The 104,306-nt window shown below is 34.5% G+C and carries 103 protein-coding genes and 2 tRNA genes (1 of these 105 only partly in view); 26 read left to right on the plus strand and 79 right to left on the minus strand.

Going from position 1 to position 104,306, the window contains the following annotated elements; translation table 11 throughout:
* The 3 genes from BK137_RS16420 to BK137_RS16430 form a co-directional block, all read right to left on the minus strand.
* Positions 1-229: the 5' portion of a DUF5391 family protein gene (locus BK137_RS16420; RefSeq protein WP_038189341.1), read on the minus strand. Its footprint begins 191 nt before the window's first position; the window shows 229 of its 420 coding nt (coding positions 1-229); its start codon is at positions 227-229; the stop codon falls past the left edge of the window.
* Between the two features lie 37 nt (positions 230-266).
* Positions 267-728, minus strand: a complete 462-nt coding sequence (locus BK137_RS16425; RefSeq protein ID WP_038189675.1) for a GNAT family N-acetyltransferase — start codon at positions 726-728, stop codon at positions 267-269.
* A gap of 540 nt (positions 729-1,268) precedes the next feature.
* Positions 1,269-1,883 carry a TetR/AcrR family transcriptional regulator gene (locus BK137_RS16430; RefSeq protein WP_038189344.1) on the minus strand — a complete coding sequence of 205 codons (615 nt, stop codon included), beginning with the start codon at positions 1,881-1,883 and terminating at the stop codon, positions 1,269-1,271.
* 182 nt (positions 1,884-2,065) lie between these two features.
* On the opposite strand from BK137_RS16430, the gene kynU reads away from it, so the two are divergent.
* The 3 genes from kynU to kynB all read left to right on the plus strand — a co-directional run bounded on the left by kynU (position 2,066) and on the right by kynB (position 4,930).
* Positions 2,066-3,343, plus strand: coding sequence for a kynureninase (gene kynU / locus BK137_RS16435; RefSeq protein ID WP_038189347.1), 1,278 nt, complete (start codon positions 2,066-2,068; stop codon positions 3,341-3,343).
* A gap of 30 nt (positions 3,344-3,373) precedes the next feature.
* The gene (gene kynA / locus BK137_RS16440) at positions 3,374-4,228 is read left to right on the plus strand and encodes a tryptophan 2,3-dioxygenase (RefSeq protein ID WP_038189349.1); all 855 of its coding nucleotides are present in this window, start codon (positions 3,374-3,376) and stop codon (positions 4,226-4,228) included.
* Between the two features lie 75 nt (positions 4,229-4,303).
* Positions 4,304-4,930 (plus strand): arylformamidase, encoded by a 627-nt coding sequence (kynB, locus tag BK137_RS16445; protein ID WP_038189352.1) that lies wholly within the window; start codon positions 4,304-4,306, stop codon positions 4,928-4,930.
* A gap of 227 nt (positions 4,931-5,157) precedes the next feature.
* Here the strand turns inward: kynB and BK137_RS16450 are convergent, their stop codons facing one another.
* The 3 genes from BK137_RS16450 to BK137_RS16460 form a co-directional block, all read right to left on the minus strand.
* Positions 5,158-5,529, minus strand: coding sequence for a VOC family protein (locus BK137_RS16450; RefSeq protein ID WP_038189355.1), 372 nt, complete (start codon positions 5,527-5,529; stop codon positions 5,158-5,160).
* Positions 5,530-5,844: 315 nt separating this feature from the next.
* Positions 5,845-6,045 carry a cold-shock protein gene (locus tag BK137_RS16455; RefSeq protein WP_038189357.1) on the minus strand — a complete coding sequence of 67 codons (201 nt, stop codon included), beginning with the start codon at positions 6,043-6,045 and terminating at the stop codon, positions 5,845-5,847.
* 212 nt (positions 6,046-6,257) lie between these two features.
* The gene (locus BK137_RS16460) at positions 6,258-6,551 is read right to left on the minus strand and encodes a DUF1033 family protein (protein ID WP_038189359.1); all 294 of its coding nucleotides are present in this window, start codon (positions 6,549-6,551) and stop codon (positions 6,258-6,260) included.
* Between the two features lie 125 nt (positions 6,552-6,676).
* Here BK137_RS16460 and BK137_RS16465 point away from each other — a divergent pair, with 125 nt between their 5' ends.
* The 4 genes from BK137_RS16465 to BK137_RS16480 all read left to right on the plus strand — a co-directional run bounded on the left by BK137_RS16465 (position 6,677) and on the right by BK137_RS16480 (position 10,687).
* Positions 6,677-8,404 (plus strand): globin-coupled sensor protein, encoded by a 1,728-nt coding sequence (locus BK137_RS16465; protein ID WP_038189364.1) that lies wholly within the window; start codon positions 6,677-6,679, stop codon positions 8,402-8,404.
* Between the two features lie 71 nt (positions 8,405-8,475).
* On the plus strand, positions 8,476-8,631 hold the full coding sequence (locus BK137_RS22700; protein WP_235175768.1) for an acylphosphatase: 156 nt from the start codon (positions 8,476-8,478) through the stop codon (positions 8,629-8,631).
* A 210-nt stretch (positions 8,632-8,841) separates the two neighbouring features.
* Positions 8,842-9,498 (plus strand): 5-bromo-4-chloroindolyl phosphate hydrolysis family protein, encoded by a 657-nt coding sequence (locus tag BK137_RS16475; protein ID WP_038189367.1) that lies wholly within the window; start codon positions 8,842-8,844, stop codon positions 9,496-9,498.
* Positions 9,488-10,687: a toxic anion resistance protein gene (locus BK137_RS16480; RefSeq protein ID WP_038189370.1), complete on the plus strand. Its 1,200-nt coding sequence runs from the start codon at positions 9,488-9,490 to the stop codon at positions 10,685-10,687. Before BK137_RS16475 ends, BK137_RS16480 begins: the two co-directional genes overlap by 11 nt.
* A 78-nt stretch (positions 10,688-10,765) precedes the next feature.
* Here the strand turns inward: BK137_RS16480 and BK137_RS16485 are convergent, their stop codons facing one another.
* The 7 genes from BK137_RS16485 to BK137_RS16515 form a co-directional block, all read right to left on the minus strand.
* Positions 10,766-11,950, minus strand: a complete 1,185-nt coding sequence (locus BK137_RS16485; RefSeq protein ID WP_038189373.1) for an ABC transporter permease — start codon at positions 11,948-11,950, stop codon at positions 10,766-10,768.
* Between the two features lie 71 nt (positions 11,951-12,021).
* Positions 12,022-12,486: a 2-thiouracil desulfurase family protein gene (locus tag BK137_RS16490; protein ID WP_038189376.1), complete on the minus strand. Its 465-nt coding sequence runs from the start codon at positions 12,484-12,486 to the stop codon at positions 12,022-12,024.
* A gap of 136 nt (positions 12,487-12,622) precedes the next feature.
* Entirely contained in the window at positions 12,623-13,216 is a 594-nt protein-coding gene (locus BK137_RS16495; RefSeq protein WP_038189379.1) for a GNAT family N-acetyltransferase, read from the minus strand.
* Positions 13,217-13,524: 308 nt separating this feature from the next.
* Positions 13,525-14,010 (minus strand): HIT family protein, encoded by a 486-nt coding sequence (locus BK137_RS16500; protein WP_038189383.1) that lies wholly within the window; start codon positions 14,008-14,010, stop codon positions 13,525-13,527.
* A gap of 405 nt (positions 14,011-14,415) precedes the next feature.
* Positions 14,416-14,943, minus strand: a complete 528-nt coding sequence (locus BK137_RS16505) for a DUF2812 domain-containing protein (RefSeq protein ID WP_076035113.1) — start codon at positions 14,941-14,943, stop codon at positions 14,416-14,418.
* Positions 14,944-14,945: 2 nt separating this feature from the next.
* Entirely contained in the window at positions 14,946-15,260 is a 315-nt protein-coding gene (locus BK137_RS16510) for a PadR family transcriptional regulator (protein ID WP_038189386.1), read from the minus strand.
* Between the two features lie 172 nt (positions 15,261-15,432).
* A complete protein-coding gene (locus BK137_RS16515; protein WP_038189389.1) occupies positions 15,433-16,857 on the minus strand; it encodes an aminotransferase-like domain-containing protein in 1,425 nt (474 codons plus the stop codon).
* A 109-nt stretch (positions 16,858-16,966) separates the two neighbouring features.
* On the opposite strand from BK137_RS16515, the gene BK137_RS16520 reads away from it, so the two are divergent.
* Together BK137_RS16520 and BK137_RS16525 are read left to right on the plus strand one after the other, a co-directional pair.
* Positions 16,967-17,569 (plus strand): LysE/ArgO family amino acid transporter, encoded by a 603-nt coding sequence (locus tag BK137_RS16520; RefSeq protein WP_038189392.1) that lies wholly within the window; start codon positions 16,967-16,969, stop codon positions 17,567-17,569.
* 243 nt (positions 17,570-17,812) lie between these two features.
* Positions 17,813-19,135 carry an MFS transporter gene (locus tag BK137_RS16525; RefSeq protein WP_412104699.1) on the plus strand — a complete coding sequence of 441 codons (1,323 nt, stop codon included), beginning with the start codon at positions 17,813-17,815 and terminating at the stop codon, positions 19,133-19,135.
* A 111-nt stretch (positions 19,136-19,246) separates the two neighbouring features.
* Here the strand turns inward: BK137_RS16525 and BK137_RS16530 are convergent, their stop codons facing one another.
* The 9 genes from BK137_RS16530 to BK137_RS16580 all read right to left on the minus strand — a co-directional run bounded on the left by BK137_RS16530 (position 19,247) and on the right by BK137_RS16580 (position 30,418).
* On the minus strand, positions 19,247-19,789 hold the full coding sequence (locus BK137_RS16530) for a YusW family protein (RefSeq protein ID WP_038189399.1): 543 nt from the start codon (positions 19,787-19,789) through the stop codon (positions 19,247-19,249).
* Between the two features lie 1,649 nt (positions 19,790-21,438).
* On the minus strand, positions 21,439-22,617 hold the full coding sequence (locus BK137_RS16545; RefSeq protein WP_038189407.1) for a M24 family metallopeptidase: 1,179 nt from the start codon (positions 22,615-22,617) through the stop codon (positions 21,439-21,441).
* Positions 22,598-23,542 (minus strand): ABC transporter ATP-binding protein, encoded by a 945-nt coding sequence (locus tag BK137_RS16550; RefSeq protein ID WP_051448827.1) that lies wholly within the window; start codon positions 23,540-23,542, stop codon positions 22,598-22,600. Before BK137_RS16550 ends, BK137_RS16545 begins: the two co-directional genes overlap by 20 nt.
* A gap of 34 nt (positions 23,543-23,576) precedes the next feature.
* Positions 23,577-24,590 (minus strand): ABC transporter ATP-binding protein, encoded by a 1,014-nt coding sequence (locus BK137_RS16555; protein ID WP_038189413.1) that lies wholly within the window; start codon positions 24,588-24,590, stop codon positions 23,577-23,579.
* A gap of 18 nt (positions 24,591-24,608) precedes the next feature.
* Positions 24,609-25,517, minus strand: a complete 909-nt coding sequence (locus BK137_RS16560) for an ABC transporter permease (RefSeq protein ID WP_038189416.1) — start codon at positions 25,515-25,517, stop codon at positions 24,609-24,611.
* Positions 25,518-25,525: 8 nt separating this feature from the next.
* On the minus strand, positions 25,526-26,443 hold the full coding sequence (locus BK137_RS16565; RefSeq protein WP_038189420.1) for an ABC transporter permease: 918 nt from the start codon (positions 26,441-26,443) through the stop codon (positions 25,526-25,528).
* Between the two features lie 99 nt (positions 26,444-26,542).
* Positions 26,543-28,093, minus strand: coding sequence for an ABC transporter substrate-binding protein (locus tag BK137_RS16570; protein ID WP_038189423.1), 1,551 nt, complete (start codon positions 28,091-28,093; stop codon positions 26,543-26,545).
* A gap of 16 nt (positions 28,094-28,109) precedes the next feature.
* Positions 28,110-28,544, minus strand: a complete 435-nt coding sequence (locus tag BK137_RS16575; protein ID WP_038189426.1) for a MarR family winged helix-turn-helix transcriptional regulator — start codon at positions 28,542-28,544, stop codon at positions 28,110-28,112.
* Between the two features lie 404 nt (positions 28,545-28,948).
* Positions 28,949-30,418, minus strand: a complete 1,470-nt coding sequence (locus BK137_RS16580; RefSeq protein ID WP_038189430.1) for a UDP-N-acetylmuramoyl-L-alanyl-D-glutamate--2,6-diaminopimelate ligase — start codon at positions 30,416-30,418, stop codon at positions 28,949-28,951.
* A 281-nt stretch (positions 30,419-30,699) separates the two neighbouring features.
* On the opposite strand from BK137_RS16580, the gene BK137_RS16585 reads away from it, so the two are divergent.
* The 4 genes from BK137_RS16585 to BK137_RS16600 all read left to right on the plus strand — a co-directional run bounded on the left by BK137_RS16585 (position 30,700) and on the right by BK137_RS16600 (position 34,200).
* A complete protein-coding gene (locus tag BK137_RS16585) occupies positions 30,700-31,230 on the plus strand; it encodes a GNAT family N-acetyltransferase (RefSeq protein ID WP_038189433.1) in 531 nt (176 codons plus the stop codon).
* A gap of 278 nt (positions 31,231-31,508) precedes the next feature.
* Positions 31,509-32,495, plus strand: coding sequence for an alpha/beta fold hydrolase (locus BK137_RS16590; protein ID WP_038189436.1), 987 nt, complete (start codon positions 31,509-31,511; stop codon positions 32,493-32,495).
* Between the two features lie 38 nt (positions 32,496-32,533).
* Positions 32,534-33,205: a response regulator transcription factor gene (locus BK137_RS16595; RefSeq protein WP_038189438.1), complete on the plus strand. Its 672-nt coding sequence runs from the start codon at positions 32,534-32,536 to the stop codon at positions 33,203-33,205.
* Positions 33,202-34,200 (plus strand): sensor histidine kinase, encoded by a 999-nt coding sequence (locus tag BK137_RS16600; protein WP_038189441.1) that lies wholly within the window; start codon positions 33,202-33,204, stop codon positions 34,198-34,200. Before BK137_RS16595 ends, BK137_RS16600 begins: the two co-directional genes overlap by 4 nt.
* 87 nt (positions 34,201-34,287) lie before the next feature.
* Here BK137_RS16600 and BK137_RS16605 read toward each other — a convergent pair whose 3' ends face one another.
* The 3 genes from BK137_RS16605 to BK137_RS16615 all read right to left on the minus strand — a co-directional run bounded on the left by BK137_RS16605 (position 34,288) and on the right by BK137_RS16615 (position 35,634).
* Positions 34,288-34,482, minus strand: a complete 195-nt coding sequence (locus BK137_RS16605) for a YwbE family protein (RefSeq protein WP_038189444.1) — start codon at positions 34,480-34,482, stop codon at positions 34,288-34,290.
* Positions 34,483-34,599: 117 nt separating this feature from the next.
* Complete coding sequence (locus BK137_RS16610; RefSeq protein WP_051448822.1) at positions 34,600-34,839, minus strand: DUF3784 domain-containing protein; 240 nt, start codon at positions 34,837-34,839, stop codon at positions 34,600-34,602.
* A gap of 273 nt (positions 34,840-35,112) precedes the next feature.
* Complete coding sequence (locus BK137_RS16615) at positions 35,113-35,634, minus strand: dihydrofolate reductase family protein (RefSeq protein WP_038189446.1); 522 nt, start codon at positions 35,632-35,634, stop codon at positions 35,113-35,115.
* A 116-nt stretch (positions 35,635-35,750) separates the two neighbouring features.
* Here BK137_RS16615 and BK137_RS16620 point away from each other — a divergent pair, with 116 nt between their 5' ends.
* Complete coding sequence (locus tag BK137_RS16620) at positions 35,751-36,692, plus strand: helix-turn-helix transcriptional regulator (RefSeq protein ID WP_038189449.1); 942 nt, start codon at positions 35,751-35,753, stop codon at positions 36,690-36,692.
* Between the two features lie 141 nt (positions 36,693-36,833).
* Here the strand turns inward: BK137_RS16620 and BK137_RS16625 are convergent, their stop codons facing one another.
* The 9 genes from BK137_RS16625 to BK137_RS16665 all read right to left on the minus strand — a co-directional run bounded on the left by BK137_RS16625 (position 36,834) and on the right by BK137_RS16665 (position 44,745).
* Complete coding sequence (locus BK137_RS16625; protein ID WP_143691074.1) at positions 36,834-38,252, minus strand: amidase; 1,419 nt, start codon at positions 38,250-38,252, stop codon at positions 36,834-36,836.
* Positions 38,242-38,427 carry a hypothetical protein gene (locus BK137_RS16630; protein ID WP_038189452.1) on the minus strand — a complete coding sequence of 62 codons (186 nt, stop codon included), beginning with the start codon at positions 38,425-38,427 and terminating at the stop codon, positions 38,242-38,244. The genes BK137_RS16625 and BK137_RS16630 overlap by 11 nt, the downstream gene beginning before the upstream one ends.
* 432 nt (positions 38,428-38,859) lie before the next feature.
* A complete protein-coding gene (locus BK137_RS16635; RefSeq protein ID WP_038189454.1) occupies positions 38,860-39,729 on the minus strand; it encodes a DUF4097 family beta strand repeat-containing protein in 870 nt (289 codons plus the stop codon).
* An 18-nt stretch (positions 39,730-39,747) separates the two neighbouring features.
* Positions 39,748-40,452 carry an ABC transporter permease gene (locus BK137_RS16640; protein ID WP_038189456.1) on the minus strand — a complete coding sequence of 235 codons (705 nt, stop codon included), beginning with the start codon at positions 40,450-40,452 and terminating at the stop codon, positions 39,748-39,750.
* Positions 40,453-40,530: 78 nt separating this feature from the next.
* A complete protein-coding gene (locus tag BK137_RS16645) occupies positions 40,531-41,223 on the minus strand; it encodes an ABC transporter permease (RefSeq protein ID WP_038189459.1) in 693 nt (230 codons plus the stop codon).
* Positions 41,216-42,139, minus strand: a complete 924-nt coding sequence (locus tag BK137_RS16650; RefSeq protein WP_038189462.1) for an ABC transporter ATP-binding protein — start codon at positions 42,137-42,139, stop codon at positions 41,216-41,218. The genes BK137_RS16645 and BK137_RS16650 overlap by 8 nt, the downstream gene beginning before the upstream one ends.
* Before the next feature lie 158 nt (positions 42,140-42,297).
* Positions 42,298-43,233 carry a sensor histidine kinase gene (locus BK137_RS16655; RefSeq protein WP_038189466.1) on the minus strand — a complete coding sequence of 312 codons (936 nt, stop codon included), beginning with the start codon at positions 43,231-43,233 and terminating at the stop codon, positions 42,298-42,300.
* Position 43,234: 1 nt separating this feature from the next.
* Positions 43,235-43,930, minus strand: coding sequence for a response regulator transcription factor (locus BK137_RS16660; RefSeq protein ID WP_038189469.1), 696 nt, complete (start codon positions 43,928-43,930; stop codon positions 43,235-43,237).
* Positions 43,931-44,364: 434 nt separating this feature from the next.
* Positions 44,365-44,745 carry a hypothetical protein gene (locus tag BK137_RS16665; protein WP_038189471.1) on the minus strand — a complete coding sequence of 127 codons (381 nt, stop codon included), beginning with the start codon at positions 44,743-44,745 and terminating at the stop codon, positions 44,365-44,367.
* A 331-nt stretch (positions 44,746-45,076) separates the two neighbouring features.
* Here BK137_RS16665 and BK137_RS16670 point away from each other — a divergent pair, with 331 nt between their 5' ends.
* Complete coding sequence (locus BK137_RS16670; RefSeq protein WP_051448823.1) at positions 45,077-45,529, plus strand: hypothetical protein; 453 nt, start codon at positions 45,077-45,079, stop codon at positions 45,527-45,529.
* A gap of 166 nt (positions 45,530-45,695) precedes the next feature.
* Here the strand turns inward: BK137_RS16670 and BK137_RS16675 are convergent, their stop codons facing one another.
* The 5 genes from BK137_RS16675 to BK137_RS16700 all read right to left on the minus strand — a co-directional run bounded on the left by BK137_RS16675 (position 45,696) and on the right by BK137_RS16700 (position 50,689).
* A complete protein-coding gene (locus BK137_RS16675; protein ID WP_038189473.1) occupies positions 45,696-46,628 on the minus strand; it encodes an aldo/keto reductase in 933 nt (310 codons plus the stop codon).
* A 21-nt stretch (positions 46,629-46,649) separates the two neighbouring features.
* Complete coding sequence (locus BK137_RS16680) at positions 46,650-47,399, minus strand: IclR family transcriptional regulator (RefSeq protein ID WP_038189474.1); 750 nt, start codon at positions 47,397-47,399, stop codon at positions 46,650-46,652.
* A 232-nt stretch (positions 47,400-47,631) separates the two neighbouring features.
* Positions 47,632-49,530: a vWA domain-containing protein gene (locus BK137_RS16690; RefSeq protein WP_038189478.1), complete on the minus strand. Its 1,899-nt coding sequence runs from the start codon at positions 49,528-49,530 to the stop codon at positions 47,632-47,634.
* 10 nt (positions 49,531-49,540) lie between these two features.
* Complete coding sequence (locus BK137_RS16695) at positions 49,541-50,404, minus strand: ATP-binding protein (protein ID WP_038189480.1); 864 nt, start codon at positions 50,402-50,404, stop codon at positions 49,541-49,543.
* 87 nt (positions 50,405-50,491) lie between these two features.
* Positions 50,492-50,689 (minus strand): DUF6501 family protein, encoded by a 198-nt coding sequence (locus BK137_RS16700; RefSeq protein WP_038189483.1) that lies wholly within the window; start codon positions 50,687-50,689, stop codon positions 50,492-50,494.
* 395 nt (positions 50,690-51,084) lie between these two features.
* Here BK137_RS16700 and BK137_RS16705 point away from each other — a divergent pair, with 395 nt between their 5' ends.
* The gene (locus BK137_RS16705; protein WP_038189486.1) at positions 51,085-51,495 is read left to right on the plus strand and encodes a GNAT family N-acetyltransferase; all 411 of its coding nucleotides are present in this window, start codon (positions 51,085-51,087) and stop codon (positions 51,493-51,495) included.
* A 351-nt stretch (positions 51,496-51,846) separates the two neighbouring features.
* Here the strand turns inward: BK137_RS16705 and BK137_RS16710 are convergent, their stop codons facing one another.
* The 12 genes from BK137_RS16710 to recQ form a co-directional block, all read right to left on the minus strand.
* Positions 51,847-52,863: an asparaginase gene (locus tag BK137_RS16710; protein WP_038189489.1), complete on the minus strand. Its 1,017-nt coding sequence runs from the start codon at positions 52,861-52,863 to the stop codon at positions 51,847-51,849.
* 35 nt (positions 52,864-52,898) lie between these two features.
* On the minus strand, positions 52,899-54,050 hold the full coding sequence (locus BK137_RS16715; protein ID WP_038189502.1) for an ROK family transcriptional regulator: 1,152 nt from the start codon (positions 54,048-54,050) through the stop codon (positions 52,899-52,901).
* Positions 54,051-54,134: 84 nt separating this feature from the next.
* The gene (locus tag BK137_RS16720) at positions 54,135-55,028 is read right to left on the minus strand and encodes a sugar phosphate isomerase/epimerase family protein (RefSeq protein ID WP_038189505.1); all 894 of its coding nucleotides are present in this window, start codon (positions 55,026-55,028) and stop codon (positions 54,135-54,137) included.
* 1 nt (position 55,029) lies between these two features.
* Positions 55,030-56,088, minus strand: a complete 1,059-nt coding sequence (locus tag BK137_RS16725; protein ID WP_038189507.1) for a Gfo/Idh/MocA family protein — start codon at positions 56,086-56,088, stop codon at positions 55,030-55,032.
* Positions 56,089-56,119: 31 nt separating this feature from the next.
* Positions 56,120-56,998: a sugar phosphate isomerase/epimerase family protein gene (locus BK137_RS16730; protein ID WP_038189510.1), complete on the minus strand. Its 879-nt coding sequence runs from the start codon at positions 56,996-56,998 to the stop codon at positions 56,120-56,122.
* Positions 56,999-57,016: 18 nt separating this feature from the next.
* Positions 57,017-57,988 (minus strand): ABC transporter ATP-binding protein, encoded by a 972-nt coding sequence (locus BK137_RS16735; RefSeq protein WP_038189513.1) that lies wholly within the window; start codon positions 57,986-57,988, stop codon positions 57,017-57,019.
* A gap of 5 nt (positions 57,989-57,993) precedes the next feature.
* Entirely contained in the window at positions 57,994-58,974 is a 981-nt protein-coding gene (locus BK137_RS16740) for an ABC transporter ATP-binding protein (RefSeq protein ID WP_038189515.1), read from the minus strand.
* 13 nt (positions 58,975-58,987) lie between these two features.
* The gene (locus BK137_RS16745; RefSeq protein ID WP_076065862.1) at positions 58,988-59,842 is read right to left on the minus strand and encodes an ABC transporter permease subunit; all 855 of its coding nucleotides are present in this window, start codon (positions 59,840-59,842) and stop codon (positions 58,988-58,990) included.
* 54 nt (positions 59,843-59,896) lie between these two features.
* On the minus strand, positions 59,897-60,820 hold the full coding sequence (gene nikB, locus BK137_RS16750) for a nickel ABC transporter permease (protein WP_038189530.1): 924 nt from the start codon (positions 60,818-60,820) through the stop codon (positions 59,897-59,899).
* A gap of 121 nt (positions 60,821-60,941) precedes the next feature.
* Positions 60,942-62,528, minus strand: a complete 1,587-nt coding sequence (locus BK137_RS16755; RefSeq protein ID WP_038189534.1) for a glutathione ABC transporter substrate-binding protein — start codon at positions 62,526-62,528, stop codon at positions 60,942-60,944.
* A 689-nt stretch (positions 62,529-63,217) separates the two neighbouring features.
* Positions 63,218-63,403: a hypothetical protein gene (locus tag BK137_RS16760; RefSeq protein WP_038189536.1), complete on the minus strand. Its 186-nt coding sequence runs from the start codon at positions 63,401-63,403 to the stop codon at positions 63,218-63,220.
* Between the two features lie 239 nt (positions 63,404-63,642).
* Positions 63,643-65,412 (minus strand): DNA helicase RecQ, encoded by a 1,770-nt coding sequence (gene recQ / locus BK137_RS16765; protein WP_038189539.1) that lies wholly within the window; start codon positions 65,410-65,412, stop codon positions 63,643-63,645.
* Between the two features lie 172 nt (positions 65,413-65,584).
* Here recQ and BK137_RS16770 point away from each other — a divergent pair, with 172 nt between their 5' ends.
* Both BK137_RS16770 and BK137_RS16775 read left to right on the plus strand, forming a co-directional pair.
* Positions 65,585-66,616, plus strand: a complete 1,032-nt coding sequence (locus BK137_RS16770; RefSeq protein WP_038189541.1) for a C40 family peptidase — start codon at positions 65,585-65,587, stop codon at positions 66,614-66,616.
* A 58-nt stretch (positions 66,617-66,674) separates the two neighbouring features.
* Positions 66,675-67,181 (plus strand): DUF3916 domain-containing protein, encoded by a 507-nt coding sequence (locus BK137_RS16775; RefSeq protein ID WP_038189544.1) that lies wholly within the window; start codon positions 66,675-66,677, stop codon positions 67,179-67,181.
* Positions 67,182-67,370: 189 nt separating this feature from the next.
* Here BK137_RS16775 and BK137_RS16780 read toward each other — a convergent pair whose 3' ends face one another.
* The 3 genes from BK137_RS16780 to BK137_RS16790 all read right to left on the minus strand — a co-directional run bounded on the left by BK137_RS16780 (position 67,371) and on the right by BK137_RS16790 (position 68,807).
* Positions 67,371-67,646 carry an FtsX-like permease family protein gene (locus BK137_RS16780; protein WP_076035104.1) on the minus strand — a complete coding sequence of 92 codons (276 nt, stop codon included), beginning with the start codon at positions 67,644-67,646 and terminating at the stop codon, positions 67,371-67,373.
* Between the two features lie 208 nt (positions 67,647-67,854).
* Positions 67,855-68,289: a hypothetical protein gene (locus BK137_RS16785; RefSeq protein ID WP_038189549.1), complete on the minus strand. Its 435-nt coding sequence runs from the start codon at positions 68,287-68,289 to the stop codon at positions 67,855-67,857.
* A 329-nt stretch (positions 68,290-68,618) separates the two neighbouring features.
* Complete coding sequence (locus tag BK137_RS16790; protein WP_038189552.1) at positions 68,619-68,807, minus strand: hypothetical protein; 189 nt, start codon at positions 68,805-68,807, stop codon at positions 68,619-68,621.
* Between the two features lie 380 nt (positions 68,808-69,187).
* Here BK137_RS16790 and BK137_RS16795 point away from each other — a divergent pair, with 380 nt between their 5' ends.
* The gene (locus BK137_RS16795; protein ID WP_235175770.1) at positions 69,188-69,703 is read left to right on the plus strand and encodes a nucleoside 2-deoxyribosyltransferase; all 516 of its coding nucleotides are present in this window, start codon (positions 69,188-69,190) and stop codon (positions 69,701-69,703) included.
* Positions 69,704-69,806: 103 nt separating this feature from the next.
* On the plus strand, positions 69,807-70,253 hold the full coding sequence (locus BK137_RS16800; protein WP_038189559.1) for a DinB family protein: 447 nt from the start codon (positions 69,807-69,809) through the stop codon (positions 70,251-70,253).
* 84 nt (positions 70,254-70,337) lie between these two features.
* On the opposite strand, the gene uvrA is transcribed toward BK137_RS16800, so the two are convergent.
* Both uvrA and BK137_RS16810 read right to left on the minus strand, forming a co-directional pair.
* Positions 70,338-72,842 (minus strand): excinuclease ABC subunit UvrA, encoded by a 2,505-nt coding sequence (uvrA, locus tag BK137_RS16805; protein ID WP_038189574.1) that lies wholly within the window; start codon positions 72,840-72,842, stop codon positions 70,338-70,340.
* A 100-nt stretch (positions 72,843-72,942) separates the two neighbouring features.
* Positions 72,943-74,466, minus strand: a complete 1,524-nt coding sequence (locus BK137_RS16810; RefSeq protein WP_038189576.1) for an MDR family MFS transporter — start codon at positions 74,464-74,466, stop codon at positions 72,943-72,945.
* 190 nt (positions 74,467-74,656) lie between these two features.
* Here BK137_RS16810 and BK137_RS16815 point away from each other — a divergent pair, with 190 nt between their 5' ends.
* Complete coding sequence (locus BK137_RS16815; protein ID WP_157059281.1) at positions 74,657-75,103, plus strand: MarR family winged helix-turn-helix transcriptional regulator; 447 nt, start codon at positions 74,657-74,659, stop codon at positions 75,101-75,103.
* 148 nt (positions 75,104-75,251) lie between these two features.
* Here BK137_RS16815 and BK137_RS16820 read toward each other — a convergent pair whose 3' ends face one another.
* The gene (locus tag BK137_RS16820; protein ID WP_143691075.1) at positions 75,252-75,614 is read right to left on the minus strand and encodes a hypothetical protein; all 363 of its coding nucleotides are present in this window, start codon (positions 75,612-75,614) and stop codon (positions 75,252-75,254) included.
* A gap of 230 nt (positions 75,615-75,844) precedes the next feature.
* Here BK137_RS16820 and BK137_RS16825 point away from each other — a divergent pair, with 230 nt between their 5' ends.
* Entirely contained in the window at positions 75,845-76,750 is a 906-nt protein-coding gene (locus BK137_RS16825; protein ID WP_038189586.1) for an EamA family transporter, read from the plus strand.
* A gap of 57 nt (positions 76,751-76,807) precedes the next feature.
* Here BK137_RS16825 and BK137_RS16830 read toward each other — a convergent pair whose 3' ends face one another.
* The gene (locus BK137_RS16830) at positions 76,808-77,248 is read right to left on the minus strand and encodes a hypothetical protein (protein ID WP_038189590.1); all 441 of its coding nucleotides are present in this window, start codon (positions 77,246-77,248) and stop codon (positions 76,808-76,810) included.
* Positions 77,249-77,455: 207 nt separating this feature from the next.
* On the opposite strand from BK137_RS16830, the gene BK137_RS16835 reads away from it, so the two are divergent.
* The gene (locus tag BK137_RS16835; RefSeq protein ID WP_038189593.1) at positions 77,456-78,490 is read left to right on the plus strand and encodes a PTS sugar transporter subunit IIC; all 1,035 of its coding nucleotides are present in this window, start codon (positions 77,456-77,458) and stop codon (positions 78,488-78,490) included.
* A 172-nt stretch (positions 78,491-78,662) separates the two neighbouring features.
* Here the strand turns inward: BK137_RS16835 and BK137_RS22390 are convergent, their stop codons facing one another.
* From BK137_RS22390 to BK137_RS16845, 3 genes are all read right to left on the minus strand, one after another.
* A complete protein-coding gene (locus BK137_RS22390; protein ID WP_155981204.1) occupies positions 78,663-78,833 on the minus strand; it encodes a hypothetical protein in 171 nt (56 codons plus the stop codon).
* Positions 78,834-78,951: 118 nt separating this feature from the next.
* Positions 78,952-80,310 (minus strand): aspartate aminotransferase family protein, encoded by a 1,359-nt coding sequence (locus BK137_RS16840; RefSeq protein ID WP_038189596.1) that lies wholly within the window; start codon positions 80,308-80,310, stop codon positions 78,952-78,954.
* A 20-nt stretch (positions 80,311-80,330) separates the two neighbouring features.
* Entirely contained in the window at positions 80,331-81,797 is a 1,467-nt protein-coding gene (locus BK137_RS16845) for a CoA-acylating methylmalonate-semialdehyde dehydrogenase (protein ID WP_038189597.1), read from the minus strand.
* Positions 81,798-81,944: 147 nt separating this feature from the next.
* Here BK137_RS16845 and BK137_RS16850 point away from each other — a divergent pair, with 147 nt between their 5' ends.
* Complete coding sequence (locus BK137_RS16850) at positions 81,945-83,600, plus strand: PucR family transcriptional regulator (protein ID WP_038189599.1); 1,656 nt, start codon at positions 81,945-81,947, stop codon at positions 83,598-83,600.
* Between the two features lie 29 nt (positions 83,601-83,629).
* Here the strand turns inward: BK137_RS16850 and BK137_RS16855 are convergent, their stop codons facing one another.
* From BK137_RS16855 to BK137_RS16905, 11 genes are all read right to left on the minus strand, one after another.
* Positions 83,630-84,454, minus strand: coding sequence for an ABC transporter permease (locus BK137_RS16855; protein ID WP_038189611.1), 825 nt, complete (start codon positions 84,452-84,454; stop codon positions 83,630-83,632).
* Positions 84,455-84,464: 10 nt separating this feature from the next.
* Positions 84,465-85,406: an ABC transporter permease gene (locus BK137_RS16860; RefSeq protein WP_038189613.1), complete on the minus strand. Its 942-nt coding sequence runs from the start codon at positions 85,404-85,406 to the stop codon at positions 84,465-84,467.
* 15 nt (positions 85,407-85,421) lie between these two features.
* The gene (locus BK137_RS16865; protein WP_038189616.1) at positions 85,422-86,960 is read right to left on the minus strand and encodes an ABC transporter substrate-binding protein; all 1,539 of its coding nucleotides are present in this window, start codon (positions 86,958-86,960) and stop codon (positions 85,422-85,424) included.
* Positions 86,961-86,993: 33 nt separating this feature from the next.
* Positions 86,994-87,983 carry a P1 family peptidase gene (locus BK137_RS16870; protein WP_038189618.1) on the minus strand — a complete coding sequence of 330 codons (990 nt, stop codon included), beginning with the start codon at positions 87,981-87,983 and terminating at the stop codon, positions 86,994-86,996.
* Between the two features lie 36 nt (positions 87,984-88,019).
* Positions 88,020-89,057 carry an ABC transporter ATP-binding protein gene (locus BK137_RS16875; protein WP_038189620.1) on the minus strand — a complete coding sequence of 346 codons (1,038 nt, stop codon included), beginning with the start codon at positions 89,055-89,057 and terminating at the stop codon, positions 88,020-88,022.
* The gene (locus BK137_RS16880; protein WP_051448824.1) at positions 89,054-90,085 is read right to left on the minus strand and encodes an ABC transporter ATP-binding protein; all 1,032 of its coding nucleotides are present in this window, start codon (positions 90,083-90,085) and stop codon (positions 89,054-89,056) included. Before BK137_RS16880 ends, BK137_RS16875 begins: the two co-directional genes overlap by 4 nt.
* Positions 90,086-90,106: 21 nt before the next feature.
* A complete protein-coding gene (locus tag BK137_RS16885) occupies positions 90,107-91,552 on the minus strand; it encodes an aldehyde dehydrogenase family protein (RefSeq protein WP_038189622.1) in 1,446 nt (481 codons plus the stop codon).
* 21 nt (positions 91,553-91,573) lie between these two features.
* Positions 91,574-92,320, minus strand: a complete 747-nt coding sequence (locus tag BK137_RS16890; RefSeq protein ID WP_038189624.1) for an SDR family NAD(P)-dependent oxidoreductase — start codon at positions 92,318-92,320, stop codon at positions 91,574-91,576.
* The gene (locus BK137_RS16895) at positions 92,311-93,417 is read right to left on the minus strand and encodes a tartrate dehydrogenase (protein WP_038189626.1); all 1,107 of its coding nucleotides are present in this window, start codon (positions 93,415-93,417) and stop codon (positions 92,311-92,313) included. Before BK137_RS16895 ends, BK137_RS16890 begins: the two co-directional genes overlap by 10 nt.
* The gene (locus BK137_RS16900) at positions 93,410-94,645 is read right to left on the minus strand and encodes a M20 family metallopeptidase (RefSeq protein WP_038189634.1); all 1,236 of its coding nucleotides are present in this window, start codon (positions 94,643-94,645) and stop codon (positions 93,410-93,412) included. Before BK137_RS16900 ends, BK137_RS16895 begins: the two co-directional genes overlap by 8 nt.
* Positions 94,646-94,945: 300 nt before the next feature.
* Positions 94,946-95,596 carry a TetR/AcrR family transcriptional regulator gene (locus BK137_RS16905; protein WP_038189645.1) on the minus strand — a complete coding sequence of 217 codons (651 nt, stop codon included), beginning with the start codon at positions 95,594-95,596 and terminating at the stop codon, positions 94,946-94,948.
* A 213-nt stretch (positions 95,597-95,809) separates the two neighbouring features.
* Between BK137_RS16905 and BK137_RS16910 the strand changes: the two genes are divergently transcribed.
* Positions 95,810-97,045, plus strand: a complete 1,236-nt coding sequence (locus BK137_RS16910; RefSeq protein WP_038189648.1) for a YhgE/Pip domain-containing protein — start codon at positions 95,810-95,812, stop codon at positions 97,043-97,045.
* Between the two features lie 185 nt (positions 97,046-97,230).
* Here BK137_RS16910 and BK137_RS16915 read toward each other — a convergent pair whose 3' ends face one another.
* From BK137_RS16915 to BK137_RS22395, 5 genes are all read right to left on the minus strand, one after another.
* The gene (locus BK137_RS16915; RefSeq protein ID WP_038189651.1) at positions 97,231-98,064 is read right to left on the minus strand and encodes a CPBP family intramembrane glutamic endopeptidase; all 834 of its coding nucleotides are present in this window, start codon (positions 98,062-98,064) and stop codon (positions 97,231-97,233) included.
* Between the two features lie 109 nt (positions 98,065-98,173).
* Positions 98,174-98,968 carry a MerR family transcriptional regulator gene (locus tag BK137_RS16920; protein WP_038189654.1) on the minus strand — a complete coding sequence of 265 codons (795 nt, stop codon included), beginning with the start codon at positions 98,966-98,968 and terminating at the stop codon, positions 98,174-98,176.
* A 299-nt stretch (positions 98,969-99,267) separates the two neighbouring features.
* A complete protein-coding gene (locus BK137_RS16925; RefSeq protein WP_038189657.1) occupies positions 99,268-100,977 on the minus strand; it encodes a methyl-accepting chemotaxis protein in 1,710 nt (569 codons plus the stop codon).
* 369 nt (positions 100,978-101,346) lie between these two features.
* On the minus strand, positions 101,347-103,449 hold the full coding sequence (locus BK137_RS16930) for a DUF2339 domain-containing protein (RefSeq protein WP_038189660.1): 2,103 nt from the start codon (positions 103,447-103,449) through the stop codon (positions 101,347-101,349).
* 261 nt (positions 103,450-103,710) lie between these two features.
* The gene (locus BK137_RS22395; RefSeq protein ID WP_162148722.1) at positions 103,711-103,860 is read right to left on the minus strand and encodes a hypothetical protein; all 150 of its coding nucleotides are present in this window, start codon (positions 103,858-103,860) and stop codon (positions 103,711-103,713) included.
* Between BK137_RS22395 and BK137_RS22835 the strand changes: the two genes are divergently transcribed.
* Positions 103,796-104,011: a hypothetical protein gene (locus BK137_RS22835; RefSeq protein ID WP_143691076.1), complete on the plus strand. Its 216-nt coding sequence runs from the start codon at positions 103,796-103,798 to the stop codon at positions 104,009-104,011. The genes BK137_RS22395 and BK137_RS22835 overlap by 65 nt on opposite strands.
* Positions 104,012-104,139: 128 nt before the next feature.
* Here the strand turns inward: BK137_RS22835 and BK137_RS16935 are convergent.
* A tRNA-Phe gene (locus tag BK137_RS16935) sits at positions 104,140-104,212 on the minus strand.
* 3 nt (positions 104,213-104,215) lie between these two features.
* Positions 104,216-104,292: transfer RNA gene (locus BK137_RS16940), tRNA-Met, on the minus strand.
* Between the last annotated feature and the right edge of the window lie 14 nt (positions 104,293-104,306).

Raw genomic sequence — 104,306 nt, forward strand, 5'->3', positions numbered from 1 at the left:
ATATTGCCATAACGAATTTCATCGCATTTATTCCTGCTAAAAATAGGATTACAGGTAATAGATAGCAGAACAATATCATCAACATGCCTAACCACATACCTACCGAGCCAAATTTATTGGTATTCGGGCCCAAATCAGAGATAGGTGTAAGTGAACTAGCGATTATTAAAGAACAAAAGAGGATTGCCGATATAAGCGTCATTACAATAACGCCTTTTTTATTCACCATCAGTATTTCTAACCACCTTATTTTTTATAGATTATATCTATTTAATAGGTAGATACATAACATCCTCATCATCATATACTTCTCCTGTAATCAGAAAACCGAATTGTTCATATAAATGGCGTGCATTTATATTTTCTTTATGGACTGTTAAACGTATCTCCTTACAAATATCAAATCGATTTACTATCCACTGAACCATCTCATTTAATGCCGCTTTACCAAACCCTCGACGTTGATATTTGTTATCCACTATAAAACCGTTTATCCAATACATATCTGTCGTATTTTCTTCATAAGCATGCATTATAAAGCCAACCATTTGCTCATTGTCATAAATGGCGAATGGTATGTATTCAACAGAATCTCCATCTGGTTTGATATATACTTTTGCAAGAGAGACTGCAACTGAAGGCACAAAATTCGTCTGTCCATTTTTAACACTTAACCTCATTGCTTCTTCCCAATTTTCTCTCGTTACGGGTTTTAATTGTACTTTTATATAAATCACCTCTATATCAATTAAATTATTAGTCATTTGCATTTCCACTACTTCATATATCCATAATACACAAATTAAGTAACAATAATCCATTTCAATTTAATAAACGACCTCTGTTTAATTACACAGTTGACATTCAACTTTTTTCAAACATTCGTTCTAAAATTGTTGTAAGAATATAAGTTTAGGTGCAGTTAGATTGGAGATAGTTGAAATTTTCAATAAAATTAATAGATTATCTGTTGTAGACAAAGAACGTCTATTATCACGTTTTAATTATTTCTTATTTCCACTTCAAGATACTCGACTTGTTTTTCAAGAAGTGATCTGGAAAAGTGAAATAATGGTATTTGAAAGGAACAATTATTAACACCCTCCTGTTTATTAAAAGTATATGTTTTATCCTTTATTTAGTATGATTCTTCTCTATATAGATTATCTGAAAAGTAGCAGGATTACTTGAATAAATAAAGCTAAATCTACTGATTGTATAAAACTTGAAGATTTTTTGAACTACCAATTATGGCATTATTAATATATTCACAAATACAAACCTTCGAAGTAAACCGAAGTGATGGTTTGAGCAATTTCTTCGATAGAACTTTGATGTTCGTTACGGACAATTTCCCAAAGATACATTTCATTTGTAAAAAACCATCCTTTTGCTACAAGCTCATGGTTTAGTTCAGCTCTTGCCAGTCCATTTTGCTGTGCATAGGCGACGTCCTTTGATATTCGCTGAATGAACTTCATCCGAATTACTTTCCATTTATCTGATATAACAGTTGAAATTCCAATAGCCTGTTCAAAAACTTGCATCATATTACGTTCAGCCTCTGCCATTTTCAAAAAAGCATTTGCTTGTTTGTTTATAATAAGCTGTGCTTCATCTTTTGATTTTGGAAAGAAAGAGGTTTCGGCAATATCATAAAACTGCTCCATGATATTCTCCATTAATACAATTAAAAGATCCTCTTTTCCTTTAAAATGAACATATGCAGTTCCATAACCGATATTTGCCTTTTTTATCATTTGAGAAATAACCGCAGCTTGAAAACCTTCTTCAAGGAAAATTTCCTTTGCAACTTCTAATAACTTTTGACGTGTCATAATTGAGCGTAAATGTCGTTTATCCCCTACTTTACCATTATCCATTCCTATTCCTCCCCTTATCTACAAGCATAAAGGAAATCCCCCAAAATAAAAAACATTTATTGGAAAAAATATTAGAATAATTTAATATTAATAATTTTCTGAATTAACTTATTGACATTGTGTCATATTCTTTGGTACGATTCTTCTGGAATATTCAGGCAAACCAATTTAGGAGGATCATTATGGTTTCAAAATACACTTTGGATTACGCAAAACGACTGGATGAGAAAGATATCCTTAAAAGTTTTCGGGAAGAGTTTTATTTAAAGCCAGATACTATCTATATGGATGGAAACTCATTGGGACTTCTTTCGAAAAGAGCTGAGCGAACTCTTTTGGAATCCTTAGAGGATTGGAAAAAATACGGGATTGACGGATGGACTCAAGGGAATCACCCATGGTTTTACATGGCAGAGAAATTGTCCAAGAAGATTGCACAATTAGTTGGTGCATCTCACGAGGAAGTTATTGTAACCGGGTCTACATCTGTAAATCTGCATCAACTTGTAGCTACTTTTTATAAGCCGGAAGGAATACGCACAAAAATTTTAGCAGATGAACTAACTTTTCCGACTGATATTTATGCTCTTCAAAGTCAACTGTCTATACATGGATACGACCCGCAAACCAACCTCATTCGTGTGAAAAGTCGCGATGGCCGATTTCTTGATGAGGATGACATTATCGAAGCAATGACCGATGACATCGCTCTGATCATCTTGCCTACAGTACTGTATCGAAGTGGTCAAATATTGGATATGAAACGTTTAACTGAGGAAGCACATAAACGAGGTATCATGATCGGATTTGACGGATGTCATTCTATTGGTGCAATTCCGCATTTATTCAGTGAATGGGGTGTTGACTTTGCGTATTGGTGTAATTATAAACACTTAAATGGTGGTCCTGGCGCAGTTGGGGGCTTATACGTAAATCGAAAACATTTTGGAACGATGCCTGGATTGGCTGGATGGTTCGGTTCCAGAAAAGATAAACAATTCGATATGGAGCATACATTAACACCAGCTGAATCTGCGGGTGCATATCAAATCGGAACACCTCATGTTTTAAGTTGTGCACCCTTGATTGGGTCTTTAGATATTTTTATAGAAGCAGGAATCGAGAATATTCGAGAAAAATCTCTAAAAATCAATCAATATTTAATAGATTTAGTGGAATTTGAGTTGGAAAATATGGGATTTTTCATTGGAACTCCTAGAGAAGACATACGTCGCGGAGGTCATGTGAGCCTTGAGCATAAAGAAGCTGCACGCATTTGTAAGGCATTGAAAGAAAACGGTGTCATTCCGGATTTCCGAGCACCTAACATCATTCGCCTTGCTCCAGTTGCCCTATATACTTCCTACGCAGAAGTTTGGAAAGTGGTACAAATACTTAAGAATATCATGTTAGAAAAAAAATATGAAAAATTCAAGAATGAACGAGAAGTGGTTGCATAACGTGAAATCCAAAAGTGAGGGGATTGCAGAATGAAGAATAAGGATAACAATGAACATATAATAACTGGGCTAGAGAAAGAAATTCAAACCGATTTTCAAAAATCGATGTCTTACGGAGATTATCTCCACCTTGATAAGATTTTATCTAGTCAGCATAGACTTTCTGACCATCATGATGAAATGCTTTTCATCATTATCCATCAAGCGAGTGAGTTATGGATGAAGCTCATTTTACATGAGTTGGCAGCTGCTACTGAGTGTATACGCCAAAATAAGCTGGAACCCTCGTTTAAAATGTTGTCGCGCGTATCGAGGATTCAACAGCAATTGATTCAGTCATGGAGTGTCCTTTCAACTTTGACGCCTTCTGAATACATGGAATTTAGGGATAAACTAGGACAATCTTCTGGATTCCAATCTTATCAAAATCGTTTGATTGAATTTGCATTAGGAAACAAAAATATCCATATGCTATCAGTCTATCAACATCAGACAGATTTATCTGAGCAAATGATGCAGGCCCTTCATGAGCCAAGTATTTATGACGCCGCGATTCATGCCCTGGTGGCGCGTGGATTACCTATTGATCAAGAAGCAATTGACAGGGATTTTTCACAAAAATATGAACCAAATGCCAGTGTGGAGGCCGCATGGTTGACAGTTTACCGCGATGTTGAGCAATATTGGGACTTATATGAGTTGGCCGAGAAGTTAGTGGACATTGGTAATCAACAGCAATTATGGCGTTTTAATCATGTAAGTACAGTGGAAAGAATTATTGGTCATAAACAAGGAACTGGTGGATCATCAGGTGTTACGTATTTAAAAAGAGTACTTGATCAACAATTTTTCCCAGAACTTTGGAGTCTAAGAACAAAGTTATAAGAAGAAATAAAGTAGGTTTTACTTTTAAAAGAACGGCAAAGAAAATAATAGCCAAAAGAGATGGAGGTAAGATGCATGGGTATATGGATAGATATTTCACAACGTCTTGATGAAAACGTTGCAGTATGGCCAGGGGATACACCATTCTCATACAAAGTCAATTGGAGTAAAGTAGAGAGTGGATCTGTCAATGTAGGTCAAATCAATATGAGTTTACACACTGGTACTCATATTGATGCACCTTTTCATTTTGATAACGATGGAAAAAGAGTAATTGATCTGGATCTCGATTTATATATAGGGAATGCAACAGTCATCCATTTACCAAACAGAACTAGCATTGGCGTCAATGAATTATCCAATCTAAATCTACAAGGCGTGACGCGATTGTTAATCCGCACAGATGCATGGAAGGATCGAAGTGAGTTTCCACAAACCATTCCTCATATCCAACCAGAATTAGCGGCATATCTTTCAGAACTCGGTGTTCGTCTTATTGGTCTTGATTTGCCTTCTGTAGATCCACTTGATAGTAAAGAATTGTCTGCTCATCATGAACTTGCCAGTCATAGAATTCACATTTTAGAGGGGCTTGTATTAGACGATATTGGACCAGGTAATTATAAGTTGGCAGCCCTCCCACTTCCATTGGTTGAAGCAGATGGAAGTCCTGTACGTGCTGTATTGAAAAAGTTACTTTAAAAGAAATATAAAAATTTATACATCAATAAAAAAACACATATTAGCCATCACTAATATGTGTTTTTCTTTTTTATGGATTATTAGAAGGTGAGATTTATCGCTCCCATTAACAATATTTCAGATGATATGATAAAATTGCGAATCCAGAATACTCGTTTAGTCATCGACAAGATTCCACCAATTTGGTTGTACAAAACACTATTGTTTAAATGGCGTTTAGTTAAGAATTATTTTGGTTCAATAATAGCAAAGTAATTCTCTTCTACATCCGCAAAGTTAAACACTTTCCCATGAGGTAATTCAACAATTGCTCCGACTTTTACGCCTTTTCCCTGTAAAGTTTGATAGTCTTTTTCAAGATCATTTGAATAAAGCAAAATAGATGGTGTACCTAAATGTAATTCCGGACTCATCTTAGCTATAAATTCTTTATCATGCAAAACAAAGCTAGTCTCACTGTCTTCAGTAGGTGCAAGCTCTACCGATAATGGTTCGGTGCTTTTTTGTCGAACTACAAAGTTTAATTTATCCTCCCAAAAAGTTGACACTGCCTCAACATCGTTTACATATAGCATTACTTGTCCAATTTTATTAATCATAACGCCACCTCCTATTTGATTAAAATAGTATAACATTTTGATTACGGTTATATAAAGACTATCACTTCCCTATAACCCAGAAATCACGATTACTTCTTTTTTAATATCATTTATTTAATTATTCTGAACGTATTTGGATTCTTAGAAATCTTCTTCCAAAAATAATTTGTAATAATGTATTATTTCACTCATTTAAACTTATACTAGCAACAGAAGCTTTTCTGATACATATTTTTCAAAGAACACTTACCATATACATAAAAAAAGAACAAAAAAAGGAATATCCCGAAAGATATTCCTTTTTATTAGCTAATATTAAAGTTTAGTAACGTTAGCTGCTTGTGGTCCGCGGTTACCTTCAACTACTTCAAACTCAACTTTTTGACCTTCGTCAAGAGTTTTGAAGCCATCACCTTGGATAGCGCTGAAGTGTACGAATACGTCGTTTTCGCCTTCAACTTCGATAAAACCGAAGCCTTTTTCTGAGTTAAACCATTTTACTGTACCTTGTTTCATGTGAGAAAACCTCCAAAAAAATAAATGTAGACAATATGCAATTAATGACCGAAATCAAAAATTCACATATTACATAAAGTACCGAACTACTGCCGATCACTTTATGTAATATGTGAATGCGAGTTGCGGTTAATCAATTTCAATTGTTAAGATAATTATACGTACAGCTGGAAGTTTTGTCAACGAATGTTCATGATTTTTGGTAAATATTCTTATATTTTAGGTTGATTTTTCTCATCTAACCAAATAATACCGTGATAAGTTTGGATATCTTCATCACAAGCTTCACAAAACCCAATTTCATCATCAGACCAAAATGCCCAGAATCGTTCTTTTTTACTAGAGTCGTGATCATACTTTTCTTTAAAATTTTGTAATGTCTCAACCAAATATTGTTCGGCTTCTTCTTTTATTTCAAATGCATTTTCTTCAACAATATGTTCTTCCCAACCTTCAAATTGCCACCACGGCTCATAATCCGCTTTCATATAAATTATTTTATACATATTTTTCAAATCCTTTTATTTGTATTTTGAATATTCTATCGAAATCTTTTTTGTGCCTTTATTCCCTACTGTTAATGTGCTAAAATTACTATAAAAATACAATATTTTAACACAGGGGGATACGGATGTTTGCTACTATTAGACCCAAATTAGAAATGGCTCAACTACTCCAAAGAGGAACTGATATCAATACCATTGGGAGATTTAAAGATACACTAGCATTTAATAATTTCCATAAAAGAGATGAAGAAAACTTAAAAGAGCTGTATTCAAAATTATTGGAATGTACACCTTCTATGCGTGATATTTTCACAAAATACTTAGAAGAAATTGCACCTGAAAAGCATAATCCAATTTCTGATCAATATATAGAAAAATACTTAAATGCATTCTTTTTACTTCCAAGAGATGAAAAGTACGTAGATGAAACAGTACGTTTCTTCTACTTATTCAGACACCATAAATTTGAACCAGGTAAAACTATTGTTATCTTCAATCAATTTGCTTTTTATGTGACTACACACATATTGTATAACTTTGGGTACAAACCTGCCAAAGCATTCGACTTGATGCGTTCATTTCAAGGTGCTGTGAATATCGATCAAGAACTATTATTTGAGGTAGCGACAGAAAGAATGATTGAACACGCAGTTAGTGAAGTTTCAGCTTTGATGGATACGAACTCACAAATTATGTATATGAAAGACCTTGTATATAGTTTGGATCGTCAAAACGAAGAAATTCAATCATCCACTGCTGCAACAGAGCAGATTACTGCCTCCATTAGTGAAGTAGCTAAAACATCCGCCCGTATTTCTGAAAAAACAGCTGACTCCGTTGAATATGCAACAAATAGTAAAAACACAATTGACTTAGCATTAAATGAAATCTTCAAAACAGAAGAAACCTTCACATCGATTGTAGAATCATTCAGTGAATTACAAAAACGAGTCAATGATATCGAGAATGTAGTAACTTTAATAAAAGAGATTGCTGATCAAACAAACCTACTTGCGCTAAATGCTTCTATAGAAGCTGCACGTGCAGGTGAACACGGAAAGGGCTTTGCTGTTGTTGCTCAAGAAGTTCGTAAGCTCGCTGAAAACACTGTATCAGCATTAGGAGAAGTCTCTTCAAACGTACAACATCTAAAAAGCTATTCAAGTAATGTAGCAACATCAATTTCTCAAACAACTACTATTATAAAAGAGGCAACAAATGAGGCAAAAGATTCCCTACCACTTCTTTCCTCAATCGTAGAAGCGATCGAAGAGATCAATGTGGATGTAACCAATACAGCAGCAATATCAGAACAACAAGCTGCAGCAATAGATGAAGTCTCTCATCGTATGGTACAAATTTCTGATTTGCAAGATGATATTCGCGAATTAGGACAAGCTACATCAGCTGGTATCCATCAACTAGGTGCTGAGATTAATCATTTCCGATTAAGCATTGTTGAAAATAATAACGTCCAACTTTCAAGTAATGCTCTATTACAATTATCAAAAGCAGATCATATTCTATGGAAATGGCGCGTCTATAATATGTTCTTAGGGCTAGAGAAAATTGAAGAAAGTGAAGTATCTTCACATAGAGATTGCAGACTAGGGAAATGGTATTCATCTGAAAAAGCACGCGATAGATTCGGTAAAGAAAAAGCCTATATCGAGTTAGACGCATATCATCAAAAAGTTCATGAAGCTGCAAAACGAGCAGCTGTTTCCTATAATGCAGGTAAAATCTCCGATGCTGAATTAGCACTAAAAGAGGTTGAAAGTTCATCTCAGCAAGTACTCCATTTTATTAATGAACTCATTGAAAAATTGGAAAAAGAGCGCTTCATAATATAATATAAATATAGGTAAGCCGATAATATAGAAAATTCCGGCTTACCACTTCTGAATTTATTCGGGACAACAGTATGAAAAAGCGAGCGCATTTCGTATTTACTGGCAAAGTTCAAAATAACGGATATCGATTTTTCATTAAACAAAAATCTATTGAAATCGACTTGAAGGGTACATGCTATTTAAATGAACGTAAACAAATTGAAGTTGATGTATACGACATAATATAACAAATCGAACAATTTCTACCGTATGTACAACGTGGTGTTAATCCACAATCGGAAAATAATAGTTTTCGTGTTGAATTACATAATGATTTAAAAGGGTATACTTCTATGGAGTCGGATATAGTTTAAACCGACTCTTTTTTGTACGATAAAGTGAAACTTTCTTGTATCTATTTCGTACATAATATTAGGGTGTTTAAGGAGGAATTTAAAATGCTCAATTTCCGACACTTTCTAGCAAGATATGCAATCACAATCCCTTTTACTTTCTTCATGTGGTTTGTATTTCTATTTGGTTTTAAACTGAATTTTCTTGAATGTTCTGGCTTAGGTTTAATCACTTATTTTACAACAGCCTATATTGTGAAAAAAGTTCAAGTAAGAAAGCAATTGAAACTGGTAGGCATAACTCGCTCAGAATATCGTCACATTAAAGAACAAATGATGCTTGCAGAAGCACAAATTAAAAACTTAAATCGACACTACACAAAGGTTCGCTCTATCTCGGCCTTTAAACAACTATTTGAAATGAATCGATTAGCAAAACGGATTTTCCAAATCGTACGGACAAACCCAAAGAAATTTTACCAAGCTGAAGATTTCTTTTATGCACATCTAGAATCAGCTGCTGAATTAACTGAGAAATATGCCCTACTCTCAACGCAACCGATTAAAGACATAGATGTTCATATAGCTCTTCAACAAACGCGCGATACATTAGAAGACTTAAATCATACAATGCAAGAAGATCTACGAGCAGTCTTAGCATCTGATATAGAAGAGTTAAAAATGGAACTTGATTTTGCACAGATCTCAACGCAAAAAAACAAGCCTTTGCTAGCTCGAAAGGAGAATTTATATGACGAATAATCCATCTTCACCCGAACCAATTAAATCAATGGACGACCTACTTAGTAATCCGTTTGATATGCAACCAGAACTAGCGAAAGCACCATCTGTATCTCCTACTCCGGACATGCCCGTCAAACAAATTGACCGATTATCGGATGAGGATAAAAAGAAAGCGGAACAACTTGCTTCGCAAATTCCAGTTGGTAACTATGAATCCATTTTAACTTACGGTGCTAATGCTCAAAACGAACTTTCACGCTTTTCTCATCAAATGCTTGACCATGTACAACGTAAAGATATTGGTCCAGTGGGTGATGTCTTAAAAGATTTAATGGATAAGCTATCTGAAATCGATCCTGAAGAACTTTCTCAAGATAAAAAGTCAGGTCTTCGCAAACTTTTCGGTAAAATAGCACGTCCAATCCAAGAAATGATGACAAAATATCAAAAACTTAGCACACAAATTGACCGCATAGGCATTCAATTGGAACATTCTAAACGCGGTTTAGTAGAAGATGTGCAAATGCTTGATAAACTATATGAGCAAAACAAAACGTATTTCGAAGCATTGAATGTTTATATCGCTGCAGCTGAACTAAAACGCGACGAAATCACAGCCAAATTATTACCAGAATTACGTCAAAAAGCAGAATTTGCTAACGACCAAATGCTTGTACAAGAAGTAAATGATTTAGCTCAATTCGTGGATCGTCTTGAAAAACGTATTTACGACTTACAACTATCTCGTCAAATTACAATTCAATCTGCGCCACAAATCCGAATGATCCAACAAACGAACCAAACGTTAGCAGAGAAAATTCAAGCTTCAATTATGACGGCTATCCCTTTATGGAAAAACCAAATTGCTATCGCTCTTACTTTAAACAATCAACGAAGAGCCGTAGAAGCACAAAAACAAGTTACTAAAACAACGAACGACTTGTTACTTAAAAACTCTGAAATGCTAAAAGTAAATACCATTGAAACTGCAAAAGAAAACGAACGCGGTCTCATCGAAATCGATACTTTGAAAAAAACACAAGAAAACCTTCTTCAAACAATCGAAGAAACTCTTCAAATCCAAGCAGATGGACGTCAAAAACGAAAAGCTGCTGAAATTGAAATTGCTCGTATGGAAGGCGAATTAAAACAACGTCTACTAGCTATTCATACACAACAACAAAATAATAATCGTCCGAATTATTAATTACAAAAAGAGATCAATTCAGTTAACTGAATTGATCTCTTTTTTATGATTATTTTTCCGACCAATAATATCGCTGTGTTACTTCGTTCCAGTAAAGCGAATTGTCATTTCCCCTATGATAAGTATTAGTATGAAACTAATAAATGAAACTGTTTGTACAAAGCTACTTAACAAAACAATACTACTTTGTAATAGCATCAATGTACGTAATAGCTTATTCACGGCTATTTGTTGATTAGTTACTGGAATCGGATAAAAGGCATTCATTCGAACACCCCTCGGAGAAATGAACATATGTTTAATTTGGTATGTCGTTGCAAATGACAAGGCACTTACAATCACCCATACAACAAAAGGTACGTTTACAAAAGCTACTATAAAAGCTGAAATAATCGTTAACCTCAACCATAAATAGATAGACTCATCTGTTCTCATAAATGTACGAACTATTAAATAAAGAGAAGTATTCTTTTGATCGTAATGTATAAGTTTAGTCGCAAAATCTAGCCATGCTCTTCGACTAATATTTTCTTTTAAAAAAGGTACATCTGTAAAATAACTCACAAATCGATAAAATCGAGCCATTCGAGCACTTTCGATCTTCGAAAAATAGTCATACGGAATAGGTTCTAATATAGCTTTCTTTCTATCCTGTTTCTCATATGCTAATAATATGACAATAATAACAAAGAAGAGAATGATTTCACCCTCGATAGCAAGTTTCAATACAATAATTGAAATGCACAACCGAAGTAAACGATTAAAAAAGTGATATCTCCCCTGCTGCTTCCGATGATTTGAAAACTCAATTTGAACATTTAAATATTTTAAGATTAGTATCGTACAAAATCCCAATGAGATTTTCCATAGAGATGGACTTTCCACACTTAATAAAAGTGGAATTGCAGCAATATATATGACTAATACACCGAAAATTTGCGACCAGTATGTCCATATCAGTGCTTTTTTAAAATAGCTACCCATTCCGGACTCTAACTGTAAAAAATAGACCTGGTCAGGTTCACGAATTAATGTTGTCGGACTACTAAATGACAACAATATCCCACAAACAGTGGATACTAGCAACTCAGAAGGGAAATCATGCGGAACCACCTGTAACCATTTCATATAATAAGCAACAGCAAAGCTTCCGGCAATAATTATAGCTATATAACTTGTAGCAAAGACAAACCGTAGGTATTTAAAAAGTTCTTTCAAATATTGTCGGAATCTTTTAGCCCATATTTCTTCTAGATTCTTCATTATATTCTCCTACATATTAAATGACTTTTTAATTTACGTTAGCCTGGAATTCTTTAACATAGTTATCTTTGTTATACCTCAACCTTAACTTCGGAAAACTGTTCTTCTGAGATTACTTGTAATCCATTTCTTTTGAGTAAAGCAGTTGTCACACCATTTCCGACAATTTTTTCATTTTCAAATTGTCCATTATAAATCATTGTACTACCACATGATGGGCTATATTCTTTGAGGACAATTATAGTTGCATTTAGCTCCTGTACCTTTTTAAGTGTAGCAAAAGCACCTTTTATGTATAATTCCGTAACATCTCTACCTGACTGTTCAATTACTTTAGCCTTCCCGTCCAGTACATCTTCCCCATTACCTCCTATTATTTCCGCAGGTTCTCTTGGTGTTGAGAAACCACCTAACAGTTCAGGACAAACAGTTACAGCCTTTTTTTCTTCTATTAGTTTATGAATTTTATGATTTAAACTATGTGTACCGTTATATCTTACCTTTAATCCTGCCAAACATGAACTTACGACTATCATCGTTATCACCTCTATATTATATAATCTCAAGAAAAAAACACCTCTGAAAAAGAATCTTAATTACTTAGAGATGTTTATGTATATTAAGATTTTCTCGCTTTAATAAACCCCTATTAATAAAATATATAATTCAATTTTAGTCATACTCACTAAAGAATTTCTTTTTCGTATCAAACCATTCATCTGCAATAATACTAAAATATACATCATCTCTTTGCTTTCCATACTGATCTATATAATTGCTTCGAAAAATTCCTTCTTGTTTAGCACCTAGCTTTAAAATTGCGTTTTGTGATTTTTTATTATCAATATCTGCACTAAATTGAACTCGGTTAAATTTCATTTGTTCAAACACATATCGTAACAATTCATATTTACAAGCTTTATTGTGTCCTGTTCCTTGGAACTTTGTACCATACCAAGTCCATCCAATTTCCAAACGTTTGTTATGAAAATTTATATTTCCTAACCTTGTACTACCTATTACACTTTCACTTTCTTTATCAATAATAATAAATGGATATGCTTTCCCTTCTAGCTTTTCTAATAAGGTTGTATCTATATATTCTTCTAATTCATGTTCTGTGCGAATAGAGAAACCCATATATCTCCATATATGCTCATCGAAAACTATTTTCTTTAGTGGTTCTTTATATTTTAATGAAAAAGGGACAACCAATACTCTCGCATTTTCTAACATAATATCAGCTTGAAAAAAGTCATTCATCATCAATACACATCCCATTATTTATTTAATAGCCTTAGCACCTCTATATGGATAATAAGTTGAATTTTGATATTCTCGATATGCATTTACAATATACACCATTAAGAAGGTTGTCAATAACAAATACCCATTCAATTAATCCTACTACAAGATGTAATCAGTATGTATCTAGATCTAACGTATTTGATGATTTTAGAGCACACTTTTTCTCCCTCCCGTTTTGGATACAACAGGGGTATTGAGATAATCTCAACCCGTTATTATTATTACCGTTGCATTTATGCACATATCTAAATAATTCCAATAAGATACTACTTATTTAATTCTTCTCTTAATGCATCTATTCCTTCAATTACTCTATTTACATTTTCACCATTATTTAATTCGTTCCTTGCATGAAGCAAAACTGGCCTAACTGATTCGACGGAACGACCAAACTCGTTCATCCATTCGTAGCGAGGAACCATCCAAGTGTGAAAGTGATGGGTGGTATCTTCATTATAAAAGTAATAAACATGTTCTATGCCCAGTACCTCTCTTTGTGCTTTTCTAATCTTAGATAATAAGTTTATGTAATCAATCATTTCTTCTTCATTTAATTCATCCAAACATTTAATATGTCGTTTCGATGCTAAAATAACTAACCCCTTTATCGGATATGCAACGTCTTGATGCGCGTGAAAATACTCTGTTTCAACTATTACACCACCATCAATTTCAATTAGACCATTTGTTATTGCACAACTCAAGCATTCAACGGCAACTGTTTTTCCATTAGATAAAGTGATTTCCCTCATAATTCCTCCTAAAAACATAAATATATAAAGCTAATAATTAGTTTACAACAATAAAGGGAATTATATCCATTAATAGGGCTGTAAAAATACCGTATCCTTATCATTTAGATTAGGTAATAATTGCTTTAAGATTATACAAGTATTATTACTTTCACTATGTTAATTACATGTACTTTCATCACTTCTTCTAATAGACATTATTCTATTCTGAAATTCCTCACTAATAGAATAAACTTTATTCTAGCTGTTGAAAAAGGAGCCATATAGGCTCCTTTCTTAAGAAACTACTTAATATAGGAAATGGAGTTTTACCAATAACTATTTTATAAAATAAGTTAAATATAGACCAAACTTTCCATAGAAAATAGTCAAATTATCGAACTTCATTTCAACTTATCAATACATTTAACTCTTTTTTATCCACTTTCGATACTGTAGAACAACCAGCATCCCTAGCATCGGCATCAATAATACATATGAACCTATAAATAGCCATGTACCTATTTGCTGAAACGGACTATTTGTAAATGTCATGATCACCCAAAATAACATAGCAATAAGTGCAACAAAAATGGTGGAAATATTAACTGGTCTAGCTAATCGTGCAATTTTATCAATATTCGATTCTACATCAGTGTAAATTGGTTTTGTTTTAGGTGTAGCTTTGAAAATATGCATTTCATAACTTGAACATACATGTGTCCAACCGGCTGTAGAAAATAATTCAAAATATTCCTCCTCTTCATCTTTTTCTAACTTACGATAATCAATACTATACTGTACATCCTCTGGGTCCTTTTTCTCTAAGTTGTAACCAAGTGTTGCAAAACTACTTAAATGCCATCCTTTTTGTGCATTCTTCTGTAACTTTTGCATATCCTTTTGCTCGGAAAATGCTAATCCCCCAGACATCATATATTTCATATTCGTCATACTTAGCCCCCCTTTGTAAGTTCATTTTCCGCTAACGTAATCATTATTTTGCGGCGTTCAATATCTTCTTTTAAAACGGTTCTCCCTTTTTCCGTAAGTACATATACCTTACGGCGAGAATCTGATGCGTCATGTAGCACTATCAATTCTTCAGCTAATAACTTTTTAATAATCGTATATAAAGTAGCAGGTCCAATGACAAATGCGCCATTCGTTGTTTCCTCCACTAAGCTCATCACTGCATAGCCATGCTTTGGTTTTGCCAATGCTGTCATAATATAAAAAACTGGATCTGTTAATTGTTCAAGTGACTTCAACTTAGCACCTCCAAATGTATCACTTAATGATATATCTAAAAGTAATATATCATTAAGTGATACAAAAAAGCAACCTCAGGATGAGATTGCTTTTTAAATGTTGATTAATTCCAAAATACATTTTCGCTTCTTGAAGTAATAACTTTATCACATAAACACCAGTGTCAATTGGTTATTGTAATTTAATAATGGATAACAATATAGCCAGCCCCTCTTGTAATTCAGCCAATGAAGCATATGCATAAGACAAACGTATATGATGCATATCATTAGGATCATATATGTAACCAGGATTGATAAGAACCTTTTGCTTTATAAGTTTTAAAAACAATCCTTTATTAACTATAGGCTCATTAAATCGTAGCCAAATATAAAAGCCCCCTTTTGGCTTATCCCATGTTGCTACTTCTTTAAAATCTTTTGTTAATATCCTTTCAACAAATGAAGTACGCTGTTGTAATTGTTGACGCAGTTGTCCAAGATGTTGATCATATAATCCAGTCTCTATCCAATGTGCGACGATTTTTTGTGAAAAAGCACTAGATCCGTAGTCGGTTTGCATTTTAATATCAGCAAGTCGATTAATAACCGGTTCAGGCGCGACTACCCAGCCAATTCGGAGTCCTGGACTTAAAGTCTTTGATACACTACCCAAATATAAAACTTGTCCTGAGTGATCAAATGATTTTAGAGCCGGAACAGATTCCTCAAATAATAATTCTTGGTATACATTATCTTCAATGATTGGTATTTGTAACGTACTACAGATTTCCAATAATTGATGGCGTTCCTCCACTGACATTATTCGCCCAGTAGGATTATGTAATGTAGGTACAGTATAAAAAAGAGATTGTCTTTTTCCCTTTAAAGTTTTTAATGTTTCAGCTAAACGTTCATTGCTTTGTACTGACACCATCTGCATTCCAGCAGATTGAAAGGGATGAATAGAATTCAAATAAGAAGGATGCTCTTGAAAAATAATGGATTGCTGTTCAAGTAATCCTACTGAAATTAATTGAAGCGCTTGTAACGCACCCGAAACGATTAATATACTTTCAGGAGACGTATGAATACCTTGTTTACCCAAATAATCACTTAATACCATTCTCAGTTTTTTACTCCCTTTCGGTTCTGAATAACCTATATCTCGAGCATTAAGTGTCATGGATTGTAGTGATTCTTCTAGTAAATTGGTTGGCAATAATTCTGGAGACAGTTCTCCCGTACCTAACCGTATCATGGATACATCTTGCTCATATTCATTGATTAGTTGAATTGTATGGTAATTAGGCTTATGAATACTCATCTGAATATGCTTTTGCCAATTAGGCTGTGATTTGTTTAGTAGAACATTCCAGCTATTATTAGCCACAAAAGTTCCCCCGCCTCTTTTTGTTTCAAGTAATCCATCGGCCTTTAACTCATCTAATACTTGAATAATAGTACTACGGTTCACTTCCAACATTTCAGCTAACTTTCGTTGGGGTGGGAGATTCATCCCTATTGTCCATTCACCTTGTTGTATAAGAGAAGTCATCCAATCAACAATTTGACTATGAAGTGATAATTGTGAATGTCGTTTTGGTTTCCATTGCAAAAAGATCTTCTCCTTTTTTAAAAAATTGGTTGGGTTAAAAACCAACCAATTGGATGTTTTCTTTTAGTTGTAACATAGATAAAGTTGTAATGGAAGGGAGTTTTTTGATATGGAAGCTATATTACATGGATTTTTACTAGCATTTGGACTTATTTTACCTTTAGGTGTACAAAACGTTTTTATTTTCTCGCAAGGTGCTTCGCAACCAAATTTATTGAAGGCACTACCTGCGACTATTGCTGCTTCACTTTGTGATACTTTGCTTATTGTACTTGCGGTGTTTGGCTTATCTGCCATCGTATTGCAATTTGAATGGTTACGCTTGGGGTTAATGAGTGTTGGAATCATTTTTTTACTTTATATGGGGTATTCCATTTGGACTTCTAAACCGGCAACAGTTGAGACAGGAAAAAACTTAACGATGAAGAAACAAATCATCTTTGCATTATCGGTGTCACTATTAAATCCACATGCTATTTTAGATACGGTAGCTGTAATTGGGACAAGTGCATTACGATACACTGGCATGGAACAAGTTATTTTCACTGTTACTTGTATTGCCGTATCATGGTGTTGGTTTATCGGTATTACATTAGCAGGAGCAACGATGAAAAAAGTTGATAGCTCAGGAACACTAATGAATCTTTTCAATAAATGTTCAAGTATTTTTATATGGTGTACAGCAGTGTTCTTATTCAAAGGATTATTTTAAATTGATTGAACTACAAAATTTTTCAGAATTATTGATAAATTACTCTATCACCTATAAACTAGAAGAATACTAGAGTTGTTATAGTAACCCTATTTAAAAATAAGGAAGCTTTGTATATTGTTAATTCCGAAGAATATCTTATATAGTCGAAGTGCATTAAAGTAAGTTCCTTAAAAACACATAAATTCACAACTAATCATGTGAATTAATTTTTATTTATTGAAAGGCGGACTTGTATTGGCAATTGAAGATAACGATTCTAAAGCATTAAAAACCCAAGCTTCGTGGTTACAAAGTTATATTGAGTCTCCAGAAAAACAGCGACAATTGTATAAGCGAACATTATTCATTATTGTTATGTCACAAATATTTGGTGGTGCTGGGCTAGCTGCGGGAGTAACTGTTGGGGCACTTTTAGTTCAAGATATGCTGGGTACAGATAGTTTTGCAGGATTGCCTGTAGCATTCTTAACTTTAGGTTCAGCAAGTGCAGCGCTAATTGTAGGTCGCCTAACTCAACGGTTTGGACGTCGTATGGGTCTCACAACTGGCTTTTTAGCTGGAGGAGTTGGGGCATTAGGTGTAATATTAGCTGCTACAACAGATAACATCATTCTACTCTTTGCTTCACTACTTATTTATGGTGCTGGTACAGCGACTAACTTACAAGCACGCTACGCGGGTACAGACTTAGCAAATTCTACTCAGAGAGCAACTGCTGTCAGTATAGCTATGGTGTCAACGACATTAGGTGCGGTCGCAGGGCCCAATTTAGTAGGCGTAATGGGAGGGGTGGCTATCTCCATAGGTATTCCACCATTAGCTGGTCCATTTATACTTGGTGCAGCGGCTTTTATCTTAGCAGGGTTAGTAATACTTATTTTTCTTCGCCCAGATCCTTTCATCGTGGCAAAAGCAATTGCAGAAGCTAAGGACACTAATAATAGTAAAAATTCAAAAGCATATTCTACGACTCAACTAACGAATAAACGAGGTATAATAGTTGGAGCTACAATAATGGTCTTAACACAAATAGTCATGGTATCAATAATGACTATGACACCAGTACATATGGGACATCATGGACATGGATTAAATGCAATAGGTTTGGTAATTGGCTTTCATATTGGAGCAATGTATCTCCCATCCCTTATAACTGGAATACTCGTAGACAAAATGGGCCGTATCACTATGGCCATTGCTGCTGGTGCAACACTGCTAGCATCTGGCATTGTTGCAGCTTTAGCGCCTGGAGATTCGTTGCCTTTCTTAATCCTTGCGCTTGTTTTACTTGGCATGGGTTGGAACTTTGGCTTTATTAGTGGAACAGCACTTATTGTAGATGCCACGAATATTACTACTCGTGCAAAAACGCAAGGGACAGTAGATGTTTTAATCGCCTTATCTGGAGCATCTGCCGGAGCAATGTCAGGCATCGTCGTAGCAAGTTCTAGTTATGCTACACTTTCCTTTGTAGGAAGTACTCTCTCACTTTTACTGATCCCAGTAGTAGTGTGGTCTCGTAGTAAACCGAAAAAACAAGTACTTATAAATTCAGAAGAGTAGACATTTCACAAGGTTAATAAATATACAAAATTTCGAGAAAAAGCTCCTTGCTACGAAAAATTGCAAGGAGCTTTTGAATATTGTGATAGTATTTTAAAACACATTCTTATCTTACTTTGTTTTCTTATATTCCTTCTCTGTTCCATCCGCGAATTTCACTTCAAGTTCAAACGAAGTATAGTTTTTATCTATGCCAAAGACAGAAATCACATGATCGATTACTTCATCATTTGCTGTAGATGCATCAAATTTAAGCTTCTTAAACATAGGCTCTAACTTAGACAAAGCTTCGTCTCCTCTAAGCTTCACATTATTACGGTCATCATCTAACTCAACTTCTACACCTGTAGTTTCATTTTCGTAATCAACTTCATAAGATTCTGTCGGTGAATAATCAACATCTAACGAAAACTCTGCAAAATTATAAGGTAAATTTTCCGTTGTCCCTGCTTGTCCATTGTTATTCATATCTTTGTTTGTGTCCGTGTTTGTATTTGTATCTGTATTCGCATTTGTATCTGTATTAGTGTTAGTATCCGTTTCTTCCTGTTTAACAGTCGTGTCACCCGTTTTATCTGTTGCCTTGTCAGAACCACAACCGTACAACATACCAAACAAAAGTGGTACCCCTAATGCCATTTTCCAATTTTTCATTTACATTCATCCTTTCTGAATTTACTTCTCGGTTTTTAATATTCCCTATAATTTAAAAAATAAACTTTACACACAATTTATTATAAAAACTTGAATAAAAAAACGTAAATAATTTAACTATTGAATTCAAATTGAGGAAATCGTTTAAGAGATTTATTCGAACTTGTAAAAAAGTTTTAGTTAATAAGGATATCTATAGAGATGAGCACGATTATTTTATCGACACAAAAAATAACTTATTAATCAAATCTCTTGATTATTTATATGTTTTTATCCCATATTAACAATGAGGGAAATTGAAAATCAAAACCTAACGTTATTAAAAGAACTTTGATAAAAAGTCTGGAAACGTTAAATGATAAGCCAATAGATTTCATAAAATACATATTTCTTGTGTCTCTTCCTCTGCAATAGCTTTTCCAACTTGTAGGGACACTTGTATATCTTTTAAGCCAATTTTTCAAAACTGGTTGATCACTTAATCCCTCTAAGACAGCTGTATAAACACGATTCTCAGCTAAAAAATAGGCGAAATTCATTGTAAATATAGTTACCCCTACCCTATAAATCGGGACCATATTGCTATTATTTTGTTATCCCATTTTTGACACATTAAACGAAACAGATGATTGAAAATATTTATTAAAACAGCAACACAACCAAAGAATGGCTATTTAGTCGGAGTTTAAACAAAATAATTCCATATGTATTTGATTCCATCCCATATAGCTAAGGCTAAGATTAGTGTTAGAATACCTTTAAATATATCTTTCATGTGGGCACCTCCATAGAAGTTGTTATTTATGTATTTACGTAAGAGTTTTATAAAAGTTTCATTTTGATAATTTCATTGAAACACAGCAAGTGGACGAGGGAAAACACATTTGGGAATAAACAAGCAAAATACGAAGAAAACCAAGCGCTTTTTGATTCCACGCACAACAAGAGAATTGATCGAAGACTATACACGTGATATTACCTCTTCTGCATGGTTGTTTCCAATCAGAGAGCCAATAGTCCAATTTCGACGACACTATTGTACAAAGTTCTGGAAAAGGAGGCGGCGGAGTTAGACTAATAAGCTATTACGCAAAGTCCTGCATCATCATAACCCGGATGACTAGCGACTGCTACTTCAATTGTTGATGATCCGAAAATTGAAATAGATAGAATTGTTAATCCTGCAAAAATAGTAATAAATCTTTTTTAAGTTTCATTTTATACCACCACCTCTACCATTAATGTATAATATTATATTATCCATATAAACCAAAAAAAGGAAGTGGTTATATGTTTTACAATATATTTATGTTTTGGTGGCCAATTTTGACTTCAATGATTTTTATAATTTTGCAAGTAGAAGTAAGTCTTAAAAACAAACTTCCATTCAGTATTTTAGTCACCGTATTGTATACACTTTTTATGATTTTTATTATTTTAGTAGTAACTTCTTTTGACTTTTATATTATATTAATTTTAATATGTATGTATTTTTGGTTCATTTCTATTTCTGCTTATTTTGCTAATAGATGAATTTAAGGTTTGATTAATATCTACGGTAAATCGTAAAGACTGAGGGTAAACACTATATTTATTTTTAGGTAGAAAAAAACACTTAGCCAGAACATGGCCAAGTGTAAAGTAATCTATCAACAAATGAGAGACTGCAAATCTCTAGGATAATATGTTAACATTTCGATGCCTTCGTCAGTGACAAGAACCGTATCTGAATGTCTGAATCCGCCTAGTCCCTTTACATAAATACCAGGTTCCACAGTAAATACCATTCCAGGCTTTATTTCTGTATGATCTCCTAAATCAAAGAATGGTGCTTCATGACCAAGTAATCCAATATTGTGACCTGTATGATGGCTGGTTAATTCTGTTATTCCAGCTTCTTTAAAGTATTTTTGAACCGACTCCTCAACTGCAGAGCATGGTATACCAGGTTTTATTGCTGAAAACGCCACTTCTTGTGCTTCATACATGTATTGGAAATATCTCTCTTGCTCTTTGTTTGCTTCTTCTACAAACATAACTCTCTCCAATTCACTCGTATAACCAAAGACGTCTGAAGCAGCTCCAGTTACTAAAGTATCACCTTTTTTCAGCACAATATTTTGAGTTACAGCATGCGGAAATGCGGATTGTGGGCCGATTTGGCCTCTGAAAATAGCATAAGCAGTACTCCCGTGAGGCTTATATTCTTGCCCTAATGTTTCAATCATTGCCATAGTAGCTTCCATAGAAGCTCTACTAGTAATCTCAATCTCGCTCAATCCGGCTTTAGTATACTTTTGCAATAATCGATGTGCTAAATTACCCCAACGACAAGATTCTTTAATTAGCTCAATTTCATTTTTAGATTTAATAAAACGCATTTCCTCTATAACACCTTTTAATGTTACAAATTCTTTGACGGTAATTATTGCATCTACCGACTGACCACGATAGCCCATTGAGGAACCATACCCAATAGCATCATAGCCTACTGTTTTATTTTCAAAACCGTACTCCTTTAATACTTCCTTTAAGTACTCCATTGGATGTTTAATTCCTGGATATTCAGGATATGAGTGAACAAAATCTACAACACCGTATTCTTTAGCATGTTCATGCTCCAATGCAGGTACAAATAAGTGAACATTTTGGTTAGGGTCTATAAATACCCCGATTGGTCTCTCTGTTGGGTGGAAATGGAAACCAGTTAAATAAAAGATATCTGTTACTGAAAACACGATTGCAGCATCACAATTTTTTTCAACTAATTTCCCAAAAAACTTTTGTTGGCGCTCCTTAAATTCATACTTAGGAATGGCTAATAGCATAAGTAATCTCCTCCTTGTTTTGGCTATATAAATGGCAATTTACCGTGTGACCTTCTTCAAATTCAGCTTGATCTGGTAACTCTGTTTTGCATATCTCCATTGCGAATGGGCACCTTGGGTGAAACGTACATCCAGATGGCGGGTTAGCCGGACTAGGCACATCCCCTTTCAAAATAATTCTTTGTTTCTTTTCTTTTGGATGAGTTATCGGTACTGCAGATAGTAGGGCTTGGGTATATGGATGCTTCGGGTTATTAAACAAATCTTCTGTTTTCGCAATCTCCACGATTTTCCCCAAGTACATTACTGCTACACGGTCAGTCATATGCTGAATAACGCTTAAATCGTGTGAAATAAACAAATAAGTTAACCCAAATTCTTTCTGTAGTTCGAGCATCAGATTGATTACTTGTGATTGTACTGATACATCTAAAGCAGATACTGGTTCATCTGCAATAATAAAATCTGGCTGAAGTATCATCGCGCGTGCAATCCCGATTCGCTGTCTTTGACCACCAGAAAATTCATGAGGATACCGGTCCAAATGATACTCAGATAATCCGACTATCTGAAGTATCGAAATAACCTTTTGTAAAGATTCTTTTTTGTCAAATTTGCTATGAACCTTCAATGGTTCCATCAATATTTGCCGGATACTTTTTTTCGGATTTAGTGAAGCATATGGGTCTTGAAATACCATTTGCATATGTTTACGAAGAGAACGCATTTTCTCATATGGTAATAAACCTAAATTTGTTCCGTTGAATTTGACTTCTCCATCAGTTGGTTCAGTCAATCTTAATATCGCCCTGCCTGTTGTTGATTTACCACATCCAGACTCCCCCACCAATGCAAAGGTTTCCCCTTTCATTACCGTAAAGTTCACATCATCCACAGCTCTTACTACAATCTTTTCTTTAAACATTCCTTGGGAAATTTCATAATACTTTTTTAAATTTTTAACTGATAACAGTACTTGATTCTCCAATATGCTTCACCTCCATTCCCTCTGGATCCTGAAGCCAACATTTGCTAATATGCTTTCCCTTTTGAAAAGAGGGGGGAGTTTCTGTCAAACATTTTCCAAATACAAATGGGCATCTATTTGCGAATACACAACCTTCTTTAATTTCAGATGGTTTTGGTACTTGTCCTTGGATGGAAAACAGTTTACTCTTTCTTTTATTATTCGATGGCAATGATTGTATAAGTCCTTGGGTATATGGATGCAACGGTTGATCGAATAATTCATTTACTTCTGCCTCCTCTACTACTTCACCAGCATACATTACGACTACACGATCACACATTTCTGCAACAACACTTAAATCATGTGTAATCAGTATTAAACTCATATCATTCTTTCTTTTAATATTTTTTAGCAACTCTAATATCTGGGCTTGTATCGTAACATCTAAGGCTGTTGTAGGTTCATCTGCAATCATGAGCTTAGGCTGACACAACAAAGCAAGTGAAATCATCACCCTTTGTCTCATCCCTCCAGACAATTGATGTGGATATTCATCGATAATCTGCTCAGCTCTCGGAAGACCAACCTGCTTTAAAACTGCAATAATCGTTTCCCGTATTTTAGATTTAGACATCTTCTTATGTTGCCTTAAAGGTTCGCTCAGTTGTTTACCAATAGTAAATACAGGATTCAAGGAAGTCATGGGTTCTTGGAATATCATTGAAATCTCATTCCCGCGTAGTTTGCGAAACTCTCTTTCAGTTAATTTCGATAAATCTCTATCATTGAATAGAATTTCTCCAGAAACAATTTCGCTCGTTTTTTGCGGGAGAAGTCCCATAACAGATAGGGATGTCACACTTTTCCCGCATCCTGACTCACCTACAATGCCGAGGGTTTCTCCTTTATTCACATGAAAATATACCCCTCTTATAGGTTGGATTTTCTCTTTGCCATTATTAAATTGAATACGTAAGTCTTTTACTTGCAAGATTTTTTCCATTACAATCGTCCCTCCTCGCTATTCACCTTTCAATTCCGTATCCAATGTATCACGGAGCCAATCTCCAAAAAGGTTAACACCCAGAGCAGTAATCATAATGGCGATTCCGGGAAATGTGATTAGCCACCACGAACTGAAAATATAATCCTTACCTTCATTCAACATATTGCCCCATGCTGGTTCTGGAGGTTGAACACCAAAACCCAAGAAACTTACAGAGGCTTCTGCAATAATATAAGTCCCAATTTGAAGGGAAGACAGGATAATAATTGGTGTAAATAAGTTAGGAAGAATGTGTTTGAACAATATCCCAAATTTTGAAACACCTGTTGCCACACATGCAGTTATAAATTCTTGTTCACGTAATGCAAGAACTTCGCTCCGAATGACACGGGCAAAAATAACCCAGCCTCCAATAGCAAGTGAGATAATGATATTTCGAAGACCTGATCCTATAATAGCGTTAATTACTAAAACCAATAGAATAAAAGGAAAGCTTAATTGGACATCAACAATACGCATTAATACGACATCAACCCATCCCCTAAAGTAGCCTGAGATGATTCCAACAATTGTTCCAAATGTACCAGCAAGAAGCACAGTACTTAAACCTATAATCACGGATATTTTTGCTCCCATAATTATTCTAGAAAATATATCTCTTCCTAACTGATCCGTTCCTAACAGATGACCCCCAGTCATAGGAGGTAACAACTTTTTACTGAAATCTGCAAGAAGAGGATCAAAAGGAACAATCCATTGACCGAAAATGCTTATTAATAGCAAGATTAGTATGATAATAAATCCAATAATTCCTGTCCAACTTCTCATTAGATTTAAGAAAAAAGTAGTTATTGCCGATTGTCTATTTTTTCTAACACTCAGTAGCTTTGTTGTATGAGGTACTTTTGGAAAATTTACTGTCATTCACTCACCTACTTTACTCGAATTTGCGGATTAACATATGCGTACAATATATCCGCAATGAAATTAATCACTGCATAAATTAGGGCTACGATAAATACACCAGCAAGTACGATTGGAAAATCTCTATTCATAAGGGATTGCATTAATAACCTTCCAACCCCTGGCCATGCAAAAACGACTTCTGTAATAACAGCACCTCCGAGTAAGGTACCTAAATCAAGTGCTACCAACGTGATAATTGGAATAAGTGAATTTTTAAGTGCGTATCGCCCCACTAATCGAATAGTTGGCACCCCTGAAGCCTTCGCGGTTCGGATATAATCTTTTCTTAACACATCCAACATGGTGGATCTAGTGAAGCGAGTAAACCTTGCTACGCTATAAGCCGCTAGAGTTATCATTGGAAGAATTAAATGTACTATTGAACCTGCACCACCTGAAGGGAGTATATTTAGTTGAGCAGCAAAAAAGTAAATGAGTATTAGACCTAGCCAAAAGCTTGGGACAGCTTGACCTAGTACAGTAAAAGCGACACTAATTCTGTCAAAAACTGAATTTCTTTTATAAGCAGAAAGCACACCTAGAGGAATGGCAATCAATAAGGAAAGAATTAATGCTGATATTGCTAACTGAAATGTAGCAGGTAAACGACTCAATACGAGTGGTAAAGCATCTTCTCTACTACGTAAAGATTGGCCAAAATCACCTTGAACCGCATTCATCATAAATTCTCCATATTGAATATATATTGGACGATCAAACCCCAACATTTCTCTATATTCCTCAATTTGTTCCCTTGAAGCATCTGGGGGTAAGAACAGAGCTGTTGGATCACCAGATAAACGTATTAGAAAAAATACAACAGTAAGCGCTAATAAGACAACAACCACTACTTGAATCAGTCTTTTGATTATAAAATCAAGCATACTCAACCCCCTTAAATCAGATAAATATTTATTACCTATTTATTAAAAGAGAGGGAAACAACAAATCCCTCTTAATTCGCCCAATTTATAATAGAATTTTTAATTCCATGACATCTCATACGCTTGCATTTTCTCATCCACTCGAGCTTTGAAATTCAAGTCTTTTCGGACAGCATATAAGTCTGCCTGTTGCCATAAAGGAACCCAAGCAGCTTTTTTAACTAAACTATTTTGAAGTTCAGCAAATCCATCAAGTCTTTCCTCTTCATTAAACAAAGCGGTTGTTTTATAAATTTTTGTTTCAATGTCTTTGTCATAAAAACTGCTGTACGGTGCAACTTTTGTGAAGAGATCCTCAATTGTAGATTGCGGATCGAATGCTGGTCCCCATCCTAGAATAAACATGTCACCCATTTCTCTATTTCTTATTTTCTCCAAATGTGCTCCCCACTCGTTCACTTGAACATTGACCTTCACACCAATTCGCTGTAACTGAGCAGCAATAGCTTGAGCAACTTGGGAGTCCATAGGATAACGACCATTTGGTGTATCCAACGTTAAGGTTAAAGTTTCAGATTCATATCCTGCTTCTTTCAATAAGCTTTTTGCCTTTTCTTTATCGTAATCATAGCCTTTAGTTTCGATGTAGGCTGAATTGATTTCTGAAAGCGGACCTGTCATTTTTGTCCCATGGCCATTCAAAACCGAATTGAGTAATTCATCTACATCCACCGCATAATTTAATGCTTGACGAACTTTTTCATTTTTTAGTGGACCATCAAAAAATGTGTTTAAAGCAAGGTAATTAATACGTGCTGATGCAACTTCTTCTACTTTCGATTTATCATCACCTTCAATTTTCCCAACTGAATCCACTGGAATATTTTTAAACAAATCTACTTCTCCACTTAAGAAAGCAGATAAACGTGAACTATATTCTGGGATATAACGGAACTCTAATGTCTTAATTTGTGGTTTCCCTCTCCAATAATCCTCAAAAGCTTCTAATTTCAAATAGTTGTCTCTAGACCATTCAACAAATTTATAGGCTCCAGTTCCTACTGGTTTTTTTGCTGCTACTTCTGTTCCTACCTCGTTAACATAGCCTGGTTCCATTATTAGTAAATCTTCAGCAATACGCTGAATTATGCCTGGGAAAGGCTTACTTGTTTTGATCTCAACTTCCAACGGTGAAATAACTTTCACTTCTTTCACGTCCACCCATCGAGTTTTATAAAATGATTTATTCGCATCGTCCAAGATGTAGTCAATGCTGAATTTGACTGAATTGGCATCGAAATCAGCTCCATTATGAAATTTGACTCCTTCTTTTAAATTCAATCTCCAAGTCAATTCATCTACGTTTTCCCATTTTTCAGCAAGCTCAGGGACGAATTCCCCAGATTGACCATCCCGACCAATAAGGGCATCATAGACATTACGAATTTGTGTGTCAGTTACATAATTAACGTCTGTATTTGCCATTAAAGTTCCAGCATCAGCTTCAAATGCAATGACAAGGCTATCTTTATTTGATGAGGAAGTGTTACCTTCTTTACCTGAATTACTCGTACCTGCTGTACCCTCAGTACAAGCAGATAACATTAACAATAAACTTACTGCTAATAAAACAAAGATACTTTTTTTCATATAACGATGCTCCCCCTTATTGAGTTTTTGAATATAATATCTCTTCGATTTTTTTCATCGATTCAACTAGGATTTCGATTTCTTCTTCAGAAATTTTATCAATCATACTTTGAACAGTGTTACTAGCCTTATCAGCAAGTGTTTTTAATGCCTCCTCTCCTATATCTGTGAGCTCTATATGTTGAATACGACGATCCAATTCAGAAAGCTTCTTTGCTATAAGACCATCTCGTTCAAAATGTTTTAGAATTCTACTTATATAGCTTTTGTCTAATAGAAAATAATTTGATAAATATGCAGCTGTACAGTCTTTCTTGTTGGAGATTTCAAATAGAATTAATGCTTCCGTAGCTGAATAAGGACTTTCATCGGTGTAAATGTTAAAAAGCCCCATGTGACGTGTGTAAAAACGATTAAACTTTTTTATATCTTGTATTATTTTTTCTGACATTTCTTAATTTTCATCCTATTCTGAATTTTAGATTTACTTTAAATTAGAAAGTGGCTTTAGTCAACTATTATTTTTATTAAAACCAGCAAATAAATTCTATATTTCTCGTAAGCGTATTAAAGTAAATTCTTTATATAACTTTTAAATAATGTTTAAGCAAATACACAAAAAAACTCCTTTTGATTAAATTTCAATCAAAAAGAGTTTTTAACATGTCTCAATTAAATTTAATGAGTTTATTTACTTCACTTGATGCGTTATACATTTTTGGACAAAATATTTTAGAATTAATTAATTTTGAAAAGGCTCTCAATTACATCGTTTAGGAAGATTGCATATCGTTTTATATTTTAAAATCCAATTGCATTTAACAATATCAATTCTTTCACGTTATTGATTCTCCATTAATGAAGAGGCTCAAACCCTCCATTTGTTGCTTCATCAATTTTTTGAAAAAGAAACTGGACTGTTTCCTTATCAGAGGCTGTTGGCAAACGAAATTTTTGTTGGTAATCTTCTGCCCCTTTACCTGTTATACAAACCCAATCTCCTTTATGGGCATGCTCCAATACCTCTTTTATCGCTATTGTTCGATCAGAAATGACATACCCTCCATCACTTAATGCATAAAGAGCCTGCTCCATTTCTTCATAAGGAACATCATTCAAATCATCCAATGTTAGAATATGAACATCGCTTATTTCTTTGGAAACACTAACCATATCCCGTCTCTTTTCCTTATCCCTATCCCCTCTAAATCCAAAAACGTGAAATACACGATTGGCGCCTTCTTCTCTTGCCGTTTGAAGACACTGATAAAAGGCATCTGCTGTATGAGCATAATCTATTACAACTGTAGCTCCATTAGGATGTTGTAGCATTTCAAATCTACCGGGTACTCCCGGAAATTTTTCTAAAGCATAAACAACTTTTTGTTGTGGAATACCTATCAATAAAGCAGTTAAAAAAGCCATAGAAGCATTCAGAATATTGTGCTTCCCTAAAATGTTAAGACTTAATTCGAAACTTTGATTCCCTTTAAGGGATACTGTTGATACACCTGATTTGAAATGAACGATTTGTAGATCATGGTAACTTTTGTCGCCTACCAAAAATATTTGATATCCTTTTGAAGTTAAAAGATCTGCTAGTCTCTTCCCCCAATTGTCCATATGGTTAATAATGGCTAGTCCATTAGGCTTTAATTGATCAAACAGGCTTGCCTTTACAGAGAAGTAAGCCTCCATATCACGATGATAATCAAGGTGTTCTTTATCTAAATTTGTAAATAAACAATAATCAAATTCTACACCCTCTACACGATATTGAGAAAGACCGTGTGATGAAACTTCCATTATTATAAATTCATCTTCACTCAGGGCAATTTGCTTTTGAAGTTCTAGTGCATCGGGGGTAGTATTTACAGAGGGTAAGGTTTTTCCATTAACAACATTCTGAACTGTACCAAATAAAGAACAAGATCTTCCGCAGCTTTCCAAAATATACTTAAGCATATAGGTAGTTGTGGTTTTACCATTCGTACCAGTAATACCAATTACAATCTTATTTCGTGAAGGGTTACCATAAAACTGACACGCTATTTGCGCAAGTGCTAAACGACTGTTAATTACTCGAACATAAGGTACAATCAAGTCTTTTAAGTCTTTCTCTCCAACCACTACACTCGCTCCCGCTTGAATAGCGGCATCTATAAACTGATGACCGTCTACACGATAGCCTGGAATTGCTACAAAAATGTCGTTAGGACGTACTAAAGAAGAATTTGTGGCGATCCCTTTTATATCTACATCAATATCAAGAAGATGTGAATTCACAGCTTTATCTACATGTTCCAATAGTATGTTTAATTTCATCTACGGCTCACTCCTAGGTTACAAAACGAGTCATTTATATTAATCCGCGCATTTTATTTATGACCTATTGTGAAATATTTATACTAAAAAGGCGCTCTAATATGTGAGCACCTTTTTACTGAAAAATTATAATTAATAACTGATAAGTAAAATGAGAACATTTTTATTTCATTGAATGAAGTGTTTTAAAACCAAGAACTTACAAAATGATTAAACGCTAAAAGAATTACGCTAAACTAAAGGTAAATATTAGAAAAGCGATGTATTTAGGAGTTGTAAAAATGAACATAACAATTAGACAAGAGCAATCTTCAGATTATAAATTCACAGAAAATGTTGTACAAAAAGCATTTGTGAACATGGAATTTAGTGATAAAACAGAACATGAGCTAGTGGACCGCTTAAGAAAAACTAATACATTCATCCCTCAATTATCTATAGTCGCAGTTGTTAATGATGAAGTTATTGGGCATATTCTTTTAACAAAAATTAAAATAATCAATGTGGATCAATCTACAGAGTCTCTTGCACTTGCCCCAGTTTCTGTATTACCTGAGTATCAAAACAAAGGCATTGGCAAGCTTTTAATAAACACAGCGTTAGAAAAAGCTAAAGAACTCGGTTACAAATCTGTTGTCGTATTAGGACACCCAGACTATTATCCGCAATTCGGATTTAAAAAAGCATCATCATGGAAAATAAAAGCACCTTTTGAAGTGCCGGATGATGCAATTATGGCATTTGAATTAAGTGATAACGCTCTTAGTAATGTTTCAGGTGTAGTTGAATACTCAAGTGCATTTTTTGAATAACATATCAATCAGATTAACATTGTCTAACTATCCCCCATTGGATTTTATTATCTAATGGGTTTTTTTGTGAAAAAAGCCCGTCAGAAATTGCATTAATGTGGTAATGTAAATACAATATTGCTCAATTTTTCATATTATATTTTTTCCAGTAAGCAAAACCAATAATCATTTCACCCAGTTCCTCTTTGATAAAATCACGAAAAATTAATTACTAGAAAATTAATTAGAAATTTATTTTTATATTATATCCTTTTAATATAAGTCGAAAGGAGAATACTATGCGAAAAATAATTAAAGTATTAATAAAACTATCTGTTCTGTTCATTATCTTAATGGTACTAGTAACCGCATCCATCTTTACCTACCATAATTATCTTTTAAAGAAAGAGTCGGCACTAATTAAAAATGCAGGTGCGTTAGTCGATTTTAATAGTAAAAAGATTAATGTTTACATTGAAGGTAGAGGTGAGGATACGTATGTATTTATGCCCGGCTCAGGAGTAGCTGCCCCTGTTTATGAAATGAAAGGTCTTTATAGCAAATTCTCAACAGAAAATAAAATTGCTGTAATTAATAGAGCGGGCTATGGTCTCAGTGATGTTTTTAACGATAACAGAGATATCGACACTATATTAGAACAAACTAGAAGCGCACTTATTCAGAGTGGTAATACACCACCATATATATTAGTACCACACTCTTTATCTGGATTAGAAGCTATTTACTGGGCGCAAAAATACCCAAATGAAGTGAAGGGAATTATTGCTTTAGATATTGGTTTACCCCAACAGTATGTAACTCATAAAATGAGCCTAGTTGATTCAATAACAGTAAGAGGAATGAATCTTTTATCAAAAGTGGGTATTCATCGACTCTTTCCTTCTTTAACATTTAATCCCGAAGTAATTAAACAGTCGTTTTTAACTGAACATGAAAAAGAAGTATTTAAAGCCATTTCATATAAACAGTTTTTTAATAACAATATGGAGCAAGAACTTTTACAGGTATACGAAAATGGTAAAAAATCAGTTGACCTACCGATACCAACAGAAACACCTATTTTATTTTTAGATGCAATTGCTGAAGAAAATAAAAATTCAAAATATACTAAGCAGAAAAATAAAGATTATGAAGAGTTTGCAGAACAACTATTAATATCCGATGTGCTAACTATAGAAGGAAAGCACAGCATTTATTTATATTCACCAGATAAGATTTATAACCTTGCCAAGGATTTTATTAATAATAGAGTAGAGAAAAATTAAACGATTTACATTAATTATGATACTGGAAGGTCAAACCAATGAAAGAATATAACATTTTAATTGTTGAAGACGATCTTATGATTGGTCATTTACTACAGAAGATTTTACGACGCGAAGAGTATAATGTTTGTTGGAAAACAAACGGTAAAGAAGTACTAGATGTAATCCATAAAATAGACTTAGTTATAATGGATGTCATGTTACCCGGTGAAGATGGTTATCAAATCACCAAAAAGATAAAAAATTTAGGTTTAAATATCCCGATTATTTTTCTATCTGCAAGGCAGGATATTGATAGCAAACTTCAAGGTTTGACAGTCGGTGAAGATTATATGATAAAGCCATTTGACCCTAGAGAGTTATTACTAAGAATTCAGAAAATGCTAGAGAATCAATACGGTACTTTTACACAAATCAAACATTTATATATTGATGCGGATCTTACTAGGGTTTTTAATAATAACTTAAATAATGAGGTTCCTTTTACATCTATTGAAAGAAAAATATTCTTTTATTTATATGATAATAGAGATCGCATTTTGACAAAAGAACATTTCTTTAATTATTTATGGCCATTAGATGATAGAAATCAAAATATCATAAACGTACACATGAAAAAAATTAGAACAAAGATTAATGATATTAATGGTGAGATTATACAAAATATATATGGAGAAGGGTATAGATTAAATACCTATATAAAAAAATGAATTTAAAAAAGAAATATCAGTTATTATTATTTTCTGCAATTATTAGTGTGCCCTTTTTGTTACTAGTGATTAGTGTGCTTATGTCAATAATTTATAATGCTACCTTTAAATCAAAACATCAAGACATCCCTTTTCATGAATCTTTTGCATATCCAACTATGCTGTTCCTATTTTTACTTTCTTTATTTTTGCTAGCCTTTTTATTTTCGAAATCTATTAACTCATTATTAAACAAAATTAATATTTTGAATAAAACTATTAGAAATTTGGCTAGTGATGAAAAAATCCCTGAAAAAATAGTTGTAACTAGAGATGATGAAATAGGTGAACTAATCAAGTCTGTAAATATATTAATCGAAAGAACGACGTATAGAGAATTAGAACTAAAGCAAAAAGAAGAAATAAAAAAAGAACTTTTAAATAAATTAAGGCATGATATAAATACACCGTTAACTACCGTTAGATTACAATTGTTTTATTTAGAAGACCAATTTACTGATCAAGTACCTATACTAGAATCACTCTACCAACAAATACAATACATTTCTGATTTAACAAATGAACTGAATATACATTCTACTGATTCGTTGGAGAATTCTTATATCCTAAATGATGAAGTGAATATGAATAATTTATTAGAAGTCATGTGCAAGAAGTGGAGTTATTTGTATAGCATTCATGATATTGATTTGATTTATAGTACATTAAATAAAGATTTAACATGGGTAAGTAACGATTTATGGCTTCAAAGATTGTTCGATAATATTTTCCAAAATACATTAAAACATTCAAATGCAACAAAACTAGAAATTATCGTAGACAATAATATTATTTCATTCCAAGATAATGGAATTGGTTTCAATATCGCTCATAATAATACGGGGCTAGGTTTAAAAATAATTGAAGATATATCTAGGTCATTGAATATAAAATATACTTTACAGTCAAATAAAAATGGAACGTTATTTAGTTTTACAACAGAATACAATGAATAAAGCCATGACACAATAGCATTTGTTTTCAAAACTACTTCAAGATAAAAAGCTGGGATGACCAAATCAGTCATTCCCAGCTTTTTATTTTTATTCGATGATGTCACATACACGGCCAATTTGACCATCTGTAAGACGAACTTTAATTCCATGAGGGTGGAAAGAAGAATTCGTCAATAAATCCTTTACGACACCTCTCGTTTTAATACCTGTTCGTTGATCTTTCTTCAAGATAATATCTACGACAAGTCCAGGTTTTACGTCACTTCGATTTTGTCCGTTCATTTGAAAATTCCCTTCTCTACTGCTTTGATGATTCATCTAGTATAGCATAACGATTTTAATGGATGGATAACAGGTAGCTATATACTATGTAGAGTTTTATTTCACACATAAGTCACATCAATTATTTCCAATATTAATCTTAATGACATTAAAAATGGAGCTTACAAAAATGACAATCGTCAATACCCACGCTACCCATTCACCAATTAACTGAATGCTAAAAGGAAATGCGATTCCAACAACACCTATAAATATCGAGAATATCCATATATCTTTTGCAAGTTTTTCCTTGTCCCCATTAAAATCAGATTCCTGGAAACCAGCGATTAAACTAAGCTTTTTCTTTTTCCATATCAATCATCCACAAAAGAACATAAGTAAACCAATGATTAAACAAATAGAAACAGCTATAAAAAACTCTATTTTTGAAATCATGAATTCTACATCCTCTTATTAATAGTTATTGATTATTGCTTATTTCGACATTTTGTTTGATAATGAATATAAGTAGAAAAACTCTTAATAGTGTTGTCTATTCCTCGTTATGCATATTTATGCACACTACTCTAAAATAGATAGAAGTTCCCTGTTTTTAATACTATTCTAAAATAGCAAAGAAATACATACTAGTTATTTCACTTTATAATGTAAATGGACAAATTGTCCAAAACGCTTTGTATCTATTAAAGTTAAATTGATTTGTGGGTTTTTTTCTTTAAATAATGGAATTCCAGATCCCAATATATGGGGTGTCACAGTTATAATATATTCGTCTATTAAATTTTCTTTAACAAAAGCATCGAGTATCCCCGAACCACCAACCATCCAAATTTTAGTGCCTTCTTGTTTTTTCAATTTTTTAGTAAACTCAACTACATCTTCTTTTACAAAATCTACATATTCAGTTGAACCTTTTTCAGAGGTAGAAAATACATAATTTTTCTTATCAGGATATGGAAATGATTCTGCGTGTTCCATCACGTAGTCATATGTTCTTTTTCCCATAATCGTTGTATCAATTGTTTCATACATTGCTGTATATCCAGTGTCACCCTCACCTTCAACTTCTTCTAACCACTGCAAATCATCATCTTCCTTAGCAATAAATCCATCTAAACTAACACCAATATATAAAATAACTTCTCGTGCCATATTCTTGTCTCCTTTTATTTTTAGTTTGTCCCTTATTGATAAAATCATTAGGTATTAACTATACTAACGATAAAACATGACAAGTAATGGCATGATTAAAAAGAAAAGGTGAAAAAATGTCAAAAGCAAAACGTCTACTAGATATTCTTATGTTTGCTAATGCAAAAAGAAAGTTCACAGCACAAGAAATTGCGGATGAATTTAAAATTTCCATTCGTACAGTTCATCGATATATATTGGATTTGAGTGATATGGGTTTACCAATTTATGCTGAGCAAGGTCGGAACGGTGGATATACAGTTTTATCAAACAGACTGCTCCCTCCGATTTTATTTACCGAGGAAGAAGCTGTTTCAATTTTTTTTGCTTTTCAATCCCTAAATTATTATCGCAACTTGCCTTTTGATACCGAAATCAGCTCAGTTGAACATAAATTATATAGTTCACTTCCGAATGATGCCAAAGTGAAAGTCGATAAGATTCGTTCTTATATCGCTTTTTGGAACCCTAAAAGGACAATTGATACTCCATTATTAAACGATGTATTAGAAGCTTCTATAGAAAATAGAAGTTTACATATTCAATATGAGTCTAAGGCAGGCATAAAAGCAAAACATATTCGCCCTATCGGTGTATATGCTCATGACGCACTATGGTATATGCCTGCTTATGATTTTAGTAAGCAGAAAATTTTGCTGTATCGTGTTGATCGTATTCTTTCAGTTTTATCAACTGAAAATAATAATGATGAATTCATGAATTTAGAAGAATGGTTTGACTCACATGATGTAAAAAGACCAATCCGATTGAATGTTCTTTTATCTATGGAGGGTGTACGTCAATGTAAAAGTGTGCCTAGTTTTGAAGGGCTTGTGAAAACAAAAGAAGATGGAACTGGATATATCGATTCTGACATTGACCAAGGTGAGATTAATTTTATAACTCCATTATTTTTTAGACTTGGAAAAGATGCGCTAGTATTAGAACCAAAGGAATTAATAGATAGCTTACGTTTAAAAGCTGAAGAAATTTTAACTATGTATCAACGTAATAATTAAAGTATTTACGTTATTATGCCCTTTCCAATAACTCCTTTTTCAATAATAGGCCACTAACCTCAAAAAACATACAAATAAAAGCAGAAGCTAAAATGCTCCTGCTTTTTCTATTTATTATTAAAAATCAATTTGTGTTTTGCATTATGCGTTAGTAAAAATAAGTGGTTTTCTTCCCTTTAAAGGTTGTGTTTGCTCAATTGCATAGCCTACATTTAATACTCTACCTTCACTGAAAGCTGGTCCCATGATTTGTATTCCTACTGGCATATCTCCTTTAAAACCACAAGGTACTGATAATGCAGGTAAACCCGTTAAATTCCCTGGACCAGTAAAACGTATAATATTATCTATTAAATCTACTTTTTCACCATTCAAGTCTGCAAAATTTTCGCCAATAGTTGGCGCTATAATTGGTAGTGTTGGTGATATTAATACATCAACCTTATTAAATACTTCGTTAAATTCATGTTTTAACTGTCTTCTAACTTGCTGTGCTTGTAAATAATCAACAGCCGAAGGAAGCTCTCCTAATTCAAATAAGAATCGAATATCATCACCAAAATCATCTGGTCGGTTCATTAAATCTGAGTGATGTATAGCAGAAGCTTCTGATAAAGAAGTGACTAATTCAGCCCATTCAGAATGTTGAAGTGTTGGAATTTTAACCGTTTCTACTTTAGCTCCTTGATCTACTAGTTTTTGAATACTAGCACGAACAAGTTTATTAATATCATCATCTACTTGATTAAAGAAGTAATCTTCATTAACTCCAATTACTATATCCTTCACCTCACCTGTAACTTGTCCTATATAGTTATCAATAGAGACATTTACAGAAGTAGGATCATTTCTGTCATAGCCAGAAATAATTTCTAACATCCCTGCTGCATCTTTAACTGTTTTTGTCATTGGTCCAATATGATCCAGAGACCAAGCAAGTGGATAACATCCATACTTACTAACTCGACCATGTGTTGGCTTAAGACCTACAATACCACATGCAGATGAAGGAATACGAATAGACCCCGCAGTATCAGTCCCTAACGACGCAATACTAGCACCTACTGCTACAGCAGCTCCTGAACCACCACTTGAACCCCCAGGAATTTTATTTAAATTCCAAGGATTTCTTACTGGACCATAGTGTGGATTATTATTTGTTATCCCCCATGCATATTCGTGCATGCTGAGTTTCCCAGTAAAAATAACACCTGCATCTCTTAATTTTCTAACTACTGTAGCGTCGTAATCAGAAACAAAATCCTTATGAATTTTTGAAGACATTGTTGTTATTTTATCTTTAAAATATAAATTATCTTTAAGTGCAATTGGCATACCATGATACATCCCACGATAATTACCTTGCATAATTTCTTGTTCTGCTTTTTTAGCAGCTTCTACTGCTTCTTCTCTATAAAAAGACATATATGAGTTAATCTTGTCCTGACTTTTTTCCGCATGATCTAGGACAGCTTTTGTTAGCTCAACTGGCGATAATGTTTTATTTTTAATTAACGGTGCAAGTTCATCAACTGACTTCAAAATTAGATCATTCATCAATGTGGTCACCTCCAGGAATATTCTTCAGACTAATGTCAGCATCATCAATATTAACTCCCTCTAAGTTCCCTCTTAGCGCTTGTATACCTTCCCATTTCTCTTGCAAACTTTCAAAATGGTCTTTCTTTACTTGAATCCCCTTGTTCTCTAACAATTCTTGAATCGACAATGACAAATGAATCACTCTCCTCAAAATTATTCATATATCTCAATAAGTCTATGACCTAATAAGATTGGACCAAAGTTTCTTAAATGTAGAAAGAAAAATATACGATTAACAATAGAATAGTAACCTCATATGAGGATTATTTTGTTAAAAATACGCTATGTTAAAATCAAATCATTCTCTTTAAATCAAAAAATTCATAATTTTCTAAATCATATTAAACATTACATGACTGGTAGATTATTGTCAATTGGATAAAAGGTTTTACTCTCCTAATAAAAATATTATCTATTTATTTGCATAAAAATAAACTAAGAGCTGACAGCTTTTAGTCTACTTTGCAAGCGTATTAAAAAAAATTTAAATATTTATTGTTTCTAAAGGGTAAGATCAATCGTTCTTTTTAAAGTTATAGAGTATACTACATTTCTCTATTTATTGTTACTCTGCATTGATAGTGCCATATTTACTTAAGAGCTCCAATTGATTTGATGCGTCGCCAATTGTGCCTACTTTTGATTTTTCAGTATCCGTGTCTAATTTCAAACTATCTAAATTTAGTGTTATATCAGATGAATTACTGTTAGCCGTAATTTTCAAGGAAGTCGGAACTTCTTTATAGGCCACAGTAATATCTCCTGACTTTGTTTCTACGAGTAATGTCTTTCCTTCTACTGCATCATTCACTGACACTTCACCATCTACTGAAGTAATATTCATATTAGGGCTATTCACATTCATTAAATAGTTATCACCAGAAGTAGAAGCTGATGTTAAATTTTTTAACGAACTTTCTTTCAAACTTAGTTCACCATCTTTTGACGTAAATCTACCTTTCTCGGCTGACAGTCCTTCAATTTTTGCCGTACCTGAGTCGTTTGAAATTATTACGTTTTTACTCTTAATATCATTCATTTTTATATCACCATAGCTATTATTTACTGTAAGCGTATCTAAAGCGTTCTGTGGGATTGAAATATGAATAATTCCTTTTTTTCCAAAGCTGAAGTTATCAGTAAACCCACCATCTTCATCTTGCTGACTAATTATTATCCTCTTGCTTTTGCTTTTGATTGTGACTGGATCATTCTTTTTGTCTTTTTGTTTACCTTCAAATGTGACAGTTAATTTATTGGATTCACTGTTATTAAACTCAAGATCCCAAGATTCATTGTTTATTACTAATTCTTTAATGCCCTCAATATCAAATGATTTTTCTCCCACAAATTTATCCAATCTTTTTTCCATCCCACTTAAAACTAATCCAAAAATAGCGATTAACATAATGGATGTTATTATGAATTTTTTCACTTCATTTCCTCATTCCTTTTAAACCAAATCTATTTTTTCAACTTTATGATAAGAGAGATAGCCGATTAAAAGGCCTAGAAGACATAGTGTAATTGGAACAACAATGAATTGTATAAGACTAACCTGAGTTCCACCACTTGATACATTTCCATTTATTAAGAAGCTAATTATTACGGCCGAGGTAATGGTTGTAGCAGTTGATTTTTTTCTCATTCCAAAGTACAGAGGAATCAGGCTTACTCCAGCAATCATAAAAGCACTAATAAAAGTTGTTGGAACTATTGCAACTATTTCACTTAAACTCATTGGTGTTGGAAAGAATTCTAAAATTGGATTTAAAAAATAAATTATCACACTAATGATAAAAGTAGCGATAATAATACTAAAAAAACAAAACCCAAAGACAATTGATAACTTAGCTTGCATTAATTTTTTTCGTTTCAACGGGTAGCTAAATAATAATTGAATCGTTTTATTCCTGTATTCATCAATTACTATTCTTGATAAAATAACACTCGAAAAAATGATAAATACGATTCTAATGAAAATATTCGTTAAAGACATGAATTCGGTATAATCTCGAAACATAAGATCATCCTCAACTTTAGATACCCACGCCATTAAACAAACAGCAGCTAAGATCCCCAATATACTAAATACTAACCCTTTAAAATAACTGGATAACTGATTTTTTTTCCATTCCAGTTTCATAAGTTTAAACATGTTGATTACCTCCAAGAAAGATTTTAAGAAAGACTATTTTTTCTATCCTGCAACGTTCTTTAAATACCTCTTTTAAAATTAAATTGCATCCTCTATCTCAATATTTCGAATCGATAAGAAAGCAATGATCACTCCTACAACTGCAAGGCCTAATTGAACCGGAATAAAAGTAACCATTGAGAATACTGGATTAGAAGAGCAAACAATTGACACTACTAAGAGAGATGACAATATAGTTGTAGGAACAGAATGTTTACGCATTCCAAAATACAATGGAATCAAGCTGATTCCTGCAGAGGCAAATGAATATGGGATCGTTTTCAAAACTTCAGCAATGTATTGACTTGCAGTTATTGAAAATGGAACAATGTTAAAAACATTACTAATGATTGAAAATAAACCCGCAACTACGATATTACTCAATAACATGGTTATAAAAGTTATAGCAGCAATAAAAAGCAATTTACTAGCAATTAATTTCTTACGATTAATTGGATATGAAAACATGATCAGTATGGTTTTGCTTTTATATTCACCAATCACTATTTTCGCGATTAATACCGAGGCAAACACAATAAATGTAGCTCTGACCATTGCACCAATTATTACGAAAAAGTCTAGATGCGTCGTAGCAATTATGTCACCTTCAATTTGAGAGATGTACATTACGAACCAAAGTAAGGCTATCATAAGGATGTTTGCTATTATTGCTCCTCTGAAATACCAGCCAAATTTATTTTTCACAAGTTCTAATTGCATTAATTTAAGCATGAATCCCCTCTCCGTTCATTAAATTCATGAAATATTCCTCCAAAGAGCTATGCTTTTTGTTGATACTTTCGATCTCAATATCATTCATAATTAGGGCTTTTGAAATCTCTTGCTGTGTTGCGGTCATCTCATATATGCGAATTGTTTGATCACTCACGATTTTATAATTTTTTAATCCTAGCTGATTATCTAAAATGAAAGCAGCCTTTTTGATATTTTGAACCTTCACCTCAATAAAATCTGTCTGTTCTCCTTTGATACTCTTCATAGAAACTTCTTTGATCAATTTTCCATTTTGAATGACTCCAATAGTGTCTGCCATTTGTTCCATTTCAGCTAATATATGGCTAGAAACTAATAAAGTAATGCCATATTCTTTGCAAAGCATTTTAAATAGCTCTCGCAATTCTTTAATACCGATTGGGTCTAAGCCATTGATAGGTTCATCTAAAATTAACAGTTCTGGTTTTGTCGTAATCGCTCTAGCTATTCCTAATCTTTGTTTCATTCCAAGTGAAAAATCTTTCACCTTTTTATCATCTACATTATTTAACTTCACAAGATCTAAAGCATGGTCAATTGACTTCTTGTCATAATAGCCCATGTATTCACAATGTAAGTAAAGATTTTCTCGAGCTGTTAGCTTCTCATAAAAAATAGGATATTCAATAATTGTCCCCATTCTTTTTAAGACTTCATATGATGTATTCGTTAACTTTTGACCAAAAATTTCAATATCACCGCTCGTCGGTTTGATTAAATTTGTAATCATTTTCATAATCGTAGTTTTACCGGCCCCGTTTGGACCCAAAAATCCGTATATTTCACCTTGCTTCACATGCATATTGACCTCGGAAACAACCTCTTTTCCTTCAAATACTTTTGTTAGTTGATTTGTTTTTAATATATATGACATTTTGTCTTCCCCTTTCGCTGTCTATTTTTATTGTACGAAACGAACATCTCTTTTTTCTTACTCGATTCTTACAAATTTCTTAAGCCCTTCAAAAGCGAAGGGAGATATTCATTGTTGTGGCATGAAACAAAACAAAAAGCTTGTAGAATTTCTACAAGCTAATATTTCATTCTTTTTAACATAATTGTAAATGCTGTTTTATTATAAGGCTTACTTGAAAGATGAATTTCCCCACCTAAAGCTTCGACAAGCCGTTTCGTGATTGTCAGCCCAAGTCCACTACCTTGATATAAACGATTTCTTGAATCTTCTAATGTATACATTCGCTCAAAAACTTTATCGATATGTGACTCCGAAATACCTTTTCCTTTATCCCAAATATCAATGTACACTGTCTTGTCATCACTTCTCAAAGTTATTCCCAGTGTTTTTCCATCATCACCATACGTAATTGCATTCGATATTAAATTATTTAAAATTCTACTTAACACATCTGTATTTCCATGTGCATATAGTTGTTCATTCGGAATATCAATTTCAACCGAAAAGCCCTTCGCCATAAGTAAATCATAGAACGATAAAATATTTCCCTGACATACTTCGTTCATATTAACTCTCGTTAACTCGATTTCCTTATCTCCTGACTCCAGTTTGGATAAATCAAAAAATTTTTGAATAAGTTCCATTACTTCAATTGTTTTTATATGTACCTTTTCTAACAAAACTTGTCGTTCATCCTCGTTCATTGTTGGATCTGTATGTAATATCTCTATATAGCCGAGAACAACCGTAAGCGGTGTTTTCAAATCATGCGATATATTAGAGAGCATTTTACGCATTGATATTTCTACCTTTGCTTGATTTGCATTTGTTGTATGCTTTGCTACTAAGAATTGATTAATAACCACTAATAACTTTTGCAGTTCTTTATCATCAGTTACTACTAATAACTTTTCAGTTGTTTGCTTTTCTAAATTATTCTGTAGCTTCTCATAAATGTATCTTAAATCCTTATCTTTATTTTGCTGCATATTGTATTGGAAAACGATAAAACCTATTAATACGATAATTATCAATATTAAAAAAAACTCCATTTTACATCACTTCCAATTTATATCCGATTCCCCATAACGTTTTAATATACACTGGGTTTGATGGATCGTCCTCAATCTTCTCTCGCAGTCTTCTCATATGAACATTAATAACATTTTCATCACCATAATATTCTTCATTCCAAATGAGATTATAAATTTGAGCTTTCGAAAATACACGATTACGATTTTTTGCAAATAACTTTAATAGCTCAAACTCTTTAGATGTGAGTTTAATGACTTCACCTTTCTTCCAAGCTGTATAATTGATTGTATCTATTTTCAAGTCACCAATTTGAATAATTTTATCGTCTACCTTTGGAGGAACTGAATATTTTGTCGAACGACGAATTCCTGCCTTTACTCTTGCAGACAACTCAATCATCGAAAAGGGCTTGCAAATGTAATCATCTGCCCCAAGACCTAAGCCAATCGCCTTATCAACATCAGTATCCTTAGCAGACATCATTAAAATTGGAACAGCACTTTTTTCGCGAATCAATCTCACAACTTCTAAACCATCTATCTTCGGCATCATAATATCAAGAATGACTAGATCAAATGAACCTTGCATAAACTTCGCTAGCCCATCTTCTCCATCATAAGCCGTCGCTACTACAAAGCCTTCTTTTGTTAAGTAGCTTTCGACCATTTCTTGTATTGATATATCATCTTCAACTAGTAAAATATTAGATTTCATGCACTTCTCGCTCCTAGCTTTTACATATTCACACAAGTAATTATACCTCAATATGGATTTACTGATAATAAAAGGTTAAATTTTATTTAGAGTGGAAGCTAAATAATATAAGGCTATGATTAATTATGGAAAAAATAGAAAGTGATACTGAAATGTTCCTCTACTTTTCTTCTTTAGTGTCCCATACCCAATCTACAACTATTTGCATTAGTGCTAATGCCAAACAGAAGAGGAACCCTTTCATAAAAGGATCATCTTTATGAGTGAAGTAATCAATAATATTCCATGTAATAATGGCAACCAAGAATATAAAAATATACTTTTTAATAGATTTCATAAGCTCGGCACTTCCATTCTATGTACTATTTTTATACAAACATACCTCTTGAATAGACTTAATTGATTATTACCAGATAACTTCTTCGATATTTTCTTCAGTAAATTTTCCATAACGACCATAAAAAAATTATTAAACCGATAATTCCTAAGGTGGTACTTAGTAATGCTTTATATTTAGATGAAACATGAAACCATATTAGAACGCTATGTACAATTACTCCAATTGAAAATAGCAAACCGCTAATTATTTTCAAAAAAACTATGTCAACGATTCGTCCAATCATTAAAAGTAGAATACTAAGTGCTATCAAACTGTAAGTAGAGAGAACACTTTTTTTCGTCAACTCACCCACAAACCGTTTTCGATCTTCTTCTGACATTTTCATTAAAGACCTTCTCATCAAAAAAGTTGGTATCATAATAAATAATAGTAATTGTATAATGGCATCAATTTTCATCAATTTCTCCTTCTTCATAATACCTCTTAATTTATTATTTTACCTTATTTTGGAATAAATAACTATATCAAAATTATATACAGTATGGATGTAATATTATATAAATTTTTTTATTGGGCTATTATGATACTCATTGGAACTACTCCGCTTCAACAAACGTATAATCCATAAAGAAATTTATGATATTAATGAAAATCACTAATTTAAAGGTACTCCGTAATATTTGTAGAACTTATTATTAAAATAGAAATATCACTACTCGTACTTCAATTCAGTAAGTTGATTAGCTAGAGTAATAGCTATTTTTAAAATGCATTTTTGGAAATTATAGTAATTACTGTAGAAGAAGGTGAATAGAATAAAAAAAATTTATGTATTCATTATTATTGGATTAATTGTAATTTGTACATTTATTTTTGAACCTTTTCGTTCAGAACCGCCCACACCAAAAATAACGACTGGAAAAACTGTCATTCCTACTACACAAGGCTCATTTTGTTGGGATGGTCCTTTATTTACTAGATGTGTAGATAAGATTTATTCTTCCCCTTTAGAAATGGCAAAAGTACATAAACCAATGAAAGTCTCTCCTAATCAAGAAATAAGAATTAAATTTAAAAGAAAGCCTCTTGCCGGAACTTTACAAGTGGAAGAATGGAGAGATAAAAAAAATATAAAAAATATAAAAGTTAAAGATGCCAAAATTTTAGCGCCAAAAGAAAAAGGTGTGTACATTTATCACGTTATGGCTAATTGGAAAGATGGAAGTGGAAATCACGCCTTCTCAATAGAAGTAAAATAATCTTCAATGAACTAACAGCGACTATTCTAAAACCAAAGTATGATTCTACTGAGAAGAGCCGGTTCTTTTATTATTTCTGAATAATGATGAATTAAGGAATTAAATAATAAAAGCCGGATGACAAAAATGTTGTCATTCACGGCTTTTATGGCATTGAGTATTTGTCTTAAATAATCGCTTCAATACTAGCTAAATCTTCGGCTGTAAGTTTGATCTCACTTGCTTTTAAGTTTTCTAATAATTGATTTGTCTTTTTTCCTCCAGGTATAACAGCTGTTATACCTTTTTGTGCTAGTAACCACGCAATTGCTAAATTACCAACTGTCGTATCTTTCTTCAAGGCTATTTCTTTTAAACTTTCAACTTTTGTTAAATTAGCTTCAAAATTTCCAGCTTTAAAAAGATCTACACGATTTCGCCAGTCACCACTATCTAATTTCAAATCTTTTGTATATTTCCCTCCAAGAATACCAAAAGCAAGAGGTCCATATGCAACAACAGCAATTTGTTGCTCGATGCAATATGGTAAAATATCTTCTTCAATAGCACGGTTTAGCATATTGTATTCCAACTGGACAACATCAATATTCCCTGTACTATTAGCTTCTTTTAACTGCTCAAGCGTTACATTAGAAATACCAATTGCTCTAATTATCCCCTCTTGCTTCAACTTCACCAATTCAGCAACTGCTAACTCAAGTGAAGCACCTTGTTCTGGGAAATGGATATAGTAAATATCAATATAGTCTAAACCTAAACGTTTTAAACTAGCCTCACAAGCACTTCGTAGATAGTCAGGCGCGTTATTTGTGACTATTTCTCCCTGTTCATTCTGCATTCTCGCACCCTTTGTAGCTAATATGTATTGCTCACGTGGGAAACTTTGAAGTACTTCTCCAACTAATTCTTCTGAACGACCAGGCCCATATATATCTGCCGTATCAATAAGTGTAACCCCGTTGTTTAATGCTACTTTCACTAATTCTTTTCCATCTTCTTCATTCAAATTTTCGAACAAGTTATGACCACCGACCGCATTCGTGCCTAAACCAATTGTTGAAATGGAAATATCCTGTTTTTCAATTGTCGTATAGTTCATCCAAGATTCCTCCTTTTACATTTAGCGTGATAAGTGAATGAGTTCCTCAGCAACTAGTTGACTGTAATTGATGATTTTTTTTGATAGCTGATTAAATTTTCGACGTGATATATTCTCAGTTGAACCTGAGATTGCAAAGGCCGCTACTACTTCATGATTGATCAAAATCGGTGTTGCGATACAGCGCATACCAATTTCAGTTTCCTCATCATCTATAGCATAACCACGTTTGTTAATCTCTTGAATATGTCTTAGAAATAGATCCTTTTCTTGAAAAGTCTGAGAAGTCATTGGCGAAAAGTCGATGTTATTAATTATGTCTTTTTGATCTTCATCAGATGAAAAAGCCAGTAATACTTTACCTATGGCAGAATGATGCACCTTTGATTTTCTCTTCCTTGACTGTACATCAATCTCTATTCCTTCTCTATTCACAATTCGTTTCGTAATAAGTTGTTCATCTTCAATCACTGCAAGATAGACATTTTCTTGTATTTCTTTTACAACTTCAAATGGCGTTTTTAATTCTTGCCAAGGAATCTTTTTAGGATTCACAATGACCGTTTGAAAAAAGGCCTGATTCAATTGAAAATATGATTTTTCTTTCGAGATCAACTTGTATTCTTGTAAAATTGCTAAAATCCGATAAGTTGATGTTGAACTTAATCCAAGTGCATCCCCAATATCAGTCGCTTTCAATTTTGGATGCTGTTTTAATAACTCCAGCATCCTTAGTCCATTTTGCAATGTTCGCTGCTCTGTTGACTTCAACTCACTCACCTCACTACATATTTAGCATAAAGATTGATTGAGTAAATAGAAAATAATTATGCTTTATTTTCGTATATAGGGAAAATACGAGTTTGAATTGAATTTTTCCTGTAACCTTAAGCTTACTGTCGTCAATACTCTTAATATGTTTACTTAGAAGGAGAAAATGTAATTGTATAGCTTTCTCCTGCCACATCCAATCATTTATCTTTAATTATCCTATCAACATTTATCATCCAGACTGAATAACAAGTCCAATCATCTTCCTCAACAACCTCAACGTCACATCCGTAAACTTCTCCACACTATCTGCTGCAACAGATTGAGGTCCATAAATCATTCTGAATAACTGCAACTGCTCCTCACTTGGCATATCAGTATTCAAGAATAAATGCATGACATGAATGCCCTTCTTCTCTGCATCCATTACTGCTTCTGCTGTATCAACAATCCCATTTTGAGCATAGCCAAATGCTGAGGGTTCCCCATCGGAGAAAACAAGTAGAAATCGATGCTTTTCATCACGAGCTGCTAATCGTTTCGTCATCCAGCGAATTGCAAATCCATCGCGATTATCTTCATGCGCTTCCAACGCCATAATGGCAGAGCCACTATCCTTTGCACCGTCCTCTAATTTATGCACCCATTCAAATGTATTCGGTTGTATTTCTTCCGTTGCTTCGTAGGCATCTTCATAAAAAGAGACGATTTCATGTGTGATGCCCATTTTGCGCAAAACATCATGAAAAAGCAGAACTGCTTGCTTTGTTTCGTCCATTTTATCAATCATAGAAGCCGAGCCATCAACTAATAAACCAAACACTGCATCTAGAGGCTTCGCTGGTGAATTTTTCTTATAAAATGGTTTTGGTCTTTCATCGATTAAAAAGGTTGTTAGTTTGGAGGAAAGTCGACCTTTTGTTAAATGGTCACGTCTGGCAATTTCCTTTTGAGCCATACGCTTTCTGAATTCAGCCATTAATGCCTTCACATAAGGTTCTTGCGTAGTACGCCAAGTGACTAAATCATCCATTGAACCAGTTTCTCGGACCATTTCAATTCTTCTCTCTTCATAGACGACATTTCGATGTTCTTCACCAAAATATTTGCCTGCTCGCTTTTTCTCAGGAGGCAATTTTTTTACATCGTCATTATCATCTTGTTGTACAGAATCCTTTTGATCTTGTGCTCCACCAATACCGACTTCGGAAATCTCTGCTCCTTCTCGTCCTTCTTCCGCTTCTGTTGACATTGCCTTTCCTTCATTACCATGCTCTAGTTCATAACGCATATGGACGCCATCGTCAGACTGTGACTCGCGATGCCAAGTGCGGAATAGCTCTTCAATCGTTTCTTTTGCCTCTTCTTTGTTACCTTGTTCTTGTTCTGTAACACCTTTATGTTCATTGAACTTTGCTGCTTCTGCTATAGAATCCATAACTGCATAGTAAGTGTGCATTAAGTCTTTTTCCATATGTTCTGCAATCATAGCCATTACGCGATAAACAACCTCAATGCTATCTTCAGTTGAACGAGTATCATAAAGAGACTGCCAAGTGAATTGTAATAGTTCAAAAAAGTCAGGCATACTAGATGTATCTAATTGCATAGAGCCTTCATGTGCCATGACGAATAAATAATTCAAAGTAGCATCTGCTAAAAAGCCCTTTTGTAAATTAACTTGAAGTTGCTGCTTATGAAACTCCAAATACACTCTACGTCTTACGTTAAATGCCTCACCAGTACCTGGGCGTTCCTTCTCGACCGCATCCATTAAACGGAATTCTTCTGCCATTAATACAAGTTGCTCAAATAATTGGGCATTAGGTTCCCCTTGTAAATCCTCAAGTAATTCTAAAAAGGGCTGCACTGAAAAATAGCGCCAAAAGCCAGCCGCTAGCAAATAGATATCCGATAATCGCCCAGCATGCATGATTGCCCGATCACGATGACGCCAAAAAACACTAATTGACAGTGCCTGCTCCTTAGGACGTAACTCTAGCACTTGTCTTTCTGTTAAAGATAAGTATGGTGCATGAGATAACGCTCGCGTTAATTGCTCATAATGAAGCATCTGGCGTGCATTAATCTGTTCATTATTAAATTGAATAAAGCGATTCATCTGTGACATGCAATCAACCTCACTTCACCCACGTTTTAGCTAATTCCATTACGAGCTCACGTTCTCCAACATCGTCCAATTTCTCAGCAACTGCATAGCGAATTGCGCGCAGTGGTTCAATATATTGAGCTAACTCAGTAGCGTCCATTAAACTACGGATAGATGCGGCTTCTTCACTTAGCAAGCCATTTTGCACCTGCCCCTTCAAATCCTCAGCTAAATTGTACATGACGTTTTTCAAACCTTGTGGTGCATTTGGGAAAGCACTTTCCCATAAATTCTTAAGCTGCTCACCAGCTAAGTATGGAATGCTGTAGGAAATAAAACGGTTCTTCAGTGCCTCATTCATCGGTGCTGTTCCGATATAGCCTTCGTTAATAGCCGATATTACATTAAAATGTGGATGAGCTTCAATTACTTCTCCCGTAAACGGATTTGTTAACATACGTCGATAATCAAGAACACTGTGTAAAATCGGTAATGTCTCCGCCTTTGCCATATTGATTTCATCAATATACAGTAAGTGCCCTTCCTTCATCGCCTTAACAACAGGTCCTTCCACAAACTCAATTACTGTTTCTCCATCCTTTTGCACGATTGTCTTAAAGCCAAGTAAGCTTTCAGCATCTAAATCAACCGAGCAGTTGATACTATGCATAGGCTGTCCAAAATAAGCAGACACCGATTCAGCTAACTTCGTTTTACCTGAACCCGCTGGCCCTTTTAATAGCACTGGTTTTTGCAAAGCAACACTGATCAATACATCTTGCCACAACGTCGGGTCTGGTGAAATGTAGCCACCATTTCCAATAAGTAATGCCTGTTCTTCGCTATAAACACGAGCAAGACGCTCATTCTTAATCTTTTCAACTAAATCATGCATGTCTAGTTCCTCCTTGTTGAGCTTACATATGATAAAAAACGGCTTTCGCATATTTTTGCGGAAGCCGTTTTTGTTTAATACTACTACTTATTCGAAGTATTCTTTGTAGAAGCCACCAATATTTCCTGAATTATCGATAACAAAAATGAATTCTTCTGTTTCATTTTTCACTTCATATTCTTTTCCAACTGTTAGTACATTTGATACAAGGTATTTCTTTGCATCTGTTTGTTTACAAGTAACTGTTTTAATCGTTGGTGCGTCTTTCCATTTTAAATGTAACATGGTATAAACAACCTCTCTTATTAGAAAATCCTTAATAAATACGTAAATAGATTACATTCTCCTATTTTAAACGATTTTCACTGGAATGTGCGAGAAAAGCGCATATTTTTTTGAGAAATTGTAACTGAATAATAAAGTGATTTATAAACGCAAGTCAATCTTAACTGCTTTTATTAGTGAAAGCTTTTCATATTTACTAAAAAATTTATATACAAAAATTCATCGTTTTTAACAATTATTTAAAAAATCTGATATAATTGATATGGAAAATATTCCTTAAAAAGATATATATTGATTAACCAAATACTGAAAGTAAATAATTTTGAAAGGAGGTATAAGACAGTGGATAAATTAAGAAGTAACTCTTCAAAATAAAATTTTGAGGAGGATAATAAATGGAATTAACATTTAAAAATAGTAAAACTATCGGTAATGAACAATTAAAAAATTTATATAACGATGTTGGTTGGACTGCTTATACAAAAGATATAGCATTGCTTCAACAAGCATTACTTCAATCTTTAGAGGTCGTATCTGCTTGGGATGATCACAACTTAGTGGGGTTAATTCGTATAGTTGGTGATGGTTTAACGATAATTTATATTCAGGACATACTTGTGTTAAAAGAGTATCAAAACAAAGGAATTGCTTCTCAATTAATACAAGATGTACTAAATAGATATGAAAGTGTTCGTCAAAAAGTACTATTAACTGAAGAAGCTCCTGATGTAAGACATTTTTATGAAAAACAAGGGTTTCAATCTTGTGATAAAGGCGATTTAGTATCGTTTGCTAAGTTGAATTAGTTGGTACTTGTCTAGTATTTAGTAATAATAATGTTACAAAAAAAGGTAGAGTTGATTCTATAACTCTACCTTTTCGTATTTAATCAATGATAAAATTTAAAATTGCATAAAATCTTGGATGGACTGCTGTGAAGTGATATTCAGCCGATTTATGGTATGCTTATACTATATAATTGTACTTTTCGCACTTGGAGGTGTCCTCATGTCCTTTGGTAGCTTACCGGGATGGTTTTTCGTCATCGCATTTGCCTTCTTCATTATCTTCTTTATCGTTGCAGAATGGAAAACACGAAAATAACATGATTAAAAGCGATATGAGATGCTGTCTCCTATCGCTTTTTTATTTAACAGTTATATAAACTTGAAATGGTTAACTACAAATGCTTCTTCGATATGGCCAACGAGTTCTCCAGCATCATTCTTAATGTAAGGAGGTCGTAATTCTTTTAAGTACTGGATCATGTTCTTATCTTTATAATTTATCTGCTCTAAAATTGAAGCAATTATATTAGGCCACACATCTTCTGAACCATTCATCACCTTTAGCGCAATACTGATTCTTTCCTCTTTTAAAGCAAAGCAATAAACTCCCTGTGCTCCTCCTTTTGCTACAATATTTGAACTTTTCAATAGCGTACTACATATGAAGTTTTCTGATGCAATCATATTATAATGTCGGTTCATAGCTGCAGTTAGTTTAACTACCGCTTTTCTTATTTCGATATCGTCAATCAAATCTGGACAACCTAATTTGAGAAAACAAATGGCCATATTTTTAAGAGGAATTGCAAATACCGGAACTCCACAACCATCAATACCAGTTTTAATTTGATCAACTGCCATATTTGATAGTTTGGCAAGTATATGTAGAATTTGCTGTTGTAGAGGATGATCTGGCTTCCAATACTCATCAACAGAGTAACCTAATTCTCGACAAACCGTGATAAAGCCCATATGTTTGCCCGCACAATTGTGATACAATTTACGCTTTTCTTTACCTTCTCTAATGACTTGCTGTTGTGGACTTTTATTTAATGGATAAGAAGGAGCACAATAAAGCTCCTCTTCTTTTACAGGTAGTTTTGACAGCATACTCTCTAATGCATCTACTTGATAAGATTCTCCTCTATGAGATGCCATAAACAAAGCACTTTCTTGTTCAGTCAATTGATACTTTTCGATAATATTCGTCATAAATACAGGAATTGCTTGTATCGGTTTAGCTGCCGAACGTAAGAAAACATATTGCTCCGTATCACCGATATGAAACGCAGTTTGCTGCTGGTCATTTACGCCGCAAATTATACCTGTATGAGTATTTTCAAGCATATTTGCTCGATATTCTTTTATCAAAATATCATAAGTCATTAGCAATCATCCACCTTACAAAGATATTCTTAAACTTATAAATCGAGTAAGACCTTTTGAGCTTGTATAGCAGCTCCCCTTACAACTCCTTCACTACCAAGCTTTGAGTATACAATTTTAAGATTTTGACGAATGGACTGCCATATATAACGGTCACATTTTTCTTCTATAAATTTGCCTATCCCCGGTAGCTCATCAATTAAATGCCCACTTAAAATGATATACTCTGGTTCATACAAACAAGCCATATTACTAACAGCAAGCGCTATATACGTAGTTACACGGTCCATTATATTACATGCCCATGTCTCCTTTGAACGATAGGCATCATACACTTCTTCTATAGAATTGATTGGTTTTACTTTATTGGCATCAGCAATAATGGCACTTTCAGAAATATACGTTGATAAGCAACCTACTTTTCCACAATGGCATATTACGCCATTAGGATCGATCACTGTATGACCAATTTCTCCAGCATTATTTGAAGTGCCACGGTGTACTTCACCATGAAGTAATATGGCTGCACCTATGCCTGATCCAATGCCTAGTAAAATACAATTATCAGAGTCTATTGATTGCCCTATTGTATTTTCAGCTATTATTTTCATCTTAAGCTCGTTATCAATAATGATATTATGAGTCGTTAATTCCTTTAAATCGTCTGCCAGTGGGATATTTTCCCACTGCAGTTGCTCGGAAATTTTAACGATACCTTTTTCATAATCAATAGAACCTGGTAATCCTACCCCTAAACCAATCACTTTTTTCATCTCAATATGGTTTTCATTAATGATTTGTACAGTTTTTTCTTGGATATTATTTAACGTTTCTTTATAACTCTCTTGTGATTTTCTCTGGAAAAGTTTAAAGTCTACAAGCTCTCCTAGAAAATCGACTAAGCCCACTCTAACTATTCGACGATCTAGTTCCACACCTACTGTATATAAGACATCTGGACATAACTCTAACAATGTTGGCTTTCTTCCGATACTTGTTGATTCTATAAGTGATTCCCGAACAAAACCTTCTTCTTGTAGCTCTTGAACAATTCGAGTAATCGAAGTTGGACTCATCTTCGTTACTTTGGAAAGTTGTATGCGAGAGATAGGTGACATAGCTCTTATTAATTCTAAAACTAATAATCTATTTTGTTTTTTCATCAATAATTGATCTTGCTTTTCCATAAGACACACTTCCCTGTTCAAAAGTAAAATTCGTGAGAAACATTCCTTATGTTCATAGTAATGGAAATTACTAGAAAAATCACTTTATAGCTTATATTTGCGGACAAATTCTACAGCTTGAGAGATATCTGCTTCAGGAGCATCCTTTACTTCTCTCTCAATAGTTAAATAGCCTGTATAGTTAACTGCTTGAAGTGCTTTAAAATAGAGGTCAAAATTAACATCTCCCTTGCCTAATGGAAGTTCCCTGAAAAATTCTCCAGCAGCTACCATTTCAGCAATTTTACGATGATCTACCCCATCTCCGTATCCTACAAAACCATAGACATCTCTTGGGTCCGTCTTTTTTAACTGCACGCCATCCTTCACATGGGTATGAACAATATAGTCTTGTAGAATTTCCACCCCTGTAACCGGATCATCTCCTGTTACCATAACCATATTGGCTGGGTCAAAATTTACTGATACACCATTGGTACTTAGACTATCTAAAAACTGCTTTAAAGTCACAGCTTTTTCAGGTCCTGTTTCAATTGCAAAGTAAGCATCTAGACTTTTCGCGTATTGTCCTAGCTCCTCACATGCTTGCTGTAATGCGTAGTAAATTTCACTATTTGGATCTTCTGGGATGATACCTATATGTGTTGTCACAATATTAGTACCAAGTTCAACTGCCATATCTAGTATTCTTTTTGATTGTTCGACTTTGAGCGCATTGTCTTGTTTGTTTTGAAAACCGTGCCCCCCTAAATCACCGCATAAAGCGGATATGTCTAAATCTATTGATGTTAAATAATTTCTTAATTCTTTTCGAGCTGATGTAGACATATTCTCTGGTGCCATTTCGCCCGAAACGGCATAGATTTGAACACCGTCCGCTCCAATTTCTTTTGCTTTTTTTAAACCTTCATAGAGGGGTAATCCAAAGCTATCCACTATAACACCAATTTTATTGGATAGTTGTAAGGTTGATGTCATATTAGTAGCGCACCTCACTTTTTGTTTCTGCCGCTTTATAAATGCCTTCTAGAATTTTCATAATCTCAACTCCATCTTCAACAGGTGCTTGTGAAACTACGCCTGTTACACAGCTTTCAATAAATGAATTGATTTCATTTTGAAAAGCATTTTGGAAATCAAAAGTTAAGTGATCAATTTGAGGTTGCATATTCAAAATCGTATCGTTTTCTTCGCTGATAATAACTAGTTCTGGTTCTAATTCTGCCCCTCCTTTTGTTCCAAATAGTTTTACGCCTAATTCATCGTCTTTTGCATGTAAAGTATACGACACATCGACTAATAAAGAGGCACCATTTTCAAATGTAATCAATGCATTTGCTAAATCTTCCACAGTATTTTCTGTTTGATCATAATCCGCTGTTTTATAAAAACTTAGATTCTTTACATTTTTTCGATTACCTAAATGGTTGTACGTATTGCCAGAGATTGATTTTACTTTTGGTCTGCCCATCAAATACCAGCAAATATCGATGATGTGCACCCCGATGTCAATTAAAGGGCCCCCTCCGGACTTATTGACATCTACAAACCAACCACCAGGGTTTCCTAGGCGTCTCGTATAAGTCGCCTTAGCATAATAGATTTCGCCTAGCTTTCCAGCATCAATAAAGGACTTTAATACTTTTGTGTTCGTACCAAATCGTCTCACAAATCCTACCTGAAATACTTTGTTATGCTTATCGGCTTCTTCTTGAATCGCATAGGCTTCTTCTACTGTCATACATAAAGGCTTCTCGACTAAGATGTGTAAATCATGTTTTAATGCTTCAATCGCAATTTCAGCATGCGTTTTATTCCAAGTACAGATGCTGACCGCGTCAACATTCGTATCTGAAAATAACTCTTCTAAACTTTTAAATACCTTTTTTGCATCATATTGTTCAGCCTTTTTTTGCGCTCTTTCATACACATAATCATAAACACCATATATCGTGACATCTGGATTATTTGCATACGCTTTAAAATGATGATCAGAAATTGTACCTGTTCCTATTACACAAACATTTATTTTCGACATAATTCCAGCTCCTTTTGATAAGGTTTATCTTTTAGCAATTTGCCTCATGCCATAATCGTTTAACATTATCCATCCCAATTTTCGAGCCAACTTCGCAATCTTCCATGCCTTCAAATTCAATGGTAAGATAACCGTCATATCCTGAAGACTTAACAATGTTCATGATTTCACGAATATTAATGTCGCCATGTCCTACAATTGCACCACGGATGTAATTATCGTTTACTGTTCTAAACCATTCGCCTGCTCCTGGATTTTCAAAATAAGGTCTAGTATAAAAATCTTTAAAATGCACTGTAGCAGCGTACTGGATATTTTTCTTTACCCCTACTAATGGTTCTTCATCTATACATAGGAAATTCCCTACATCTAATGTTGTTTTAAAATTCGGTCTATTTACAGCATGAATAACTTGTTGCACGCGATCACTCGTTTGAACATTAAAACCATGATTTTCAATCGTTGTTGTAATACCAAATTGTGCTGCATAATCTGCGAGGAGTTGGCTTCCTTTTACAAGTTTATCGAAGTGTTCATTAAAATAATGTATTGTCATATCCTCTTTTGGTAACGTAAAGGCTGTAACATCATGTCGCATGATGTTAATGCCCATTCGATTCACAATATCAACATGTCTCTTTAATCGTTCTACCTCTGCATAAAATTCCTCATCCGTCTCTTGAACAAAATTTGCAGGTAAAGAATACGCTGATAATTCAAGTCCAAGTTGTTGCGCCTTCTCTTTAATTTGATCAGCAAGTTCCGGATTATCTACAACTGTAAATTCATAAGGAACAAGTTCGACGTGCTCTCCACCATTATCTGCAACCCATTGAATGACGTCTAATACATCCATGTTTCCTGCTCGCATTTTCTTTACTAAGCTGTAAGTACTTAATCCAACTTTCATATCGATCACCTCTTCAATTTATTGGTCTAACAAATGGCAAGATGCAAAATGATTTTCTTCTTGAAGCTGTTGTCTTTTTGGCTTCTCTTTCTTACAAACATCCATGGCAAAAGGACATCTTGTATGGAATGTACACCCTGATGGAGGGTTTTTCGGACTTGGTATATCCCCTTTTAGAATGATTTTCTCTTTTCTTAATCTAGGGTTTGCAACTGGTACAGAAGATAATAATGCTTTCGTGTACGGATGTTGAGGATTTGCAAAAACGTTGTCTTTAGGCCCTGATTCTACGATTGCACCTAAATACATGACACCTATATTGTCACTTATATGTTCAACAACACTTAAGTCATGTGAGATAAATAAATAAGAAATGCCATACTCTCTTTGTAAATCTTTTAATAGATTTAATATTTGAGATTGGATAGATACGTCCAAGGCAGAAACAGGTTCGTCGGCAATAATGAGCTGTGGCTTCATAATTAAAGCACGAGCAATACCAATTCTTTGTCTTTGTCCACCACTAAACTCATGAGCATATCTTTCAGCGTGATACTCACTTAACCCTACAACTTCTAGTATTTCTAACACCTTTTTCTGACGCTCACTAGTCGATAGATTAGTATGAATAATCAGCGGTTCAGCTATAATTTCTTTCACTTTCATGCGTGGATTCAATGAGGCATAAGGGTCTTGGAAAATCATTTGAACCGATTGCCTCATCTGCTTTAATTGCGATTCTTTTTTATTTGAAACTTCCATTCCATCAATCCAAATAGATCCTTCAGTAGGTTCTAATAATCTAGAGATGAGACGACCTGTTGTCGATTTACCACAACCACTTTCGCCAACAAGGCTAAATGTCTCGCCTTTTTGAATTTCAAATGACACGTCACTTACTGCTTGTATTATTTTTTTCTTCTCAAAAAAGCCATTTGACAACTCGAAGGATTTTTTTAGTTTCTCAACTTTTAATATTGTATTTGACATTCGCCTCACCTCGTTTCTAGTTCATATAGCCAACAACTGCATAACCTATCATTCTCTATTGCTAGACAAGCAGGTTCTTGCTCATGGCAAATGGGCATCGCCATATTGCATCTAGGAGCAAACTTACAACCTTTTGGCATATTAGATGGATTTGGTACGTTTCCTTTTATAGAATCTAATTTATCTTTTTTCTCGCCTAATTTTGGAACAGATGCAATTAAACCTTTACTATATGGATGCTTCGGATTTTCGAATAATTCGTAAACAGATGCCTCTTCTACAACTTTACCTGCATACATGACAACTACTCTGTCACACATCTCAGCTACTACACCTAAATCATGTGTGATTAAAAGGATTGACATTTTTTCATCTTTTTGAAGCTTTTTCATAAGTTCCAATATTTGTGCTTGAATTGTTACATCGAGAGCAGTCGTAGGCTCGTCTGCAATAAGTAGATTTGGATTACATGACATCGCCATAGCAATCATCACACGTTGTCTCATTCCTCCAGAAAGTTGATGAGGATATTCATCTACAATTTCATCTGGCCTTGCAATCCCTACTTTAGTGAGCATTGCAATCGCATGTACTCTAGCTTCACTTTTACTTAACTTTAAGTGCACGCGAATTGGTTCCGTGAGCTGCTTTCCTATTTTCATTACTGGATTTAATGAAGTCATCGGATCTTGGAAAATCATCGCCATTTGCTTGCCGCGCAATTTACGCATTTCATAGTCTGATAGATTGACTAAATTCGAGTCATTGAAATAAATATTTCCATTAGTGATTTCACCTGTAGTCCCTTGAAACAAACGCATAATGGATAACGATGTTAAACTTTTTCCACAGCCAGATTCACCAACAAGACCTAACACTTCACCTTCATTGATGTGAAAGTTAACTCCATGCAATATTCTCGTCTTCTGCTTATCCCTCGTAAATTCAGTTTGTAATTCTTCAACCTGAAGTAGTTTTTTAGTCATATCCTGATTCCCCTTAATCGTTCTTCGTTTTCGGATCTAATACATCTCGTAATCCATCACCTATTAAATTAAAAGCAAGAACAGTTAAAAAGATGGCAATCCCAGGTACAATTACTACATGTGAAGCTGTGCCTAAATAATCTCTTCCTGTACTTAACATTACTCCCCACTCAGGTGTTTCAGGACTAGCACCTAAGCCTAAAAAACTTAAACTTGAAGCTGCTAAAATCGCTGTACCTATTCGCATTGTCACGAAAATGATAAGGCTACTTACAGTTTCCGGAAAAATATGTTTATACATAATACGACGATGTGGTGCCCCCATTGATTTTGCTGCTTCCACATAAGTGTTTTCTTTGGCCTCTAAAGTGGCCCCACGGACGAGTCTAGCAAATGAAGGTATACCAAAAACCGTTACTGCGATAATCACATTATTTAAACCAGGTCCTAGAATTGCCACAATAGCAATTGCTAAAAGCAAGTCTGGAAAAGAAAACAAGACATCACTTGAACGCATTATTATGCGATCCAACCAACCACCAAAATAGCCACTCATTAAGCCTAAAATGGTTCCTAAAATCATCCCTAAAAAAACCGATGCGAAGCTAACGCTCAATGAGATTCTCGTTCCCATGATTAGTCGACTTAATATATCTCTGCCATATTCATCAGTTCCTGCTAGATGTGATTTACTAGGAGGTTCTAACAAGGCATCATAATTTGGTTTATATGGATCGAAAGGTACGATATAAGGTGCTAAGATTGCTACAACAATTAGTAATAAAACAAAAACACTAGCGATAAATGCTACTTTTTGCTTTCTAAAGTTTTTCCAAAATTCTTTGACTGGAGAGTATTTTGGTTGCATAATCACTGTTTTTTCATTTTTGCCTATTGAAACGCTATTCATAAATACCCTCCTTTAGGACTGAACTTGAATTTTTGGATTTAGAACGCTGTATAATATATCTACTACTAAATTGACGATAATAAACTCAATCGCAAACAAGAGAAGTGCTGACTGAATCACTGGATAATCCCGAAATGCAATTGAATCGATGAGTAAACGGCCCATTCCAGGGAAACTAAAGACAGTCTCAACAACAACTGATCCACCTAAAAGGAATCCAAATTGTAAGCCTGCAATCGTTACAACAGGTATTAAAGAATTTCTTAATGCATGTTGTATAATGACAACTGATTCCTTCAATCCTTTAGCACGGCCAGTTCGTATATAGTCTGTCTGCAATGTTTCTAACAAAGATGATCTTGTAAATCTAGCAATCATCGACATAATACCTGCACCTAACGTCAATGAAGGCAGAATATAACTTTTGAAGCCTTCTGATCCACCAGTTGGGAGAATACCTAGTTGTACAGAAAACAATTGAATCAACAGTAACCCTAGCCAAAACCCCGGCAATGAAATACCAGATACTGCTGTTACCATTCCTAAATAATCAGGCCATTTGTTTTTAAATACAGCTGATAACGTTCCTATCAATAAACCAATAATAGTCGCCCAAATCATCGCAAAAAATGTTAAATAAATGGATGGCATGAAGCGCGATGTAAACATATCGGAGACTGGTAAACCCGTCTTTAATGATGTACCTAAATTACCTTGCAACAAATTTCCCATATAAGAAATGTATTGTTTCCATATAGGATCATTTAAACCTAACTCTTCTCGCACATTTTGGACATCTTCTAATGTCGCATCCTTACCTGCAACTAACCGTGCAGGGTCACCAGGAATAAAGTGAATAAACAAGAAAGACAGTATCGAAACTACAATAATTATTGGTAATATTTCTAACACTCGTTTTATGATATATCGAAGCATTTGTTCTCCCTCCATTTAAAAGGTGAATGCCGTGAAAATTCTATAAGTTATTAATCTAGCCATTTTTGATAAAGCAAGAAGCTGAAATTTGTTTCAGCCTCTTACCTACTATCTACAGTAATTATTTAAAATTAGCATCTTTTACATTTAATCCTCCAGGTGGATCTACGACAACGCCCTCTACATCAGATCGAACACCATACACAATTTCATCGACTCCTAGGAAGATCCATGGTGCATCTTTATAAACGGTTTCTTGGATTTTAGCGTATAATTCTTCTTGTTTTGCCTTATCTGAAATAGAGTTGGCTTCATCCATCCATTTATCCACGTCTTTATTGTTATAATAGGCTGTATTTGCACCGTTCGGTGGGAAAGAAGAGCTATGGAATAATGGTTTTGTTGCATTTGTAATATCTGAAGCATATGAAGACCAACTCACATACCACATTTGTAGTTTTGAATCGTCAGGCGTTTGCGCTCCATAGATTTCATCTGAAAGAGTTCCTTCTTCCATTGACTTAATTTCTACTTTTACGCCAATTTGTTTTAACTGTTGTTGGATGAATTGCATACCTTTCATCGTGTCAGAGTTTGTGTTACCCCAAATCTCGGCTTCAAAGCCATCAGCATAGCCAGCTTCTTTTAATAATTCTTTTGCTTTATTAATGTTTTGTTTATATGCTTCTTGTTGTTTATAGTAGATAGTTTTAGATGGAATAATTGAATCTAACGGAAGACCTAATCCAAAATTTACGACTTTTATAAATGCATCTTTATCCACTGCATAGTTAAATGCTTGTCGTACTCTTACATCATTAAAAGGCTTTTTATAAGTATTTATTGATACATATCGTGCGATCGTTGAAGGAATTTTGTTTACTTGGATATCTTTATTCCCTTCAACTTCCTTAATATTTTGAGATGGTACAGGATAAATAACTCCCGCCTCTCCCGTTTTTAACATCGCTACACGTGATCCATTTTCAGGTACTGGTTTAAAGATGATTTTCTTAACTCGTTCACCTTTTCCCCAATAATCATCAAATCTTTCTATTGATAAATGATCACCTTGAACCCACTCAACAAATTTAAAAGCGCCAGTACCTACAGGTTTTTTTGGAATATCTGCCAGATTTTCCTTCACTAATTTAGGGCTAATAATTTTAGCTACTCCAAAACGAGTGAGCATCGGGCTATATGTTTCCTTTAAAGTAATTATTATTTCGTATTCACTTGGTGTTTCAATTTTTTTAATTAAGCTAAAACCACGTGAATTTAATCGTAAACTCTTGTCTTTCATTATCCGTTCAAAATTCACTTTAACTGCTTCAGCATTAAAATCTTCTCCATCATGGAATTTAATACCTTGATGTAATTTAAAAGTATAAACAAGTGCGTCTTCACTTACTGAATAGTCTTCAGCTAGAACATTTATGATTTGACCTTCATCATCAAAACCTAGCAAGCCTTCTAACATAGCAGATTGTACTGAGTTAGAATTTGTATCCCCTGTATTATGAGGATCCATTGTAATGAAGTTTTCATTTACTGCGACAACCAGTTCTTCTTTCTTTTCAGTAGTTGGCTCTTTCTCCCCTTTGCCTTCACTACTATTTGTTTCTTTCTTGTCATTAGAACATGCAACCATAAAAATGGCGCAAAAAACGACTAACAACAGAACTTTCCAACCTTTCCTTTGCAGCATAAGCCCATCCCCCTTGTTCTCACTAATTCAAAGACTATTTCTATTAAAAAGATGAACGATTTCGAAATGATTAGTCTTGACTATGTGAGAAATTTTATAAAATAATTTCATAACAAAGCCTATGCAAGGAAAAATGATTTTAACACCATGAAAATAATTATTATATAATTCAGTTATTTTCAGCATATTTATATAGATTTTTATATTAATTACTCCATTGGTGAAAAAAACAAAAAAAAGCGGGCTCTTCTTTTAAAGAAGAGCCCGCTTCAATGATTAATTGAATTAATCTGCGATTGTATTACTCATAATAATAGAGATAACAGTATTGATAACTACTAAAGATATGATTGCAAAAATTGTAATTCCCATTAAAGTAACCCTCCTCTTTTTCTACTTAAAAACTAATCCGATAAAGACAAGGATTTATAAACAATGTTTTCTCTATCATTATAGTAAATATCTATCGATTTATCAAAAAAATATTCTTATATGACTTAAATAACATGATTTTCTAGGTTATATTATCCGATTTTACACTAATTTAGATGTATTTATTGAATAGAATTGCATATTATACTTATTTTTCTCTATTGATTGATTAACAATACAATAAAAAAAAACAGATCCTTCCATTCTAGAAGAATCTGTTTAAATCTATATAAAATGCCTTTGCAATAGGCAGTATTTTAACCAATTAGAGCATGTTTTACTACTTCATAAGCTTGGCAAATTGCATTTTTGTTTTCTTCAGGTTCACTTTCTAGCATTTCACATGCAAAATCGTATAAATTTGAATCTGCTCCAGAAGCAACAGCATACATTACTTCCTCTTGAAGTTTTTCAACGTAAAATATAATTTTCTGATCCATCATGAAAAAACTCCTTTTATTATATTAAATGCACCACCCAAGCCAAAGATGTGTATGGGCTATTGATGTATTATCTTTATTTATTTTATAAGGTCAGACATCTTACTTCTACTATGTTAATTCAATTTTAACACATAATTTGTCTATTAATTGACAGCAAATAATTCCTTTATAATTGGAGAGCTTGCATTAAAACACAAAAAAGAAGAGCCCTTTTCCAGGACACTTCTTTTTCTACATCATTACACATTTACTTCAAAATTAATAATTACATCCATAAAAGCAGTACCATATTTCTCTAGCTTGTTTGCTCCTACGCCGTTTACTTCTAAAAACTCGTTTGCAGTTTTTGGTCGTTTTGCACACATATCTTGCAATGATTTATCGGAGAAAATAACAAATGGAGGTACATTTGCTTCATCTGCCAATTGTTTTCGAATTTTACGTAGTTCTTCAAATAATGGATCGTTTTCAGCAATTTGTCTTGTGACAACAACACCTTTACGTTGCACTTTTACTTTACCAAGCAGTACATCTTTACCTTTTTCTGAAACGAAAATAGTCGGCATGTTTCCCTGTTTCACAGATAATAAATCCTCAGCAATCATGAACTCTATGAAATTGGATACTTCTTTAACTGTCATATTTTTCATAATGCCATATGTTGAAAGCCTATTTAAACCAAAGCTGATGACTTTTTGATTTTGTGATCCGATTAATACTTGAGCAATCATTGTTTTACCGAATTTCTGACCCATACGGATTACACAACTTAGTACCTTTTGAACATCTTCAGTAACATCAAAAATCTCTCGATCGTCTTTGCAATTTGCACACTTTCCACAAACTTCCGCATTTTCTTCACCGAAATATTTCACAATATACTGCTGTAAGCATTGCTCAGTATGGCAATAATCAGCCATTCCTTGTAATTTAGCAAGTTCTCCAGGAATACGTTCACGGTCCTGTGATTGGTCGATTAAAAAGCGTTGTGTTTGCACATCTTGAGAGGCATATAAAACAACACATTCACTCTGTAACCCATCACGACCTGCCCTCCCTGCTTCCTGATAATAACTTTCCATATTCTTCGGCAATTGATAATGAATAACATATCTGACGTTGGATTTATCGATACCCATACCAAAGGCATTTGTTGCAACCATTACTTGTGCTTCGTCTTTTAGGAAACGCGTTTGTTCCTGTTGACGGAAAGCCTCTGGTAAACCTGCATGATATTTTGCGACGGAAATACCAGCTTTCATCAACACATCATATACATGATCCACTGCTTTCCTTGTTGCTGCGTATATAATACCGACTTCATTAATATTTTGTTTTACAAAGTCTTTAATGTAACGGTCTTTGTCTTGTCCTAAAACAACTGAAAAAGAAAGATTACTACGGGCAAATCCAGTAATGACAGTATTTGCATCCGTTATTTGTAAGATGCGACAAATGTCTTCCCTTACTTCTGGTGTCGCAGTTGCTGTTAGTGCTAAGACAACGGGTTTCTCTTCAAAAACAGTCAACAATCGATTAATAGCACGATAGCTCGGACGGAAATCATGTCCCCATTGTGAAATACAATGCGCTTCATCTACAGCGATTAATGGCACTCGTATATTCTTTAGCTCAGACAAAAACTGAGGCGATTCTAGTCGTTCAGGAGCGATATATAAAAGCTGATATCTTCCTTCATGTAAGTTTTCCATTGTTTCACGTAATTCACTTGCAGATAATGTACTATTAATAAACGCCGCTGAAATACCGACTTCAAGCAGAGTATCCACTTGGTCTTGCATTAGAGAAATAAGTGGTGAAACAACAATAGTTGTACCCTCTAGTAACAGAGCTGGAATTTGATAACAAATTGATTTCCCTCCACCTGTTGGCATTACACACAAGCTCGATTTCTGTTCTAAAACATTCGAAACTATCTGTGCTTGTCCCTCGCGAAAATCGTCATAACCAAAATATTTTCCTAGCAGATGTTGTGCTTCTTCAAACATTCACCTACCCCCTTCAATACGTATATATGTCCTTCCATTGTAACATTTAATAGATTGAAAGGCTTTTAATTAGCTATTCTCCAATAAGTAAGATAAATAGATTATTAAATTTACATTTTAATGATATAATGCAAAAAAAAGGTGCGTTCACTAATTACAAAGGAGTCCTAATTTGAAAAAATACCTATTTGCATTTATTTGTTTTATCTTCTCCTATAGCTTTATATCGCCTCAATTAAAAGAAGCTAATGCAGTTACACTAGACAAAAGTAAGACTTGTATTCATGCAGTAAATAAAACAAAATACATTGTTAACGTTCCCGTTACTACATTATGGACATCACCTGTTCAAGTACGTCCTATGGATAAGCTTATTTTACAGAAAAACGCTAATGTAAGCTTATGGAACCAAAGCTTATCTTATTACCAAAAACTAAATACATTAGGACGTATTGATACCCAAGCATTATATGGCCAAGAGGTGAAATTAATAGAAAAACAAAAGGGTTGGCTGAAAATTGCTGTTATTGATCAGTTTTCTCCAAAAAGTATGCAAGGTTATAGAGGATGGGTTCCTGCTTCGCACATTATCACATCAAAAAAGGACACTTCTAATTGCAATATTGTTATCGTAAAAGAAAAAGTAGCAAATCTATATACTTCGACTAAAAACAGAAAGAAATCTTTGCAAATTAGCTTCAATACAATTCTACCAATCATAGATGAAACAAAAAGATGGTATGTAATCCAAACACCTACGGGTAAAAACCGTTATATAAAAAAATCAACAGCTTATAAATATCGTAATTATTCTAGCATCCCAAACCCTACTGCAAAGGACATCATTAAAACAGGTAAAGAATTTCTCGGTCTTCCTTATTTATGGGGTGGCATTTCAGCTTATGGTTTTGATTGTTCTGGATTTGTTTATAGTATTTACAAACAACATGGTATATTAATCCCGCGTGATTCATCAGTTCAAGCAGTACATGGCAAGCCCGTTTCTTTAAAGAATTTAAAACCAGGTGATTTATTATTTTTTGCCAATAATAATGGCAAAGGTAAAATCCATCACGTTGCCATGTATATTGGTAAAGGACAAATAATCCATTCACCTAACTATAATCGAAGTTTAGAAATTCAATCATTACAAACTCAGCCTTATCAAAATGAACTAGTGTCTGCACGTCGATATTTAAAATAAAATCAGACTCTTCTGCTATACTAAAATAGTAAAATACACACTATTTAGGAGAGTTGCAATGCGAGAAAAAAAAGCTAGAGGATTAAAGCGAAAAACAAATAGTATGATTAAACAAATTGAAGAAGAAACAATCGAATTTCCAACAGATTATTATCGTGGTTATTGGCATCTGCATTTACCTGTTGATGAGGCATTCATCGACTCAAATAAAACTCCCATTGGCATTAAAAGACTTTGCATGCAGACTATGATTAATCAAGTTGAGCATTTGATCCGTATTAAACCTAAATACGATGAAACTTTACGGGTTGTTGCTGCTATCGATTGGCCACGATTATTTAATTCTCAAATAATAGTATTTAAAGGCGAGGAACATTATAAAGGATTCTTCGATAGGAATAATGAACACCAAAAATGGACACTTCTATCCGACGAACGTGATTTAAAAAGAGAAATGGGTTTGTCCGTTCCTTCTAATTTACAAATTACAGGATTTAATGAACAGATTTCCGATGAGGATTCTTATCATGAGGGTGAAATTTGGTTTATTGGTGACGTGAGATAAGAAAACATAACTCTCAAAGCATTCTCGGATTATAACGATAGTAAGTAATTTTATATGCTTTCACTAGAAAAAATCTAAACAAATACAAGAGCATGCCGTGAACGTAGATCGTTCTAAACATGCTATTATCAAAATTACAATCCCCTGACTGAATAACTTTTTTTAATTGCTACTAAATCACCTATTTAACTATTCTACGATTAATATTCGAGGCGATGTTTTTGAAATAACTCTTGTCGATAACCAACAGCCAAGACCAGCAGCCACTATACTTAAACACGCTACTACTGTACTCATACCCCAGTTCACAACAAGTGGTAGTTTGATTAATCCATACTGGGATAATATATTCTCCAAAACAAGTGGTAATAGCTTTACGCCTACAAACACTCCGAATAGTACACCAAATGCCGAAAGAATGACAATTCCCAAAGTGATTGACCACCTAATTTTGTTAGATGTCATTCCAATCGATTAATAAATTCCGTATGTGCTACTTTCTTTCCTAACGTTAATACGACAGATACTGAAAATAATGATAAATGTAACAGTTATAAACAAACGTTGTTAGAGTCTGTGTATAAAGAAGCGGTCGCAGTATTAATATTGCCTTTAAGTGTCATGGGAATATTCGGAAGGAATATGACTCTCAATTAATCCTTACTAAATTTCATTAAATATATTGATTTCGTATGAAAACGACCATTGTAATAGCAATGATACAGAAGATAATGACACCCACTGTCATTATCGTTCCCATAGATGCCCCGTACAATTTAAAAGGTTCTGGTGGCGCCTCATTAGACGGATCACTCGCTAAAAAACCCGCTACTGCCATCATATGTAAAAAGCGTTCTTGCGAAAAATTATTATGTAATTCAATTTGCTGTTCTGCTAAATAGCTTTGATTCCATTTAATTTCATCCTCTATAAACACTTTGCCATCATGAACCATCCAAACACCTAACTGTTGTTCGTTGATTTTGGTAATTGCTTTTGCCAGTTCTCCGTCATTATCTAGTGGATGATTCATTAGATAAATCCGTAATTGATGTTGAATTTCGGTTATATTATTACCTGCAAGAATTGTTTCGAGTTGAGTAGGCATTTTACTGTCTCCCTTTTCCAAATACTAAGCGTTTACATAATTGTAATATAGGTAGCTTTTTTTCGTAATAGGGTTCACTGAATAGCCTTATATTTACTTATGCTTTTGTCTTATTCTCTTCACAATATACAAATTTGCTATCCATTTTAATACAATTCCTATAACTGGATTAAATAATTTTTTGATAGTCTCAAATGTTTATTTCAATAAGTAAACATACAAATGCTATTAAAAAGTGATCGACACATAAAAGTAGCTAAAAAAATTAGAACAAAAAAAGAGTGTTATAAACCACTCTCTTTTAACCACTAAAAATATATAATCAATGGTTAACCGAAAATCATCGTTAAAAATTTTGCAACTAACCTATCTGCACCAGTAAGAGGATTAATGATAAACACCGCAACAAAAACTGCAGCAAGAAATGTACATATATTTCTTTTACACGAACTTTTCCTCGTTTCATTATTTTTCAAATAATTCATTATACTGTACTCCTGTTCTTCAAAATCTTTCATATATCAACTTCTGGACACAGGCAACGTACACAACCATTTTGAGTTTCATCAAGGATGCACATGATCTTCTCTGTCTAGACAACTAAATTACTCTTATGAATTTTCTGCTTAAACATTATTTTTATCTATTATTTTACATTTATACTTTATTTTTGTAAACATCAAGATATATTTAGTGATAAATTAACATCGTAATAGATCTTTCGCAAAAAAATATAAAGTCCTTACAGCTCTCCTGCTATCATAGATTTGAAGGCCTCCATTTTTGATAGAATTAATAGAAAACTAATTTCAGTACGTATATTCATATAAACAATATGTATCTCTCCTTCGAATGGTTATACTATATAAGAATGAAATGATTTATGGGAGGAATTACTTTGACTACAAAAGGTTATTTAGCAAATGGATTATTTGGATTAGGCGACCGCCTAGTAAATGAAATGGTTGCAAAGGCAGTACGTGAGGCAGTGCCAGATGTGGATTTATATGTACCTCAAGAAAATATGGCGATCAATGATAAGTCGTCTTATGCCAATAGTTTAGCAATTGCAGGTGCTGATATTGAGGCTCTAAAAGCAAGTGATTTCTTAATCGCTATCATTGATGGTGTTGAAATTGACTCTGGTGTTGCAGCTGAAATTGGTGCATTTTCGATGCTAGACCGCCCGATTTTCGCACTATACTCTGATACACGCCAACAAGGTAGGGATAATACAAAGAAAATCGATGCTTTAATCGCAGATGGAACTGAAAACCAGTTTGCCTACCGTAATCTGTTTGTCATTGGTTTAATCAAACAAAACGGTATGATTGCTGCTACGCTAGAAGATTTGATTGAAGGAATGCGAGAAAGAAACATAGCCCTAAAAGAAGTTCAATCAGTTAACACGTAACTGGAATGAATCCTATCACATTAATAAAAAATCAATCTATTACAGGAATATCCTTCATTCAATTGAATATACATAGAAAGATTTATTACGGAGGATGATAGAGGTGAAAAATGTGATAGATGGTATCAGTTATTGGATTTATTACGTTCCTAAAGAAATTAAACGGATGTCTGAAATAGATGTGTCTAAAAAACCATCTCCAACTAAATGGTCAAAAAAAGAAATATTAGGACACCTTTGTGATTCAGCTATTATGAACATTGAACGATTCATTAAAATTCAATATGAAAAACAGCCATATGTACTTCCCACTTACAATCAAAATGAATGGGTAGCTAAGCAAAATTATCAAGATACTCCTATCGAGGAAATTTTGACCTTATTTTACGTTTTAAATAAACAAATCATCGCCATTATCAATAATATTCCTGATGAAAAACGTGCTTACTTATGTGACATTGGAAATAACGAACTTAAAACATTAGAGTGGCTCATTCAAGATTATTATGATCATATGGAACATCATCTTAAGAAACAAATTTTCAAGTAATACATAAAAAATAGGTGCTTCAAAAGCCAACTATCTGGCTTTTAAAGCACCTTTTATGTTAAATGATAACTAGTTATTTTCTATTTACAGTACTTCAGTCAAAATTCGTTTCAAATACTTCCCTGTATGAGAAATTGGAACTTCGGCTACTTGTTCAGGTGTGCCCTCAGCTATAAGTTTACCGCCTGCTAATCCACCTTCTGGACCGATATCGATAACCCAGTCAGATTCACGTATCAGTTCCAGACTATGCTCTACAACGATAACAGTATTTCCTGCATCGACAAGTCTATTTAATAGAGAATGAAGCTGTTTAATGTCAGTTGGATGGAGGCCCGTCGTCGGCTCATCCAACAGGTACAACGTATGATTTTTAGACGGCTTACTTAATACTTTTGCCAACCTTATCCGTTGCCCTTCTCCGCCAGATAAAGTTTTAACCGATTGACCCCATTGTAGATAGCCAAGTCCAACTTCACATAGCATCTCTATCATGACCGAAATCTTTTTCTCCGATTTGAGAATCGGCAAGCTTTCCTCAACAGACATATTTAACAAATCAGAAATGGAGTAACCTTCATATTTAACTTGCAATACCTCTTCAGTAAACCTTTTCCCTTTGCAGTCAGTACACTTCACTTCTAAATCGGGTAGGAAGTTCATGTCAACAGACAGTACGCCTAACCCCTGACATGTTTCACAACGCCCACCCGGGGAGTTAAATGAGAAATGCTTCGTAGTTAACTTTCTTTCCTTTGCTTCTGGCAATCCTGCAAATAACTTACGCAAGTGTGTAAACATATCAGTATAAGTTGCGACATTAGAGCGCTGTACTCTTCCCATTGGCGATTGGTCAAAAATAACTATATCGCCGACATGTTCTAATCCAGTTATTTCCTTGCATCCTGTTTGTTCATGTGCTTTAGGACTTCCTTGTGCAAGAATATCAAATACAAGAGTTGATTTTCCAGAACCCGAAACGCCTGTGACAGACACTAGACAACCAAGCGGAATGGAAACAGTCGGGATATCGACATTTCGAAGCTGTGCTTGTTGGATAACGATATTCTGTCCGTTCCCTTTCCTACGAACGCGAGTTGGAGGTGGGAAACTCTCTTCTCTCAAATAGGTTCCAGTAACCGACAGCTCACTAGACATTAAGTCTTCTATAGTCCCTTCACCTACAACAGTACCACCATTTACTCCTGCTCCTGGACCGATATCAATGATATGATCCGCTGCACGCATCATCTCTACATCATGTTCTATAACAAGTACTGTATTACCTAAATCACGCAATTCCTGAAGTACTCGGATAAGGCCGACTGTATCCTTCGCATGAAGACCCGTTGTAGGTTCATCCAGAATATATAGTACTCCAGTTAAAGCTGAACCAAGCAGCGTTGCAAGTCGAAGTCGTTGTGTTTCGCCTCCAGAAAGTGATACTGTCTGACGGTTTAATGAAAGATAGCCGAGTCCTACATCAATAAGCCGTTGAAGTCTTGTGAGCATATCTTGAAAAATGGGCTCGACCAATTGTAGACCATCCTGTGGTAATTCCGTTTGCAAACTTTTCGTCCATTCGAATACATCTTCGAGCGACCACTCAGAAATATCTGAGATAGTTGCATTTGCTACTTGCACTAAAAGAACTTCTTTTTTTAGACGAGCTCCGTGACAATCCGGGCAAAGTTGTTCATGAAAGAAGCTGCCTTCTTTTTCTTTAGAACCTGAGTCGCCATCTTTCTCTTTATAACGTCTCCATAAACCTGGGATTACTCCTTCAAATTTCGTCCCTGCAGCAGGCTTAACATTCGGATAATGACGTTTAAATTCCTCACTCTCGACTCCGTAGAATAACAAATCGCGCTGAATATCACTGTAATTTTTCAAAGGGAGATCTGGGTCGAAATCAAAGCCATAATGCTTCCCTGCCGCTACTAAAATACGCATTTGAATGTCACGATGAACACCTTTTAGTGAAGCAACACCCCCATCACGCAAGCTAAGCTCCGGATTGAAAACCATCGCCTCGTTTATACTTGCCACATGACCTAGTCCACTACAAGTTTCGCATGCACCCTCCGGCTTGTTAAAAGAAAAGTGCAACATGCCAAGCTTCTCTTGCACTTCTCCACAATGCGGACAGCTGATTGATTGTGCTTCTATCTCCTGGTCTTCCGCTGTCAAAACTCCTGTTGGTTCAAAAGAAGGAGGAATACTGCCATTACAAGAAGAGCAAACTTGCTCTCCCAATCGGGCAAAAATAAAACGAATATACATATAAATGTCCGTCACGGTACCAACCGTCGAGCGTGGATTACGATTCGTAACATGCTGTCCAACACTGATGGACGGAGACAGTCCTCGAATGGACTCGACTTTTGGCTTGCTGATTGCGTCAGCCATCATTCCCATTGAGTCTAAATACTGTCTCTGACATTCCCTTTGAAGAGTATCCATAGCTAATGTTGACTTTCCTGATCCAGAAGGTCCTGTTAGAACAACTAGTTTGAATTTTGGAATCGAAAGTGACACATTCTTTAGATTGTTTTCCCAAGCACCTTTAATAAAAATGGTATCTTTCATGAATATCCTCCTCACTATAGTACATCCACTCGGTAAATGCCGAGACAATCTAATACATTTCGATTACTTCTAACTGAAATGTATACGTACTATACATTGATTAAATTTCTGGTTCATCTTTATCTGTAACAATTACTCTTGAATTCCCCATCATGAAGACGAAAACCACTGCAATGACAATTGGAATGAGTGCAAGTAGAAAGACGTGTGTAACTGAGTTAGACATTGCATTAACAATGACGTCAAGAATCTCAGCAGGTATTTTCTCACGTACACTTGGTTCAAAAATCTGTCTTATATCAGCAACATTAAACATTGCAGAATTGGCGCTTTCACCCAAACTTTTGAATCCTTCAGCTAGTTTATTTGTAAATACATTATTTTGAATCGTACCAAAAATCGTTATTCCCATCGTCATCCCTAATGTACGAAGGAACGAGTTGGTTGAGTTTGCAGTACCACGATAACGAGCATCTAAATTATGCTGAGAAGCAGTTGGTAATAATGAAAATGAGAAGCCCATTCCGAAACCTACTAGAATCATATACAGCGTCAGAAGAACTCGAGCAGTATCTGGTGTGAGTGTACTAAGTAGGAACATACCTGCGAAATATGAAATAACGGAAATAATCATTAAATTACGGTAGCTTATTTTCGTTAAGAAAATACCACCAAATGCGCTTCCTGCAACAGAACCCAACATCATAGGCATGAGGATAAGGCCAGCATTTGTTGCTGAAGCGCCATATACAGCCTGAACATAAATAGGAATATATACTGTCAAAATAATAAAGGTACCACCATATAAGAATGCCAACATTTGCGAAGAAGCAAATAGACGACGCTTAAATAAGAAGAAAGGAAGTATTGGTTCTTCTGCTTTTAGCTCCACGAAAAAGAACACAATAAAGAATACAGCGAAACTAACAAACAATGAAATAATCGGTGCTGAGTTCCAATCATACTGTTTACCGCCCAGTTCTAGTGCAAACATAAGGCTAATGACCGCAAGCACAAGCGTTGCCGCTCCCCACCAGTCGATCTTTTGCTTCGTATGTACTGGAGATTCCTTATAATTCTTCATAATTAATAAGAATGAAACGATACCGATTGGCAAGTTAATATAAAATACCCATTCCCAACCAATATTATCTGTAATATAGGCACCTAAAAGCGGTCCAACAACACTAGCAATACCGAATACCGCTCCCAAAAGACCCGTCATTTTCCCTCGTTTTTGGGGTGGGAATATGTCAAATACAATAGTAAATGCGATTGGCATTAAAGCGCCGGCACCAATTCCCTGAATAGCTCTGTAAATACTAAGTTGTTCAATCGTTTGAGCAAAGCCACAAAGTGCAGAACCAATTACAAATACCGTTAAACCAAAAATAAAAAATCTCTTTCTGCCATACATATCGGATAATTTTCCAAAAATCGGCATACCTGCCATTGTTGTAACCATATAAGCGGATGTAACCCAAACAAATTTGTCCATCCCACCTAATTGAGAAACGATTGTTCCCATAGCTGTCGCAACAATTGTATTGTCAATTGCTGACATAAAAATCGCTAGTAACAAACCCGTTACAACTAACTTTATATTACTTTTTGAAGCTTCCATTTATAAACCCCTTTGCAAATTATTAATGATTTCGATAGAATTAACTTGTATAATATCACACTCATCAAATATCTCGATAACCTAATATCTCGACCATCAAGATATTTTCTTATTTTAAAAGGAGGTTAATCCTTTGTCAAGTCATCAAGATGATCAAACTCTAAATCCTCAAGAACATTTCACTTCGCTAATGCGAGGTCTAGGAACACGAACAATATTACATCAGCAAAACGTAGCTGCCTCATTAGGGTTATACAATAATGATTTTATTTCTTTAGATATCCTACGTGAAACAGGTCCTATTACGGCAGGAGAGCTCTCAAAAAAAACTGGGCTCGCTACGGGTAGCATAACTTCCTTAGTAGACCGACTTGAAAAAATCGGTTATGTTCGGAGACAAAATGATCCCAATGACCGTCGCAGAGTCATTATTGTTCCAGAGTATGAATCAAAAGAAGAAATCCGTAATACGTACGAACCACTTCATAAAGCAATGCTCAATCTAGCTTCCTCCTATACACCTGAAGAACTTGCTCTCATTTCACAATTTATAGGAAACGCTAGCACAGTATTAGAAGAGCAGATTCAACATCTCAGCTCCACTACACGTAGCAAATCTTCTAAAACAACACGTTAAAAAAGAAAAGGACAGTTTCCTAATAGTCGATTGGCTTAGGAATACGGTCCTTTTTTCTTTTTTGTTAATCATAAGGGAAAGGAATCCAAAGATACATACTTGATTCATTAAGTCCAGTTCACAAACCTTTCGTTAATGCCAATCTACTTTACCCTTCCAATAACGCTTTATAATAAATTAATTCGCCATCCACTTCTGCAATCAGCATGAAAGTATCGTCATCCCCTACCGCAAATATCTTAGTTCCTTTAGCTAATTTACTTGCATAGAAATCTTTAAACAAAGAACCCGTAGTTTTGCGCTTGTTGATTTCACCTAAAAGATCGCCCTTACCAGCTTCAAACTCAATCATTTCTGTTTTCGAATAAATAATATCTTGATATTGCAAAATATCTATATCTGGATGCTCTTTCAATAGCTCTTTTGCAGTCGGGTTATGTGACCCTGTTGAACAGCCTACTAATACAACAAAAATGCTCATCAAAAAGATACAATATTTTATTGGAGTCATCATGTAACCACACTCTCCGTTTATTCTACATTACTATTAAACTTCACTAACCAGATTCTATTTTGACTGTAAGAGTAGTATATTTCCCTTTATGAAAGGGTTAAATGATTTTAACATATTTTGTAATATGTATAAGTTTTATCAATATAGATAAACCGGTATTTTTCACAATAATCATCCATATATATTTGTATAGGAAATTATTAAATCCCGTTTAAAGGAGCACTCTTATGTGGTTTTTCTTCGCTTTACTAACCGCCCTAGCATGGGGTGGTGCAGATTTATTTTATAAAAAAGGTTCAGACAGCAAGGATAAATACAGTCATTTAAAAATTGTCGTCATGGTCGGTCTTGTGATGGGTATCCATGCAACTGGCTATATGCTGTATGAAGGTTTAATTTTCCGTCCTTCCGACATGCTAAAATATTTACCCGTTTCTTCTCTTTATATTTTATCTATGACAATCGGTTATATTGGGTTACGTTACTTAGAATTATCAATCGCCTCTCCCGTACAAAATTCATCTGGTGCTATTACAGCTGTTCTTGTCTTCATTTTCTTCCCTCAGCCAGTTGATACATTACATATTATTGGAATAATCATTATTTCACTTGGCGTTATTGGTATTGCAGTAGTTGAAAAACAAATCGAAAATGCAACATTACGATTAAACAATACCGAAATCGACAAAAAATATCAGCTTGGATTTATGGCGATTGTGTTCCCTATTGCCTATGCGTTGATCGATGGTGCTGGTACATTTGCTGATGCAATCTATTTAGATGAACTCAAATTAATGACTGAAGATGCTGCATTACTTGCTTATGAATATACATTTTTCATCTGTGCAGTTATCACTTATATTTATTTAAAAGTAATAAAAAAAGAGACTTTCTCTATTTTCAAAGAACGTGACAAAGCTTGTGCTGCAATTTTAGAAACAATCGGTCAATTCTTTTATGTATTTGCCATGTCATCATATGCGATTATTGCTGCTCCAATGATCGCATCTTATAGCATTTTCTCTATCATTCTTTCACGTATTTTCTTAAAAGAGAAACTATCGCCAAAACAATATATTATCATTACGGTTGTAATGTTGGGGATTATTTTATTAGGAATTGCGGATGCTTAAAATCATTTAATTAACTGACAAAAAAAGTACATCACTTCTTAAAAGTGATGTACTTTTTTAATTAGTTTGATCAAAATTATCATATTGGTCGGCGAAGGTTTGCATCTTATCTTTTTCAAATACATCTAATAACTTGTTGTACTCTTCATCTTCGATTACATAATAAAGCGGTACTCTCGCTATATAATCAGAATATAAAATGCGCTCATTTTCCTCATCTAACCACATATTATAATTCACTACAATTAGATTCTGCGTTCTATCCTTAAATTGAATATATTGATATGGTAACCGATTCACTTCATCATCGCTTAATTTTAAATTTGTACCATTATTGAAAATCTCCATTAATTCATTGTACTTCGGTTCGGTTTCAATCGATTTTTTTACAACTACATCGCCTTCCTCTGTTACATTCCCTAATTCAATTACATTATTTGATTTCATACAACCTGTTAAAACAAACATAATACAACACAACAATAAAAGTTTCTTCATCACACTATCCCCTTTTAAAGGTATAAAAAGTTTTTCCGTAGTTGTATTATGTTTCCCAATTCCCCTAAAAATATTACGTATTACAAAACTTCATTTAACTATTTTCCCCAAAACAATTTAAGTAACAATATAGAATTTTCTATTTACTTCGACGATTTAAAGCGATAAACTATATTGATATCATGATTTTACTGGAGGAAGATTTTCTTGAAAGAATTCATTAATAAGCTGTTAACAGGAATGAGTATTGGGATTGTCGTATCTTTAATACCCAACGCTCTTCTCGGTGAACTATTAAAACTACTCATTCCACATTTCCCAGCTTTACAACAAATATTAGATATATCCGTTTTAGTGATGAGTATGTTACCAATAATGATTGGTGTTACTATTGGTATGACATTTAAATTAACACCTATTCAGACAGCTAGTATTGGATTAGCAGCTGTTGTTGGTAGTGGAGTAGTGCAAATAAATGAAAGTGTTATGACATTACAAGGTATTGGTGTCGTTTTAAACACAGGTGTTACAGCCGGCTTAGCTGTCCTTTTCGTTAAATATATTGGGGCAAAATTAAAAGATTACACGATTCTTTTACTACCAACTTTAACTATTTTCTTCCCTGGTTTATTTGGTTACTTGATCTTACCTTATGTTAAATCAGGCACAGGAATTATTGGCGTGGGGATTCAACAAGTAACAGATCTTCAACCTATTCTAATGGGAGCAATTATCGCTGTTATTTTCTGCGTACTCATTTTATCTCCTCTCTCGACTGTAGGAGTAGCAACGGTCATTATGCTTTCTGGTATTGGTGCTGGCGCGGCCAATTTAGGTATTGTTTCGGCAGGTATTGGTCTATGTATCGCTAGCTATAAATCAAACTCATTGGGCACAGCACTAGCCCACGTACTTGGTTCACCCAAAATTCAAATGCGTAATTTCTTTATGAAACCTAAAATAGCTTTTCCCATGCTTATTACAGCTGCCATTTTAGGTGCACTTGCTGGTGTATTTAATGTTCAAGGAACGTCTATGAGCGCCGGGTTTGGTCTATCTGGACTTATTGGACCATTAAACTATATCAACTTAACACCAGATGGCTGGACTACTTCGAATATTACAGTCATGATTGCAATGTTCTTCGTCATACCAACCGTTTTAAACGTTATCTTACTTCGCATCTTCTCAACGAATCTTAAAATGATTAAATCTGAAGATTATAAAATCCATATTGAATAAATCGATGCCATGTGAAGAATATTTCTCACATGGCATTTTTTTAGATTGATAGGATTAGTTGTTTTGTGAATAAATAGGATGTTGGTATTTGTTATATGTGATTTCAGGTTGTTGAGGGTGGTGAGTATGGATAATCTTGCTTTGAGTAACGCTAATCTCTCTCCCAGTAGAGCTAATCTTCTTGAGTAGCGATAATTTTCCTCTGAGTAGCGCTAATCCTTCTTTGAGTAGCGATAATCTCACTGAGCAGCGCTAATCCATCCCCGAGTAGCGCCAATTCATCCCCGAGTAGCGCTAATCCATCCCCGAGTAGCGCTAATCTCCCTGAGTAGCGCCAATCCATCTCCCAGTAGCGCCAATCCTCCTCCCAGCAGCACCAATCCCCAAAATCACACTCCTCACCCTATCAGACCACAAAAAAACCACCCCAAATAAACGGAGTGGCTTAATATGATTATGTTTTATTCATTCTCTTTAAAAACTTTTTTAAGAACGGCTATCATAAATTCGAGATCCTCATCTGTGCAAGATAGTGGTGGGCTAATCGTAAGGATGTTGTTATAACCAGCTACAGTATCCCCGTTCTTACCAATGATTAAGCCATTTCCCTTACAATCAGAGACAATTTTCAATACACGTTCGTTAGATGCTGGTTCCATCGTTATTTTATCTTCAACCATTTCAATGCCTAGTAGAAATCCAAGGCCGCGAATATCGCCTACATAAGGATGATTACTTAATTCTTTCAGCTCTTTTTGAAGTCTATCACCTAGTTCTGCCGAGCGCTCGAATAAGTTTTCTCTCTCCATGATTTCGATATTTTTTAACGCCACTGCACATGCCGCCGGATTTCCTCCGAATGTATTGAGGTGACGTAGATGGCTATTTTCTTCTCCCGTGTTGAACTTTTCATAAATTTCTTTTCGAACAGCTGTCACTGAGAGTGGTAAATAGGCGCTAGTCAGTCCTTTTGCCATTGTAATAATATCCGGTTTTAAATTAAAATGCTGATGCCCAAACGCTTTACCGGTTCTTCCAAACCCACAGATTACTTCGTCAATAATTAGGAGTACCCCATGTTTGTTACAAATTTCTTGAACTTTCTCGAGATAGACAGGATGAGGAATTAAAATACCACCACCTGTAATAAGCGGCTCCATAATAATTCCTGCAATTGTCTCTTTTTGCTCCCAAATAATTTTATCTTCAAGTTCTTGGGCACGTTGGAGATTGTATTCTTTAATCGATTGCCCTTTTGGTCGGCGATAATTATCTGGTGGTGCTACATGTAAAAAACCGTGTGAAAGTGGTTCATATTTATATTTTCTAATCGCTTGCCCTGTAGCTGACAATGCCCCCATTGAACTGCCATGATAAGCTCTATAACGCGAGATAAATTTAAAGCGAGCTCCTTCACCGTTTTGCTGGTGATATTGACGAGCAATTTTAAATGCTACCTCATTTGCATCAGAGCCACTGTTCGAGTAAAAGAACATATAGTCTCCACCAAGCATGTCATTTAACTTGGCTGCTAGCTCGATTGCTGGTTCATGGCTTTGCGTCATCGGCACATAGGCTAATTTTTTCATTTGATCGTAAGCCACTTGTGCCAATTCTTCACGACCATACCCTACATTTACAGCCCATAACCCGGACATTCCATCGAGATATTTATTGCCATTGTGGTCGATGATCCAAGCTCCTTCACCTCTATCGACGATCATAGGCTGACTTTTTTCATTGTAAGCTGAGATATGATGCCAGACATTTTGAAGATCTTTTTCAACTAAAGATTGTGTTGGCTGTTTTACAGTTTCCATGCTTTCGCTTCCCTTCTATTTTAGAATTCATGACGAGCTGTTAGCATCTTTTTACGTGTGTAAAACTCAATTCCATCACGACCATTCGCATGTAGGTCTCCATAAAATGATTTTTTGTAACCTGAGAATGGGAAAAATGCCATCGGAGCTGGAACACCAAGGTTGACACCTAACATTCCTGCATCGATTTCTTCTCTAAACTGACGAATAGCTTTTGCACTATCAGTGAAAATACATGCTCCATTTGCGAAGTCAGATTTGTTTGCAAATGAGATTGCATCATCTAATGTATCTACTCGGACAATTGATAAAACAGGAGCGAATATTTCTTCCTTCCAGATTTTCATCTCTTGTGTTACATGATCGAAAATAGTTGGACCAACAAAATAACCACCATCAGAAGGTTGATCATTGCGACCATCTCGTAATAGCGTTGCACCTTCTTCAATGCCAGATTCAATATATTGGATTGTTCGATCCTTATGGGAATCTCGAATGACCGGACCGAGGAAAATACCCTCTTTCAGGCCGTCCCCTATTGTTAATTTATTTGATTCCTCTACTAATCTTGTTACTAGTTCGTCTGCAATATCGCCAACTGCTACAACAACTGCACAAGCCATACATCTTTCTCCTGCTGATCCAAATGCTGCATTAATTATATTCGTTACTGTTAAGTCCATATCTGCATCTGGCAAAACAATTGTATGATTTTTGGCTCCAGCTAGTGCTTGAACTCGCTTACCATTTGACGTACCAGTTTTATAGACATATTCTGCCACAGGTTGGGATCCAACAAATGATACGGCTGGAATATCTGGATGACTAAGAATGCCATTCACGATATCATGAGCACCGTGGACAAGATTAAATACGCCTGCTGGTAGTCCTGCTTCATGTAACAATTCTGCTAGATAATTTGCTAGAAGTGGTGTTCTCTCAGAAGGTTTCAAGATGAACGTATTACCACTCGCAATTGCTAAAGGGAACATCCAGCATGGTACCATCATTGGGAAATTAAACGGCGTAATCCCCCCTACTATTCCTAGAGGATAGCGATACATACCAGATTCAATACTTGTTGCAATATCAGGTAACTGATGGCCCATCATTAGTGTAGGAGCGCCTGCTGCAAATTCTACGCACTCAATCCCTCGTTGTACTTCGCCATATGCTTCGGTATAGTTTTTACCATTTTCAACAGTTATAATTTTCGCTAATTCATCCCAGTTCTCTATTAATAATTGCTGATATTTAAATAAGATTCTAGCACGCTGAGGAACAGCAACTCTCTTCCATGAAGTAAAAGCTTGTTTTGCAGCCTCTACTGCTTTTTCCAAATCTTGTTGAGTTGAAATTGGAACTTCGGCTAATATTTCTCCAGTTGCGGGATTTGGCACTTCAATGTAGTTTTCTGTGGACGATTTTACCCATTGTCCATTAATAAAATTTGAAAGCGTTTTCTTTTCAGTGATTACCTTATTCATATACGTCCTCCTATTCTACTTTTCTTTAAAGTTGACGTTATTAACAATTAACCTCATAATTTATTTTACAGATTATTTAGAATAGTTACACTTTACATAAAGTACACTCATGTTAGACTTTTTTTAACTTATTGGGGGGCTATTGGAATGATTGAATTTGTTTTAACTATACAAGACATATTAGAAAGAAAATCGTTCAAATCAGCAAAAGTAATAGCAGGTTCAAAAGGTTTAAGTAATCAAGTGAAATGGTCGCATATTTTAGAAATAAAGGAATTCGAAACACTGATAAATGGGGGCGAACTAATTTTAACAACTGGTGTTGGACTTCAACTCGACCTTACTACTCAAATCAGTTACTTGGAAAATTTAATAGAAAAAAATGCAGCTGGTATGTGTATTGAAATCGGTCCTTATTTTAAAGAAATTCCTATTGAGCTTATAAAATTAGCAGATGAACATGATTTCCCTCTGATTATCTTTGAAGAGGTTGTACGTTTTGTCGACATTACTCAAGATTTACATACGTTAATAATTAACCAACATCACCAATGGCTTTCCCAACTTGATACACTGTCCACAAAATTTATCGATCTCTCATTAAGCCCTAACGGAATCCTGAAAATTCTTCAAGAATTGAATCATTACTTCCGACAAGGTGTTTTGTTTATAACGGATAATTCAAAATCATATTATTACCCTTCTGAAATAAAAGAGTTAGAAACTTCTATTCGTTCTTTTATAGAAAGTTCACCATCTGATATGACAGTACAAAGAAATTTCACTCTTTCTACTCAAACCTTTGCCCTTATGCCTGTAAAAGGATTGGGACAAGTTTGGGGGCATCTTTGCTTACAAGTACAACAACCCTTATCAAATGAGTTCTTCTTTCTTATTTTAGATCGAGCAGCCCTTGCCATTGCACAAATTCTGTTACGTAATAGAACTATTCAAGAACGCAAACAAAACATGGAAGATGAACTTGTACAAAACCTTATAAAAGGCAGAGACTATGAACAGGATGACGTCCAAACTTATTTACCTGCTGCAAGTCGAAATATGTACTTTAGAATATTTGTAATGCAGTTAAATTCCGAGGAGATCAACATTGTTGAAGAAGACTGGGAAGAGTTAAAGTTGCAACGCTCAATGTTAGTTCGCTCCATTTTCAAAAGGCATGGATTTTTTCCAGCTGTTTCTTCTAAAAGGACTGAAATAGTAGTCATTGCATCGTTTATAGCAGCAGATCATTTGAAAGAGAAAACTGATAGATTTGATCAAATCATACAAAGTATCAAGGATATGAAAGATACTAGTACATTTTGCGGGAATGAATGTAAATTTGGCGTGAGTAGAGTATATAAGGATATAGCTCAAGTAAAAGAAGGTTATGTAGAGGCAAAGAAAGCCATTACATTGAAAAAATCTGACATTGTCAACACTTATTTCTATAATGATCTTGGTATCAATAGACTGCTACTATTGTTAATTGAGAGTAAACAACTTGAAAACTACGTTCACGATTATTTAGACGTTATTTTAAGCTATGATAAAAAGTATGAAAGTGATTTATTTACAACACTTTGCATTTATTTAGAATGTAATGGGGTTAAGAATGAAACAGCAGATCGTCTCTTTATCGTAAGGCAAACGTTATATAATAGATTAGAAAAACTAGAAACACTTCTTGGTTCGAATTTTATGGAGCCATCCAACCGTCTTGCACTTGAAGTTGCTATTAAAGCCTATCAGTTACTGCTTAAACAAAATAATAACGAAGGAAAACCGGTTTTTCTCGTATAGAGAAAACCGGTTTTTTTATTTTCGCTGGATTAGTTTGACCTTGGATCTAAAATATCTCGGATTGCATTACTTAACATATAAAACCCTAATACCATGAATGTAATGGCAATGCCAGGCGCATAAGTGTACCATGGTGCACTTTTCAGAAAAGCTTGAGAGTCTTTTAACATCCGGCCCCAACTAGGATCTGGCGGTTTAACCCCTAGTCCTAAATAACTTAGTGCAGCTTCAGCCAACATTGCTACTCCAAAGCTAACAGATGCCGCTACTATCAAAGGTGACGAAACATTAGGTAGTATATGACGGAACATAATTTTGAATGGTTTTACCCCGATTAACTTTGCTGATAAAACATACTCGTATTCTTTGTGTTGTACAAAACCACTACGAGCAATTCGGGCAATACTAGGAATGGCGATTAATCCAAGTGCAATCGATGTATTAACAATCCCTGAACCAAACACAGCTACTAGCATTAATGCCAGAATAATCCCTGGAAAAGCCATTAAAGCATCCATGATTCTCATGAAAACCTCATCTACCCAGCCACCAACATATCCAGCTATCCCACCAATAAGTGTTCCAAAGACAACACCAATCATTACCGTTAATGTGCCTACAAAAAAGGCTGTTTGAGTGCCTTTCATAATGCGACTGAAGATATCTCTGCCGAATTCATCGGTTCCAAACCAATTCTCACTATTTGGTCCCTTTAACTTATTAGCGACATTCATAGCAGTTACATCATGTGGCGTATAGAAAAAACTCACGATCATTAATAGAAGAAAAGATATCAAAATGAAGAGGCCAATTATTAAATTAATATTTTTAGCATTACCCATTAATGTTTTCATATGGCCCTCCTTAATTTAACCTTATTCTTGGGTCTAAGACAGAATATAAAATATCTACGAAGAAATTGATAAATACTACTACAAATGTGATGTACATTACGATACCTTGTACTAACGGAAAATCACGATATCCAATCGAAGTGATTAATAATTGGCCAATTCCTGGAAGAGCAAAAACCTGTTCTACAATAATTGTTCCTGCAACAACTTCAGCTGTTATTAATCCGAATATCGTTAATATTGGAATCATCGAATTTCTTAAAACATGTTTATACATTACAAACTTTTCTGTAATTCCCTTACTACGTATTGTTCGAACATAATCCAACCTTAGCTGTTCCAATATCGCATTCCTAACATAGCGGAATTTTACAGCGATTTGAGGAATAGCAATTGTCAGCGCAGGTAATAATATTGCACCTAACGCCCCTGCTATACTTTCTGTCCAAGGTACATACCCACTAATTGAGAAGAAACTAAAATTCATTCCTAGGTATAAGATTAATAACATTCCCAACCAGAAAGAAGGGATAGCCATCCCTACCTGAGTGATGGAAGAAAATACAACATCACTCATTTTATTTTGTCTTTTTGCAACAAAAATTCCTAAAGGGATAGCCACAATTATTACAATAAGCAGTGTAATCGCAGCTAATGAAATCGTGACCGGTAAGCGATCCATGAGCAATTCTTTTACTGGCATAGAAAATCGTATCGATTCTCCTAAATCACCTGTAACTAAACCTTTTGCCCACTCAAAGTATTGAACATAAAGCGGTTGGTCCAAGCCGAGTTCTTTTCTTAGTGTCTCTACTTGCACTTCATCTGCCTCTGTTCCTAACATTGTACGAATCGGATCACCCGGTAAAATTTGAAAAACTGCAAAAGTGATAAAAGATACCATTGCCATTGTCACAACAAATAATATAATTCTTCGGATGATATAGGCCATGTCTATTCTTCCCCTCTATTCAGTAAACTTCACTTCTGACATGTCGTGGAACCAGAATGGATAACTTTTTAGTCCTTCAATTTTTTTATTTGCAGCCCATAGCACTTGATAGTCAGCAATATATACTGCAGTAGATTGTTCACTTAAAATTTCTTGAGCACGTTTATACATCTCAATTTGTTTTTTCTGATCCGTTTCTTTTAATACATCTGCCATGACTTTATCAAACTCTTTATTGTTGAATCGGAAGAAGTTTTCTTTGTCATTTGTAGAAATATAATCATTTAAGATTTCATATGCTGACGGTTTACCCGTTAAATCAATTGTTGTCATTTCATAATCTCTTCCAAAATACACACGCTCTAGCCAAATTCCCCACTCTACGACTTCAATCTCAACATCGATGCCAATTTCTTTTAAGTTTTCAGCAGCAATTTGAGCGATATTTGAGTACATGTCATTATGTGAAGATACTGTGATTTTTGTTTTAAAACCTTTTGGATAACCTGCTTCAGACAATAACTTTTTAGCTTTGTTAATGTCACGTGCATAGACATCTTGTAATCCGTCAAGATAGTAATCTCCCATTGCTGGACTCATATTAGAACCAAGACGAGTAGCGTATCCAGAATAGACAGAATCAATAACATCCTGTTTGTTAATAGCGATATTGATAGCTTGACGAACTTTTACATCATTAAATGGCTTTTTTTCTTCATTAAACGTAATGACTAAGGCTGAGTTGTTATTTTGGTGACTGATGTTAAAATCATTTTCAACCTCAGATAATCGGTGTCCACGAACTCCTGTTAAATCTACTTCTTTAGCTATCAAACTCATTACTGCAGAGTTATCATCTGATTGGAATGCGAATGTTACCTTATCTAGATAAGGTATGTTCTCTTGCCAGTAATCCGAATTTTTTTCTAAAACTAAATTCGATCCCGGTGTATACTTAACAAATTTGAATGGGCCAGTTCCAATTGGATTTTCATTTTGTTTGCCATCATTATCTTTAGGTACGATTGCAGATTGTAAAGCCGTTAGAGAATAAAGGAAATTAGAATTTGGCTCTTTAAGCTTAATAACAACTGTAGACTCATCAGGAGCATTTACAGATTCTACATTGCCAAAGTTACCTGAAAGAGGCTTGCCATTTTTTGTCCCCATTAGGTGCTCAAATGTATAGAGGATATCATCTACTTTTAAGACGCTACCGTTATGGAATTTTACATTTTGTCGGATTTTGAATGTATAAGTCAAACCATCTTTTGATAATTCATAGCTTTCAGCAATTGCTGGTTTTAATGACCCGTCCGTTTCTGGAGCAAATAACCCTTCGAACATATTTAGAATCATTTGAAATGAAATGGAAGCTGTAGCTAAATGCGGGTCAAGAAAGTCAGGATCATCATTTACCCTTACTTTGATTTCTTGTGTTTTCCCGTTACCTGAACTACCCTCTCCGCTTTCTTTTCCTCCCGAACAAGCACTGATTAAAAACATACAGACAACAATCATTGCGACAATCATTAGCCTCTTTGTACTCTTCATGTTCAAATAGCCCCCTCTTTGAATAAAGATATTTTATGTCGGCATTTCCAAATTCTTTTTGCTGTTGTAGCTTTGATAGCTTGGTACACCTTTAACCTCATTTGCAGCTTTAATAGCAACGATTATAGCTTCTTCCATTGCTTTTGCTGCCATATTACCTACGAAATCTACTGGATAAGACTCTCCTCCAGTAGCTAGCACGAAAACCGTATCCCCATCCAACATAGTATGTACTGGGAAAATGGTTCTAGCTAAGGCATTTTGAGTAATTTGAGCAACCTTTTTTGCTTCTGCTTTTGTTAATTTTGCATTGACTGCTACTAATCCAATTGTTGTATTAGATCCGGGTAGGGCATTACCTGATAAATTTTCTTCTATAAACTTAAGGCTATCAATAATAAGCCCTGTATTAGCATCGATTGGACCTGCTAGTATTTCTCTCGTCAGTGGATCCCTGACATCTCCAACCGCATTAACAGCAACTAGTGCACCTACAACGAAACCATTTTCTAATTCTATTGAAGTACTACCTAGACCACCTTTCATGCAATGTTCCGGTCCTGTAATCTTCCCCACTGTAGCACCACAACCAGCTCCTACATTTCCAAAAGAGAAAATTCCCTTCTTGGCTTGCGTGGCCGCCTCGTAGCCCATTTTTTTATCGGGGCGAATATTTGGGCTACCAATTTGTAGATCAAAAAGCACTGCACCCGGAACAATTGGTACTTTTGCGACACCGACATCAAGTCCAACGCCTTGTTCTTCAAGATATTGCATAACACCTGAAGCTGCATCTAAACCGTATGCACTTCCACCCGATAAGCAAATACCATGAACTTCTTCAATTCTATTAATTGGATCAAGTAAATCTGTTTCTCGAGTACCTGGGGCTGATCCTCTTACGTCTACCCCACAAACAGCCCCACCTTCTGCAAGGATAATCGTGCACCCTGTTAATGCTTCTATATTTTCTACGTTACCAACCTTAATACCTGGTACATCTGTTATATTGCCAAAGCTCATGAACACGCCTCCTTGAACTGTTTTCGAAATATTCAATCAATTTAGTTTGGTTAATTCGAGAACTTTACTTTCTGCATTCGAAAACTTTTTATTATCTTCTTGTGAATATAGATGGCAGGCAACTTGCTGTCCGATTTCTATATGAATAAGTTCAGGACGTTCAACTTTACAACGATCAAACGCCTTCGGACATCTCGTATGAAACGCACAGCCCGTTGGAGGGTCAGATGGACTTGGAGGTTCTCCGCTTAGCTCAATTTTCTCCCTTTTCTTTTCGAAATTCACTACAGGAATTGCAGATAATAATGCCTGAGTATATGGATGTAGCGGATTATTATAAATATCATGCTTAGGTCCGATTTCAACAATTCTTCCTAAATACATAACACCTACACGATCGCTAATGTGTTTCACAACACTTAAGTCATGAGAAATAAATAAATAAGTCAAATTGAATTCTTCTTGTAGATCCAACATTAAGTTCAACACTTGCGATTGCACAGATACATCGAGTGCTGATACAGGCTCATCGGCAATAATAAATTTCGGATTCATCGACAATGCTCTAGCAATACCAATGCGCTGTCTTTGTCCTCCAGAAAATTCATGAGGAAATTTTGCGAGCGCTTCTTTTGGTAAGCCTACTTTTTCAATTAAACTCTCTACTTTTTTAGTTCTTTCAGCTTTTGATAAGATCTTCTGAACAGCTATAGGCTCTCCTACAAGTTGTTCCACACGCATTCTTGGATTCAAAGAAGCGAACGGGTCTTGAAAAACCATTTGCATATGTTGACGATGGTTTTGTAGTTGACGATTCCCTAAATGTTCTAGATGATTTCCTTCAAAAATGATTTCACCATCAGTAGGTTCAGTTAAACGTAGGATGGTTCTTCCTAAAGTGGATTTACCAGAACCTGACTCTCCTACAATCCCTAAAGTTTCACCTTTGAATACATCAAAACTAATATCATCGACTGCTTTTACAAGTCCTGCTTTCCCTTTAAAAAGAGTACCTTTAATCGGAAAATAGGTTTTTAAATGCTTTATCTCAAGTATTTTTTCTCTCTCGCTCATTCTACAGCTCCCCCTTCACTAGCATAGAGGTGGCATCTAACTTTATGGTTATTTTCGATTTCTAAAAGTCGAGGTATTTCTTCTAGGCATTTTGCCATTGCATGCGTGCATCGTGCTGCAAAACGACATCCTTTTGGAAATAAATGTGCAGGCGGTACATTCCCAGGTATTGATTCTAACCTTTTTAAGTCCACATCAATATTTGGAATTGTCCTTAATAATGCTGTTGTATAGGGATGCTTCGTTTTCAAGAAGAGATCTCTAACAGGTGCCTCTTCAACAATTTGCCCTCCATACATGACAAGCACCCTGTCTGCAGTTTCGGCTACAACACCCATATCGTGCGTGATGAGTAATATAGAAGATCCAAATTGTTCTTTCATATCAATCATTAAATTAAGAATTTGAGCTTGAACCGTTACATCTAGTGCAGTTGTCGGTTCATCTGCAATGAGTAGTTTCGGGTTATTGGACATTGCAATGGCAATCATAACCCGTTGTCTCATTCCACCTGATAATTGATGTGGATATTCTTTAATAATTTTTTCTGCTCTAGCAAATCCAACGATTTTCAATAAATCGACAGCTTTTTCGTAAGCTTCTTTTTTCTTTAATTTTTGATGTTTCATTAACGATTCGACGATTTGATTTCCAATCGTAAAAACTGGATCTAAAGAGGTCATTGGTTCTTGGAAAATCATACCTATCTCATTTCCTCGAACTTTCGTCATGTCATCTTCTGACAGCGAAAGTAAATCTCTTCCTTCAAGGGATATAGAACCTTCTACAATCTCACCTGGTGGACTAGGAATAAGTCTCATTATGGACAATGACGTGATACTCTTGCCGCTGCCAGACTCTCCAACTAACGCTACGGTTTCACCTTTTTTTATGGCAAAACTTACATCATCTACTGCTTTAGCTATTTTACCTTTTCCTATATGGAAATAAGTTTTTAACCCTTTGACTTCTAATAGTTGATCATTTGTACTTTTTGAAGGTTCAATGTGTAGTTGTGGACTTTCCATAAGTTCACCTCAATTTCAAGTTCAAATCGAAAACTTCACTGCTATGTTTTTCACTTGGGTGTAGTTTCTTAATGCGATGAAACCTTTCTCTCTTCCAATCCCACTTTTTTTATACCCACCAAAAGGCATCTGTACTCCTCCTGCAGCACCATAATTATTGATAAATACTTGGCCAGATTTCACCTTGGATGCAACATAATGAGCGACGTCTATATTTCGAGTCCAAATACCAGCGACCAGTCCATAATCCGTGCTATTCGCCAATGCTATTGCTTCTTCAATTGTTTCAAAAGTGAAAACTGTTAATACCGGTCCAAAAATCTCTTCCTTTGCTAGTGGATGATTATTGTCCAGCCCGTCTATAATAGTTGGTTGAATATAATAGCCACCTTCAGAACCACTAATAGTAACTGATTCTCCACCAGCGATTATATTCCCTGCTGGCTTTGCATCCTGTATCTTGTTAATAATTTGATCGAATTGCTTTTTATTTAAAATTGGTCCAATTTCTCTGTCATCAATACCTGGACCAATCGTCAATTCATTAAACTTAGCTGTTAATTTCCGTAAAAAATGGTCTTTATATTTTTCTTCAATAAGTAATCGAGACCCCGCAGAACATGTTTGCCCAGCATTTTGAATAATGGCTCTAACTATTCCTTCAAGAGCTAACTCTTCATTTGCATCAGCAAATACGATGTTTGGAGATTTACCACCAAGCTCAAGCGTCACGGGTACGACGTTTTCTGCAGCGGCTTTCATTACAGAAATACCTGTGTTAACGGAGCCCGTAAAGGTAATATGGTGAATTCCTGGATGTCCCGCTAACGGCCCACCGACATCAGCACCTAGACCTGTAACATGTTGAAATATTCCTTTAGGTAATTCACTTTCTGCAAACCATTCTGCAATTGCATGTGTAGTAAGAGGCGTATCTTCTGCACTTTTTACAATAACAGCATTCCCTGTAGCAATTGCTGCAGCAACACTTCTCGCAGTGATTTGAAGAGGATAATTCCAAGGGACAATATGTGCTGTAACGCCAACTGGCTCTAAGACAGTCGCATTTAATATCCCCTCTTCAATCGGTATCGTATCTCCCATTACTTTATCTGCTGCTCCACCGTAAAATTCAAAGTATCTAGCGGCCGCTTCTACATCAGCTTTGGCTTGTGAAATTGGTTTCCCTACATCTTCACACTCCCACTTACTCCATTGCTCAGCATTATTTCTAATATGCGCTGCAAGCCTAACTAACAGTTGCCCTCGTTCATAAGGCTTTACCTTTTTCCATTCATCGCTTTCAAACGCCACTTGGGCTGCGTGCACTGCTTCATCCACATGTTCTTTTTTACCTTTAACTATCTCAGCAATCAGTTCTCCATTTGATGGATTGAAGACTGGTAACCACTCATTAGAGTCGTCACCAACCCATTTTCCATTGATTAGCATTGAAATCCGTTTCATCTTCTTCACAACCTCTCTTCATTACAGGCCTCTTCCGCCATCCACATTCAATGTTGCCCCTGTTACAATTTTCGCTCGATCGGATAATAAGTAAGTAACTGCATTCGCGATATCTTCAGGCTCGATTAATTCACCAAGAGGAACACTTTTTCTAAATACTTCCTCTTTGACGGTGCTGATATCAGCATCTTTGGCAGCAAATTGACCTAGCATTTTGGTATCCGCTGGCCCTGGATTAATGGTATTTACTCTAATGGAATAAGGCGCCAATTCGATAGCCATTGCTCTTGAAAAACTTTCTGCTGCGCCTTTTGAAGCAATATATGACTGTAAACCTGGTCGTGGTCTTACAGCTGAAATCGATGCAATTATGACAATTGATCCTTGGCGATTCGGTTTCATATATTTGACTGCTTCCTTACATGAAATGAAAAGACTAGTCGCATTAATATCCATGAGTTTATGCCATTGACTCAATGTCACATCTTCAATAGGCGTTGCTGCTTGAGCAATACCAATCGCATTTACCAAGCCATCAATTTTTCCGAAGTCCTTGTGAACTTGAAAGAAAATTTCAGCAATCTGTTCTTCATCTAAGACACTCGCTGCATGTGTGTGAAGATTAGGATGTTGAATTGATTGTAATGATTCAGTTGATAAATCAACCCCAATAACATACGCTCCTAGTTCGAGCAGTTGAGAAACAATTGCTTTCCCCATTCCTCCACCAGCACCTGTCACAACTATAACTTTATTGTTTAAGTCCATATTTTCGACTCCTCATTCTCTTTAAGAGCATACTGTTCTATTATTTTCGCTGAGATGGCTGAACCCATTTGTGCCGTTGTAGCATTCCCACCAATATCTGCTGTTTTTATCTTCCCTTCAAGGAGTACCAGTTCAATCGCATTTATTATTTTTGTTGAAAGATCTTCTCTCCCTAGATGGTCAAGCATTAAAGCTGCTGACCAAATCTGCGCTATTGGATTAGCGATTCCCTTCCCTGCAATATCCGGTGCAGAGCCGTGAACAGGTTCAAACATAGAAGGAAACTGTTTTTCTGGATTAATGTTTGCTGAAGGAGAAAGGCCTAACCCCCCGACAATTCCTGAACCAAGATCTGATAAAATATCACCAAATAAATTGGAAGCGACTACAACTTCGAATGATTGTGGTCGTTGTACGAAATATGCAACTAGAGCATCAATATAAATCGATTCTAATATAAGGTTTTGATACTCGTTTTTTACTATTCTCTTAACATGTTCATCCCAAAGTTTCATAGAATGGATGATTGCGTTAGACTTCGTAGCACTCGTAACTTTCTTTTTACCATTTTTCTCTGCATATTCACATGCAGCTTTAACGATTCTTTCAATACCCGCTGTAGTCATAATAGTATTTTGAATGGCCATCTCTGATTGTTGAGACTCAAACATACGACCGCCACTATTTGAATATTCACCTTCTGCATTTTCACGGAAAATGACAAAATCGATATCATCCCCATTGCTAAGTGGTGATGTTATGCCAGGTAATGATTTCACAGGTCTAAAGTTTACATATTGCTGGAATTGCTTACGAATTGGCATTATTAATTCCCATATTGTTATGTCATCTGGTACTCTAGCATCACCAATAGCACCAAATAAAATAGCGTTATAGCTTTGTAGTGTTACAAGCCCATCCTCCGGCATCATTCTTCCATGTTCCAAATAATAATCCGAACTCCACTCGAAATTTTCCTTATGCAACACAAAATTCTGTTCATGTTCTTCGAGGACAGACAACACCTTTAATGCTTCCTCCATTACTTCAACACCAATTCCATCTCCAGGAATTACCGCAATTTTAAATTCAGTCATTTACATTACACCCATCCTTTAAAAAGCGTAATGCTGCATCTCTAAAAATAGCCGTTGTAACCGCTAATTCCTCAATATCTACATACTCATTGATTTGGTGTGGAATTTCTCTATCTCCTGCCCCAATTGTGACAATCGGTACACCATGCATGTGTAAAAACGTACCATCTGTCGCTCCAGGCACCCCATTATAAATTGGTTCTTCTCCTGTCACTTCTTTGACAGCATCATAAACCGCTTGAACAACTGGATGATTTGTGTCAGTAAATGTAGATGGTCGGTTATCTAAAATCGTCAATTCTACATTAAAATCAGAGTCATCATTTTTTAATCTTGCGATGATTGCATTGATTTTATTTAATAATTCATCATGATCCTGTTTTGGAACGGTACGAATATCGAGTGTCATCATACAATGATCAGGAATAACATTAATCTGAGCATCCCCTTTTACAGGTGCTTGCAAAATTGTTGGCGTAATAGATGGCCATTTTAAGTAAGGGTCCTCCCCTAACCTTTCCTGCTCTTCCTTCTCAAGCTTTTCAAGTTCTACTATTAATCTCGCCATTCGCCAATTTGGATTAATTCCACTCCATGATATTGCTCCGTGTGCCATCTTGCCGTATACGTCTACTCTAATACGCATTGCCCCTCGTTGAGCGATACAGACATTATTTTCTTCAGGTTCACAAATAATAGCCCCGTCTACACCATCTGCCCAACCTTGTTTGATGAAGTGTTTAATGCCAAGCATCATCCCTTCTTCATCAACAGGTATGCACAAAATGATCTTTCCACAAAACTCTTCTTTATCTTTTAGAATCGATTGAACAGCGGTAATCATACACGCCAAGTTACCTTTTGTATCATTCGTTCCTCTTCCGTACATCCGTCCATCAACAATTTCAGCACTGAAAGGACCGTACGTCCAAGCATCAACATTTCCTTCTGTTACAACATCCGTATGCCCTTCAAAAAGAAGTGTTTTACCCGGTTTACCTGAATCGATGATGCCAATAACATTTGGTCTACCAGGTACTACTTCTTCAATATGTGTTTGAATACCAATATTCTTTAAATATTCGGCAACATATAACGCCACTTTTGTTTCATTTGCATCTGCAATACCTTCTCTATATACACTTGGAATTTGTACTAGCTCCCGCGTTAATTGAATAACAGCTTCTCGGTCTCGTAAATACGTCTCATTTTCTACTTTTAAATTCATGTAATCTCCCCTTCTTAATTGTTTTCAAATGTTCATAAGGAAAGCGAATACAAACTAAATAATAGTTATGAATATTCTGATATTAATTATATTTTGAAAACGTTTTCTATTAATTGGACAATATGTGTGTACTTCTTATACAAGAATAGACAAGATGTCTTATCTTTACTTTTCTATAATCAGGAAATTCAATTATAAAGGGATTTAAGTGGTTTTTTGAGGGAAGAAACATTCTGAACATAAAAAAAGAAACCTTCAAAATGAAGGAATCCAATGTAGGTTTGAAGTATAAGTGATTGCTTAATCGTTCTTAATATAGCTAAGGAAAATATTTTTTAGAATAAGTAATTGCGTCTCAGATGGTACATTTGATTCGAGCATAAGTATGCTTCTATGAAGTGATAATTTCTTCGCGAAAATACCGAACACATTTGACAATGTTGATAGCGTATCCGTAATCGGTATATCTGTTCGAATAGAGCCATCTGTTTTACCAGTTTCGATTATTTTATAATAGATATCTACAAGTTGCTTGGAAGCAGCATTATAGACCTCCATTCCTTCAAAAGGTTCAGTTGATTGGGCTACGTATGTTTCAAAACTTTCTATAAATTTAATCCGACTTTCCTTCTGTTCGTTAAAAGCTATAAATGTATCAAATAAATGCTCTATCTTTTCGTAACAAGTACCAGGTTTATCTAAAACTTCTTGAAAAACAACTAAATTAGATTCAAGTGATTTTGCGGCTACTGCAACAATAATCCTATCTTTTTTGGGAAAATATCGAAACAAAGTAGCTATGCCAATACTTGCTTCATCTGCGATGTCTTGCATTGTAGTCTTTTCAAGACCCTTTCTTGCAAATACTCGATCAGCTGCTTCTACCATTTCAATAATTCGTTTTTGTTTCCCTTCTAATCGTTCTTTTTCTAATCGAGATTTAGGATCCATAGTAGTACATTCTCCTTTTTACCGTTCTTCTAGACGCTAGTGATTCTATCAAATAGGATGATGAAAGTCAAAATCGTCATTCTATACTTTTTCATTGTAATATTATAGCTATTCATGATATTGTATTTATCACATTGATAGCAATACTATCATTATGATATTAATAGTATCAATAACAAAATTATTTTAACATGAAATCGAGGAGTATTATGTATGAAAAGATTTTTAAAGACTAAAAGTATGTGGACGCCTGTCTGGATGGTATCTGCACTGATGATTATTATGGCAGTCATCTACATTCCAATTTTCTCTAAAGCAACACCAAATGTTCAAAATTTCCCTATCGTTATTATTAATGAAGACGAAGGTGGAAAAGTGGACGGGCTGAAAATTGATATGGGCAAACTAATCAGTACAAATATTGCTAGTTCCAAGGACAGTACTGCTATTAAATGGAAGACTGCATCGAATAAAGAAGCAGGCTTAGCTATTCTTGAAGACAATAAAGCATACGCTGCATTAATCATTCCAAAGAATTACACAAAATCAATGCTTCAGTTACAAGGTCAATTATTACAAAATAAAAAGCATACAAAACAAGCAGAACTTGAATTAATTGTAAACAAAGCTGGAGGACAATTTGCTTCTGGGATAGCACAATCTTCTTTACAAGCAGTCGCAACAAGTATTTCCAAAAGTGTAACCGAGCAAATTTCAGGATCATTGAATAGCTCAAAATCTACCCTTTCACCAGAAAATGCACTCGTTTTAGCAAATCCTATTCAAATTAATGAAAAAAATATTTCTGTCGTCAAAAATGATAATGGGATGACACCTTTTATATTGGCATTATTATGCATGATTACAGGTATGATGGGGTCTCAAATGGTAAATGGTTATGTAGATTCAATGTATACAGCCTTAAAAACACATGGCATGAAAATAAAAAAACATGCAGTCTTAAATGCAGAAATAATATTTGGTATTTGTATGACTGCACTCATGTCAATTTTATTAGTAGTTTGTACTTTTGCAGTTTATAATGTTGGGCATACAGCAAATTTATTGTCGATATTAGGATTTCTTATTTTCGGTTCTATGACGATGTTCATGTTCTTCCAAGTATTCAATCTATACTTCGGTAGATGGAGTTTATTGATCGCCTTCCCTATTAATATGATGGGAATATTTGCAAGTGGCGGACCAATTCCAATCAATATTTTACCGTCTGTTCACCAATTCTTTAGTAACATTTTACCAACGCATTATTTAGTAGACGGTATGCGTTCACTGATTTATTACGATGGTAGAATGGCATCAGGTATGTCTTCTGCGCTAATCACCTTATCAATCTTTTTTGTTGTTAGTGTTGTACTTTGCTATATCATTAGTCAAGTAAAATTCAATAAAGATAATCGTAATCAATCCGAAGTAACAACAGCAGAGTAATTTATGTTTAAAAACTCCTTGAGAAACCTCTAAGCAAATAAAAGAGCATGTTATGAACGTCAAATGTTCAAAACATGCTCTTATTTAATGTAATAGATACATTTCTATATAATAAAGTTTGAAATTTCATTAAACCTTAATCAACAATGCTCTCGTTATTAAGTGTATAGCTGGACAAACTATCACTAAATCATGAAATGCTTTCGATTAATAACGTTTGTATATTCCCTTCCATACAATACTTTCTTTGGATTAATAACGATGATTAAAAGTGCTACTACTAAATAAAAAATTGCGTTATACATGATTAAATCGAATAAGTTTCCGTTTATAATGCCAATAAAAAAATTAAAAAATTGGTGGATGATGATTGGGATGATTAAATTCTGATTTAAGTTATAAAATGCTGTCATGACGATCTTAATGGATATGATTGAAATCATAAAGAATAAAATATATTTGATTAAATCAATGCCCACAAACCCTGTAGTAAACCATATGGGTAGATGCCACATACCCCACCAAAACCCTATGATTATCGATGCTTTTAATGGTGAATGCATCTTTTGGAGCTCAATTTGAGCGAAGCCTCTCCACCCTATTTCTTCACCTAGTGGCCCTGCAATAAGGTTTTTAAAAAAGAAATAGATCAACATGCCCCAAGAAGAAATAGTAAAAATAGAGTCTACCTCACTATTATTAGATACGAGAAACAAAATCATCAAAAATATGAAGATTTGAATCAAAATCACAGTAAGAATCACAGAAAATTTAAGTTTATTCTTAAATTTATCTTTTACAAATTGTATAAAACTTTGCCGAGGATAGATTTTTTTAAATAGGATGGCAAAAGCAAATGTCGAGGACCAAGATGATATACAGAACATTACATCAAAGACCCATGCAGGGTATCCTAACATGCTTATGGCTCCTACAAGAAAAAAAAGTGGCAAAAAAATGATATTGGTTAGTAGAATAAAACTTGCTACTGGTTTTTTTAGTTTCTTTTCCCTTTTCATACATAATCCCCGCTTCAAACTAAGTATTTCGTAAATATAATAGCGCTCATATTTACCGATACCTTCAGCTTAAACCTGGGGGTTACTCACAGGTCAATACATACCCGAATTATTTTATAGGTGCATAAATTTCTAAAAATGTACGTTCAAGTTCATCTTCATAAGTGGTAAGTAATAGATTTATATAAACTATCCCTAAAAGTTCGCACCCTTTTTCTATTGCTACTTTTCTTAAATTTGCTTCAACGCTATGATCAATACTTTTTCCACCAGTTGACCATCTTCCATCTTCAATAACTGTATAAATACATTTTGGATGAGATAGAATTTCACCTTTTATTTCTTTATCATAGTCTTCTACTTCTCTTACAATTAAAAATCCATCTTCAATCATACCTTCATCATTGAAATTTATAACTCTTCTTAAAGAGGTTAGAGTAACTGCTTTTTTTAAGCTGTCTGTGTTCTTTTTTAGAGTTTCATATTCATCATACGCAGTAAAATGTTTTATTTCTCCTTTTATTTCTAAAGGCTTCATTTCTTGTACTGTATATTCCCCTAAAAACTGTTTAATTTTTTCGCAATCTTCCTTTACTATCTGAATCTTTTTTAAAAGAAGCTTTTTGTATTCTATTTCCTCTAAAACATCTTGTTCTTTCTCTTCTAATAATGATTTTATTCCCTCTATACTCTTACTTTTTCTTAATTCCTGGATTTTTTTAATTTCAATATCAATTTCTCTATAGAAATTTACTGTTGTTATATCATATATATCAAAATGATTATATTTTCTATACCCATTCACAATATTTTGCTTAGGTTTTACTAATTCCTTTTCTTCATAAAATTTCAAGGTATCTCTAGATACACCTAAAAATTGAGCGACTTGTCCAATTGTGTACATTATATTCTCCTTTATCATTGCTACATATTCTATATAATATTTCATATTATCAGTACGTCGACAAATAATAATATTGGTTTTATTATAATAACAAAGTTAAGTATTAATAAGTAAATAACTTACAAAATCAGAAGACAAACAAAAATTCGTCTCTAATATAAATTTCCTTAGTACTTCTTATTAATTTTCTCACAAAACCTCTGAAGTTAAAGACTTAAATATCCAAACAACTAAGCTCATTTCTTTAATATCCATAAAAAAACCAGATTCTCGATAGAGAACCTGGTTTTTTATGCAAATTACAATTTAAATTTCTGTACTTGTAAATTAAGTTCTTCTGCAAGTTCAGCTAGATGATCTGAGCTATTCGAAATTTCTTCCATCGAACTTGTTGTTTGTTGAACAGTTGCAGTAGTTTCCTCTACTCCTGCTGCAGACTCCTGAGAGACAGCAGCAATATCATCAATTGAGTGATTAATTTGTAAAGTTGTTTGAGAAATACCACTTAAATTATTTGAAATGACATTAATATTATCAATCATATCACTAATAGCATTTGAAATATTGTTGAATGTCTCTCCTGTAGAGGCGATTTGTTCTGTTCCTTGAATCACTTCTTCATAACCACTTTGGAGTGATGTTGTTACATTTTTTGTTTCTTGTTGTATCTTTTGAACAATACCAGCTATATCAGTTACTGAGAGCGTTACTTGTTCAGCTAACTTTCGTACTTCATCAGCTACGACAGCAAAACCTTTTCCTTGTTCACCAGCACGTGCTGCTTCAATTGCTGCGTTTAAAGCAAGTAAATTTGTTTGATCTGCAATACTTGTAATTACAGATACCAATTTTGAAATTTCTAAAGATTGCACTGCTAAATTCTCTACTTTTCGCACTGATTCTTGAACGATTCCATCAATTTTACGCATTTGTTCAGTAGAATCTATCATTAGTTTACTGCCTTCATGTGTAAGACTTTGAACATTCGAAGTATGATTGTTCATTTTCTCACCTTCATAATTTGCTTCTTTTACTTTTTGAGTAAATGACTCCATCACTGTTGCTAAATCACTTGCGTTACTTGCTTGGGATTCAGTTCCTTCAGCAATTTCTTGCATAGTTAATGCTATTTGTGTACTACCCGTTTTTACTTCTAATGCAGATTGTGCAAGTTCTTCACTATTTGAAGCAACTTGATTGGACACATCTTGAATATTACTCAATATTTCATGAACATTTTTACTCATTGAATTGGTCGCTTCAATTAATTGTCCAATCTCGTCTTCAGACGTTTTTGGAAGGTCTGGCTGACTTATATCACCTTGCGAAATCTCCGTCATGCGTTTTGCCACGAGTTTGATTGGTTTTACGATTATTCGGGCAGTTATATAAGCTACAATCACTGAAATGATAGTAAGTAATATAGTTGAAATAATACTTATTAATTGATTATTTTCTCCATTCTCAATCATCTCTTTACCTATTTTCTTAATAGCCTCTTCTCGAGTGTTCGCTAACTCTTCATAACCTTCCTGTATTTCACTGGCTTGTTCATCCACCGACTTCAGGTTATCTGCAGCTAGTTGCTTATTTCCACGATCATATTCTTCAAATACATCTTCTTTTATATATGTTTGCCACACTCTTGCTTTTTCAACTATTTCATCTAATTTTATAGAAGAAGTTAATCCTGCAACAATCGCCGCATTTTCTTCAGCGATATCTGTATATTCATCAAATTTTTCCTTATATTTTTTATCACCGGAAATAATATAACCTCTAGCTGCTGCCGTCCGATTTGCAAATGATGATGCCAGCTCATCATCTGCTGCTAATATTTCTAACTCAACCTCAACAATTTCCTTCGTTGATTTAGTTGAGTTTTGCTGCATAACATAACTATAAACATTATATCCTGTCATTATAAGTACTACGATTATAAAGCCAAATGATATTTTTGCTCTTACTGTTTTGAAGTTTTTAAAGCCTAATTTTTTCCCCAACTTCATTTGCACTTCCTTTGTTTGGTTTTAGTAATTCTATAAAAGATGGATACTTTGTATATATCCATTTATTAAAAACCTCAATTTTCAGAACCATAATAAAAAGAATTTAGTGGTATTTAATCGATTATTGTTAAATAACCACTATATAGAATTATACATTATAAAACCAAAAAATATAGTATTAATTTACCATAACTTTATTCACAAAAAAATTAATGTATTCAGAAATTTACATACCATTAAACCTATCGATGTGCTTCATATATGAATACAAAGTTATAAAAACCAAAAAAACTAACTCAAGATTGCACATCATGAGTTAGTCTGTTTTTTAGTAAAAATATGTTACTTAAAGAAACATACCTACCACTATCATTCTTCTTTTTGTAATAACTTATTCGACAACCACAAGCCAAATCCACCAATACTAATAAAGAGAATTGCTCGAATGAGTAAATCCAAATATGAAAGGTCAAAGAAGATTAATTTTGCTATTCCAAAAACTAATAGACTGTATCCAGTATACCGGATGAATTTTTGCTGTCCTTTCGAACTAATCCATAGGGCAATACATGCAGTAATAAGAATAATAATCGTATGCCCTGTATATAGGAATCTTTCACCGAAATAATAAACTGTATGAATTTGTGATAGCAATGTAATAACTGCAATCATATCTACAAGAAGTCCAATAGAAATAATTGGTTCCACGGATTTTCTTAATATTTCATGCCATTTTCCAAAGTAATTTTTCCCTTTATAAATTGAATATAGTAAGTAACTAAATATAACTACATAAACTATTCTCAAGACAATATTTTTGACAACTACCTGGTCAGACAATTCATCTAAGGGGAAAACATAGATCATTGAATAGCAGAAGCTAAATAGGAATACTACTGGTAAAAACCTTCCGATAAATTTCTCCTTTATAAATAGCAATGCAATAGTTGTAACAGCTAAGACAATTAATAAGAAGTATGGTAACTCACCTTCTATATGAAAATAGCCATAATCTACCTTAGCAATATAGGAGAATACATACAAGCTAATTAAAATCGGTACAATCTCTAATATTGCAAACTCTTCCATTGCTTTTTCAAAACGCCCTAATTTACCTTTTGGACGATTTGCAAATATAAATAAGACTAGCATATATACAATAATGAGTAATTGATTGATATTTTCGAAGCGCCAAAATGGATCGACTGAACTATCTAAAAAGACAAACAAAACAGTAAGAGTGAATATGAGCGAATTTGTTATTTTCATTAAGCTGGCACGTAAACGCAAAGCTAAAAGCAAACTTACAAATGCGGTAAATGGTAATAAGAACTCTTTCAAATTAGTTGCCAATTCTAACTGAACAACGAAATTCATCGCAGCAACTAATGCCACAGTAATGAAAACATCCAAAAGTCTTCTCTGCTTTTTCAAATAAGCATAACTTCCAAGTCCGATGAAACCAATCATGTAAACTAGTAAGAAATAGCTATTATAATTAACTGCTAGTAGATTAATGAAAAATAAACTAATCATACTAATACCAAACAATAGACTCTCATATAATGTTGATATTTTTTGTTCAACTTCATAAAACCGAATCCAACTATACATGAAGATTCCTAATACAATTAAAAATGTACAACCAAATGCAATCTCTTGATAATTATTCATAAAACCAACAATTAATACTGCCATTTGAGAAAAAAGTAACCCTGTATACAGTGCAATTATTTGTTGATGCTTCCAAATAACAATTTGTAAACAAGCAAATAATAAAACAATAAAGCCTAATATAATAGTCTCACCAAATGCCATATACTCAAGTAAATATGGCAGAAGTAGCGATGTGAATGCTACAAATACAGTCAGTACTTCACTCTTTTTCATATAACTAATAACAATTCCGTATGCAATATATAACATTGCAACGAGCAGAGCAATCAGTAATGACAAAACATCATACAAAATGGCTCCAGCAGCCGTCGTCAAAATACCGATGATAAATGCACCACCATAAAGCGTAATATACAGTGCTTTTTGACGTTTCTTTTTATACTCCATAAAGTATGCTAACCCAACTAAAACAAGTGAGAATACGTAGGCTAATGCAATTTTAAAACCATTAGCTAGAATGCCATAATCACTGATTAACTTTAATCCCCATAAAACGCCAAATACTATCATAATCATAAAAACTTTTGGCAATGACCAAACTAGCATCTCTTCTATAGACATTTCTTTTTTAGGTTCTTGAAGTGGTGTTTTATTTACTTTCACTTTCTGCACAGGCTCCTGTTTAAGCGGCTCTTTCTTAATAGCAGGTTTTATTTCTGTATGTATGATTTCAGCTTTTTCTACTCTTTTGGTTCGTGGATTGATTTGATTTTGTAGCTGAGCCATATCCCTCTTTAATATGGAAACTTCCTGCTCTAACTCAATTAGTCTTTTCTCTAAATCATTTGAATGCACCCACACTCACCTCCTACTTAATATACACGTCATTATACACATTACCTTTACACAAAACAATAACTTTTGTTAAAAAAGATGTAAAATTACACTTCTTAAAAAGAGATGATATAGTTTTTATTAATAAACCTTAATAAAACCTCTTCTTAACATATGAAAAAGATTCCGACGATATATCGGAAGCTTTTCAAAATGTAATATAGTATTTTTATTCGATTAGATGCTATATCTAGTTATTCACATTAACTCTTAGATATTCTTTCAGTCAATTTCTAATGGCTTTGTAGAAGTTAAAATTATTCTTTCATCACTATCTACATGATCTTCTACATGATCCTCATATTTTGTGACCTTCCTCGTATCAGGTGCGAAAATTGCTAGAATTAGTGATAATAGTAACCCAACAATCATAAAGCTTCCGAATAATATCCAAGTTAGAAGAACATCCCTACTAATTAGTAGATGCATGCGTGGTACATTATACGACTGGCTGCTCTTCGGAGCAGATTACGACCTTGTTCAAGAGAGCGATCAATTTATTCGCATTTTCTTAGATGGATGAAGAAAGTAAATAGCAGTTATACTTCCTAAGTGTTTGTCGTACAGCTCTACATCACATTCAAAATCAGACAACAAAAAAGAGTTATCCTACAAGTCAATTAGACTATTAGGATAACTCTTAATTATGTATGGGTCAGGACGGAATCGAACCGCCGACACTTAGAGCTTCAATCTAATGCTCTACCAACTGAGCTACTGACCCGATTGGTTGCGGGGACAGGATTTGAACCTGTGACCTTCGGGTTATGAGCCCGACGAGCTACCGAACTGCTCCACCCCGCGATAATAATATTGAA

It is taken from the genome of Viridibacillus arenosi, from assembly GCF_001955655.1.
GTDB classification, from domain to species: domain Bacteria; phylum Bacillota; class Bacilli; order Bacillales_A; family Planococcaceae; genus Viridibacillus; species Viridibacillus arenosi.

Excerpts from the sequence above, each read along its gene's own strand:
- BK137_RS16480 (WP_038189370.1), top strand. The coding sequence starts at position 9,488 with ATGACGAATAATCCATCTTCACCCGAACCAATTAAATCAATGGACGAC.
- BK137_RS16900 (WP_038189634.1), bottom strand. The coding sequence starts at position 94,645 with ATGAATTTAAAAGTAGAAAATGAGACGTATTTACGAGACCGAGAAGCT.
- BK137_RS16825 (WP_038189586.1), top strand. The coding sequence starts at position 75,845 with ATGTGGTTTTTCTTCGCTTTACTAACCGCCCTAGCATGGGGTGGTGCA.
- BK137_RS16905 (WP_038189645.1), bottom strand. The coding sequence starts at position 95,596 with ATGGATCCTAAATCTCGATTAGAAAAAGAACGATTAGAAGGGAAACAA.
- BK137_RS16815 (WP_157059281.1), top strand. The coding sequence starts at position 74,657 with ATGCGAGGTCTAGGAACACGAACAATATTACATCAGCAAAACGTAGCT.
- BK137_RS16490 (WP_038189376.1), bottom strand. The coding sequence starts at position 12,486 with ATGATAGTCGTAAGTTCATGTTTGGCAGGATTAAAGGTAAGATATAAC.
- BK137_RS16730 (WP_038189510.1), bottom strand. The coding sequence starts at position 56,998 with ATGAAAGTTGGATTAAGTACTTACAGCTTAGTAAAGAAAATGCGAGCA.
- BK137_RS16695 (WP_038189480.1), bottom strand. The coding sequence starts at position 50,404 with ATGCATGATTTAGTTGAAAAGATTAAGAATGAGCGTCTTGCTCGTGTT.
- BK137_RS16895 (WP_038189626.1), bottom strand. The coding sequence starts at position 93,417 with ATGACTGAATTTAAAATTGCGGTAATTCCTGGAGATGGAATTGGTGTT.
- BK137_RS16720 (WP_038189505.1), bottom strand. The coding sequence starts at position 55,028 with ATGACATCAACCTTACAACTATCCAATAAAATTGGTGTTATAGTGGAT.
- BK137_RS16870 (WP_038189618.1), bottom strand. The coding sequence starts at position 87,983 with ATGAGCTTTGGCAATATAACAGATGTACCAGGTATTAAGGTTGGTAAC.
- BK137_RS16925 (WP_038189657.1), bottom strand. The coding sequence starts at position 100,977 with ATGAAGTTGGGGAAAAAATTAGGCTTTAAAAACTTCAAAACAGTAAGA.
- BK137_RS16585 (WP_038189433.1), top strand. The coding sequence starts at position 30,700 with ATGAACATAACAATTAGACAAGAGCAATCTTCAGATTATAAATTCACA.
- BK137_RS16575 (WP_038189426.1), bottom strand. The coding sequence starts at position 28,544 with ATGTCAGAAAAAATAATACAAGATATAAAAAAGTTTAATCGTTTTTAC.
- BK137_RS16570 (WP_038189423.1), bottom strand. The coding sequence starts at position 28,093 with ATGAAAAAAAGTATCTTTGTTTTATTAGCAGTAAGTTTATTGTTAATG.
- BK137_RS16790 (WP_038189552.1), bottom strand. The coding sequence starts at position 68,807 with ATGAAAGATTTTGAAGAACAGGAGTACAGTATAATGAATTATTTGAAA.
- BK137_RS16640 (WP_038189456.1), bottom strand. The coding sequence starts at position 40,452 with ATGTTTAAACTTATGAAACTGGAATGGAAAAAAAATCAGTTATCCAGT.
- BK137_RS16665 (WP_038189471.1), bottom strand. The coding sequence starts at position 44,745 with ATGAAGAAGGAGAAATTGATGAAAATTGATGCCATTATACAATTACTA.
- BK137_RS16590 (WP_038189436.1), top strand. The coding sequence starts at position 31,509 with ATGCGAAAAATAATTAAAGTATTAATAAAACTATCTGTTCTGTTCATT.
- BK137_RS16620 (WP_038189449.1), top strand. The coding sequence starts at position 35,751 with ATGTCAAAAGCAAAACGTCTACTAGATATTCTTATGTTTGCTAATGCA.
- BK137_RS16475 (WP_038189367.1), top strand. The coding sequence starts at position 8,842 with ATGCTCAATTTCCGACACTTTCTAGCAAGATATGCAATCACAATCCCT.
- BK137_RS16460 (WP_038189359.1), bottom strand. The coding sequence starts at position 6,551 with ATGTATAAAATAATTTATATGAAAGCGGATTATGAGCCGTGGTGGCAA.
- BK137_RS16705 (WP_038189486.1), top strand. The coding sequence starts at position 51,085 with ATGGAATTAACATTTAAAAATAGTAAAACTATCGGTAATGAACAATTA.
- BK137_RS16915 (WP_038189651.1), bottom strand. The coding sequence starts at position 98,064 with ATGAAAAGGGAAAAGAAACTAAAAAAACCAGTAGCAAGTTTTATTCTA.
- BK137_RS16485 (WP_038189373.1), bottom strand. The coding sequence starts at position 11,950 with ATGAAGAATCTAGAAGAAATATGGGCTAAAAGATTCCGACAATATTTG.
- BK137_RS16735 (WP_038189513.1), bottom strand. The coding sequence starts at position 57,988 with ATGTCAAATACAATATTAAAAGTTGAGAAACTAAAAAAATCCTTCGAG.
- BK137_RS16520 (WP_038189392.1), top strand. The coding sequence starts at position 16,967 with ATGGAAGCTATATTACATGGATTTTTACTAGCATTTGGACTTATTTTA.
- BK137_RS16450 (WP_038189355.1), bottom strand. The coding sequence starts at position 5,529 with ATGATTAATAAAATTGGACAAGTAATGCTATATGTAAACGATGTTGAG.
- BK137_RS16865 (WP_038189616.1), bottom strand. The coding sequence starts at position 86,960 with ATGAAGAGTACAAAGAGGCTAATGATTGTCGCAATGATTGTTGTCTGT.
- BK137_RS16595 (WP_038189438.1), top strand. The coding sequence starts at position 32,534 with ATGAAAGAATATAACATTTTAATTGTTGAAGACGATCTTATGATTGGT.
- BK137_RS16890 (WP_038189624.1), bottom strand. The coding sequence starts at position 92,320 with ATGGACTTAAACAATAAAGTTATAGTTGTGACAGGTGCTGGTGGAGGA.
- BK137_RS16860 (WP_038189613.1), bottom strand. The coding sequence starts at position 85,406 with ATGGCCTATATCATCCGAAGAATTATATTATTTGTTGTGACAATGGCA.
- BK137_RS16775 (WP_038189544.1), top strand. The coding sequence starts at position 66,675 with ATGCGAGAAAAAAAAGCTAGAGGATTAAAGCGAAAAACAAATAGTATG.
- kynU (WP_038189347.1), top strand. The coding sequence starts at position 2,066 with ATGGTTTCAAAATACACTTTGGATTACGCAAAACGACTGGATGAGAAA.
- BK137_RS22700 (WP_235175768.1), top strand. The coding sequence starts at position 8,476 with ATGAAAAAGCGAGCGCATTTCGTATTTACTGGCAAAGTTCAAAATAAC.
- BK137_RS22395 (WP_162148722.1), bottom strand. The coding sequence starts at position 103,860 with ATGATTGTTGGGTTACTATTATCACTAATTCTAGCAATTTTCGCACCT.
- BK137_RS16615 (WP_038189446.1), bottom strand. The coding sequence starts at position 35,634 with ATGGCACGAGAAGTTATTTTATATATTGGTGTTAGTTTAGATGGATTT.
- BK137_RS16760 (WP_038189536.1), bottom strand. The coding sequence starts at position 63,403 with ATGATGGATCAGAAAATTATATTTTACGTTGAAAAACTTCAAGAGGAA.
- BK137_RS16850 (WP_038189599.1), top strand. The coding sequence starts at position 81,945 with ATGATTGAATTTGTTTTAACTATACAAGACATATTAGAAAGAAAATCG.
- BK137_RS16550 (WP_051448827.1), bottom strand. The coding sequence starts at position 23,542 with ATGTTTAAAGAAAAGATTGTAGTAAGAGCTGTGGATGATGTGAACTTT.
- BK137_RS16500 (WP_038189383.1), bottom strand. The coding sequence starts at position 14,010 with ATGAGGGAAATCACTTTATCTAATGGAAAAACAGTTGCCGTTGAATGC.
- BK137_RS16885 (WP_038189622.1), bottom strand. The coding sequence starts at position 91,552 with ATGAAACGGATTTCAATGCTAATCAATGGAAAATGGGTTGGTGACGAC.
- BK137_RS16505 (WP_076035113.1), bottom strand. The coding sequence starts at position 14,943 with ATGACGAATATGAAATATATGATGTCTGGGGGATTAGCATTTTCCGAG.
- BK137_RS16820 (WP_143691075.1), bottom strand. The coding sequence starts at position 75,614 with ATGACTCCAATAAAATATTGTATCTTTTTGATGAGCATTTTTGTTGTA.
- BK137_RS16430 (WP_038189344.1), bottom strand. The coding sequence starts at position 1,883 with ATGGATAATGGTAAAGTAGGGGATAAACGACATTTACGCTCAATTATG.
- BK137_RS16715 (WP_038189502.1), bottom strand. The coding sequence starts at position 54,050 with ATGGAAAAGCAAGATCAATTATTGATGAAAAAACAAAATAGATTATTA.
- BK137_RS16650 (WP_038189462.1), bottom strand. The coding sequence starts at position 42,139 with ATGTCATATATATTAAAAACAAATCAACTAACAAAAGTATTTGAAGGA.
- BK137_RS16645 (WP_038189459.1), bottom strand. The coding sequence starts at position 41,223 with ATGCTTAAATTAATGCAATTAGAACTTGTGAAAAATAAATTTGGCTGG.
- nikB (WP_038189530.1), bottom strand. The coding sequence starts at position 60,820 with ATGCTTCGATATATCATAAAACGAGTGTTAGAAATATTACCAATAATT.
- BK137_RS16565 (WP_038189420.1), bottom strand. The coding sequence starts at position 26,443 with ATGCTTGATTTTATAATCAAAAGACTGATTCAAGTAGTGGTTGTTGTC.
- BK137_RS16845 (WP_038189597.1), bottom strand. The coding sequence starts at position 81,797 with ATGAATAAGGTAATCACTGAAAAGAAAACGCTTTCAAATTTTATTAAT.
- BK137_RS16600 (WP_038189441.1), top strand. The coding sequence starts at position 33,202 with ATGAATTTAAAAAAGAAATATCAGTTATTATTATTTTCTGCAATTATT.
- BK137_RS16605 (WP_038189444.1), bottom strand. The coding sequence starts at position 34,482 with ATGAACGGACAAAATCGAAGTGACGTAAAACCTGGACTTGTCGTAGAT.
- kynB (WP_038189352.1), top strand. The coding sequence starts at position 4,304 with ATGGGTATATGGATAGATATTTCACAACGTCTTGATGAAAACGTTGCA.
- BK137_RS16675 (WP_038189473.1), bottom strand. The coding sequence starts at position 46,628 with ATGAACTATACGACAATTGAAAAACAGGATATTTCCATTTCAACAATT.
- BK137_RS16560 (WP_038189416.1), bottom strand. The coding sequence starts at position 25,517 with ATGACAGTAAATTTTCCAAAAGTACCTCATACAACAAAGCTACTGAGT.
- kynA (WP_038189349.1), top strand. The coding sequence starts at position 3,374 with ATGAAGAATAAGGATAACAATGAACATATAATAACTGGGCTAGAGAAA.
- BK137_RS16725 (WP_038189507.1), bottom strand. The coding sequence starts at position 56,088 with ATGTCGAAAATAAATGTTTGTGTAATAGGAACAGGTACAATTTCTGAT.
- BK137_RS16555 (WP_038189413.1), bottom strand. The coding sequence starts at position 24,590 with ATGGAAAAAATCTTGCAAGTAAAAGACTTACGTATTCAATTTAATAAT.
- BK137_RS16745 (WP_076065862.1), bottom strand. The coding sequence starts at position 59,842 with ATGCAACCAAAATACTCTCCAGTCAAAGAATTTTGGAAAAACTTTAGA.
- BK137_RS16785 (WP_038189549.1), bottom strand. The coding sequence starts at position 68,289 with ATGCCTACTCAACTCGAAACAATTCTTGCAGGTAATAATATAACCGAA.
- BK137_RS16840 (WP_038189596.1), bottom strand. The coding sequence starts at position 80,310 with ATGGAAACTGTAAAACAGCCAACACAATCTTTAGTTGAAAAAGATCTT.
- BK137_RS16920 (WP_038189654.1), bottom strand. The coding sequence starts at position 98,968 with ATGTACACAATTGGACAAGTCGCTCAATTTTTAGGTGTATCTAGAGAT.
- BK137_RS16655 (WP_038189466.1), bottom strand. The coding sequence starts at position 43,233 with ATGGAGTTTTTTTTAATATTGATAATTATCGTATTAATAGGTTTTATC.
- BK137_RS16810 (WP_038189576.1), bottom strand. The coding sequence starts at position 74,466 with ATGGAAGCTTCAAAAAGTAATATAAAGTTAGTTGTAACGGGTTTGTTA.
- BK137_RS16455 (WP_038189357.1), bottom strand. The coding sequence starts at position 6,045 with ATGAAACAAGGTACAGTAAAATGGTTTAACTCAGAAAAAGGCTTCGGT.
- BK137_RS16740 (WP_038189515.1), bottom strand. The coding sequence starts at position 58,974 with ATGACTAAAAAACTACTTCAGGTTGAAGAATTACAAACTGAATTTACG.
- BK137_RS16700 (WP_038189483.1), bottom strand. The coding sequence starts at position 50,689 with ATGTTACATTTAAAATGGAAAGACGCACCAACGATTAAAACAGTTACT.
- BK137_RS22390 (WP_155981204.1), bottom strand. The coding sequence starts at position 78,833 with ATGGATTGGCGCTACTCAGGGAGATTAGCGCTACTCGGGGATGGATTA.
- BK137_RS16690 (WP_038189478.1), bottom strand. The coding sequence starts at position 49,530 with ATGTCACAGATGAATCGCTTTATTCAATTTAATAATGAACAGATTAAT.
- BK137_RS16530 (WP_038189399.1), bottom strand. The coding sequence starts at position 19,789 with ATGAAAAATTGGAAAATGGCATTAGGGGTACCACTTTTGTTTGGTATG.
- BK137_RS16580 (WP_038189430.1), bottom strand. The coding sequence starts at position 30,418 with ATGAAATTAAACATACTATTGGAACATGTAGATAAAGCTGTGAATTCA.
- BK137_RS16830 (WP_038189590.1), bottom strand. The coding sequence starts at position 77,248 with ATGAAGAAACTTTTATTGTTGTGTTGTATTATGTTTGTTTTAACAGGT.
- recQ (WP_038189539.1), bottom strand. The coding sequence starts at position 65,412 with ATGTTTGAAGAAGCACAACATCTGCTAGGAAAATATTTTGGTTATGAC.
- BK137_RS16755 (WP_038189534.1), bottom strand. The coding sequence starts at position 62,528 with ATGCTGCAAAGGAAAGGTTGGAAAGTTCTGTTGTTAGTCGTTTTTTGC.
- BK137_RS16880 (WP_051448824.1), bottom strand. The coding sequence starts at position 90,085 with ATGGAAAGTCCACAACTACACATTGAACCTTCAAAAAGTACAAATGAT.
- BK137_RS16710 (WP_038189489.1), bottom strand. The coding sequence starts at position 52,863 with ATGACTTATGATATTTTGATAAAAGAATATCGAGCAAATATGCTTGAA.
- BK137_RS16465 (WP_038189364.1), top strand. The coding sequence starts at position 6,677 with ATGTTTGCTACTATTAGACCCAAATTAGAAATGGCTCAACTACTCCAA.
- BK137_RS16780 (WP_076035104.1), bottom strand. The coding sequence starts at position 67,646 with ATGACATCTAACAAAATTAGGTGGTCAATCACTTTGGGAATTGTCATT.
- BK137_RS16875 (WP_038189620.1), bottom strand. The coding sequence starts at position 89,057 with ATGAGCGAGAGAGAAAAAATACTTGAGATAAAGCATTTAAAAACCTAT.
- BK137_RS16495 (WP_038189379.1), bottom strand. The coding sequence starts at position 13,216 with ATGATGAATGACTTTTTTCAAGCTGATATTATGTTAGAAAATGCGAGA.
- BK137_RS16855 (WP_038189611.1), bottom strand. The coding sequence starts at position 84,454 with ATGAAAACATTAATGGGTAATGCTAAAAATATTAATTTAATAATTGGC.
- BK137_RS16910 (WP_038189648.1), top strand. The coding sequence starts at position 95,810 with ATGAAAAGATTTTTAAAGACTAAAAGTATGTGGACGCCTGTCTGGATG.
- BK137_RS16660 (WP_038189469.1), bottom strand. The coding sequence starts at position 43,930 with ATGAAATCTAATATTTTACTAGTTGAAGATGATATATCAATACAAGAA.
- uvrA (WP_038189574.1), bottom strand. The coding sequence starts at position 72,842 with ATGAAAGATACCATTTTTATTAAAGGTGCTTGGGAAAACAATCTAAAG.
- BK137_RS16545 (WP_038189407.1), bottom strand. The coding sequence starts at position 22,617 with ATGCTATTAGCCATTCCTAAGTATGAATTTAAGGAGCGCCAACAAAAG.